Below are 92,322 nucleotides of genomic sequence, written 5' to 3'. Positions count from 1 at the left end.
CCGCCGCCACGGGGTTCGCGCCGCGTCGACTTCATCCGCGTCGACTTCATTGATCAGAAAGGAATCGCCCCATGAAATACCGCCGTCTGGGTTCCAGCAACCTGCGCGTTTCGCCCCTGTGCCTGGGCACCATGATGTTCGGCGAACAAACGCCGGACGACGAGGCCGCGCGCATCGTTGCGTCGGCGCGTGACCATGGGGTGAACTTCATCGATACGGCCGACGTCTACAACGAAGGCCGCTCGGAACAGGTGGTGGGCAAGCTGCTGCAAGGGCAGCGCCACGACTGGGTGCTGGCCAGCAAGATCGGCAACGTGGTGGGCAAGGGCCCGAACCACTCGCATTATTCGCGTCAGTGGCTGATGCGCGGCGTTGAGCAAAGCCTGACGCGCATGGGCACGGATTTCATGGACATCCTGTACCTGCACCGCGACTTTCACGAAGAAAACCTGGAAGAAGCGCTGTGGGCGCTGGGCGACCTGATTCGCGCGGGCAAACTGCGCAGTTTTGGCCTGTCGAACTTCCGGGGATGGCGTATTGCCGAGGTGATGCGGCTATGCGAAAAGATGGGCGTGCCGCAGCCGGTGGTGTGCCAGCCGTACTACAACATGCTGAACCGCGGCCCTGAAGTTGAAATCTTGCCCGCTTGCAAGCACTACGGGCTGGGCGTCGTGCCTTACAGCCCCATCGCGCGCGGCGTGCTCACGGGCAAGTATCTGCCGGGCCAGGCGCCTGCCGCCGATACCCGTGCCGGGCGTGGCGACCGCCGCATGCTGGCAACGGAATTTCGTGAAGAGTCGCTACAGATCGCCCAGCAGCTGGTGCAGCACAGTGCCACGCGCGGCGTGCAGCCGGGCCATTTTGCCACCGCCTGGGTGTTGGCGAATCCGATCATTACCGGCGTGATCGCCGGCCCGCGCACGCTGGCGCAAATGGAAGACTATTACGCCGCGCTGGACGTCACCATCACGCCCGAAGACGAAGCCATCGTAGACGGCTGGGTCGTTCCGGGCCACGCGTCCAGCCACGGCTACAACGACCCGAACTACCCGTTCTTCGGTCGCCCCGTCGCCGGCGCCTGATCAGGCCGGCGCTGCCGCAGCCGGTGCGCGCACCGGTTCGCCGGCGATGCCGTGCAGCATCATCTGCTCGACCACGGACGCAATGCCCAGCCGCGCGACGCGCCCGCGTCGTTCGGCGTCCACCATGCTGGTCAGCACGCCGATGAACATTTCCGTCAGCGCCGCCGCCGTGATGTCCACGCGGAAGGCGCCTTCGCGCTGCCCGCGCAAAAAGAACGCATCCAGCGATTCCTGGTAGCCCGACCAGCTGTTCATGATGTCGGGCTGCTGCTCGTTGTCGGGCTTCCAGTTGTACATCAGGAACGCAGTCAGTTCCTTGTGCGCCATGTTCTGGTGGATCAGCGTGTGCAACGCCTCGCGCGGCGGCGCGGTATCCAGATGCGAATCCGCCAACGCCTTCTTCATAACGTGCGCGCAATGCGTGGTAAGCCGCAGGACCAGTTGGTCCCGCGTCTGACAGAAGCGGTATAGCGTCGCCTTGCTGACGCCCACGGCCTTGGCCAGTTCCTGCAACGTGGCGCGCGGCTGGTCCACCATCGCCAATGCCAACGCCACTAAAAACCGCTCGTGCCCTTGCCCAGCTTCGTCCGCCATTGCTTGCCCCATTCTGTGTGTCCGATCCCCATTGCCGCGTATTGGAGCATGCGAGATTCAGCTTGTGCAAACTTTTGCGATTTTGACAAGTCTTGCCTTTTAAAACCTTCTTAATGATCTTTTGATAATCAAATGAATCTTTATTGATTCAAATCAATCGTTCAGGTAGCATCCGCAGCTTGGTGAAAAAACAGTGCCGCGGGGCGCAAGGTAAAAAATGAAGAATCAATTGAAGCGGCGCTTGCCCTTGACGGTATTGGGTTCGGTGTTGGCGATGGCCTTGGGCCTGGCCGGTTGCGGCGGTGAAAACCCCAGCCAGGCCCAGGCCGACACGCCACGCGCGGTGCAGGTGGTGCAGGTGCAACCGCAGCGCTACGCGCTGTCCAGCACCTTGCCGGGTCGCGTGGAGCCGGTGCGCGTGGCCGAAGTGCGTGCCCGCGTGGCCGGCATTGTGCTGTCACGCAACTTCGAGGAAGGCGCGGATGTGAAGGCCGGCGACGTGCTGTTCCGCATTGACCCGGCGCCGTTCAAGGCCGCGCTGTCGCGCGCCCAGGGCGAACTGGCCAAGGCCGATGCCGCCGTGGCCGACGCGCAAGCCATCCTGAAACGCTATACGCCGCTGGTGAAGATCGAAGCCGTCAGCCAGCAGGACTTCGACACCGCCACCACCACGCTGAAAAGCGCGCAGGCCGCGCGCCGGTCCGCGCAGGCCGATGTCGAAACCGCCCAGCTGAACCTGGATTACGCCACCGTCAAGGCGCCGATTTCCGGCCGCATCGGCCGGGCGCAGGTGACCGAAGGCGCGCTGGTCGGCCAGAACGAAGCCACCGTCATGGCAAAGATCCAGCAACTGGACCCCATCTACGTCGACTTCAACCAGCCCGTGGCCGACATGCTGCGCATGCGCGCGGCGTTGCAGAACGGCAGCCTGGGGCAGGGCGAGGGCGCAAGCATCTCGATCACTGTCGACGGTACGGACCAGAAACGCAGCGGCAAGCTGCTGTTCTCGGATATCGCAGTGGACCGAACAACCGGCCAGGTGTCGGTGCGCGGCGAGTTCGCCAACCCCGATGTGTTGCTGTTGCCCGGCATGTATGTGCGGGTGGAAACACAGCAGGGCGTGGACCCCAACGCCATCCTGGTGCCGCAGCGCGCGGTCACGCGCAGCACCGACGGCAAGCCGCAGGTGATGTTGGTGGGCAAGGACGATGTGGTGGAGTCGCGCCCCGTGCAGACTGGCACGATGCGCGGCTCGGACTGGCATATCGTCGACGGTCTGGCGGCGGGTGACCGCGTCATCGTGGGCGGCGTGTCAGCCGCCGTGCCGGGCCAGAAAGTCAGCGTGGCGCCGGCGGCCGAACAAGAACGTGTCGCGGCGGCAAAGCCGGCTACAGACCCGGCTTCCGCCCCGGCCGCGAACTAAGCAGCTGCCCGTGCCCCGCGTGCATACCCAAAGGTAAATCATGTCCAAGTTTTTTATTGGCCGCCCCAATTTTGCATGGGTGGTGGCCATCTTCATTTCGCTGGCGGGCCTGTTGGCGATTCCGTCGCTGCCGGTCTCGCAGTTTCCGGTGGTGGCGCCACCCCAGGTGACGATTGCCGCCACCTATCCCGGCGCGTCGGCTTCGGTGCTGGTCGATTCGGTGACCAGCGTCATCGAAGAAGAGCTGAACGGCGCCAAGAACATGCTGTATTACGAGTCGTCCAGCAGTTCCAGCGGCAGCGCTGAAATCACCGTGACCTTCGAACCGGGCATGGACCCGGACCTGGCGCAGGTGGACGTGCAGAACCGCATCAAGAAGGCCGAAGCGCGCCTGCCGTCAGCCGTGACGCAGCAGGGCTTGCAGGTGGAGCAGGCCAGCTCGAACTTCCTGATGATCTACGCCCTGACGTACAAGGGCGAAGACGCGCACAAGGACGTGGTGGGCTTGTCCGACTACGCCGCGCGCCACATCAACAACGAAATTCGCCGTGTCAAAGGCGTGGGCAAGGTGCAGTTCTTTGGCGCCGAAGCGGCCATGCGCGTGTGGATCGACCCGCAGAAGCTGCTGGGCGTGGGCCTGTCGGTGGCGGACGTCAATGCGGCCATCGCGGCGCAAAACGTGCAGGTGCCGGCCGGCAGTTTTGGCAGCCGCCCGGGGTCGCCCGAGCAAGAGCTGACGGCCACGCTAGCGGTGAAGGGCATGCTGGATTCGCCCGAAGAGTTTGGCAACATCGTGCTGCGCGCGAACGCGGACGGCTCGGTGGTGCATCTGTCGGACGTGGCGCGGCTGGAAGTCGGCCGCCAGAGCTATGACTTTGAAACCCGTTTGAACGGCAAGAAGTCGGTGGGCGCGGCGGTGCAGCTGGCCCCGGGCGCCAACGCCATCGACACGGTCAAGGCCGTGAAGGCGCGCTTGCAGGAATTGTCCGCCTCGTTCCCCGAGGACGTTGAATTCTCGGTGCCGTTCGATACGTCGCAGTTCGTCAGCGTGGCCATCACCAAGGTGGTGCACACCTTGCTGGAAGCCATGGTGCTGGTGTTCCTGGTGATGTTCCTGTTCTTGCAGAATTTCCGCTACACGCTGATTCCCACCATCGTCGTGCCGGTGTGCCTGCTGGGCACGTTCGCGGTGATGTCGGTGCTGGGCTTCTCGGTCAACATGATGACCATGTTCGGCATGGTGCTGGCCATCGGCATCCTGGTGGACGACGCCATCGTGGTGGTCGAAAACGTGGAACGCATCATGGCCGAAGAGGGCCTGCCGCCGCGTGAGGCCACCATCAAGGCGATGGAGCAGGTGTCGGGCGCCATCGTCGGTATCACGTTGGTGTTGTCCGCCGTGTTCCTGCCGCTGGCCTTCATGAGCGGTTCGGTCGGCGTGATCTACCAACAGTTTTCGCTGTCGTTGGCGGTGTCGATCCTGTTCTCTGGCTTCTTGGCGCTGACCTTCACGCCCGCCTTGTGCGCCACGTTCCTCAAGCCCATCCCCAAGGGCCACCACGAAGAAAAGAAGGGCTTCTTTGGCGGCTTCAACCGCATGTTCAACCGCCTGACCGGCCGCTTCGAAGCCTTGAACTCGCGCCTGGTCAAGCGCACCGGCCGCTATATGGTGATCTACGTCGCCATCGTGGCGGTGCTGGCCGTGCTGTATGTGCGCGTGCCGGAATCCTTCGTGCCGGCCGAAGACCAGGGCTACGTCATCGTGGACGTGCAGTTGCCCCCGGGCGCCACCTACAAGCGCACCGACAAGGTCGTGGCGGACGTCGAGCAGCACCTGATGTCGCTGGACGCAATGGGCGACGCCTTCACCGTGATGGGCTTCAGCTTTTCGGGCACCGGCCAGAACGCGGGCATTGCCTTTCCCACGCTGAAGGACTGGTCCGAGCGTGGCAAGGGCCAAGCCGCGTCCGATGTGGCCGCAAGCGTGAACCAACGCTTCGCGGCGATTGATGACGGCTCGATCATGGCGGTGAACCCGCCGCCCATCGACGGCCTGGGTAATTCGGGCGGCTTTGCGCTGCGCCTGCAAGACCGGGGCGGGCTGGGACGCCAGGCGCTGACCGATGCGCGCAACCAGCTGCTGGCCAAGGCCAACAGTTCGCCTGTTATCGCGTACGCCATGATGGAAGGCCTGGCCGACGCGCCGCAGTTGCGCCTGGACATTGACCGCCAGAAGGCCGAGGCGCTGGGCGTGGGTTTTGACACGATCAGCACCGCGATCTCGTCGGCGTATGGCTCGGCCACCGTCAACGACTTTGCCAACGCCGGGCGCTTGCAGCGCGTGGTGGTGCAGGCCGACGTGCGCGACCGCATGACGCCCGAAAGCATCCTGATGCTGAACGTGCCGAACAAGTCGGGCGGCATGGTGCCCTTGTCGGCCTTCGTCAAGACCGATTGGGAAAATGGCCCGGTGCAGATTTCTCGCTACAACGGCTACCCGGCGTTCAAGATCGCGGGCGACGCGATGCCGGGGCACAGCACGGGCGAGGCCATGGCCGTCATTGAAAAGATCGTTTCCGAATTGCCCAATGGCATCGGCTACGAATGGACGGGCTTGTCCTATCAGGAAAAGTTTGCCGGGGCGCAGGCGCCCATGTTGTTTGCGCTGGCCTTCCTGGTGGTGTTCCTGCTGATGGTCGCGCTGTACGAAAGCTGGGCCATTCCGGCGTCCGTGATGTTGATCGTGCCGATCGGCGCGCTGGGTTCGGTGTTGGCGGTGACGGTGCTGGGCATGTCCAACGACGTGTACTTCAAGGTGGGCCTGATCACCATCATCGGCCTGGCGGCCAAGAACGCGATCCTGATCGTGGAGTTTGCCAAGAGCCTGCTTGAACAGGGTCACTCGCTGGCGGACGCCGCCATCCAGGCCGCCAAGCTGCGTTTTCGCCCCATCGTGATGACGTCGCTGGCGTTCATCCTGGGCGTGGTGCCGCTGGCGCTGGCCAGCGGTGCGGGCGCGGCCAGCCAGCGCGCCCTGGGCGTGGGCGTGATCGGCGGCATGCTGACCGCCACCTTGCTGGGTGTGATTTTCGTGCCCATTTTCTTTGTCTGGGTGCTGTCGCTGCTGCGCAAGAAAGGTGGGCAGCCCGCCCCGGACGCCTTGCCCGCCCAGCGCGCGACCCAGGAGTGAACGTGATGATGCAAACTTTTTATCCCCGCAGCCTGGGCGCGCTGCTGTTGACGGCGGCGCTGGCCGGGTGCTCGATGGCGCCGGTCTACCAGCGGCCGGATGCGCCGGTTCCGACCCAGTTCCCGGCTGACGGCAACCCGGCTGGCCAGGCATCGGACGGGGCTTCGGCCAATGCCGCCCCCTCCGCCGCCGGCACGCTGGATTGGCAGACTTTCGTCACCGACGATGCGTTGCGTCAGCTGGTGGCCCTGGCATTGGACAACAACCGTGACCTGCGCCAGGCGGTGTTGAATATCGAAGCGGCCCGCGCGCAGTACCGCATCGAGCGCGCCGACCGGCTGCCGGGTATCAACGCGCAAGGCTCGGGCACGCGCCAGCGGGTGCCGGGCGACCTGAACAGCACGGGCAGTTCCGCCGTGCAAAGCAGCTACCAGGCCGGCATCGGGCTGACCTCGTTCGAGATCGACCTGTTCGGCCGCGTGCGCAGCCTGTCGGATGCGGCGCTGCAAACGTATCTGGCCACCGAGGAAACCGCGCACGCCACGCGCATCAGCCTGGTGGCCGAGGTGATCCAGGCGTATCTGACGCGTGACAGCGCGATGCGCAAGATGCAGCTCACCGAACAAACGCTGGCCAGCCGCGAGGCGTCGCTCAACCTGATCGTCAAGCGGCGCGAAGCCGGCACCGCCACGGCGCTGGATTATCAGGAAGCGCTGGGCCTGACCGAGCAGGCGCGCGCCGAACGCGAGCGCATGGAACGCGAAGTGCGCCAGGCAGGCAATGCGCTGGGCCTGTTGGTGGGCGTGAACGACCTGCGTCCGTATCTGCCCGCGCAGCTGGCCACGTCCAACGTGTTGGTGCAGAACATCGCGGCGGGCGCGCCGTCCGAATTGCTGGAGCGCCGGCCGGACATTCTGGCCGCCGAACACGAGCTGCGTTCGCGCAATGCCAGCATCGGCGCGGCGCGCGCGGCGTTCTTTCCCAGCATCACGCTGACCGGCCTGTACGGCTCGTCCAGCGCGGACCTGTCCAACTTGTTCGACGGCGGGCAGCGCGCCTGGTCGTTCATGCCGCAGATCACCTTGCCGATCTTCTCGGGCGGGCGCAATGTGGCCAACCTGGACCTGGCGACGGTGCGCAAGGACATCGCGGTGGCCAAGTACGAAGCCACCATCCAGACGGCATTCAAGGAAGTGGCCGATGCCCTGGCCGCCACCGACACCCTGCAACGCGAGGCCGCGTCGCGCCGCGCCTTGGCCGAGTCCAGCCAGGAAGCGATGCGCTTGTCTGAGGCGCGGTATCGCGGCGGCGTCGACAGCCATTTGCGCTATCTGGACGCGCAGCGCAGCGCCTTCACCGACCAGTTGACGTACATCGACATCAGCACGCAGCGGCAGATTGCGCTGGCGACCTTGTTCAAGGCGCTGGGTGGCGGCTGGCCCTGACGTGTCGGCGGGTTCGCCCGCCGTCCTCACGCCTTGCGCCATCCCGCGCCGGGAATCGGCGGCGCCGTGTTGCCGGTGGCTTCGGTCACCGGCTTGCCGCGTCCGATCAGCCAGGCGCACCATGCCGAGACCGCGCCGGCGAACAGCACGTACAGGCAGATCAGCCACGGCTGCCCGCCGCCCGTCTTGAGCAGCGCGGTGGCGATGATGGGCGTGATGCCGGACGCGAAGATACCCGAGAACTGATAGACGAACGAAATCCCGGTGTAGCGGACCTTGGCGTCGAACAGCTCGCAGAACAGCGCTGCCTCGGGGCCGTACACGGCGGCGTAGAAGATGCCGAACGGGATGATGATGGCCAGCCAGATCAGCATGACGCTGCCCTGGCTGTTCAGCATCAGCCAGAAGCCGGGGAAGGACGCCAGCGCGGTAATCAGCGAGCCCCAGAAGTACACGCGGGTGCGACCGATGCGGTCGGACAGGCGGCCGAAGAACGGAATGAAAAAGCACATCACCAGCGCGGCGGCCATCACACCCGTCAGCGCCTCGGTGCGCGTGATCTGCACGGTTTGCGTCAGGTACGAAATCGAAAATACGCCAAACACATTGAAGAACACGCCGTCGATATACCGCGCGCCCATGCCTTTGAAGACGTTGCCCGGGTAACGCTTGAGCATGTCGAAAAACGGAATGCGGCTTTCGGCATTGTTGGCCTTTACCGCCGTGAACTCGGGCGTTTCCTTGATGTTCAGCCGGATGTACATGCCCACCATCACCATGGCGGCGGACGCCAGGAAGGCAATGCGCCAGCCCCAGGCCATGAACTGTTCGTCGGTCAGCAAGGTGGACAAGAGCGCCACGGTGCCCGAGGCCAGGCACAGGCCGATCGCCAGGCCGATCTGCGGCAGCGACGCGTAAAAGCCCTTTTTGCCCGGTGGCGCGTATTCATAGGCCATCAACACCGCGCCGCCCCATTCGCCGCCCAGGCCGATGCCCTGGAACACGCGCAGCAGCAGCAACAGGATGGGCGCCCATAGCCCGATGGTTTCGTAGGTGGGCACCAGGCCGATCAGGAAGGTGGACACGCCCATGATCATCAGCGTCATCACCAGCATGCTCTTGCGCCCGATGCGGTCGCCAAAGTGGCCGAAGATCAGCCCGCCCAGCGGCCGCGTCACAAAGCCCACCGCGAAGGTGGTGTAGGCCAGCATGGTGGATACCAGCGGGTCGCCCGTGGGGAAGTACAGCTTGTTGAACACGATGCCGGCCACGACACCGTAAAGAAAGAAGTCGTACCACTCGATGGTGGCGCCGATCAACGATGCGGTGACGACCTTGCGTACCGCGGCTTCGTTTTGCTTGGACATTGCAGTCTCCTTTGGTGAAGGCGGGGGCGCTTCTGTTGTCGCCCGCGTGCCGGTCTGACTTCAGGTTCGTCGTTCACATCCTTGTTGATTGCTTAAAGCGCGCGGCCGCAAAATCAGCCGCCAGTACATCAAGCCGCGACCAGATCCGCCCGCCGCCGCGCCAGCTTGAAATCCTCCAGCATGAAATCCGCCGCGCGTTCGGCCAGCATCACCACGGGCGCGTTGGTGTTGCCCGATACCAGCGTGGGCATCACCGAACAGTCCACCACCCGCAGGCCCTGCACGCCGTGCACGCGCAGGCGTTCGTCAACCACCGCCAGCGGGTCGCTGCGCGGACCCATCTTGGCGGTGCCCGATGGGTGAAAGATGGTGGCGCCGTATTCGCGGCAGAAATGCAGGATCTCGTCGTCGGTGCGTACGTTGGGACCGGGCCGGAATTCGCGCTTCATCAGCGACGCCAGCGGTTCGGTTGCGGCCAATAGCCGCGCATGCTTGACGGCGGCCACGGTCATGCGGCGGTCCAATTCCGTGGACAGGTAGTTGGGCTGCATCGACGGCGGTTCGAACGGGTCGGCCGCGCGCAGCCGCACGTAACCGCGCGATGACGGGCGCAACTGGCAGACCGAATACGTGCATCCGGAAAAGGGGTGCACCTTGCCGCCGGCCATGTCGGCGGACAAGGTGGCGAAGTGGTATTGCGTGTCCGGCGTGCGGCTGGCGGGGTCGACCCGGCAGAACAGTCCGCCCTGATTGATGCCGACCGCCAGCGGGCCGCTTCGGAACAGCAGCCATTGCAAGCCCATGCCCACGCGCCCGTGCAGGCTGCGCAGCTGGTCGTTGGTGGTGATGGGCCGGGTGGTTTGGTAGATCAGGCGGATCTGAAGATGGTCTTGCAGGTTTTCGCCCACGCCGGGCAGGTCGCGCACGACGCGGATGCCGAACTGGCGCAGCAGCGCGGCCGGGCCCACGCCGGACAGTTGCAGCAGCTGGGGCGATTGCAGCGCGCCCGCGCACAGCACCACTTCGCGCCGCGCGCGCAGCGTGCGCACTTGCCCGCCTTGCCGGTATCGCACCCCGCAGGCGCGTCCGCCTTCGAACAGGATGGCCATGGCATGCGCATCGGTTTCCACGCGCAGATTGGGCCGGTCCCGCGCGGGCCGCAGATAGGCCACGGCGGTGGAGCAGCGGCGGCCGCGCCGCGTGGTCAGCTGGTAGTAGCCCACGCCTTCTTGCTCGCCCGTGTTGAAGTCCTGCACGGGGGGCACGCCCATCGTCCGCGCGGCGGCGATCATCGCTTCGACCAGCGGGTGGGGCGTCTTGATGGACGTGGCGCTCAAGGGGCCGTTCACGCCCCGGGTCGGCCCCGCGCCCAGGTCGTTGTCTTCCAGTTTGCGAAAGTAGGGCAGGCAGTCGTCCCAGCCCCAGCCGGGGTTGCCCGCCCGTTCCCAGGCGTCGTAGTCGGCGCGCTGGCCACGAATGTAGATCAGGCCGTTGATGGCGCTGGAGCCGCCAAGCGTGCGGCCGCGCGGCCAGTAGATGCGCCGGCCCAGCATGTTGGGATCGGGGTCGGTGTAGTAGCCCCAGTTCACCACTTTGTGGAACATGGTCTTGCCGTAGCCGATGGGGATGTGGATCCACGGGTAGGTATCCCGGGGGCCCGCTTCCAGCAGGCAGACGGCGTGCGCGCCATTGGCGCTAAGCCGATTGGCCATCACACATCCGGCCGAGCCGGCGCCCACCACGATGACATCCACGGTATCGGACATATCGCCTTGTCTCCCTGTCGTCGCATCGCCGTCGCGACTGACGTCACCGTGTTCGCAAGCGATGGTGACGGCGCGTTTTCCCTGCTTGTCGCGGCGGGACGCACTTATATACTGGTTTGATCCGGCCGGTTTGCGTTGCGCACCCGGCTGGCATCTGTGGCGATTCTAGGAAGCAGGCGCGTACAACAAAGCACAACACGCGTGGGGGCGGACAAATGGAACGGAACATGCAACTTCGGTTTCAAAATCGCAGTGCAGCATCGGCGCCGGAGCCGTCGGGGTCCGGGCAGCAGCAGCACCAACATCAACAGCAAGAGGCAGCACGCTCGTTACGGGCGTTGCTGGTGCTGGACCATCTTGCGCGCGCCCAGCATCCGCCCACGTTGGCGCAGCTGGCACAGCGGCTGGACATGCCCAAGACCACCTTGATGCGCTTGCTGGCGGCGATGCAGCGCGCCGGCTTCGTGGCGGCCACGCCGACCGAGCAGGGCTATGTGCCGGGGCCGCAAGCCACATCGCTGGCGCTGGCCACGCTGAGCGCCTCGGCGTTCACCCGGGCCTGCCGTGCCGTGCTGGCGCAGCTGGTGGGCACGCTTGGCGAAACCTGCAACTTGACCGCGCCTGACGGCGACCGCGTGGTCTATATGGAACGCGTGGAAACGTCGGAGCCCCTGCGGCTGTTCTTCGCGGTGGGCAGCCATGTGCCGATGCACTGCACCGCCAGCGGCAAGCTGTTTCTGGCGTCAATGAACCGGCTGGAACGAAGCCGGGTGCTGGCGCGGCTGCCGCTGACGCGCAACACGCCGCGCACCTTCACGGACCCGACGAAGCTGGACGAGGAACTGGAGCGCCTGGCCGCGCGCGGCATCGGCATCGATAACGAGGAATTCGTGCGCGGCATGAGCGCGGTGGCGGTGCCGATAAGAGACGCCGAGGACCGCGTGGTGGCGGCGGTGGCCTGCCACGCGCCCACGGCGCGCGTGATGCTGGATGACTTGCTGCGCGCTGTGCCGGTGCTGCAACGCGCGGCGCAGTCGCTGCACGAGGTGCTGGCGCTGCATCGCCCGGGCGTGTGACGCTGCGTTGCGGCATCGGCGGACGCGAGGGTCTGTGCGGCGACAGCCCCGTCGCAAGGCCCTTCGATGCTTGCGCGCCGGACGGCTACACGGTGATGGGCGAGGCCGCCCGGCGCCGCGACACGCTTTCCCACACGGCCACCAACACCATGATCAGCGTGGTCAGCCCGCCCACCATCAGGTTGTCGGTAACGGTAGACACCGGCGCCAGCACCGCCAGCAATACCAGCCCGGCCAGGTGCGATAACGGAAAGCGCGCGTACACCACCGTCTTGTAGATGCCGTTGCCCAGCAGGTACAGCGCCGGCCCGCCCAGCAATGCGGCGGCCGCCGGCGTGGTGATGCGGCCATCGGGGTGCAGGATGACCAATTCGTTGGCCACCGCCGACACGATCACGCCCGCGATCAAAATCACGTGCACATAGTGAAAGATGGCGCCCATGCGGCCCGGGTCGCTGGAATGCACGATGGCGTGGCTGCCGTCCTTGCTGCTGGTGTCGAAATACACCCACCACATGGCCGCCGTTCCCAGGAAGGCGGCCAGCAGCGCGATCAGCGTGGGGATGTCCCAATGGCCACGGTCGCCCAGCGTGGCGCCCGTGATCAACAACGTTTCGCCCAACGCCACGATGACGAACAGCTGGCAGCGTTCGGCAATATGGCCGCCCTCGATGGTCCAGTCGCTGGTGTAAGAGCGGCCCATGCCGGGCAGGCGGAACCCGAACATGGGCGAAATATATTCGCAGGCCACGGCTGCTATCCACAGCACCAGGCGCGCCTCGCCGGAGGCCAGGCCGCCCGCGATCCACAACACCGCCGAGATGCACAGCCAGCCCAGCATGCGGCGGAAGTTGTCGGCCAGCGGATGGTTGCGCCCCAGGTGCAGCACGATGAACACCGTGCGCCCGACCTGGATCAGGGCGTAGCAGATGGCGAAGATCAGCCCGTTTTCCCCGAACGCGTCCGGCAGCACGGCGGCGGCGATCAGGCCGACCAGCATCACCGCGAACAGCATGACGCGCATGGGGATGGCGTCGGGGTCGAACCAGTTGGTGACCCAGCACGTGTACTGCCATCCCAGCCAGACGGCGAACCACAGCACCAGCGCGTGCACCGCGCCTATCAAGGTCAGGTCATGCAGCAGGCTGTGCGAGAGCTGGGTGACGGCAAAGACGTAGACCAGGTCAAAGAACAGCTCGACGAAGGTGACGCGGGCTTCATGGCCGTCTCGGCGGCGAAGCAGCGTGGCGCTGGCTAGAAAAGTCATGGCGGGCGCTTCCTGTAAAAAGGCGCGCTGCCAGAGTACTGCAAGGCCCGGCGGGCAATTGCAAAACTTATCAAAGGCCACGTGGGCCAGTGCGTCCGCCTGCGGGCCGCTGCGGATCAGTGCGTCATCTTGCCGCCGCTGACCATCCAGCGCGTACCGTAGCGGTCCACCAGCGCGCCGTATGCCTCGGCCCAGAACGTTTTTTGCAGCGGCATGGTTACGTTGCCGCCTTCGGCCAGTTGGTCAAATACCCGCTGGGCATCCGACACTGTCGGGTACAGCAGCGCCAGCGCCATGCCTTTCTTGCCTGTGTACGGGTGGCCGCTGGTGGCGTCGCTGCCCAGCAGCGTCTGCTCGTCCAGCGCCAGCCGGGCGACCATGATGCGGTCGGCGTCCTCGGGGGACAGGGCGGGCATGGCGGCATCGGCGGGCGCGTCGGCGTAGCGGATCAGGGCGTCAAGGCGTCCGCCCAGCACGCGTTCGTAAAAGCGCATGGCGTCGGCGCAGTTGCCGTCAAAGCTGAGATAGGCGGATAGCTGGGGCATGATGGTTCCTGGTTCTACGGCGGACAGCTGCAAGAAACGCCGTCGCACTATGATGGAAGGCCCGACCCGCAATACCGCACGGCCCGGCAACCTACGCACTGTAGCCGGTTGGGAAGGATGCCGGGCGGCTTCATAAAGGAATGGCGACATGAGCACGGTCAAACTGCTGACGGACGACGAGGTCCGCAAAAGCCCCGAAGCGTGGGCGGTGTTTGAAGACATCCGATCCACGCGCAAGTCGGACTTCGTGAACAACTTCTGGCGCGCGCTGGCCAACGACCCGGCGCAATTGCAGCGCGTGTGGTCGCAGCTTAAACAGGTCATGGTCGCCGAGGGCGAACTGCCGCCTGTGGTGCGCGAGATGATCTACATTGCCGTGTCCACGGCCAACGGCTGCTCTTACTGCGTGCATTCGCATACGGCCTCCGCCAAGGCCAAGGGAATGACCCCCGGCCAGCACGCCGAACTGCTGGCGGTGATCGGCATGGCGGCGCAGACCAACGCCATGGTGACGGCCATGCAGGTGCCGGTGGACGCCGCCTTCGACATCAAATAGGAGCCGGCCATGGCGCTGATTCCGCTGTTTCCCTTATCCAACGCGCTGTTTCCCGCCGGCGTGCTGCACCTGCGCATCTTCGAGGTGCGCTATCTGGATATGATCCGCCGCTGCATCGCGGAGGGCAGCGAGTTTGGCGTGGTGGGTTTGCTGGCTGGTAGCGAAGTGCGTTCGCCAGAGGGCGTTGAGACGCTGGCGCCGGTCGGCACGCTGGCGCGCGTGGTGGCGTGGGAGGCGCCCATGCCCGCGTTGCTGCAAGTGCGCTGTATTGGCGGCAGCCGGTTCCGGCTGTTGTCCAGCAAGGTGGCAAAATACGGCCTGTGGATGGGCCAGACCGAGCCCATCGCCGACGACCCGCCCACGCCCGTGCCGGCGTCCATGCAGCCCAGCGCCGACGCCTTGGGACGGCTGGTGGCGCAATGGCAGCAAGAGGGCGTGCCGCCAGACAGGATGCCGCTTGCGCCGCCGTTCCGGCTGGACGACAGCGGCTGGGTGGCGGATCGCTGGTGCGAACTGCTGCCCTTGCCGCCGGACGACAAGGCCCGGCTGCTGGGCCTTGCGGACCCGGTGGCGCGGCTGGCGGCGGTTCAGGATCTGCTGCGTGGCCAGGGGCTGACGTAGCACTGCTTGGCAAGATAAACCAATTGGACACCATGGAAATCAGGATTGACGAGGGCCTGCGAGCCTATATAGACCCTTTGACCGAAGACGAGCACGAGGCACTGGAGCGCAGCCTGCTTGCCGAGGGCTGCCGCGATGCGCTGGTGCTGTGGGGCGACCTGCTGGTGGACGGCCACAACCGTTATGCCTTGTGCAAGAAGCACGGCATCGAATTTCAGACGCGTCAGAACACCACGTTCAAGTCGATGGAAGACGTGCACCTGTGGATGATTGAAAACCACCTTGGCCGACGCAGCGTGTCGGACTTCCAGCGCGGCGTGCTGGCGCTGCGCAAAAAAGAAATCCTGCTGGCGCGCACGCCGCCGGAAGCCGCGACGCCGCCGGAAGGCGAAGCGGAGGACGGGTCCCCGCCCTGGGACGAATCCGACGCGCCGCCCAGCGTGGATGGCGCGCCGCGCCTGCCGCCCAATATCTCGTGGACGCCGCCCGTGCCCAGCCGCCAGGCGTTGGCGCGCGCCGCGCGCATCAGCAGCAATACGCTGGGCCAGATCGAAAAAATCCAGAAGGACGCTGCGCCCGAACTGGTGCGCGCCGTGAAAGAGGGCGCCATTTCGATCAACGCGGCGGCGGCGGTGGCCTCGTTGCCGGCCGAGCGTCAGGCCGCGGCGGTGGCCGGCGGCAAGAAAGAGCTGCAACAGGCCGCCCGCGAAGTGCGTCTGGCCAAGGCCCCGCCGCCGCGCGAAGCCCCGCCCGAAGTCCCCATCGAGCACATCGCGGATCTGCCCGCCGAGGTGGCCCGCTTGCGCGGAGTGTTGGCGCGCGTGACCGAAGAACGCGATCAGTTGAAAAAGAAGGTCATGCACCTGACGATCGCGCTGTCCGAGGCGCGGGGCGCCAGCAATGGCGGGGATGATTGACCGGCATGGGTCGGGGTTGATCAGGGCAAGGGATAACCCTTAACGTCTGGATATAAGAAAAAAATTCGTGGTCCGCTGGGAATTTATATCGTTTTGAGGAAAGGCGGCCGGGGCCTTGTAATGCGTATTCGCTTAACCGCTAGACGCATTCACCCCCATCGACTTTCTTATGACTCCCATCGGATTTCGCATTCTTTCCCGGTCGGCCCCGGCCGTGGCCGCCGACGTGCTGGCCGGCTTTGCCGACATCGGCTCGGCCCAGATCAGCGACTGCATGAACCGCCTTTACGGCGTGGCGGACTTGCGTCCGATGCACGGCGGCACGCGCCGCATGGTCGGCCTGGCGCTGACCGTGAAGACGCGGCCGGGCGATAACCTGATGATCCATCAGGCAATTTCCATGGGCGGGGCAGGCGACGTCATCGTGGTCGATGGCGCCGGCGACACCAGCAACGCGCTGGTCGGTGAACTGATGATGATGGATGCGCAGTCGCGCGGCATCGCGGGCTTTGTCATCGACGGCGCGGTGCGCGATGTGGACGTCTTCGGCCAGGGTGAATTTGGCTGCTTCGCGCGCGGCGTTGCGCACAAAGGCCCCTACAAGGACGGCCCGGGCGAAATCAATGTGGCGGTATCGGTCGGCGGGCAGGTGGTCCACGCCGGGGATGTCGTCGTGGGCGATGCCGATGGCGTGGTGGTGATTCCCGCCGAACACGCGGCCGCCGTGCTGGCACTGGCGCAAAAGAAAGAAGCCGACGAAGCCGTCGCCAAGCAAAAGCTGCGCGCGGGCACGTACACCAAACCCTGGTTGGCCAAGACCATTCTTGAAAAAACCGGGGGTGCACAATGAGCATCATTGCCGACCGCATCAAGCGCATCAAGCTGTCGCCCAGCGTTGCCGCGCGCGCCATCATTGCGCAGCTGCGCGAACAGGGCCGTCGCATCATCGACCTGACCATAGGCGAGCCTGATTTTTCAACGCCCGAACATATCCGCCAGGCGGCCACCGCCGCGATGAACCGGGGCGAAACCAAGTACCCGCCCGCGCAGGGCACCGTGGCGTTGCGCCGGGCCGCGCGCGCGCAGTTGCAAGACGCAACGGGCGTGGACTATCCGGTGGGGCAGATCATCGTCAGTACCGGCGCCAAGCAAGTGATTTTCAACGGCCTGGCCGCCACGCTCAATGACGGCGACGAGGTCCTGATTCCCGCGCCGTTCTGGGTGTCGTACCCGGATATGGTGCTGGTCAATGGCGGCGTGCCGGTGGCGGTGACGACGTCTCCCGCATCGGACTACAAGGTCACGCCGCAGGCGCTGGAAGCCGCCATCACGCCGCGCACCAAGTGGCTGATGATGAACGCGCCCAGCAACCCCACGGGGTCGGTCTATACCGCCGAGGAATTGCGCGGGCTGACCGATGTGCTCAAGCGCCATCCGCACGTGTGGTTGATGACGGACGACATCTACGCCCGCCTGAATTTCACGGGCGAGCCCACGGTGCATCCGTTGCAGGTGGCGCCCGAGCTGGCCGATCGCACGCTGGTGGTCAACGGCGTGTCCAAGGCGTACGCCATGACGGGCTGGCGCATCGGCTATGGCGCCGGGCCCGACGAATTGATCAAGGCGATGGCGATACTGCAATCGCAAAGCACGTCCGGCGCGTCGTCCGTCAGCCAGGCGGCGGCGCTGGAAGCGCTGTCCGGTCCGCAGGACTGCGTGGCGGAATTTGCGCGGATCTTCCAGCAACGCCGCGACCTGGCCGTGGCCGAGTTGGCCGGCGCGCCGGGGCTGACCATCGTGGTGCCGCAAGGCGCGTTCTATGTGTTCCCGGATTGCTCGGGCCTGCTGGGCAAGAAGACGCCCTCGGGCGAGGTGATCGCCAGCGACACCGACTTGACGCATTACCTGCTGCGCGAAGCGGGGGTGGCCGTGATCGACGGCAACGCCTATGGCGCGCCGGGCACGTTCCGTTTGTCGTTCGCGGCATCGATGGACGATATCAAGCAAGGATGTTCCGCGATCCGCGAGGCCTGCGCCAAGCTGTCGTGAATGCCGTTTGACCAACACAACATACAAGGGGAATCATCCATGAAACGTCATACTTTTTTTGCAGCGTGCCTGGGCCTGGCCACGTTGGCCGTCGGCGCTGCCGCGCAAGCAGATCAGGTCGACGACATCAAGGCGCGCGGCGAACTGGTTTGCGGCACGCTGGGCACGTCGCAGCCGTTCAGCTTCCAGGACGGCGCCACGCGCCAGTTGGTGGGCTATGACGTAGACGTGTGCAAACTGGTTGCCGACAAGCTGGGCGTGAAGATCAGCTACAAGCTGCTGTCGGTGGCGGCGCGCGTGCCGGAACTGAACGAAGGGCGCGTGGACATCCTGGCCGCCAACCTGGGTTATTCGCCGGATCGCGCCGAACAGATCGCGTTCAGCCACGCCTACTACGTCAGCCCGCAAAAGCTGCTGGTGCGCAAGGATTCGGGCTTTGATTCGATTGACGCGCTGAACGGCCGCCGCATCGGCGCCACCAAGGGTTCCAGCTCGGAACGCGAGATCAAGCGCATCCTGAACAAGTCGCAGGTGATTGGTTATGGCGACAGTTCGGCCACGTATCTGGCCTTGCAGCAAAAGAAGGTGGACGCGCAGTTTGCCTCTGAACTGGTGCTGGTGCGGCTGGTGCTGCAAAGCCCGCCCACGGCGCCCGTCAGCGTGATTGCCAAGTCGGTGTTCGACGAACCCTGGGGCCTGGGCGTGCGCAAGTCCGAGCCGCGCATGCTGCAAACGGTGAACCAGGCCCTGGACGACGCCGAAAGCTCGGGCGCGGCCGCCAAGCTGTTCGACAAGTGGTTCGGCCCGACCACCCCCTACAAGCTGGAGCGCGGTTTCAAGATCGGCCCCATCGCCGGCTGATGCCCGCGCAACCGCCAGGGGCCGACGCTTTATGAGCCTGCTAGACGCTTCCCAATACCAGCTGCTGTTCAGCGGCATGGTGGTCACCGTGCAACTGTTCTTCGTTGCGTGGGTCATGGCCTTTGCCATCGCGGTGACGCTGGTGGTGGTGCGCGCCACCAACCTGGCGCCGTGCCGCTGGGTGGTGGACGCGTATGTCGAATACCACCGCAACGTGCCGCTGTTGGTGCAGGTATTGTTCTGGTATTTCGGCATGCCCGAGCTGCTGCCCGAAGGGCTGCGAATGTGGCTCTACGATCACAACGCCGAGATGTCGCTGGCGGCGATTGCGCTGGCGCTGGGCTCGGCCGCCTACATCGCCGAGGACATCCGCAGCGGCCTGCGCGCCATACCGTGGACGCAGTTCGAGGCGGCGCGCGCGCTGGGCGCGAGCTACCTGCAATGCATGCGCTTCGTGATCGTGCCGCAGGCGCTGCGCATTTCCATTCCGCCTTTGGTCGGCCGCGCGTTGCTGCTGTTCAAGAACACCAGCGTCGCGATGGCGATCGGCGTGATGGAGCTGACCTACCAGGCGCGCGAGATCGAAAACGAAACCTATCGCACCTTCGCCACTTTCGGCGCGGCAACGATCATGTACCTGCTGGGATCGTTCCTGATCATGGCGGTGGGGTCGCGCATCTACGCCCGTTATCGTTTGAATCGCGGAGGCCACGGTGCTTGATCTGCTGTCGCAATACTGGCCGACGCTGCTGGTCGGCCAATACCCCAACGGGCCCCTGGGCGGTCTGGCGCTGACGCTGATCCTGGCGGCGCTGGGGCTGCTGATGTCCTTGCCGCTGGCGCTGCTGATTGCGCTGGCCCGCGTCAGCCCGTTCGGCGCGCTGCGCGTTGCCAGCAAGGCGCTGGTCAACATGGTGCGCGGCATGCCGCTGCTGATGCTGATCTTCTGGGCGTACTTCGTGGTGCCCAAGCTGACGGGGCAGGTGGTCAGCGGTTTCTGGACGCTGATTTTTGCGCTGGTCGTCTACGAAAGCGCCTATCTGTCGGAGGTGATCCGGTCGGGCATCGAGGCGGTGCCGCGCGGCCAGATCGAGGCGTCCCGGTCGCTGGGCGTGGGTTACTGGACCACGATGCGCAAGGTGGTGCTGCCGCAGGCGCTGTTCAACGTGTTGCCCAGCATGACCAGCCAGTTCGTGTCCACGATCAAGGAAACGTCGCTGGGCTACGTCATCAGCGTCAATGAACTGACGTTTGCCGCCAACCAGATCAACAACCTGGTGCTGACGCAGCCGCTGCAAGTATTCGGCATCCTGGCCATCATCTATTTCCTGGTGTGCTTCAGCCTGAGCCGCGGCTTGAGCTGGCTGGACCTGCATATCCGCCGCTCGCGCGCCATGGCTTAACGGAAAGAATCATGATCAAGCTTGAAAAAGTGAACAAGTGGTATGGCGACCATCACGTGCTCAAGGATGTCGACCTGTCGGTAGCGCGTGGTGAAGTGCTGGTGGTGTGCGGGCCGTCGGGTTCGGGCAAGTCGACGATGATCCGCACGGTGAACCGGCTGGAACCCATCGAAAAAGGCCGCATCCTGATCGATGGGGCCGACATCTACCAAAAGGGCGCCAACCTGAATGCGCTGCGCCAGAAGATCGGTTTCGTGTTTCAGCAGTTCAACCTGTTTCCGCACATGAGCGTGCTGGAAAACGTGATCTTCGCGCCGGTCAACATCCGCAAGCAGCCGCGCAAGCAGGCGGTGGAATTGGCGCGTGCCTTGCTGGAACGGGTCGGGCTGTTGAACAAGATCGATGCCTATCCGGGTTCGCTGTCGGGTGGTCAGCAGCAACGCGTGGCGATTGCCCGTGCGTTGGCGTTGCAGCCGCCGGTGATGTTGTTCGACGAGCCGACCAGCGCGCTGGACCCGGAAATGGTGGGCGAGGTGTTGCAGGTGATGAAGGGCTTGGCCAAGGACGGCATGACGATGGTCTGCGTGACACACGAAATGGGTTTCGCGCGCGACGTCTGTGACCGCGTCGTTTTCATGGATGGCGGCGAGATCCTGGAGGTGGACACGCCCGAGCGGTTTTTCAGCGCGCCGTCGCATCCGCGCGCGCAGCGCTTCCTGGCCGACATCCTGCATCCGCGCGGCTAGCGCCGCCTGCCGCGATGGTAATGTGAGGGTTTCCATGCGTTTCGCCTCGACCACCGCGATGTACACCCTTAAACAGCTAGAGGCTTTTTACTGGAGCTCCGAACTTGGCAGCTTCAGCGCATCTTCCCGAAAACTGCACACGACCCAATCGGCGGTGGCCAAGCGGGTGGGCGAACTCGAAGCCTTTGCGGGCTCGCCCTTGTTCGAGCGGCGCGCCAAGAAACTGGTGATGACGCCGCAAGGCCGCAAGCTGTTCGAACTGGCGCGCGAGATGCTGGACCTGAACAGCCGCATCGTGCAGAACATGGCCGACCCCGCCAGTTTCGAAGGCGTGGTGCGGCTGGGCGTGACCGAACTGGTCGGCATGACGTGGCTGGCGCGGCTGATCAACCAGATCAGCCAGCGCTATCCGCGCGTGCAGCTGATGCCCGAGATCGACGGTGGCATCACGCTGTACGAACGGCTGGAACAAGACCAGTTGGACCTGGCCATCATGCCGGGGCCTTTCTGGAGCTACCAATACGACTGCACGCACCTGGGCGCCGTCACCAACGTCTGGATGGCCAGCCCCGCGCTGGACATTGATTTTCAGGCGCGCTTGTCACCCCAGGACCTGGCGCCGTATCCGGTGATTTCGCAGCCGACCAATTCCGCGCTGTCGCATCTGTATGACGCCTGGTTCGCGGAACAGGGTTTGCCCGTCAAGCGGGTGTTGACCTGCAACAGCCTGGGGATGATGGCGCAGTTGACGATGCTGGGGCTGGGCATCAGCTATCTGCCGGGCGCCTACTTTGCGCCGCTGGTCGAGCGCGGCGCGCTGTGCCAGTTGAATGTGCAGCCCGATCTGCCCACGATCAATTACTACGCGGTGCACAAGAAAAACATCGTCAACCCGATTGTGTCGCGGGTGATCGACATTGCGCGCGAGGAATGCGCGTTTGAAGTGGCGGGGGCATTCCTGCCCCACGTGCCACCCACGCCGCCCGCGGCCTGAGGCGGCCTGCCGGGGCGGGGATGGCGAGGAATGGGACGGGGATGGGCGCGACGGCCGGCGCCGTCTTGCCTTGGATGCCGCCGGATCAGCCGCAGCGAATCGCGGTCATGACGTCTTTGTCATCCACGATCAGGTTCAGGCGGGTGGCGTTGTATTCCATGGTCACGAGTTGACCGGGGCGCAAAATGCGCGCCGTGCTGCTGCCGCTGCGGGTACGCAGGTCTTCCATGGTAGAGGTCGTGGCCTTTTGGCCGATCTGCGATTGCAGCGCGGCCGCATCGCAAGTCTTGGTGCCGTAGCCCGGCATGGCCGAGCCGCCTGCCGACCCGCCATAGGATGAGCCGCCGAAAGTAGAGCCACCGGACGCGCTGGATGCGCCGGAAGAGGAAGACGCGCTGGAGGAGCTGGATGCCGACGACGCGCCGGACGAAGACGTCCCGGTATTGGCGCATGCGGTCAGGCTGGCAATCAGAAGGAAAGGGATCAGCTTGCGGATCATGTAAAGCTCCTTACAACTACTCGACGACGAAAAAGCCATGATAGACCAGCCTTGGCGCGCTGTAATCAGGGATCAGCGAGCACCTGAAATCCGAGCGGTTTTGGCGTTGGTTTGCCCCGTGGGCATGCCGATTCGGGAACTTGACAAGCGCGTGACGTCAATGAAAATTCCGGCTATGCGCCGCCAGGCCGCCCAGCAGGTCGGACAGGTCCACCAGGCGTTGGGCGATCAGGTGGCGGATGCCGTCGACGCTTTGCCAGGTGCCGTAGACGCCCAGCAGTTTGGCCCCGAGTAGTTCGCGGCGTTGGCGTTCGATCAGGTCGGGGCGGACGACGACGTTGACGGGGCCGGTTTCGTCTTCCAGGGTTACGAAGATGACGCCCTTGGAGGTTTGTGGCCGTTGGCGTACGGTGACGATGCCGCAGGCGCGGGCGACGCGTTTGTCGGGGTAGCCGTTCAGGACCTCGGCGGGTTGGAAGTTGCGGGCGGCCAGTTGGGGGCGTAGCAGCGCGACCGGGTGGCTGTGCAGCGTCAGGCCCAGGCTGCGGTAATCGGCGGCCACGGTCTGGCTTTCGGACGGGGCCGACAGCTGGGGGGCTTGCGTTTCGACGATGGCGGCGTCGCGCAGCAGGTCGCGGCTTTGTACGCTGGCGGCGGCTTCCCAGCTGGCTTGGCGGCGGTGGCCGGCCAGCGTGCGCAGCGCGTCGCCGGCGGCCAGCACGTTCAGGTCGTGGCGGTTCAGGGTGGCGCGGCGGGCCAGGTCGCCGGTGTCGGCAAAGGGTGCCTGTGCGCGCGCCTGTTCGATGCGCCGGGCGGCGTCTTCGCGCATGCCTTGCAGCAGGTTCAGCCCCAGCCGCACGGCCGGGCGCGCCTGGTCGGCAGGCGGCGAATGCGGGCGGGGGCGGCGCTGGGCGCCGGGGTGGTCGGCGGGCAGGGTTTCCAGCGCGGATTCCCAGCCGCTGACGGTGACGTCGGCGGGCAGCACACAGACGCCGTGGCGGCGGGCGTCCTGCACCAGTTGGGCGGGGGCGTAGAACCCCATGGGTTGGGAATTGAGCAGGGCGGCCAGGAAGGCCTCGGGTTCGTGGCGCTTGAGCCAGGAACTGAAGTACGCCAGCAGGGCGAAGCTGGCGGCATGGCTTTCCGGGAACCCGTATTCGCCAAACCCCTCGACCTGCCGGAACAGCGCTTCGGCGAATTCCAGCTTGTAGCCGTGCGCCAGCAGGCCGCCCACCAGCTTGATGCGGAATTTGTCCACGCCACCCTTGCGTTTCCAGGCGGCCATGGAGCGGCGCAACTGGTCGGCCTCGCCCGGGGTGAAGCCGGCGGCCACCACGGCAATCTGCATCACCTGTTCCTGGAAGATGGGCACGCCCATGGTGCGGCTGAGCACGCCTCGGACCTTCTCGCTGGGATAGGTTTCGGCTTCCTTGCCCTGGCGGCGGCGCAGGTAGGGGTGGACCATGCCGCCCTGGATCGGGCCGGGGCGCACGATGGCCACCTGCACGACCAGGTCGTAGTATTTGCGCGGGCGCAGGCGGGGCAGCATCGTCATCTGCGCACGCGATTCGATCTGGAACACGCCCACCGTGTCGGCCTCGCAGATCATGTCGTAGGTGGCTTCGTCGCCTTCGGGTATGTCTTGCAGCGCCAGCGGCCGGCCCCGGCGCTGGCCGGCCAGTTCCAGCGTGCGGCGCAGGGCGGACAGCATGCCCAGCGCCAGCACGTCCACTTTCAGCAGTTTCAGCGCGTCCAGGTCGTCTTTGTCCCATTGCACGACGCTGCGGTCCTGCATGGCGGCGTTTTCAATGGGCACCAGCCGCGACAGCTTGCCGCGTGAAATCACAAAGCCGCCGGGGTGCTGCGACAGGTGGCGTGGAAAGCCCATCATGGTTTGCGCCAGCGACGCCCATTGCCGCGCCACGCGCGATTCCGGGTCCAGCCCGCAGGTGCCCAGCGTGCGCAGCATTTCCTTTTTGCCGTCCCACCATTGATGGGCGCGCGCCACCGCGTCGATGACGCCCAGGTCCACGCCCAGTGCGCTGCCGGTGTCGCGCAGCACACTGCGCGGCCGGTACGAAATGACCACGGCGGTCAGGGCGGCGCGGTCGCGTCCGTATTTGTCGTAGATGTATTGGATGACTTCTTCGCGGCGCTGGTGTTCGAAGTCCACGTCGATGTCGGGGGGTTCGTTGCGTTCCTTGCTGATGAAACGTTCAAACAGGTTGTTGCCTCGGGCCGGATCGACGGCGGTGATGCCCAGGCAATAACAGACGGCGGAGTTGGCGGCGGACCCCCGGCCCTGGCACAGGATGCCCTGGCTGCGCGCGTACTGGACGATGTCGTAGACGGTCAGGAAATACGCTTCGTAGTGCAGCTCGCCGATCAGGTCGAGTTCTTTTTCGATCTGGGCTTCGACGTTTTCCGGGACGCCGGCAGGAAAGCGGCGGGCGGCGCCGGCCAGGGTTTCCTGGCGCAGATAAGAGGCGGGCGTGTGGCCGGGCGGCACGACCTCGTCGGGGTATTCGTAGCGCAGCTCGTCCAGCGAAAACGCGCAGCGGCGCGCCACCACCAGGGTCTGCGCCAGCGCGTCGGGCGGATACAGGTTGGCCAGGCGCATGCGGGTGCGCAGATGCTGCTCGGCATTTTCGGACAATTCGTAGCCGCACTGGGCGACGGTCTGGCGGGTGCGGATGCCGGCCAGCGTGTCGTGCAGGGGCTTGCGCGACCGCACATGCATCTGCACCTGGCCCACCGCTACGACGGGCAGCTCGGCCTGGCGGGCGGCGTGTTCGACGGCGGCGCGGTGCTGGTCGTCGCGCGACCGGTACAGCAGGTTCAAGCCGACCCAGGCGCGGTTGGCAAACACGCGTGCCAGCCAGCGCGCCTGCTCGGCCAGGCGGTCGGCGTCGGTGCCGTAGGCGGGCGTCAGGATGGCCAGGCATTCCGGTAACTGGCGCAGGTGTTCGTAGCCCTTGGGCGGGTGGGTCAGGTCTTCGGGGGCCAGCCGGTATTCGCCCTTGGGGGCGCGGGTGCGGGCCAGCGTGATGAGTTCGGACAGGTTGCCGTAGCCTTCGCGGGTTTGCGCCAGCAGGGTCAGGCCCAGGGGGGCGGCGTCGGGCGCGGCGCGCAGCTGGAACGTGGCGCCGATGATCAGCGGCAGCTTCTGGGTCTTGGCCTCCATGTGGGCGCGAACCACGCCGGCCAGCGAGCATTCGTCGGTCAGCGCCAGCGCGGCGTAGCCGAGTTCCGCCGCGCGCGCGACCAGTTCTTCCGGGTGCGAGGCGCCTTGCAGGAAGGAAAAATTCGACTGGCATTGCAGCTCGGCGTAGCCGGGCAGGGTGGCTAACGCAGCGGGGTCGGCGGGGTCGGCCGGGTCGGACGGGTCGTAGGGGTCGTCTTGCATGGGGCCGGCCTTAAGCGTACAGCCCGTGCAGGAACCAGCGCGCGTGTTCGGCGTCGCGTTCGCGGTAGATCCAGTAGCGCGCCGCCGCCGCGTCTTCGGCAACGAAGTAATCGCGCACGGTCAGAGCCGGGTCCCACCAGCCGCTTTCGATGCGTTCCGGCCCGCGCACCAGCCGCAGCGGCTGGCCGCCGTACTGGGGGCGATGACCCGACAGCTTCAAGGCCAGCGGCGTTTCCAGCAGCCAGAAGGGGCGGTCCAGCAAGGGCGGCAGGGGCTGGGGCGGGCGCGGGGTGGCCAGCGCATCGCCCCAGGAATTGGCGGCTTCGGGGCGGTGGTCGGGCGTGGGATGGGCATGGCGCACCTGGTCGCGACCCAGCCGGGCCACCAGCAGATCCAGCAGCCGGGCGTGGTCGGCTGCGGTACCGCCGGGCTCGGGGAACAAGGTGGTGCTGACGGCGGGCTGTTCCACGGTGTCGGGCGCCAGCAGCGATACGGCGATGACGGGCGCTTCCAGCGTGACGTGGTTCAGCTTTTCGCGCAGCAGGTGCAAGATCTGCGGCGCCTGCCAGACCGGCTGCGCCAGCGCCAGTTCCAGTTCGGTGGGCGGGCGGGCATGGCGGCCGCGTTCGTGTTCCATGCAGAGCACCACGCGGCGCACCGCCAGTTGCCGGGCGGTAAGCCAGCCGCCCAGCTGCTCGGCCAGGCGGCGCGCCACTGCCAGCACGGCGTCGGTGTGCTCGACGTAGTCCATGAGTTCGATGCGCCGGGAAAACTGGTTGGGCGGTTCGATCCAGCGATACAGTTCGGGCGCCTGGCCATAGGCGGCGTCCAGGGCCGGCAGAAGGTCGGGCGCGCTGCGCCGTTGCAGGCCGGCGCGCGGCAGGGCGCGCAGGTCGGCCAGGGTATGGCAGCCGATGTCGCCCAGCCAGTCCAGCCGCGCCTGCGCCTGGGGCAGCAGCGCCACTGGCAGGGCGTCCAGCCGGCGGGCCAGCGTGGGCAGGGTGAGCGTGCGCCGGGGCATGCGGCGGCCGGCCCGATGCGCCAGCAGCCAGGCGCCCCGGGCCGTGGGCGCCATGCCCAGCGACACGCGCAGGTCCAGCGCTTGCAGGGTGGCGCGTATGCGCCGGGCAAGCGCGCGCGGGCCGCCAAAGAACATCAGGCTGGCGCCCACGTTCAACAGCACGGTGTCGGCATCGTCCAAGGCAATTTCAGGGGTGTATTGCAGCAGCGCCAGCGCCGCGCCGTGCAGGGTGTCGGCTTCGGCTTGGGGCTGGCGGGGCAAGAGCTCGACCTGGGGGGCGATAACGGCCGCGCCGGCGCGGCGCATGCCCGGTTTGACGCCGGCCTGGCGGGCGGCGGGGGTGAGGGCGGCAACGCGTTCCTGGTCCAGGACGGCGAACGCGTGCCCCTCATGCGGCCAGTGCGGGCGTAGTACGTCCAGCGGCAGGCAGCGCAGGAAGGCGGCGATCCAGAGGCGCATGGCGGGGAGAAGACGGCGTAAGCGCGCCGGGCTCCAGGCCCACGTACAGCGGGGTGTCGCAGACAGGCCCCCGGCGCTTCAGAATATGAACGGATAAACCGCCCGGGGCCGGCGCAAGCGCCAGCCGCAACGGGGCGGGGGTGGCGTTTTGCGCGGCGTTGGCCGGGCGGATGGCAATGAACAGCAGGTCGCTGGCCTGGGCCGCCAGATGCAGGCGGCGCAGGGATTCGGGGCGCACGTGCGGCAACCAGCAGATCAGGGCGCCGCAACTGCCGTTTTTCAGGATTTGTTCCGTTGCCCACAGGGTGTCGACGGGTTTTTGCGGCGCCACCCACAGCAATTGCCGGGGGTCCAGCCGCCAGCTCATCCAGCTGGCGATGTGGGGCACGTGCGGCGGCTGGACCAGCGCAATGGGGCGGCGCGTTTCCAGCTGGGCCAGCGCCGGGCGCAGCAGGCGGATTTCGCCCACGCCCGGATGCGGCGTCAACAGTTCGATAAGAGACCCCAGCGGCCAGCCGCCGTCCGGCAGCTCGGCGGAAAGCGAAGCGTGCCCGGTAGGCAGGTTGCGCGCGGCGCCTTTAGCCAACTGGGTGGCGCGCCACAACGCGGGATGGATGCGTTCAGGAGTCATCATTACTGTATGAATATACAGTATTGTAGCTTCCTTTTTGTCGCCCTTCGGTGATCCCTTTGCTGCCCTTTTGTCACCCTTTTCGGGTGTCGGCCCGTCCGGCCAGGCCTATCCCCGATCCAGATCCAGCCCGTAAAAGCGCATGTCGCCGTAGCGCACCCAACGCGATTTCTTCACCACGCGATGCCCGATCCACAGCGCCAGGAACAGCGGAATGGCCAGATACGTGGACACCACCCCGATCCAGTCGATGCGATCCTGCAAGAACGCCTGGTAGTTCTGGCCCAGCGTCACCACCAGGCACAGCACAAAGGCCAGCACCGGCCCAAACGGGAACAGGCCGGCCTTGTAGGGCAGGTCGGCCGTGTCGTAGCCGTGCCGCACGTAGCCCTGGCGAAAGCGGTAATGGCTGATCGCGATGCTTAACCAGACGATGAATTCCGTCATGCCTGCAAAATTCAGCAGCCAGATATAGACGGCCTTGGGGCTGTAGACCACGCTGAACAGGCACAGGCAGGCCAGTGCCGTGGTGGCCAGCAGCGCGTATAGCGGCACGCCGCCAGGCGTCAGCCGCTTGAACAGCGCGGGCGCCTGGCCCTCGGCCGCCATGTTGAACAGCATGCGGGTGGCGGCGTACATGCCCGAATTGCCGGCCGACAGCACCGACGTCAGGATCACCGCGTTCATCACGGTGGCGGCCGACAGCAGGCCGGCGTGCTGGAACACCAGCGTGAAGGGGCTGACGGCGATGTCTTCCACTTCGTTGCGCAGCAGTTGCGGGTCGGTATAGGGCAGCAGCAGGCCGATGATCAGAATGGCCAGCACATAGAAAAGCAGGATGCGCCAGAACACGTTGTTGATGGCGCGCGGCACGTTGCGGCGCGGGTTTTCGGATTCGCCGGCGGCCACGCCCACCAGTTCGGTGCCCTGGAAGGAATAGGCCACCACCATGGCCACGCCGACCCAGGTGGCCGCGTTGCCCACGAAGGGCGCATCGCCGATGGTCCAGTTCACCAGGCCGACCTGATCGCCGCTGTGGATGATGCCCACCAGCATGCCCAGCCCGACGGCGATAAAGCACAGCACCGCCACCACCTTGATGATGGCGAACCAGTATTCGGCCTCGCCAAAGCTGCGCGCCGAAAACGCGTTCAGCCCGAAGGTCAGTGCCAAAAAGGCCACGCTCCATATCCAGCCCGGCGTGTCCGGCAGCCAGTACGCCATGACCAATTGGGCGGCCACCACGTCCACGGCGACGACCGTGGCCCAGCTGATCCAGAAATTCCATCCCAGCGCGAAGCCAAAGCCGGGGTCTACATAGCGCGACGCATAGGTGCAGAACGACCCGGACACCGGCATGAAGGTGGCAAGCTCGCCCAGGCTGGTCATGATGAAGTAGACCATCAGGCCGATCACCAGGTAGACGAGCAGGGCGCCGCCCGGGCCGGCTTGCGCGATGGCCGCGCCCGAGGCCACGAACAGGCCGGTGCCGATGGCTCCGCCCAGCGCTATCATCGTCAGGTGGCGCGCCTTGAGCACGCGGTGCAGCTGATTCCGGCTAGCGGGAGTCGCGCCAGAATCGGGGGTTTGTGTTTGCATTGCAGGGGGTCAAGGGGCCGCCGTGGCGGCATTCAGGCAAGGGGTGGGCGGGGTCCGGTCAGGCTGGTGGCGGCCAGGCGGCCAGGCGACCAGGTGACCAGGCAGCCAGGCGACCAGGCAGCCAGGCGACCGTCAACCGGTCGCCACGCGGCCGCCAACGCCAAGCAGGCCGCCAACGGTAAAGCCGCGCATTTTACAATGCGGCCATCGCGGCGCAGTCCAGCGGCCCGGGCCAGCACGGAGCAGTTTCATGGCATCTACCGAATCACTTGAATTCCTACCCGAGGCGGGCGTCGACGTGCGCCAGTTGTTCATCCTGCTGCACGGCGTGGGCGGGTCGCCCGATAACCTGCGGCCCTTGGCCCAGGCCGTGCGCGCGGCCTTTCCGACGGCGGCGGTGCTGGTGCCCGAGGGTTTCGAGCCCTTTGACGGCGGCAACGCCGGGCGCCAGTGGTTTTCGGTGCGCGGCGTGACCGAAGACAATCGCGCCGAACGCGTGGCGGCGGCCATGCCACCCCTGGAAGCCTATGTGCGCCAGGCGCAGGCCCGCTTCAAGCTATTGCAGTCGGACACGGCGATCGCGGGCTTTTCGCAGGGCGCGATCATGGCGCTGGAACTGGTGCAGGCCCATGACGGCATGGCCGGCCGCATCATTGCGTTTTCGGGGCGCTATGCCCAATTGCCCAAGACCGCCCCGCAATTCACCACCTTGCACCTGCTGCATGGCGCCGACGACCCGATCATGAACGTGTCCCACATCCAGGCGGCCCAGGCGCGGCTGGAGGCGCTGCATGGCGATTCCACTATCGATATCGCCAGCCACGTCGGCCATGAACTGCATCCCGCGTTGATCGAACGCGCCATTGTCCGCTTGCAGACCTGCGTGCCGCTGCGCAGCTGGGAAGCGGCGCTGGGCCTGAACCAGACGCCGCCCGACGGCACCACGCTGCACTGATCGCGCGATGAGCACCGCGCGTTCTTCCGTGCCGGCCTCGCCGCGCGCCGCCGATTCCGTGGGCGGCGCACAAAGCATTTTCCGGGTGCTGCGCCTGTTGAAATACGTGGGCGCCGCGCCCGCGCGTGGCGTGGGCTTGAGCGATGTCGTGCGCGACATCGGCCTGACGCCGCCCACCGCGCACCGCATGCTGTCGGCCTTGCTGCAAGAGGGTTTCCTGTCGCTGAACCCCAAGCTAAAGACCTATAGCCTGGGGCGCGAGTCTTACATCCTGGGCCTGGCTGCCGAAAGCCGCCATGGCATCAAGGCCATCGCCGAATCGGCCGTGCTGCGGCTGGCGCAGTCCACGGGCGATACCAGCTTTCTATCGGTGCGCTCGGGCCACGAAGCGGTGTGCGTGGACCGCAAGACGGGCGACTTTCCCATCAAGATCCTGACGCTGGAAGTGGGCCACCGGCGGCCGCTGGGCGTGGGGGCGGGCAGCCTGGCGCTGCTGGCGTTTTTGCCCAATGACGATATCGACCGCGTGCTGGCTCGGTACGACGCCACCACCGCGCCCGACCTGCCGTCCACCGACATGCTGCGCGAGGACATCGCCGCCGCGCGCAAGCAGGGCTATGCGCTGAACCCGGGGCGCATCATCCCCGACATGCTGGGCGTGGGGGTGCCGGTATTCGACCGTGAGCAGAACGTGGTGGCCGCGCTGAGCGTGGCGGCGATCCGCTCGCGGCTGTCGGGGGCACGGCTGCATGATGTGGTGGCCGCGTTGCAACGCGCCGCGTCCGAACTGTCGGCGGATCTGCTGCCGCGCGCCTGAGCGCAGGCAGGTCGCAGCCACAGCCACAACCACAGCCCCAGCCACAACCACAACCACAGCCCCAGCCCCAGCCCCCAGCCACAGCCACAGCCACAACCACAACCACAGCCCCATCCGGCGCCACAACCCCGGCTATCGCCCCGCGCAGGCCTTGCCGCCATCGACCGGCAAGCACACCCCGGTGATGTATTTGGCCTCGTCGCTGGCCAGGAACAGGGCGGCATGCGCCACGTCCCAGGCGTCGCCCATCCGGCCCATCGGGCTGGCGGCGTTGCGGCGGCGGCGCATTTCCTCCACATCCTGGAACTGGCCGGCAATCTGCTGGTAGATCAGCGGCGTATCGATCACGCCGGGCAGCACCGCGTTGACGCGGATATTGTCCGGCGCGTAGCGCACCGCCAGCGACCGGGTCAGGTGGTTCAGCCCCGCCTTGGCCGCGTAGTAGGACGTGTACGGATAGGTGTTGACCTGAATCGAGGCCAGCGACGAAATGTTGACGATGCAGCCGCCGCCTTGCGCCAGCATGGCCGGCAGCACGTGCTTGCAGGTCAGGAACACGCCGGTCAGGTTGGTGTCCAGCACCCGGTGCCAGCTTTCCTCTGACGCCTCGATGGGGTCGCCCATTTCCGTAATGCCCACATTGTTGTGCAGGATGTCGATGCGACCGGCCTCGTCCAGCACCCGCGCCACCACGGCCTGGATCTGCGCCGACTGCGTCACGTCGGCCACCAGCGCGCGGCACTGTCCGCCTTCGGCCTGGATGACGCGTTCGGTTTCCTGGGCGGCCTCTGCCCGCACATCCACCGCGTACACGCGCGCCCCTTCGCGTGCGTAGAGGGCGGCGGCCGCCTTGCCGTTGCCCCATCCCGGCCCCGACGACCCCGCGCCGAACACCAGCGCTACCTTGTCCTTGACGCGTTGTCCCATGTCATTGCACCGAGATGTGGGCGAAGTCGGCCACCTTCTTCCACTTGGACACGTCCGCCTGGATCATCGCGCCGAATGCATCCGGCTTGTCCGCCACCACATAGGCGCCCACGCCCGCGTACTTGGCCTGCACGTCGGGGTCGGCCAGCGCCTTGCGCGATGCGTCGTTCAGCTTGGCCAACACATCCTTGGGCAGGCCGGCCGGGGCCAGCAGCCCGTTCCACATTTCGGCGTCGTAATCCGGCAGGCCCACTTCGGCAAAGGTGGGCACGTCGGGCAGTTGCGGCAGGCGCGCCTTGGCCGCCACCACGATGGCCCGCAGGTTGCCCGACTGGATGTGCGCCATGGACGAGGCGGCGGTGTCCCACAGTATCGGCACCTGCCCGGCGATGACGTCGTTCAAGGCCGGCCCCGTGCCGCGATACGGCACGTGCATCATGTCCAGGCCCGACAGCGATTTGTAGTACTCCATGGCCATGTGCGTGGCGCCGCCGTTGCCCGACGACGCATACGAATACTTGCCCGGCGCGCCCTTGACCAGCGCAAAGAACTGCGCGTAGTCCTTGGCCGGAAAGTTCTTGTTGACGACGATCACGCCCGGCACACGGATGATCTGCGTGACGGGAGTGAAATCCTTGACGGCGTCGTAGGGCAGGTTCTGGTACACGGCCGAGTTGGTGCCGTTGGTGCTGGATGTGCCCAGCAGCAGCGTGTAGCCGTCGGGCGCGGCGGACGCCACCGCGCGCGTGCCTACCGTGCCGCCCGCGCCGCCCCGGTTTTCCACCACCACCGGCTGGCCCAACTGCTTGCCCAACGCTTCGGCAAAGATGCGGCCCACCACGTCGGACGTGCCGCCCGGCGGGAACGGAACGATCAGCCGCACGGGGCGGTCGGGGTAGTTGGACTGCGCGGCGGCCGCGCCCGACAGCGATACGGCAAGGGCCGCGGCCGCCAGGGTGATCCAGGTTCTTCTCTTCATGATGTTGTCTCCTTGCTTGATATTGTTGTGCGTCCGGTATTTGCGCGGATACCAGGCCTTGTGCCGGCCTGTGTGTCCGCTACGGGGTGGCTGCTACCTGCGTTCTGCTATCTGCGTTCTGCTGTATGCGTTCCGCCGTGTGCCCAGGCCGAAGATCATGCGATGCGGTCGCCGGGCTTGATCTTCGCCGCGCGGCTGTCCACCCCTGGCAGCATGTGCGCCGGGTCGCGCGTCACCACAACGTCCAGGATGGTGGGGCGGTCCTTGCAGGCGTACGCGCTGGCCAACGCCGCCTGGATGTCGGCGGGGTCTTCCACGCGGATGCCGTTGCAGCCCAGCGCGCGCGCCACATTGGCGTAGTTGGTTTCCACCAGGTCCGACGATTGATAGCTGCCGCTGCCGTACATCAGATGCTGAAGCGCCTTGATATACCCGGACGCCGCGTTGTTCACCACCACCAGCGTGAAGGCCAGGCCCATGCGCACCGCCGTTTCCAATTCGCCCAGCGACATATTGCAGCCGCCGTCCCCCGTCAGGCTGATGACTTGCCGACCCGGCGCGGCGGCCGCGGCGCCGATCGCGCCGGGAATGCCGTAGCCGATGGACGCAAAGCCCCGGTCCGGCACGAAGCCGCGCCCGGCGCGCTTGGTGTCGAACAGCAGGCCGCCCCAGTGCGCGGCAAAGCCGCCGTCCGCCACCAGGATGCCGTCTTCGGGCAGCGTCGCGTTGATCTCGTGCATCAGTCGCGCCATGCCGATGGGGCTGTCCGGCGACGTCAGCTTGCCCTGCACGGATTCGCGCCACGTGTGCATCGCCTGGCCGACTTCGTCCGCGTAGGCTTGGCGGTCCGTTTGCAGCGGCTGGTCGGCCATGCGCTGGGCCAGCTCTTGCAGCGTGGCGCGGGCGTCGCCCCACAGACGCAGGGCGGGCGTGGTCGTGCGGTCAAATTCCTCGGCCACGATGTCCAGATGAATGACGGGGGCGCCGGCGCTCAATAGCTCGTAGCGGCGCGTGGCCACTTCGCCCAGCTTGCAGCCCACCACGAACAGGCAGTCGGCCTTGGCGATGAAGTCGTTGGCGATGCGGCTGTAGCGGCCGAACAGGCCGGCGTTAAGCGGGTCGCTGCACGCGATGGCGCCTTTGCCGCTCATGGTGTGGGCCACCGGGATGTTGAAGCGCTGCGCAAAGGCCTGCACCGCCGGCGCGGCGTCGCTGATGTGCACGCCGCCGCCGCACAACATCAAGGGCCGCGCGGCGCCGGCCAGCATGCTGGCGGCTTGCGCCAGGTCGTCCGCGTCGGGCCGGCAGCGCAGCGCCGGCGCGCGGCGGGTGTTGGCGCTGGCGTAGAACGCGTCGGCATCAAAGGCGTGGATCGCGTGTGCGATGTCTTCGGGCACGTCCAGCACCACGGGGCCGGGGCGTCCGCTGGTGGCGACGGCAAAGGCGCGCCGTACCAATTCCGGAATGCGCTCGATCATCTCGATGCGCAGCACATCTTTCACCACCGGCCGCAGCACTTCCAGCTGGCGCGCTTCCTGCGTCATGTTCTTCCACGAATGCAGACGGTGCGAATCGCCCACCAGCGCCACCAGCGGCGTGCCGGCGTTGAAGGCTTCGGCCAGGCCGGTGACCAGATTCGTGGCGCCCGGCCCCAGCGTGGCGTCGCACACGCCGGGCCGCCCGCTGACCTTGGTGTAGGCGTCGGCCGCGAACACGGCGCAGCGCTCGTCGTTGATCAGGTGATGGTTCAGGTTCAGGCGACGCACGGCGTCGTAGAACGGCAGCAGCTGAAAGCCGCCCATGCCGAACATCAAGCCGACATCGTGCGCGGCGAACATGCGTGCGATGGCTTCGCCGCCCGTGATTTCCAGTTTTTCCGACATGCGAGGTGTGCTCCTGAGTCTTAAGTGTTGGCGCGCCCGTTGAGCAGGGCATCGATAAAGGTTTTCAGTGGGGTGCCGACGCGGCCGCCCAGATCGCGGGCGCGCGCGTTGGCTGACGAGATCACGCCTTCTTCGTAGCAGGAGCGCGCATCGCCAATGCAGGCGCTATCGGCCGACACGGTCAACGCGGCGATACCGCGCTGCTGCAACAGCGGCAGCCGGCCGGTGCCCGCGCCGTCACGGCCCATGCCGGCATCGTTGAAGGTGACCAGCCGGGGCGCGGCCTTGACGCCGTCGGTTTGCAGGCCGGCCAGGCGTTCGCCGTGCGATGCCGTGACGGCAATGCGGCCATCGTCGCGTTGATCCAGCAGCGATACGGAGTCCGCGCCGATGACTTGTGGCGTGCCATCGGCCGCCGCCCGCAACACCATGCGGGACTCGTTTTGCAACGTGGGCAGCGGGTAAACGGCTGACGACAGGGCCAGCCGCGCGGCGGCCTCGGCCACGCGCATGCCGGGCACGCAGCCCAGGGCCTGCGCCCGTAAATTGACGTGGCTGATGACGCCGCGGCGCAGCATGTCCGCGCCGTCGCCGATGCGGCAACTTTGATAGTCCGCGGTGGCGGCGGGCACGCCCCAGCGTTGCAAGTCCGACAGGCCGGCAATGCCCGCTTGCCGCAGCCCCAAGCCGGCGTCGTTCAGGATCACCGCCCGCACCCGGCCGCGCGCGGCGCAATAGGCGGCATAGCGTCCGCCGTGGGACCCGGCGATGACCACGCGGCCGGCGTCCGCGCTGCCGAGCTTGGTGATGCTGTCGAGCACACTGGCGTCGATCGTCGTGCTTTGTGATTCCATATTATGGATTTTGTTTTATCGCGTTGCCGCCCGGCGGGGCGAGGGCGAAGGGCGGACGCCCCAGCTTGTCTCGTATCTTGATGTAGTTATGCACCGGATTCTACGGGCGCGAAAAGCCGTACGGCAATAATCCATCCATATTATGGAAATGGATTTGATGGGCGTGGCGAATCGGGATGGGCGTCGCGGCCCGGCGCTGGCTCGGCGTACGGCTGGCTGGCCGAGACAGGACGAAAAAAAGCGCCCGGTCGGGCGCTTTGGAAAGCCGCCGCCTGCCAGGCGGGGCCTTTGTGCGAGAGGCGCGTCGGACTACTTTTCCCAGCCGCCGCCCAAGGCCAGGAAAACGGCGATCTGGTCGCTGCTAAGTTCGGCTTGCGAGGCGGCCAAGGCGCTTTCGTTGGTGGCCAACGTACGTTCGGCGTCCAGCACGGTCAGGTAATCCGTCTTGCCGTACTGGAACAGGCGGCGCGCTTGCGAGGCAGCTTCGGCGCTTTGGTCGCGGGCGGCGCGCAAGGCGGCGTCACGGTCCAGCTGGCGGGCGTAGACGACCAGCGCGCTTTCCGTTTCGCGCAGCGCGTTCAGCACCGTGGCGTCAAAGCGCGCCACCGCCGCCTTCGTGCTGGCTTGGGCTTCGGCGATGCGGGCCTGCACCGCGCCCGTGTTCGGCAGGGTCCACGAGATCAGCGGACCTACGCTCCAGCTGAACGTGCCCCGGTCGCCGAACATGGCGGCCGGGCCGCCCGATGCGGCGGACAGGCCCAGCGTGACCTTGGGATACAGGTCGGCGGTGGCCACGCCGATGCGCGCGGTAGCCGCCGCCAGCGTGCGTTCCGCCTGGCGGATATCGGGGCGGCGGCGCAGCAGCTCGGCGCCATCGCCCACGGGAATGGTGCTGGTCAGTCGCGGCGCGGCGGCGCATTGCAGCAAAGACGCGGGGATGTCGTTCGGCGTTTGTCCCGTCAGCGCGGCCAGGCGGTACAGCGCCGTGCGCTGCTGCGCCTGGAAAGGCGGCAGGTTGGCCTGCAATTGTTCCAGCTGGCTGCGGGCGCGCGTCACATCCAGCGTGGTGCCCCGGCCGGCGCGCTGCAAGCGGCTGACCGCGTCCAGCGATTCCTTTTGCACCTGCACGGAGTGCTGGGCCGAGGCCAGTTGCATGCCCGCCGCGCACATGTTGGCGTAGGCGCGCGCGGTTTCGGCGGCCACGGTCACGCGGGTGGCATCGTAAGCGGCCTGGGCGGCTTGCGCATCGCCGGTGGCGGCTTCGATGGCGCGGCGGATCTGGCCGAACAGGTCCAGCTGGTACGACACGCTGGCGCCCGCGGAATAGGCCCAGTGGTTGGGTGGGTCGATCCCGGGTTGCAGCTCCTGCAAGCCAGACACATGGCCGAACGTGGGCGACGCATTCACGCCGATGCCGGGTTGCTGCTGCGCCTGCGATTCCTGCACGGCGGCCTGGGCACGCTCCAGATTGGCGCTGGCCACGCGCAGGTCGGTGTTGGCGGACAGTGCCTTTTCCACCAGCCCGTCCAGCACGGGATCGTTATACAGACGCCACCAATGGCCGGTCACCGCTTCCTGTGCAAACACCTTGGAGCCTGCCTCGACGAAGGGGGCGGCCGCGCTCTGTCGCTGGGCGACCGACGCGGCGGGCACCTGGTAATCAGGGCCCACGGTGGTGCATCCGGCCAGCGCAATGGCCAGCGTCAACGGCAGAAGAAATTTGGTGTTCATGGCAGCTACGGCTTGGGGTTGATATGAGAAGAAAGAAGGGTTGATGGGCGCGCGGTGCGGGGGTCAGCGGTTGGCGGTGTCGGCGGCGGCTTGCCGCGGTGCGGGCGTGGGGTCGACCGACACGGTGGCGGTCTGGCCGGCGACCAGCCGCACGCCCTCGGGCACGTCGTCGATCTTCACGCGCACCGGAATGCGCTGCGCCAGGCGCACCCAGTTGAAGGTCGGGTTCACGTTGGGCAGCAGGTTGGCGCCGGTGCTGCGGTCGCGGTCGGCAATGCCCATCGCGATGCTTTCGACGTGGCCTCGGATGTGGCGCGAATCGCCCATCAGCGTCACCGTGACGGGTGCGCCTTCGTGGATGCCGGGCAGCTTGGTTTCTTCGAAGTAGCCTTCGACGTAGAACGAGCCCGCGTCCACCAGCGCCATCACGCCGCGCCCCGCCGTGGCGTACGACCCCGCGCGCAGATCCAGGTTGGTGATGCGGCCATCGCTGGCGGCCACCACGCGGCTGCGTTCCAGGTTCAGGCGCGCCGTGTTCAGTTGCACCTGCGCCTGCGCCAGCGCGGCCTCGGTCTGCTGCACCTTGGTCTGGCTTTGCTCGACGGCTTCGGCGGCGACCAACTGGCCCAGCGATCGGTTGCGCTTGGCGTCGCGCAGCGCCTGGTCATGCGCCACCTGCTGCGAACGCACCGACGCTTGCGCCTGATCAAACGCCAGCTGGAAGCGGGCACGGTCAATTTCAAACAGCAAGTCGCCCGCCTTGACGTCCTGGTTGTCGTGCACGGGCACGCTGGTCACCAGTCCGGATACGTCGGGCGCCACTTGCACCACGTAGGCCTTGACCCGGCCGTCACGCGTCCAGGGCTCGACTTCATAGTGCACCCACAACTGCCAGCCGGCGTAGGCCGCGGCAGCGACGACGATGGCCGTCACCGCGAACTTGCCGATGGCGGCAGGGCGAAGGGCGTTGGGAAGTTTCATACCTATCTCTGAAGAAAATAAGGGGAAATGAGCGACACGCCATACAGCAGCACCACGAACAGCGCCAGATCAAAAAGCGCGGGGTGCCACACCAGGCGATACAGTCCGATGCGCGCCAGCACGCGGCGCAAGGCCCAGGCCACGCCCAGCGTGACCACGCCCAGCACCAGCAGCCAGGGGAAGTAAATGCCGTACAGATTGAATTCGCCGATCATGATGCGTGGCCCTCCATGGTGGGATGGGCGGGTTGGTAGTCGGGGGCGTCGGGAAAGAACGCGCGGCGGATGCCCACCAGCGCGACCACCGCGCGGTCGCGCGCGGCCACCCCTTGCGGCGTGGCGGCCACGCTGGACAGCGCGCGGTCGATTTGCGCCAGGAACTCCGGCGTCTTTTCCCCCACGCGCCATGCCGAGCGCGCGCGGAAAAACTGCGCCAGGCTGTTCAGCACCGGCTGGATCGTGGCCTCGGCCATCGGCAGGTGACGACGCGCCCGTTGCAATTCGGTGATGTCGCGGCCCACGCGCAAATCCTTCAACGCGTCGGCGGCAACCAGGTCGTCGGGCCGCTCGGCCAGCGCCAGGCGCGGCTGCAACAGGCCGATGCGATCCAGCATGCGGGCGGTGTAGGTATGGCGCGACGGCGCGCGCGGCGAGCTGGCCAGCGTGGCCAGTTCTTTCCAGTTGGCGGCCTGGATGCGGCGGGCGCTCCAGTCGGCGCTGACCGTGCGGAAGATGGCGGCAATGATGGCCGCCGTGGCCACGCCCATGCACTGCGCCACCTGCGTATCGATAAACGACACGATGTCGGCGGTGTTGGTGTCTTGCAGCGCCATGGTGCCCAAAAAGCCGAACAGCATCGCCATGGCCTTGCCGGTGCTGGCGGGGCGCGCGATGAAAATGCCCAGCACGAAGGCGGTGGGCAGCATCGACAGCGCCAGCATTTCAAACGAATGTATGGCGGGCATGATGCCCAGCAGGTACAGCGCCGACAGCGGAATCGAATACACCGTGTAGGTCAGGAACTGCATGATGCCGGGCACCGGGTTGTCCTGCGACGCAAAGAAGCAGCTGAAGATGGCGGCCATCAACGCGGCCGTGGCGCCGTTGCTCCAGGCCGTGCCGATCCAGAATGCGCAGCACACCGAAATGGCCACGCCCGCGGCCAGTGCCGACAGCAGCGCCATGCCGTGGTCGCGGTGCAGCGCGGCGTTGGGGTCGCGGGCAGGGCGGGCGTGGTGCATCCCGCCCCGCATCGACCCGCGCCGTGGCGCGCCTTTCAGGCCGGCGTGGATTTCGCGGCGCAGCGCCAGGCATTCGTCGTAGGTATCGATCAGTTCGCGCAACCGCGTCATCAGGCTGGCCAGCAGGGCGTCGCGCCAGGTGGAATGGCTGTCGATGGCGGGCGTGGCATGCGAGACGGCCGCGCGCAGTTGCACGGCGGTGTCGTGCGAGGCCTGGGCGCCGGCATTGATCCATTCTGAAATATCGTTCAGCAGCGCGGACACTGTGTCGGGCAAGGGCTGGTCATTGGCCTGAAGCGCGCGCAGGCGGTCTTCCACGGCCGAGACGGCCGGCGTCAACGCCGAAATCTGGTCTTGCATCGCGCGCACCGCGCCGGACGTCCAGCGCAGGTTGCTGGTGTCGAACGGCACATGGGTGGACAGCAGGCGCAGCTGGGTGATGTCGTTGGCCAGCACGCGGCGATCGCGGTCGCGCTGTTCGGCGGTCTTGCCGCTTAGCGTGTCGTGCATCCAGTTGCGGGCGTCGCGCACGGCCTTGTCCAGTTGCAGCGTCAGCGCGGGCGCCAGGCCACGCGGCAGCACAATGCTGTGGACCAGCGTGGCGCACACGATGCCCAGGCTGATCTCTTCCACGCGGGCCAACGCTGTGTCGAACACCAGCGACGGGTCCGTCACGCTGGGAAACCCGATCATGGCGGCGGTGTAACCGGCCAGCATGAACAGGTACGACCGGGGCGTGCGGTCCAGCACCGACATGTACAGGCAGGCGCCTACCCACATCACCATGGCGGCCGTCATGACGACGGGCGAATTCGACAGGCGCGGCACCATGTAGACGGTGGCGGCCGACCCGGCAAACGTGCCGACCAGCCGGTACAGCGCCTTGGAACGCACCGCGCCCGACCAGGGCTGCGCCACGACATAGGCGGTGGTCATCGCCCAGAACGGACGCGGCAAACCAATGCTGTAGGCCAGATAAAGCGCCATGATGGCGCTTAGGTAGCTCTTGAGCGAAAAAATGGTTTCGCGGACGTTCGGCAATTTCACGATGCGTTGTCCTGTTGATGGGCCCCGGCGCCGCGTCCCAGCGACACACTCAGCGCGTCAAATACGCGCAGACAGGCTTGCAGGTCGGATTCGCTGACGCCGTTGAACAGGCGCCGGCGCAGTTCCACCAGCACGTTTTCGACCTGAGCCCGCAGCGCATGGCCGGCTTCGGTCAAATGCAGGGTTTTGGCGCGGCGGTCATGGGTGTCTTCGCGGCGTTCCATCAGGCCGGCGGCCACCAATTGATCCAGCACGCGAACCAGGGACGGGCCTTCGACGCCCAGCGCCTCGGCCAGCGCGCCCTGGCGCACGCCGTCTCCCAGGCGGCCGGCCAGGATGACCGGCCAGGCGGTGGCCTGCGACAAACCGTAGTCGGCCAGCGCCTTGTCGGCAGCGCCACGATAGGCACGGGACAGCACCATCAGGTTGGCAGTGGTGGCCATGAGTTGGGAGTCGGAAGGAGTGTTCATGGAAATCGATTGTATCCTATCTATTAGCTTACTAATAATTGAATATGGCGAATATCTCCATTGATTTTTCCAATCGGTCAGATCAGTGCGGACTTTTCCATGGGCGGAAAAATGGGGCCGCAAAGGCGGCCCCAGGCCATTCAGCCGGACAACGACCGGCGCGGATTACGCCGCGCAGTCCGCCCAGCAGTTGGGCGTTTCGTACAGGCGCACGCGGGTCAGGCGCAGGTCGGCGCCATAGTGGCCGTGGTAGTGCGGGGCCAGCGTGTCGAAGACGATCTTGGCCAGGTTCTCGGCCGTGGGGATGCGGTCCAGCACCACGGTCTTGTGGTCGGGCAGGGTATCCAGAAAACCGCGCACGGCGGCATCGCCCTCGAACACCAGGAAGGCGTGGTCCCAGACGTCCACGATGTGGGTCTTGGCGATGTGCTTGATCTCGGAAAAATCCATCAACATGCCGTTGTCGGATTCGCCCGGCGCCTGCACCACGTCGCCCGTCAGGGTGATTTCAAGTACATAGCGGTGGCCATGCAGATTGCGGCACTGGCTGCGGTGGTCGGGGATGCGGTGGCCGGCGTCGAATTCCAGCCTGCGGGTCACGGAAATCATCGCGCGGTCCGCCGCGCGTGGGGGTAAATCATGGAATGCCTATGTATTTGTGGGTCTGCAAACTCAGCCGCCATTGCGGATGCTGCATACAGTACTGAACGGCCTTCTCGGTGTTGGCCACGCGCGCGGGGCCGTCCATGGGTTGCAGGAAAAAGTGTTCGAAATCCAGGTGCGCAAAGGTCTCGGGCAGGGCGTTCAGCTGCGGGTAGACCAGCTTCAATTCATGGCCCCGATCAATGACGATGGGCGCGGTGCCCTTGGGGCTGACACAGATCCAGTCGATGCCGGCGGGCGGCTTGACGGTGCCGTTGGTTTCGATGGCCACGGTAAAGCCGCGTGCGTGGATGGCGGTCAGTAGCGCCGCGTCCAGTTGCAGCAGCGGTTCGCCGCCGGTGAAGACCACGTAGCGGTCTTCGGTGCCGGGGCCCCACGTGGCGGCAATGGTGTCGGCCAGCAGGTCCGGCGTGGCAAATTTGCCACCGCCTTCGCCGTCGGTACCGATGAAGTCGGTGTCGCAGAACGTGCAGGCGGCGCTGGCGCGATCGCTTTCGCGGCCGGTCCACAGGTTGCACCCCGCAAACCGGCAAAATACCGCCGCGCGGCCTGCATGGGCGCCTTCGCCTTGCAGGGTTTTGAAGATTTCTTTGGCGGTGTAGGTCATAGAGGTTGCTGGCTAGGGGTTGCTAGCCACCCAGGGTCAGCATCAGAATCGGGCAAAAGCGGAATATTTTACTTGGTATAGACTCCCGGCCTATGTTTCATGTCCAAGATTCCCTGTATATCGACGAACGCGACCTGACGTTCAGCATGATCCGCGCCCAGGGCGCGGGCGGCCAGAACGTCAACAAGGTGTCCAGCGCCGTCCACCTGCGCTTTGACGTCCGGGCCTCGCATCTGCCGCAAGAGGTGCAGGACGCGCTGTGCGCTGTCAGCGATCACCGCATCTCGAAAGACGGTGTCATCGTCATCAAGTCGCAGTCGTTTCGCAGCCAGGAAAAGAACCGGGCCGAAGCCATCGAACGGCTGGTGACGCTGGTGCGCAACGCCATCCAGGTCGACAAACCGCGCCGCGCCACCAAGCCCACCCGCTCATCGCAACGCCGCCGCGTGCAGCGCAAAGTGCTGCACGGCGAGGTCAAGCGCCTGCGGGGCCGCGTGCAGGGCGATTAAGCAAAAGCAAAGCCGCAAAACCTTGTTGCCCGAAGGGGCATGACTGCATATCGAACTTCTTCGATTTAAGATTCGATAAATTGCGATATACCAATATGACCCAACCCGCTTCCGCTTCCGCATCGTCCGCAGGCCAGACCGGCGCAGAGCCCGGCATTGATGCCGACGCCATCATCAAGGCGTTGGCCAATCCGGTGCGGCGCGACATTCTTGCGTGGCTGAAGACGCCGCATGCGTACTTCGAGGAACGTCCGGGTCACACCTTCGAACACGGGGTGTGCGCGGGCCACATCGACGACCGCTGCGGCTTGTCACAGTCAACCGTGTCCTCGCACCTGGCGGTGTTGCAGCGCGCGGGCCTGATTACGTCGACCAAGGTGGGGCAGTGGGTGTTTTTCCGTCGCAATGAAGTTGTGATTGCCGCATTCCTGCGGCAGTTGAACCAGGATATGTAGGAACTTCATGAGCAAGCTGTTTGAACCCCTGCGCGTCGGCGCGTTGACCCTGCGCAACCGTATTGTCATGGCCCCCCTGACGCGCCAGCGCGCCAGCGAAGGCCGCGTCCCCAACGACCTGATGGTCGAGTACTACACCCAGCGCGCGGGCGCCGGCCTGATCTTGTCGGAGGCCACCGCGGTGACGCCCCATGGCGTGGGCTATGCCGACACCCCGGGCCTGTGGTCGCCCGAGCAAGTGAAGGGCTGGCGCAAAGTCACCGCCGCCGTCCATGACAAGGGCAGCCTGATGGTGGCCCAGCTGTGGCACGTGGGCCGCATTTCCGACCCGATCTTCTTGAATGGCGAGCTGCCCGTTGCGCCCAGCGCCATTGCCGCCGAGGGCCACGTCAGCCACGTGCGCCCCAAGCGCGCCTATGTCACCCCGCGCGCGCTGGAAACGGCCGAACTGGCAGGCGTGGTCGACGCCTACCGTCACGGCGCGAAAATGGCCATGGAAGCCGGTTTCGACGGCGTTGAAGTGCACGCCGCCAACGGCTATCTGCTGGACCAGTTCCTGCAGGACAGCACCAACCACCGCACCGACCAGTACGGCGGATCGCTGGAAAACCGCGCCCGCCTGCTGCTGGAAGTGGTCGATGCCTGCGTGGCCGTCTGGGGCGCCGACCGCGTGGGCGTGCACCTGTCGCCGCGCGGCGACGCGCACACCATGGGCGATTCGGACCCCGCCGCGACCTTCCTGTACGTGGCCACCGAGCTGGGCAAGCGCGGCATTGCGTTCGTGTGCGTGCGCGAGCATGAAGGCCAAGACAGCCTGGGACCGCGCATGAAGGCCGCGTTCGGGGGCGTCTATATCGCCAACGAGGGCTACACGCGCGAATCGGCCGAAGCGGCCATCGAAGCGGGGCGCGCCGACGCTGTGGCTTTTGGCGTGCCGTACATCGCCAACCCGGACCTGGCGCGACGCTTTGAACTGAATGCGCCGCTGAACACGCCGGTACCGTCCACGTTCTACGCGCAAGGGGCGACCGGCTACACGGACTACCCGGCGCTGCCGTAAGTCCCGGTGCAGGTGGCGCTGTTGCGCTGCCCGCGCCAACATCCGCGTCATCCCCCCGCGCCATCCCCCGGGGCTGTCAACGTCTCAGGCGCGGGCCGGCTAGAACACCGCGCGCATCGGGTAGGTAAACAGCCCGAAGTGCGCGGCGTTCAGGCCCAGGTGCGCCAGCACCGCCGCTGCCAGGCCACCGTAGCGATAGGCGACGCCGTAAGCCACGCCGGCCATCGTGGCCAGCAACATCCATTGCCAGCCGCCGGCAAAGTGCGCCAGCCCGAACAGCAGCGCGGCAACACCCAATGCCGCCCAGCCGCCCCAACGCCGATTCCTCCAACACGTGGCCAGTTGCTGCTGCACATAGCCGCGAAACAGCGCTTCCTCGGCCACCGTCACCAGCAACGCGTTATTGAGCAGCCAGATCCAACCGGTGTCGGGCCACTTGGGCGCCCAGCCCACCACGCCCAGCGCCAGTGCAAGGCCCAGGCAGACCAGCACGGCCGCCGCGCACGCCAGCAGCGCTGCCGCCAAAGTCCGGCCGGCGATGTGGACGGCAATGCCCCCCGCATTGCCGCCCGCATGGCTTCGCGCGTCGCTGCCGACAGCGCGGCCCGCGTCCGCGCCCACGTAGCCTTCCACGTAGCCGCCCACCATGGGCGGCGCCAACACCAAGATCACCCAGAACGCGACCAGCGGTTTATCCAGATTCAAGTACATGCCAAACGCCACGGCATCCGCGCTAAGCGGGGCGGGCGCGATGACTTGCGGGTTGTAAAAGCCCGGTATCAGATGCAGAAAAAGCGCGGCGGCCAGCAGCACGAACAGTAGATGGCCGAAAAGGCGCAGGGCGGGCAGGGGTGTGGCGGGGGAATTGGCCTGGAAAGTCGGCCTGATGCAGACGGCGGCCAAAGCCAACAGTGCGGGCGCGGCCAGCGCCACCGGATCGATCACCCCATCCCTCCATGCCCACGCCCAGGCCATCGCCAACGGCACCAGCGCCCAGCGCCGCGTGGCGGGCGGCCAAAGCATCAAGGCGGCAAGGAACAGGGCGGGCCACGGACTATACAAAGGCATGAATGCGTTAGGGCGGGGAATGCGAAGCGCAAAGTGTAAGGCCCGAGCCGGCGGGTAAGCGCGACATGGCACTAAGAACCCGCGCAACGCTGCACCGGCCAACACCGGCCTTTTCATTTAGCCGCATTCGGGCGACCATGCCGCAGCGGCGGCGACGTGCCCGCCCCGTATCCGGCCCGGTTCACGTGGCCGCAACAGGAGTCGATATGAAGATGATTGCGTGGTTGATGTTGGCGGCGGCCATTTTGCCGTTCGTCTCAACAATTGTGGCGAAGGCGGGCGGGCAGAAGTTCGACAACAACGACCCCCGGGCCTGGCTGGCGCGCCAGGAAGGATGGCGCGCGCGCGCCAATGCGGCCCAGATCAATACGTTTGAATCGCTGCCGTTCTTCTACGCGGCCGTGCTGTTCGCGCTGTACACGCAGGCGCCGCCCGCCCACGTCGCCACGTTGATGGCGTGCTGGTTGGGCGTGCGTCTGGGTTATCTGGCGATGTACCTGGCAGGCTGGGGCGCGCTGCGTTCGGTGGTGTGGACGATCGGCGTGGGCTTTGTCATCGCGATCCTGTTTTCCGGCGTCTGAGCGGGGGGGCTGGTCGTGACGGTGGCCGTCACTTCCAGACCATCACTTCCATTCAAATACCGCGCGCCCGCTGCCCGCGCCCTGCACGTTCACTTCGCGCTCTTGCGCGCGGCCTTCGTACGTTGCCGAGACCTTGTAGGTGCCCGCGGGTAGCTTGATCAGCATGTACGGGCCTTCGGCCGTGGTCTTCAAGACTTCCTTGCCTTGCGCATCGCGGATGACCACGGCCACGCTGGCCACGTAGTCGGCCTTGCCCTCGCGCTGCGCCGCGAAAGTCAGCGACAGCGGGTAATCCTTGGCGGCGGCCTTCATGGCTTCCGATTCATCAATGCCGATACCGCCGCTGATGTACTGCACCGAGCCCTGGTGCTGGACCGCCGGCAGCGCGGCCTGCGCCGTCGACAACACGCCCGCAATCGCCATGCTGCCCAGCGCCATCATGGCCGACATGGTGCAGCGTTCAATGCGTTTGTTCATCTGATTCTCCTGAAGTGGACGAGTACGTTTCGACCTGGGCGCCGGCAAGGAGTTCGCAGCGGTGCGTCTGCAAGATCAACCGATTGTTTCCGCCGCGCGGCCGGCAAGCCCGGCCAGCATATCCCCGCGCGCTTAGGCTTTCCAGTCGAACGCCAGGCGGCTTTCGCCGCTAAGCGTGCCGTCAGGTGAAAAGCGGCGTTCGTCCAGCTGACCCGAGCCCCCGTCGAACAGAACCAGCACGCTGGAACTGCGCGTTCCGTAGTCGGGGCTGACGATGAACGGGCTGCTCAACAGCCTTTCGCGGTCGGGCGGCAGGCCGGTGGCGGGCATGTCATCGTCCGTGGCGGTCTGGCGGTCGGCCAGCGCGTCGAACAAGGCCGGCAGATCGGGTTGCGGCGAGCGGCCCAGCACATCGGTAAACGCCGTCTTGGTACGGGCGAGCTTGGGCCAGGGCGTATCCAGCAAATGGTTCGACAAGGCGTAGATGCCGGGGTCAAGCGGGCGCGGCGGGCCGTCGCGGTTGCTCAGGTACCAGGCCTGGCGCGTGTCGCCCACGATCAGGTTGAAGCCGTTATACGCCTGGTCCGATTCATGCGTGCGGGCCAGGTAAACATCGGGCGGCTCGTCGCCACGCAGATAGTCTTCAACCAGCGCTCCGCGCGACGGGGCGGGGTTCAGGTGTTGGCCCGGTTCGCGATAGTTGGTCACCAGTGCAAAGCGCCCGCGCGTGGTCACGCCCATCCAGGTGCCGCCCGCCAAGCCGTCACGGCCCGCGTAGACGGTGGGCGCATCAGCCCATTGCGCTATCGGATGCGTGGGTCGCGCGTGGAATTCGTCGCGGTTGGCGGCGATCAAAACGGGAATGCCCGACAAGGCGTGCAGGGCCAATACGGCAAGACACATGGTTCAGACCTGGTGGGAAGTTGGGTGGGGTGGGCGCGCGCCCGGCGTCGTTGCAGCAAATTCCGGACCAGTCAGCGCGGCGCGCAGGTTCTCGATCTCGGCGGCCACGTCGGCCAGGGCGGGCGTTGGCGCGGTGATGGCAGCGTCCGGCGGCGGCGTGCCGTTGGCCACCGCCACGCTCAGTGCATGCAAGGCCTGCGCAAGCAGCCCCACCTGGGCGGCAGTGGGCGCGGGCTGGCCGGGCGGCAGCGACCAGGCGGTGTCGGACACCGCGTTGGCCACGCGTTCCAATGCGACCTCAACCGGCCACCACGCCAGCGCCCGGCGGCTGACCAGGCGGGGCTCGGACAAGCCCCGTTGCAAGGCAATGCGCAGGTCCGACAAGCTGGCGTAGGCCCGCGCGCGCAACGCATGGCGGTTGGCGGCGTCCGCCTGGAATACGGTGTTGACGTAGGCGGCCAGTGTGTCCATCGCGGCGGAAACTGCGTGGTCCAGGTTGTTGCGTTCGATGCGTATCCAGGGCAGATAGCCCACCAGCAACACGATGCCGGCGGCCACGCCCACGTCGATCAGCCGGGCCAGCGCGATGGCCCACGAGCCCGGCTGCAAGGCCCCGATCAACAGCATCAGAATCGGCACCAGAATGGCGGAAAACAGGCCGTAGTTGCGCCGGATGGACCACGGCAGCAACGACGCCAGCACCGCCACCGTCAACAGGCTGGCGACGCCGTTCTGGTCCACGGCCAGCACGGTGGCGCTGATGGCCACGCCCACCACGCTGCCGCCACAGCTTTGCAGCGCGCGCGCAAATACCGAGCCAAAGTTCGGCTTGAAGATCACCACGACGATGAGCGGCACCCAGTACGAACGCGGCAGCGATGCGGCCAGCGCCACGGCTTCCGCCGCGATCAGGCACAGGCCCAGCCGGACCAGGTAACGCACGGTGGTCGGGCCGGGCCGATAGGTGCGGGCCAGCACGCGCCACGGCGTGCGCGGGGGCGCGGGCGTCAAGCCATCCAGCGGGTCCACGTCGGCCGGCTTGACCCCTTGCATCAGGGGCAGCGCCTGGGCCAGGGCATCCGCCAGCTGCGGCATGCCGGCCTGGCGCAAGGCGGCGATGTCGTCATCCGGGGCGGGCTCGCGGTCGTTTTCGACACGGTCGGCCAGGTGGTTCATCACGCGCGCGCAGGTGGGCGGCAGCGGGCGCCCCGCACGCGCCAGCGCCAGGGCGGCATTGGTCAGCGGGGTGCAGGCTTGCAATTGGGCCGCCAGCCGGGCCAGGCGCGGCGATGGGCCGGCGGCGCGCCCGCGTGCCGCCAACACGGTGTCGTAGGCGGTGGTCATGGCCGCTTCCATGTCGCGCCGCGCGATCATCGTGCGCGACGTGCCAATGGCGGCAAACAAGACGGCCAGCTTGCGGTAGGCCAGCGCGACGGCGGCGCGTTCCGGAGCGATCGGGTTGATGACCCAGCCCACCAGCGTCAACCCCAGGCCGAACAGCCCGCCCGTGCCGACCAGCACGGACGGCAGCCACGGCGGCAGGGTGGACGTCAGGCTGGAGCCGACGATGACGTACACCGCGAATTGCAGCGTGGCCACCGCCGCGATGTTGTTGAAGGTGCCGACCAGGCTGGCAATCAGCACCAGCACTGTCATGGCGGCCGACGTCCACAGCCCGTGGCCGGCCACCAGGTTGCCCAGCAGGTAACCCAGCGCGCCGCCCAGCACGGTGCAGCCGATGGACAAGGCGCGGTTGCGATACGGGCCGCCGTTGTCGCCCGTAATGGCCGGCAGCGCGCCCAGCGCCACCAGCGCAGCGGCCGCGCCTTGGCCCAGTGCCAGCCCCACGGCGCAGGGCAGGCCGATGGCCAGCGCCGCGCGCAGCGCCACCCAGCGGCTGACGGGCGAAGGCTCCATGTGCGCCAGGCTCATCAGCCAGCGCATGTTGGCGCCGCGCGCGCCGTGGCGGGTCAGGGGGCGGGACACGGTGGCCTCATGGCGGGGCGTCAGGGCTTGATCAGCGGCGCGACGTCGGGCGCCGCCAGCCGGAAGTAGTCTTCCGTGTTCAGCAGGATGGAAGCGTCCAGGCGCCCTGCGTTGAACACGATTTCGTCGTGGCGGCTGCGCAGGCTGGGGTCCACCAGCAGGTGCAAGTCGGGGTTGAACGAGAAGGGCGGGATGGCGCCGATTTCGCAGCCGGTCAGTTCGCGGGCCAGTTCCTGCGAGGCCAGCGATGCTTTCTTGCCGCCCGCCGCGCGCGCGATGGCGTCCAGGTCGGCCTGTTTGTCGGCCGGAAACACGGCCAGGACGTTCTTGCGCAGGTTTGACGAGATCTTCACCCGGCAGACCAGCGCCTTGGCGCCCTGGCTGACTTCGGTGCCACGGATGGCGGCCACTTCGACCGAGCGGCCGGCGGCGGGGTGGTGGATCAGGCGATGGCGGGCCTGGTGCTGGGCCAGCAGGGCTTGCAGGCGTTCAAAGACTTCCATATCGATGGCGGCAAAGGGGGTGGGGATGGACGGCGGGCCCGGGCTTGGCGCACCCGCCCCGCAGTCGCATGATACGCCCGCGCCGGGGTCAGATTTCGCCGGTGAAGGCGTAGCCCCAGCCCCACACGGTGCGAATCGGCAGCTCTACGTTCACGTCCTGCGCCTTGCGCCGCAAGCGGCTGACCACCACATCGGTGCGGCGCACCGATTCACGGCCCGCCTGGGCGTCCGAGCCGGACGCGTCGCCACGCGGCAACCGCTTGTCGGCCGACGTTGTCAACCTGAGCAGGAATTCGCGTTCGGCCAAGGTCAGCGACAAGCGCGTGCCTTGCGGGCTGACCAACGTCCAGGCGGCGTCCAGAAACTGCCACTTGCCGGGAGGTTCGGGCGCGGCGGGCGCCGCGGGCGTGGTGGCGAAGCGGGGTTCGGCCTCGGCCGCCATGGGGCGGCGGCCGGTGGCGGGCACGCGCCGCACCAGGGCTTGCAGTGCGGCGGCGATTTCGGCGGTGGCCACGTCGTGCTGAAAACACGCGTCGGCGCCGCAGTGCAGGCCCAGGATGCGGTTTTCGGGCGAATCGAAGCTGGACACCGCGATGATGCCGGCGGTGGTGTCCATGGCGCGCAGGCCTGCAACCGCCATGCAAAGATCGGTCAGCTCGGCTTCCATCACCAGCAACGGCGTACGGCGCGCCTGAAACAGGCGAAACAGGCCGTTGGAATCCTCGCACCGGCGGGGCGAGAAACCCATGTCGGCCAGTTCGTCGCTGCGGCGCGCGCGTTGGTCGGGATCGGGTGAGAAGACGATCAGGTCTAGTAGGTCATTCATGAATCGTAGTGATCTTTGCAGCTTCAGCGCATGCATGATGCTACGAAAACAAGGGTTTCCTAACCCCGCTCAACGCCACTTTCGTACCCGAATTCTCAGACATGATTGCCCGGCAGCAACACGGCGCGCGCCCCGGTGTGGACCAAACAATGTTTGAATCGCGCGCCAGGGCGTATTGGCGCGCTCCGCCCGCTGACAGGGGGTTGAACAACAGGCGTTAAAACGGCCCGCAACCGCACCCGAACGGTGCATAAATAGCCCCTGCGGCCGCGTTAAAACCGCTCTACGGGTTTTGCGGCTCGTTCCACCAGCCGCCGCCCAGCGCCTGCAACAGCGCCGCCGTGTCGGCGTAGCGTGCCGCATCGGCTTCGCTGCGCGCGATGCGGGTTTGCAGCAGTTGGCGTTGACTATCCAGCAGGCTTTGGTGGCTGATGCCGCCCGCCTGAAAGCGGCCTTGCGCAATGCGCAGCGCGTCGTCCGCGCGACGCCAGGCGTCGTCGTAGGCGTTGAACGCGTCCGCGTCGGTCTGCACGGCGCGCAACGCGTCGGCCACCTGGCGGAAGCCGTCCAGCACCGTTTGGCGGTAGGCGGCAGCCGCCGCTTCGTAACCCGCTTCGGCCGCACGCTTGCGCGCGCGCAGTTCGCCGCCGCGAAAAAGCGGTTGCACCAGCCCCAGCCCAAGGCTCCATACATTCACGCCGTCCGATAGATCGCCCGCGCGTGTGCGCTGGGAACCGAAACTGGCGGTGAGTGTGAACTGCGGATACTGGTTGGCGGTGGCCACGCCCACGTCCGCCGACGCCTTGTGCCACAGCGCCTCGGCGGCAAGAATGTCCGGCCGCTGGCGCGTCAGTGCGGAGGGCACGCCGGTGGGAATGTCGGGCGGCAAGGTCAGCTCCGCCAGGCGCAGGGGCGGCGTACGCAGCGCGGCGGGCGGCTGGCCCAGGTACACGGCCAGCTGATGCGTGGTCTGCGACAGCTGCTTTTCCAGCGGTGGCAGCGTGGCGCGGGTTTGCGCCACCAGCACTTCCTGGTTGCGCAAATCGGCCTCGGCCACGCCGCCCAGCGCCACGCGTTGCCGCATGATGTCCTGCTGGCGCTGCTGCGCGTCCAGCAGGTCGCGGGTGGCGGCCAGGCGCTCGGACAGGTCGGCCTGGCGGATGGAGGCGGTTACCACGTTGGCCGCCAGCGACATGCGCGCGGCTTGCAATTCGTGGGCCTGGTAATCCACCTGCGCCGCCAGGCCTTCCAGCGCGCGCCGATTGCCGCCAAAGACGTCCAGCGTGTAGGACACGTCGATTGACGCGTTGTACAGCGTGAAAGGCGGAGGCGGCTGCGTGACCGGCACGCCGAACGCCGATGGGTCCACCTTTTGCCGCGTGGCGGACAGGTTGGCATCGGCCGACGGCAGCAGCCTGCCGCCCGTTTCTGCGTCCAGCTCTTCGGTAGCCTGCCGCAGCGTGGCGCGCGCCTGGGCCAGCGTGGGGCTGGCTTCAAGCGCCTGACGCACCAGCTGGTCCAGCGCGTCCGAACGGAACAGCCGCCACCATTGCGCGGGAATGTCCGCGCCGGGTTGCAGGCGTTGTGCGCTAGTGGCGCGTTGCGCGTTGTCATCGGCCGTGTAGGAAGCCACGGCGGGCGGGTTCGGTGAAGTGAAATCAGGCCCGACGGTGCAGCCGGTGGTGGTCAAGGCCAACAGGCTGATCGCCGCCGGCGGCATCGCCAGCACCACCGCACGCAAACGAAAAACCATAAAGGGACGGGGAAAACGTGGCATGGCGCGTCAATCCAGAGTGCGGCGGTAGAACTTCACGGCGGCGGTCATCACGACCGCGGTGAACAGCATCAGCGGCCAGATGCTGGGCCACAAATCCCACCAGCCGTTGCCCTTGAGCAGGATGCCGCGGATCAGCCGGTTGAAGTGCGTCAGCGGCAGCAGGTTGCCCAGGTACTGCGCCCACATGGGCATGCCCTGAAACGGGAACATGAATCCGGACAGCAGCATGTTGGGCAGAAAATAAAACATGGTCAGCTGCATGGCCTGCAACTGGTTCTGCGCCAGCGACGACAGCGTGATGCCCACCGTCAGGTTGGCCGCCACGAACAGCAGCGCCGCAAGATACACCGACAGCAGGCTGCCCAGGATCGGCACATGGAAAACGAAGTGCGCGGCCAGCAGGATGATCGTGGCCTGGATCAGCCCGATGGCGATGTACGGCACGATCTTGCCGGTCATGACCTCCAGCGGGCGCACCGGCATCGACAGCAGGTTTTCCATGGTGCCGCGCTCGCGTTCGCGCGTCATGGCCAGACCCGTCATCATTACCAACGTCATCGTCAGGATCACACCCATCAGCCCGGGCACGGTGTTGTATTGCGAGATCTGCTCTTCGTTGTAAAGCCGGTGCACGCGCACGTCGAAGGGCGGTTGCCCGCCCGCCAGCTTGGCCAGCGGGCCGGTCAGGTCCTTTTGCGCCACGGCTTGCGTCAGCTGCGTGGCCGCGCCAATCGCCATGCCGGTGGCCATGGGGTCGGTGGCGTCGGCTTCGATCAGCAGCGCCGGCCGTTCGCCGCGCAGCAGGCTGCGGGAAAAATCCGGCGGTATGGTCACCACGAACAGCACGCGGCCCTGCGCCAGCGCGGCGCGGCCGGCTTCTTCGTCGCGCAGTTCTTCGGTGATGTGGAAGTAGTCCGACGATTTCATCGCCGCGATGAAGCTGCGCGTGAACGGGCTGTGGTCGGCCGTGATGACGGCCGTGGGCATCTGCTTGGGGTCGGTGTTGATGGCGTAGCCGAACAGCGCCAACTGCATGATGGGCAGGCCCACGATCATGCCGAAGGTGATGCGGTCGCGGCGCAGCTGCAAGAATTCCTTTAGCACCATGCTCCACCAGCGCGCCCACGAAAAGCCTTGCAGATGGCGCATCATGCGGGGCTCGCGAAGTTGTCAGTGGACCGGTTCATCAAAAAGATGAACACGTCTTCCAGGCTGGTGTCGATGCGTTCCAGACGCAGGCCCTGGCCGCGTATCGCGTCCCGCAAGGTGCGTTCCAGCAGCTCGGCGTTCTGGCCGCTGACGTGCAGCGCCGACCCGAACGCCACCGTCTGGTCCACGCCCGGCGCGCTGCGCAGGCGTTGGCCCAGCGGCACCAGGTTGTGACCATGGATGGCCCAGGTGGATAGCCGTTGCTCGGCAATCACCTGCTCGGCGGTGCCTTGCGTCAGCAGCTTGCCGTACGAGATATAGGCCAGCTTGTGGCAGCGTTCGGCCTCGTCCATGTAGTGCGTGCTGACCAGCACCGAGATGCCGCGCGCCGCCAATTCGTGCAGCTGTTCCCAGAAGTCGCGCCGCGCGGTGGGGTCCACGCCCGCCGTCGGTTCGTCCAGCAACAGCAGGCGCGGTTCGTGCAGCAGGCAGGCGGCCAGCGCCATCCGCTGCTTCCAGCCGCCCGACAACGATCCGGTCAGCTGGTTGGCGCGGCTGTGCAGGCCCAGGTCTTCCAGCGCGCGGTCCACGGTCTGGCGGCGTTGCGGCATGTCGTACATGCGCGCCACAAAATCCAGGTTTTCGCGGATCGTCAGATCGTCCCAGTACGAGAACTTCTGCGTCATGTAGCCGACATGGCGCTTGATCTGCGCGCTGTCTTTCACAATGTCGTAGCCCAGGCAGGTGCCGCTGCCGGAATCCGGCGTCAGCAGACCGCACATCAAGCGGATGCAGGTGGTCTTGCCGCTGCCGTTGGGGCCCAGGAAGCCGAAGATCTCGCCTTCCTGCACGCGCAGCGATACGTCGTTGACGACGTGCTTGTTGCCAAAGCGTTTGTTCAAGCCTCGCACGTCGATGACGGCCTTGCCGGAATCGGGCGCGGCCGGCGGAAGGTTGGCGGGGTGCCCAGCGGGGTGATCGGCGGGGTGGTTAGGGGGCGCGGTCATTGCAGCGTGGCCTCGACCGGCTGGCCGGGATGCAGCCGCGCCGCCGCGTCGGGCGTGGGGCGCGCTTCCACCATGTACACCAGCTTGCTGCGGTTTTCGCGGCTGTAGATGACGGGCGGCGTGTATTCGGCCTGGTCCGACACGTAGTCGATATGCACGGGTATCGGATCGCCGCAGCCGTCGCAGCGCAGGCTGGCTTGTTGGCCCGCTTTTAACGAGCCGACCACGGTTTCGGGTACGAAAAAGCGCACCTTGATGTTGCCGGGCGGCAGCAGGCTGACCACGGGGCTGCCCGCCGGCACCCATTCGCCCACGCGGTACATCGTGTCGAACACGCGGCCGGCCGCCGGCGCGGCCAGTCGTTTTTGAGCAAGCGTCCAGTCGGCCTGGGCCAACGTGGCGCGGGCCGCTTCAACCGTGGCCGCCTGGGCCACGCGCTGATCCTCGCGCCCCGGCAGGTTGGCCACTTCCAGCTGCGCGCGCAATTCGCGCACGCGGGCGGCGTCCGACTGCGCTTGTTCGCGGCTGTCATCCAATTGCGCACGGGCGATGCCGCCAACGCGAAACTGGGCGTTGTCGCGTTGCAGTTGTGCGGCGGATCGCCGGCTGGCGGCCTCGGCCTGCGCCAGCTGCGCGCGGCTGACATCGATTTCCGCCGGGCGCTTGCCCGTGCCGATGTCTTCCAGTTGCGCGATGGCGGCGGCAAGCTGCGCGCTGGCCTGGTCGCGGGCGGCCCGTTCGCGCGTGGCCTCCAGCGCGAACAGCGGCGCGTTGGCGTCCACCTGTTGTCCGCGCTTGACGGTCAGCGCGTCCAGGCGGCCCGCTTCGGACGACGCCACATAAACGTAGTCGCCTTCCACATAGCCTTGGTAGAACGGCGTGGCCTCCTGGCCGCAGCCGGCCAGCAGCGCGAGCGCCAGCGTCGGCAGGGCGAAAGCGATACGAAAAAGGGCAGGGCGGGGGCGCAGGGTGGGCATGGTCAGGTCGCGTCGGCGGGTTGGGCGGGCGGCGAGAACAGGCCGCCGGTCAGCATGGCGATGGCGTGGTCCGCGATCGCGTCGGTATCAATGGCCTGCATGGGCGGGTTGCCCTGCCACAGGCGGCGCCACAGGTTCGACGTGGCAAGGGGCAACAGCGTCAGGCCCAGGATGGACAAAAACACCAGGCGCGGCTCGACGCCCGGCGTGATGGCGCCGCGTTGCTGCGCCTGACCGATCACGGCGGCGAAAGCGGCCAGGCGTTCGGTGGGGACATGAGGCAGCACGCGTTCGCGCAGTTGACCGCCTTCGTTGACCACTTCATGGATCCACAGCGCGGGCAGCCAGGGCCGGTCGGTGGCGCTTTGCACGATGCGCTTCACGATTTCCACCAGGTAGCCGCGCGCGGCAGCGGCCGGGTCGGCGCTTGCGGCAGGCGCCGGCTTCGTAGACTTGCCGTCGTTGCCACTATCGGCGTCGCCGCCTTTGGCATCCGACGCCAGCGGGACGGGCGACCACACAAAACCGATCACCGGCACGACGCGCTCAAGCACGACGGCGTCGATCAATTGGTCGCGGCTTTTGAAGTAGTAATGCAGCATGGCCGGCGTGACGGCCGCGCGCTGGGCGATGTGCGCGATGGTGGTGGCGGCCACGCCCTGGGCCGCGAACAGGCCCGTGGCGATGTCCAGCAATTGTTCGCGCATGGCGGCGGCATCGGGGCGCGCCGGGCGGCCGGGGCGGCGCGCGCGCGGCGCATCAACGGGGGAGGGGGCAGACGCGGACAGCGATTTGTTCATGTCGCGCAGTTTAATTAATCTTTTAATTAATTAAAAGAGGGAGCGAGCATAAGGGTTACGAAGCAGGTCGGACGACATCGATGGTGTAATGGCTCGGTTCCCCATCTTGCTGCCCCGGGCATTGCCTGCAAGACCTTGGGCGGCTTCCCCAGGAGGCTGGACTTCAATGACGCAATCCTCGTCAATCAACCGCCGCATCGTGCTTGCCGCACGCCCGCACGGCGAACCCACCGACAACGATTTCCGCCTGGAAACAGGCGACGTGCCGCAACCCGGCCCCGGCCAGGTGCTGCTGCGCACGGTCTACTTGTCGCTTGACCCCTATATGCGCGGCCGCATGAGCGACGCGCCTTCCTACGCCGAACCCGTCCAGATCGGCCAGCCCATGGTTGGCGGCACGGTCTGCCGCGTGCAGGCGTCCAACCATCCCGAATTCAAGGCCGGCGAATGGGTGCTGGCGCAGTCCGGTTGGCAGGACTACGCGGTGTCCGACGGCACGGGCCTGCTGCGCCTGGGCGCCAAGCCGCAGCATCCGTCGTATTCGTTGGGGGTGCTGGGCATGCCCGGCTTCACCGGCTACATGGGCCTTCTGGACATTGGCCAACCCAAGGCGGGCGAAACCGTGGTGGTGGCCGCCGCCAGCGGCGCGGTGGGCGCGGTGGTGGGGCAGATCGCCAAAATCCACGGCTGCAAGGTCGTGGGCATTGCCGGCGGCGCGGACAAATGCCGCTACGTGGTGGACGAACTGGGCTTTGACGACTGCCTGGACCACAAGGCGCCCGACCTGGCCGGCCGACTGGCGCGTGCCGTGCCGCAAGGCATCGACGTCTATTTCGAAAACGTGGGCGGCGCGGTGTTCGATGCCGTGTTGCCGCTGTTGAACCCACGCGCGCGCGTGCCGGTCTGCGGCTTGATCTCGGCCTACAACGCCACCAGCCTGCCCGACGGCCCCGACCGACTGGCGCTGTTGATGCGCACCATCCTGACCAAGCGCCTGAAGGTGCAGGGCTTCATCATCTTCAACGAATACGCGCATCGCTATGGCGAATTCCGCGAGGCCATGGAGGGCCTGATCGCGCAAGGCCGCATCAAGTACCGCGAAGACGTGGTCGACGGGCTTGAGAACGCGCCGCGCGGCCTGATCGGCCTGCTCAAGGGCGAAAACGCGGGCAAGCGCATCGTGCGCGTCGGCCCGGACGAATAAGCGCGCAATCAAACGGAGCGCAACATGAAAATCCTTATCGTGCTGACATCCCACGACACGCTGGGCAACACCGGCCGCAAGACGGGCTTCTGGCTGGAAGAGTTTGCCGCGCCTTATTACGCGTTTTTGGACGCGGGCGCGGAAGTGACGCTGGCCTCGCCCAAGGGCGGCCAGCCGCCGCTGGACCCCAAGAGCGACGATCCCGACGCCCAGACCGACGCCACGCGCCGCTTCCGCCAGGACGCCGAAGCCCAGCGCGTGCTGGCCAACACGCAGCGGCTGGCCGACATGCAGGCCGCGGATTACGACGCAGTGTTCTATCCCGGCGGCCACGGCCCGCTGTGGGACCTGGCGGAAGACACCAAGTCCGTTGCCTTGATCGAAACCATGCTGGCGGCGGGCAAGCCGGTATCGGCGGTGTGCCATGCGCCCGGCGTGCTGCGCCATGCCAAGACGGCCGACGGCAAGCCGCTGGTGCAGGGGCGTCAGGTCACGGGCTTTACCAATAGCGAGGAAGCGGCGGTGCAATTGACCGACGTGGTGCCGTTTTTGGTTGAAGACGAGCTCACGCGTCTGGGCGGCGTGTACAGCCGTGGCCCGGACTGGCAGCCGTACGTGATTTGCGATGGCTTGCTGGTCACGGGGCAGAATCCGGCGTCGTCGGTGGCGGTCGCCGAGGCCCTGCTGGAGCGGCTCAAGCGCTGAAATCGTCCGGTAAGCGGCGCGGGCCGGGGCCGCTCCTGGCCAAAGCTTTGATCTGCGCCGCTTGTACGCCCGTCGGCTGCTTGGTCAGGGGCGGGGCACATTGTGTCAGAATTGCGACTTTCCGATACAAATGCGGCGTCCCAACCCGGTGCCGCGCCTTCCTTGATGCCCCCAGACGTACCCCTAGATTCAGGTTCCTGCGAGGCCGCATTGTTCGCGGCCATGCAGGCGCGAGACCCGGCCACCGGCCGGCACTGCGACCGCGTGGTTGCCCTAAGCGTGGCGTTGGCCCAGGCGTGTGGTTTGACGCAAGACGAGCAGCGGGCGGTGGCGGTTGCCGCGCGCCTGCACGACGTGGGCAAGATCGGCACCCCCGACCGCGTGCTGTACGCCCCGCACCGGTTGGAAAAAGACGATTGGGACATCATGAAAGCGCACGCCACGGTGGGCGCCGACATCCTCATGCACAGCGATATCCCGCAGCGCGAGCTCATCGCGCAGGCCGTACGCCACCATCACGAACATTTTGATGGGTCCGGGTATCCCGCGGGCCTGGCGCACCACGCGATTCCGATGTTGTCGCGCATCATTTCGCTGGCGGATTCCTACGATGCGCTGGGGGATACACGCCCTTATCATCCGGCGCGCTCGCACGCTGAAATCATGGCCATCCTGCATCGCGAGGCCGGGGCAAAATGCGACCCCGACCTGCTGCGCGTATTCGAAACCATGATTCAGCACAGCCGGCTGAAAGTGCCGTAAAGCTGCGTCAAGGCGGCGCAAAGTTGGCGCAAAGTTGGCGCAAGGGCGGGCGCGGGGCGTGTTTTGCGCCCCGGCCGCCCACCCGTTCTACAGGCGATACGTCGCGGCAACGACCGCCAGTTCCTGCAACGTGCGTTGTTGCCAGGCCGCGTCGTGGCCCAGTTCTTCGGCCAGGATGCGGGCCACTTCGGGGGCGGCCAGCATCGCGGCTTCCGCGTCCAGGAACAGCGCGCGGTTGCGACGCGCCAGCACGTCTTCGGCGCTGCGCGCCAATTCAAAACGCGCCGCAAAGCGCACATGCGCCTCGGATAGCCCGCTGGCCTTGACCAGCATGCGCTCGGCACCCGGCAGGGCCTTCAACGTGGCCAGATCGCTGCCGTAATAGCTGTCCGGCGTGCCCGCGTGTTCCTGCGACGGCGCCAGCCCGGACGCGCCATGCAACGGCAAGGACTCAGTGCGGCACGACGCCTGCGTCAGCAACTGATGCTGGATCGCGGTGTCCACCACGTCCTGCGCCATGCGGCGGTAGGTGGTCCACTTGCCGCCCGTCACCGTCACCAAGCCGGCGTTGGACACCAGGATGGTGTGCTCGCGCGACAGCTGCTTGGTGGCGGCGTCGCCGGTGGCCTTGACCAGCGGACGCAAGCCCGCCCACACGCTGGTGACGTCATCGCGCGTGGGTTTGCGGCTGAGGTAGCGCGCCGCCGTGTTCAGGATGAAGTCCACGTCCTGCGCACCGGCTTGCGGGTCCAGCGGCAGGTCGCCGCGCGGCGTGTCGGTGGTGCCCACGATGGTGTGGCCGTTCCATGGCACCACGAACAGCACGCGGCCGTCGTCGGTCTTGGGGATCAGGATGGCGCGATTGCCCGGCAGGAATTCGCGCGGCAAGGTCAGGTGCACGCCCTGGCTGGGCGCCACCATCGTGGCCGCGTTCTTGTCTTCCATGCGGCGCACCGCATCCACCCACACGCCGGTGGCGTTGATCACGCAGCGCGCGCGCAGCGAAAAGCTGGCGCCGCCGATCACGTCCTGCGCGGTCACCCCGTCGACCTTGCCGTGGGAGGTGGCCAGGCCGGTGGCGCGCACGTAGTTGACCGCCGTGCCGCCCAGGTCGAACAGGGTGCGCATCAGGCTCATCGCCAGGCGCGCGTCATCGAACTGGCCGTCGTAATACAGCACGCCGCCCTTCAGCCCGCGCCCGTTGACCTTTTCAGCCAGCGTCGGCGCGTTCGCCAGCGTGTCACGGCGCGACAACCAGCGGCTGGGCGCCAGGTTCAGCTTGCCCGCCAGCATGTCGTACATCTTCAGGCCGATGCCGTAGAAGGGCTGGTCGAACAGGTTGTAGGCGGGCACCACAAAGCCCAGCGGCCACACCAGATGCGGCGCGTTGCGGTTCAAAAGGCCGCGTTCGTGCAGCGCTTCTCGCACCAGGCTGACGTTGCCCTGCGCCAGGTAGCGCACGCCGCCGTGCACCAGCTTGGTTGCCTTGCTGGACGTGCCCTTGGCAAAGTCCGCGCCTTCGATCAGCAACGTGCGGTAACCGCGCGATGCCGCGTCCACGGCGGTGCCCAGGCCCGTGGCGCCGCCGCCGATGACGATGACGTCCCAGGACGGCGTGTTGTCCAAGGTGGACAGCAGGCGGTTGCGATCGGGCGGAGTGACGTTGGCTAGGGGTTGGTTCATAAGTTGTCGCGGCCGGGCCGCCAGGTAAAAGCAGGGTGGTTTCGTGCGAAGCGCGGGTGGCGGGGGATGAGCCCGGGTCCCGCGCGTTTTTTCAAGCGTTGGGTGCCGAGGTGTTCGTGGAGTCTTGCGCGCCGGCCGCGATGGAGGTGCTGGAAGTGTCGGGCGCGCCGGCCGCGTTGGCTGCATGAGGTGCCGCCGCCACTTCGCAGCGCACGCCCGAATCCAGCAGTACCTGGGCCAGCGGTTCTTGCGGATGCGCGTCGGTAAAGAAGCGGTCGATCTGCGAAATGTGCGCCAGTTCTACCATCGCCTGGCGCTTGAACTTGCTGCTGTCGGCCGCCAGCCACACTTCCCGCGATTGCTCGATGATGGTCCGGGCGACGCGCACCTCGCGGAAGTCGTAATCGCGCAGCGTGCCGTCGGCTTCGATGCCCGAAATGCCGATCAGCCCGATATCAACCTTGAACTGGCGGATGAAGTCCATGGTGGCTTCGCCCACGATGCCACGGTCGCGCGACCGCACCACGCCGCCGGCCACGATGACTTCGCAGTCGGGGTTGTCCGACAGGATGTCCGCCACGTGCAGGTTGTTGGTAATGACGCGCAGGCCGCGGTGGCGCAGCAGGGCGCGCGCGATGGCCTCGGTGGTGGTGCCGATATTCAGGATCAGCGAACAGCCGTCCGGCACGGCGCGCGCCACCGCTTCGGCAATACGCTGCTTGCCGGCGGCGTGCAGCCCCTGGCGCTTGCGGTAGGCAATGTTCTCGATGGTCGACGCTTCGATGCGCACGCCGCCATGAAAGCGCGACAGCATGCCGGCTTCGGAAAGGATGTTCACGTCGCGCCGCACGGTTTGCAGCGTGACGTCAAAACGTTTGGCAAGCTCTTCGATCGTGGCCGAGCCCTGGGCTCGCACCATTTCGACCAAGGCGCTTTGTCGTGGATTCAGTGTCATGTTCGCATGATAAAACAACAAAAGCGAAAAATAATGCCGCAGTGCAAGATTGTTTTTTGTTCGCTTCTTGAGTAAAACGCACAAAAAACGAAAGCCGTCTGAAAGAGTATGCTCATTGCGTGGCGCGTTCGCGCACTGCGGTTGGAACGCTGTACCGATTACCGAAGTCCGTTGAAAAAACAGGGACGTATAAGTAGGTAGAGGAGACACCATGCAGCTGACCTTGGACAGGATTGCCTTGCGGGCCGGCTCGCAAACGCACCTGACTCCTATGAGCCTGGCGCCCGTGCCAGGCGCCATGACGGTGCTGCTGGGGGCGACCCTGGCGGGAAAGACGTCGCTGATGCGCATCATGGCCGGGCTGGACCGGCCCAGCGAAGGCCGCGTGCTGGTCGATGGCGCCGACGTTACCGGCGTTCCGGTGCGCCAGCGCAACGTGGCGATGGTCTACCAGCAGTTCATCAATTACCCGTCGATGTCGGTCTACGACAACATTGCCTCGCCCTTGACGCTGCGCGGCGAAAAGGACATCGGCGAAAAAGTCCGCGCCATGGCGGCGCGGCTGCATATCGACCATCTGCTGGCCCGCTATCCGTCGGAATTGTCGGGCGGCCAGCAGCAACGCGTGGCGTTGGCCCGGGCGCTGGTCAAGGACGCGCCGCTGATCCTGCTGGACGAGCCCCTGGTCAACCTGGACTACAAGCTGCGCGAGGAATTGCGCGACGAGCTTTCGGAATTGTTCGCCGAAGGGCGCTCCACGGTCGTCTACGCCACCACCGAACCGGGCGAAGCCCTGTTGCTGGGCGGCCACACGGCGGTGCTGGACGCTGGCGAACTGCTGCAATACGGCCCCACCGCACAGGTATTCCACCGCCCCAACTCCATCCGCGTGGCCCGCGCCTTCAGCGACCCGCCCATGAATCTGTTTGCCGCGCGGCGCACTGACGCCGGTTTCCTCCTGCAAGGCCAGTTGGCCGTGGACCGCGCGCTGCCCGGCAACGCGGGCGCCGACATCACGGCGGGCCTGCGCGCGGGGGCGCTGGACGTGGAGCCGCGCCCCGGCCACATCAGCCTGCCCGGCGTGGTGAAGCTGGCCGAAATTTCCGGCTCGGACACTTTTGTACACGCCAGCACGGCAGCGGGCGACGTGGTGGCGCAACTGCCCGGTGTGCACCGCTACACGCTGGACGAACGCGTGCAGCTGTATTTCGACCCGGCCCAAACCTACGCCTTTGATGCCGGCGGCGCCTTGCTGGCCGCGCCGCGCCAACCCGCCGGCGCGGGGGAGGCGGCCTGATGGCGCAGATCGAGCTGGACCTTTCCCATTCCTATGTGGCCGACCCCAAGGCCGATGAGGACTACGCGCTGCTGCCGCTGACCTTCACCTTTCGCGATGGTGGGGCCTATGCCTTGCTGGGGCCGTCGGGCTGCGGCAAGACCACGCTGCTGAACTGCGTGTCGGGCTTGCTGCGGCCGTCGCATGGGCGCATTTTGTTCGACGGGCAGGACGTTACCGCCAAGAGCCCGCAGGCGCGCAACATCGCGCAGGTGTTCCAGTTTCCCGTGGTCTACGACACGATGACGGTGGCGGACAACCTGGCGTTTCCGTTGCGCAATCGGGGCGTGCCACCCGAGCGCATCCGCGAACGCGTGGGCCGCATCGCCGAAATGCTTGAGATGTCGCATGTGCTGGACCGCCGTGCCAGCGGCCTCACGGCCGATGCCAAGCAGAAGATTTCGCTGGGTCGCGGGCTGGTGCGCAGCGACGTGTCGGCCATTCTGTTCGACGAACCCTTGACGGTGATCGACCCGCAGCTGAAGTGGGAACTGCGGCGCAAGCTCAAGGAAATCCATCACGAATTCAAGCTGACACTGATCTACGTGACGCACGACCAGACCGAGGCGCTGACCTTTGCCGACGAGGTGATGGTGATGGCGCGTGGCCGCGCCGTGCAGGTCGGCAGCGCCGACGACCTGTTCCAACGGCCGGCGCATACCTTTGTCGGGCACTTCATCGGTTCGCCGGGCATGAACTTCCTGCCCGCGCAATGGCGCGATGACGCGCTGTGGGTCGGCCACACGCGCGTGCCCGGCGCCGCGCCGAACCTTGCGACAAAGCTGGCGGGCACGGGCGCCATCAAGCTGGGCGTGCGCCCCGAATACCTGCGGGTGGAGCAAGCCAACGCGCCGGGCGCGCTGGCCATGCGCGTCGACCGTGTGCAGGACGTGGGCACCTACACCTTGCTGGTGGCCGATTTTGAAGGCACGCCCGTGCGCGCCCGGCTGGGCAGCAACATCGTGCCGGTGGCCGCCGGCGGTACCGTCTGGCTGTCGGTGCTGAACCCGCACACCTGTTTTTATCGCGACGAGGTGCTGATCCCATGAAGCCTATCGATCACCGGGCCTGGTTCCTGGTTCTGCCCGTGGTGCTGTGCGTGGCGTTCTCGGCCATCCTGCCGTTGATGACCATCGTCAACTATTCGGTGCAGGACATCATCTCGCCCGAACGCCGCGTGTTCGTCGGCACGGAGTGGTTTGCCGCCGTGCTGCAAGACGAAGAGCTGCACGGCGCCTTGTTTCGCCAGATCGGGTTTTCGCTGGCGGTGCTGGCCATTGAAATCCCGTTGGGCATCTTGCTGGCGCTGTCCATGCCGGCCGGCGGCTGGCGCGCGTCGGCCGTGCTGGTCATCATTGCGCTGTCGCTGCTGATTCCGTGGAACGTAGTGGGCACCATCTGGCAGGTGTTCGGCCGCACCGACATCGGGCTGCTGGGCGCGACGCTGTCGTGGCTGGGGGTGGACTACAACTACACCGGCAACGACGTGGACGCCTGGGTGACGGTGCTGGTAATGGACGTGTGGCACTGGACGCCGCTGGTGGCGCTGCTGTGTTATGCGGGCCTGCGCGCCATTCCCGATGCCTACTACCAGGCCGCGCGCATCGACGGCGCGTCGCGGCTGGCGGTGTTCCGCTACATCCAGCTGCCCAAGATGCGCGGCGTGCTGATGATTGCCGTGCTGCTGCGCTTCATGGACAGTTTCATGATCTACACCGAACCTTTCGTGCTGACGGGCGGCGGCCCCGGCAACGCCACGACGTTCCTGTCGCAATACCTGACGCAAAAGGCCGTGGGCCAGTTCGACCTGGGCCCCGCCGCGGCGTTTTCGATCATCTACTTTTTAATCATCCTGCTGCTGTGCTTCATTCTCTACAACTGGATGCAGCGCGCGGGCACGGCCGGCAGCGCCGACGAGGAGGCGACCCATGCGTGACTCGTCCACCTGGTGGCGTTCCGCCTTCCTGCTGCTTTACCTCGCGTTCGCCATCCTGCCGCTGTATTGGATGCTGAACATGTCGTTCAAGACCAATACCGAAATCGTCAGCACGCTGACGCTGTGGCCGCGCGACTTCACGTTCGAGCATTACCGCACCATCTTCACGGACCCGGCCTGGTATTCGGGCTACATCAATTCGTTGATCTACGTCGTCATCAACACGGTGATTTCGCTGGCCGTCGCGCTGCCTGCGGCCTATGCGTTTTCGCGCTATCGCTTCATCGGCGACAAGCACGTGTTCTTCTGGCTGCTGACCAACCGCATGACGCCGCCCGCCGTGTTCCTGTTGCCGTTCTTCCAGCTGTACAGCTCGTTCGGGCTGATGGATACGCACCTGGCCGTGGCGTTGGCGCACCTGGTGTTCAACGTGCCGCTGGCGGTGTGGATCCTGGAAGGCTTCATGTCCGGCGTACCGCGTGAAATCGACGAAACCGCCTATGTGGACGGCTATTCCTTCCCGCGCTTTTTCCTGACGATCTTCCTGCCGCTGATCAAGTCCGGCGTGGGCGTGGCGGCGTTTTTCTGCTTCATGTTCAGCTGGGTGGAATTGCTGTTGGCGCGCACGCTGACCTCGGTCAACGCCAAGCCCATCGTGGCCACCATGACGCGCACCGTGTCCGCCTCGGGCATGGACTGGGGCGTGCTGGCGGCAGCGGGTGTGCTGACCATCGTGCCGGGGGGCATCGTCATCTGGTTCGTGCGCCACTACATCGCGAAGGGTTTCGCGATGGGCCGCGTGTAGAAGGGGGCCGCCATGTTCAGCTGGATGGTTTGGACCACCCCCGTCGCCGTGTTCTTTTCCTGCATCGTGCTGATGCTGGTGGGCATGACGGTGTGGGAATTGAAGTCGCCCACGGTCGAACGCAAGGGCTTCCTGCCGCTGCGCACCACGCGTGGCGACAGGCTGTTTATCGGCCTGATGGCCGCGGCCTGGCTGAACCTGGCGTTCCTGGGGTTTGGCCAAAAGGCGGTGGAATGGTTTTCGCTGGATGAGCCGCCATCGGTGTGGATCAGCTTTGTGGCGTCCATGCTGTTGCTGGCATTCATCATGAGAAAAGGCTGAAGGGGCGCACCGACCCCTGCCGAATCGGGATGGAAGGTTTTGAAGGACTACGGGCCCGCATCTTCCCCGGCCAGAGGTCCGCAGCAGAACATAAGGGGAAGGGTATTCGAGGAGACAGGTCATGAAATTGCGCATGCACGCCATGGCGGCCGCTATCGCCCTGATCGGAACGTCAGGGGCTTGGGCCGGCGAGCCGGAAGCGAAGAAGTGGGTGGATTCCGAGTTCCAGCCTTCCACGCTGTCCAAAGACCAGCAGATGGCCGAAATGAAGTGGTTCATGGACGCGGCGGCCAAGCTTCGTGCCAAGGGCGTCAACGAGATCAGCGTGGTGTCGGAAACCATCACCACGCACGAGTACGAATCCAAGACGCTGGCCAAGGCGTTCAGTGAAATCACCGGCATCAAGGTCAACCACGATCTCATCCAGGAGGGCGATGTTGTTGAAAAATTGCAGACGTCGATGCAATCGGGCAAGTCCATCTACGACGGCTGGATTTCCGATTCGGACTTGATCGGCACGCACTACCGCTACGGCGCCATCCTGCCGCTGTCGGACTACATGGCCGGCGCGGGCAAGGAATGGACCAACCCCGACCTGGACATCAAGGACTTTATCGGCACCAAGTTCACCACCGCGCCCGACGGCAAGCTGTACCAATTGCCCGACCAGCAGTTTGCCAACGTCTATTGGTTTCGCGCCGACTGGTTTGCCCGGCAGGACTTGAAGGACAAGTTCAAGGCCAAGTACGGCTATGACCTGGGCGTGCCCACCAATTGGTCTGCCTACGAAGACATTGCCGATTTCTTCTCGAACGACGTTAAGGAAATCGACGGCAAGAAGGTCTATGGGCACATGGACTACGGCAAGAAAGACCCGTCGCTGGGATGGCGCTTTACCGATGCATGGCTATCGATGGCGGGCGCGGCCGACAAGGGCCTGCCCAACGGCATGCCGGTGGACGAATGGGGCATCCGCGTGGCCGACGACAAGTGCACGCCGGTAGGCGCATCGGTCTCGCGGGGCGGCGCCACCAACAGCCCGGCCGCCGTTTACGCGCTGACCAAGTACATCGACTGGATGAAAAAGTACGCGCCGCAACAAGCCATGGGCATGACCTTTTCGGAATCCGGTCCGGTACCCGCCCAGGGCCAGATCGCCCAGCAGATCTTCTGGTACACGGCCTTTACCGCCGACATGACCAAGAAGGGCCTGCCGGTCGTGAACGAGGACGGCACGCCGAAATGGCGCATGGCGCCGTCGCCCTATGGCCCGTACTGGAAGGACGGCATGCAGAACGGCTATCAGGACGTGGGCTCGTGGACGTTCTTCAAGTCCACCAACCCCGACAAGATGGCCGCCGCCTGGCTGTACGCGCAGTTCGTCACGTCGAAATCGGTGTCCTTGAAAAAATCCATCACGGGCCTGACCTTCATTCGCGACAGCGATATCCACAGCGAGTTCTTCACCAGGAACGCGCCCAACTACGGCGGGCTGATCGAGTTCTATCGCAGCCCGGCACGCGTGGCATGGACGCCCACCGGCAACAACGTGCCCGACTACCCGAAGCTGGCGCAGCTGTGGTGGAAGAACGTGGCCACGGCGGTCACCGGCGAAAAAACGCCGCAGGCTGCCATGGACAACCTGGCCAACGAGATGGATCAGGTGATGGCGCGCCTGGAGCGGGCGGGGATGGCGCAATGCGCGCCCAAGCTGAACGCCAAGAGCGACCCGTCCAAGTGGCTGTCGGACCAGCACGCGCCGTGGAAAAAGCTGGCCAACGAAAAACCCAAGGGCGAGACCATTCCGTATGAAAAGCTGCTGGCGGCCTGGAAGGAGGGCAAGGTCCGGTAAGGGGGCAGGGCGGCAAGCATCGCCCACGGATGGCCGTAGCGCTTATCCGTGGGCGATGTTGCTTGAGCGGGTGGGCAGTTGCAACGCGGCCTGCAAACCCGCCCGTGCCGCGTCCAGGGGCAGGCGTTGGCCCTGCACCATCGCCGCGGCGTCGGCCATCCAAGGATGTGCAAACGCCACCACGTCGGCGCCTTGCTCATAGGCCTGTTGCGCCGCGCTTGCGCAGGCTTGCAGGCAGGCCGGCATATCGCCGCCCTGGAACAGCGCCCAGGCCTGCGGTACCACGTGCACGGCCACCGTTGCCCCGCTGGCCTTGGCATGGCGCTCGAACAGCATCCGGTTGGCGTCCACAGCGGAAGGGGCCGCGCAAAGCACGACGATATATCCGCCATCGCGGGTGGCCGCCATGGCCAGCGCCACGTCGGCGCGGATCACCGGCACTGGAAAGTCGGGCATCTGGTCAATCACCGGCCCCAGCGTGGCGCACGTGACGAGGACGGCGTCCGCATCGGTGGCCAGGTTCTGTACGGCGTCGCGGATGGCATCGCGCAACGCGCCATCCGTTGCCAACCCTTGGTCGATGGCTTGCCGCAGATCTGGGCGCACATCGTGGCGCAACTGCGCGGCATTCACGCCCGCCTGGGCTGCCGCATGCTCAAATACGGCCCGGTTGCCGTCAATGGTGTGCAAGAACGAAATACGCATTCGAAGCCATCCTGATATTCATGGTGAGCGCGCATTGTTCTGCCTTAGCGCCGCCGCAACAAGGCAAGTCCGAATACCGGTATTGTCTGTACCCGGTTTTTCCTTCCCGTCCGTTTGACCACGACCTTGCATTTTGCAAGGCGCGGCACCGCTTGCGGCGTGCAGGGCGGCTAATGCCCGCTTATTCCATCACCAGCGAGCGATGCGCGCACACGCCCGCCATCACCCCCGACGCACTGGCCAGCGTGGCGTTGCTCATGGGGATGGCGGCGTCGCCTGCGGCGAAGACGCCGGGCACCGAGGTCTGGCGCAGGTCGTCCACGCCAATGATCGGCCCCAACGGGCCATCGTTAAAGGCGCAGCCTAGCTGCATGGCCAGCGGGCTGGCCATGTGCGTTTTGCTGGCGACGAACAGCGCGTGGATGGCCAGGCGTCGGCCGTCGGCCAGCTTCACGGCGTCCAGGCGGGGTGATGCGCCCATCAATTCAACGATGGGGCTGCGTTCGATGCGCACGCCGCGCTTGGCCATCAAGGTGGCCTGTTCCGCGTCCGGTTCAAACTGGCCTTGCGTGAAGTACGTGGTGGGGCCCCAGTCGGGCAGCAGCACGGCCTGATGCGCGGACATGGGGTGCGCCGCCATTACGCCCAGCGGCCGATCGGCCGTTTCATAACCGTGGCAATAGGGGCAATGCAGGACCGTCCGCCCCCAGCGTTCCTGCAAGCCGGGCACGCCGGGCAATTCGTCGCGCAGGCCGGTGGCCAGGATCAGGCGTTTGGCCCGCAACGGCTGGCCGTCCGCCATCAGGACTTCAAAGCGACCCGATTCGCCGCCGGCATTGACCGCGTCGCCGTCCACGAATGTCACGCTGGGATATTGCGCCAGCTGTTCGCGCGCTTGTTGCACGATGTCGTGCGGGGCCTTGCCATCCTGGCCCAGAAAGCCGTGCGAATGCGCGGCGAAGCGGTTACGGGGCTGGCCGCCGTCGATCAGCACAATGCGTCTTCTGGCGCGCGCCAATTGCATGGCGGCGGACAGGCCGGCAAAGCTGCCGCCCACGATGATGACGTCGTAATCCATCAGCGGATTCCTTATTGGTGGTTATCAAGATACTTAATAAGTTGCATGATAAAGCGGCAATCGGATTTCACGCAATCTGAAATGTTCTTTGATGCCGAATCGATGCGCCAGAACTGGCTCGCCCGCGCCCACGGACGGTGTATTCTCGATTCCAAGCCGCGCCCCATCCCCCGCGCGGCGCGTAAAACTAAGACACCCGGCGCCCATCCGGCGCCCGCGTGCCACGGCCACCCCAGGAGACAAAACATGTTGTTGAACGAAGAGCAGCTCAGTATTCAGGATATGGCGCGCCGCTTTGCGCAGGAACGGCTGGCGCCCCATGCCGAACACTGGGACCGCGATCACCACTATCCCGCCGACGCCATCCAGGAAATGGCGCAGCTGGGATTCTTCGGCATGCTTGTGCCGGAAGAGTGGGACGGCAACGCCAGCGGCTATGTGTCCTACGCGGTGGCGCTGGAGGAAATCGCGGCGGGCAGCGGCGCGTGTTCCACCATCATGAGCGTGCACAATTCGGTGGCGTGCATGCCCATTCTTAAGTTCGGCACCGACGCGCAGAAAGACCAGTTCCTGCGCCCCTTGGCAAGCGGCGAGCACATCGGCGGGTTTGCGCTGACCGAGCCGCAAGCCGGTTCAGACGCCAGCAGCCTGCGCACGCGCGCGCGCCGCGATGGCGACGACTACATCCTGAACGGCGCCAAGCAATTCATTACGTCCGGCAAAAGCGGGCAGACGGTCATCGTTTTCGCCGTTACCGATCCAGACGCGGGCAAGCGCGGCATATCCGCGTTCATCGTGCCGACCGGCACACCGGGATACCAGGTGCTGCGCGTGGAAGACAAGCTGGGCCAGCACGCATCAGACACCTGCCACATCGCCTTTGAAGACATGCGCATTCCGGCCGCCTACCGCTTGGGCGCGGAAGGCGAGGGCTACAAGATTGCGCTGGCCAATCTGGAAGGCGGCCGCATCGGCATTGCGTCGCAATCGGTAGGCATGGCGCGCGCCGCATTCGAATGCGCGCGCGACTACGCACGCGAGCGCCAGGCTTTCGGCAAACCTATCTTCGAACATCAGGCGGTGTCGTTCCGCTTGGCGGACATGGCGACGCAGCTGCACGCGGCGCGCCAGATGGTGTTGCACGCGGCGGCGCTGCGCGAAGCGGGCAGGCCGGCGCTGATGGAAGCGTCGATGGCGAAATTGTTTGCATCCGAGATGGCCGAAAAAGTGTGTTCGGCCGCCATTCAAACGCTGGGTGGATACGGCTATCTGAAGGACTTTCCAGTCGAACGCATCTATCGAGACGTACGCGTTTGCCAGATCTACGAAGGCACCAGCGACATCCAGCGCCTGGTGATTGCGCGCGGGCTGTAGGGTAAGCGGGGCGCGCGGGGATGCTGCCGCTGCCGGTCGTGTCCCGCGAAAGCCCCCAAGACATCGACTAGACACCGACTAGACACCGTCAGGACACCGACAAGACAGCGTCACGACGCCGTCACCACCCTGTCAGGGGGCGCTGCCGCTGGCGCCGCGCTGTGCTTGCAGCCGGGCCAGTTCCGCATCCCAATATGCCAGGTGTTCCTTCCATTCCGGCTGCCCCAATGCGTGCAGCGCATCCAGAATGTGGCGGGCGGGGTCGGGCTGGCCCAGCAGCAAGTAGGCCTTGATCAAGTTATTGCCGACCTGCGGGCCGTGCGCCGCGGCACGATAGTGCGGGGCCGCCATTTGCACGATATCGGGAATGCGCCCCGCATTGCCCAGGTCGCCCGTCATCTGCATGAGCAGGTCTCCGGGCACCGGCTCGCCCGCTTGCGCCAGCGCCTCGCGATACAGCGCCAGTGCGCCCGCATAGTTGTGCGCGCCCAATTCGCCGCGTGCCAACCACAAGCGCGCGCGCCAGCTGCCGGGCAGGGCCGCAACCCGCTGCATGGCGCCCACGCCGGCCGCGTCCCCGCCTACGTCGCGATGAATGGCTTCGTACCAGCCCAGGCCGTTGTCCTGGTTGGGGTCCCGTTGCAGGGCGCGCCACAAAGTGTCCAGTGTCTTGTCGTCGTCGCCACGTTCGGCGTGCACCTTCGCCAGGTTCGTCAGCACGATGCCGGTTTCACCGTGCCGCGCGCAGAAGTCCGCCAACACGCGCTCGCTGTCGTCCAGGCGGCCTTGCTTCAGGTAGACGATGGCTTGCAACACCACGGCGCGCTCGGTGTTCTGATCCAGTTGCACCAGCCGTTCGGCGGGGCCGACCATGTCATCGATGAAGTCGTCGTTCAAGGATTGGATGATCAACGCCGCCAACGCGTCGGCATCGTTCCAGCGCTGTTCGATGGCGCCCGGCAATACCTTGTCGCGCCATTCATCGCGCGTGATCAGCACTTCACGTCCGTCGGCGTCAAAGGCACGGATCAGGCTGGAAGGGTCGGCGGGGGCGTTGTCGGATTGGGGCGTCGGGTTCATGTCGATAGGCTCGGTCATGCGGTTCGTGCGGGTTCGTTCGGGTTCGTGCGGGCTCATACACGCTCATAGGCGCGCATAGATAGGCGCGCATAGGCTTTATGCGCGCGCCGTGGCGCGGCGGCGTCGGCGCGCCCAGAGGGTGTAGATGACGATGTTGCCGATGATCAGCACGGCTGCCAGCATCATCTGCGTGTCGCGCGTGATGCCTTCGGGGTAGATGACGCCAAGCAGGTAGTGTTCGATGAAGCCGCCCGCATAGCCTTCCTGCCCGGCTTGCTGGCGCAGCGACACCTCCAGCGGCGTCAGCGGGCAGATCAGCCCCATGCCGACCACCACCGCGCCCCAGGCCAGGGCGGGCAGGTGCCAGTAGGCCATGCGCGGCCGCCACAAGGCCAGCAGGCCGCCAAACACCACGAAGGCGACAAAAAGCCCATGCGCGACTAGGACCAGGTCGGCCAGGATGCGGTAGATCATTGCAAGGTCCGGATGGGAATGAAAGGCCTGGGCGGGCTCAGGTTTTCAAGTCGCGCAGCAACTTGGTCAGTTCGGGCGCCGTCATCAGCGACACGCCTTGCGCCTTGGCGTAGGCCCAGGCGTTGTCCGACACGTCGCCCAGTGCAATGTAGATGGCTTCGCGCGCTCCGCGCTTTTCACGCGCGGCTTGCAGTTCGCGCAGGGGTTCAACGCCCACGCGTGCGGCCTTCCAGCGCTTGGCGCTGACGATGGCCACGTGGCCGTCCTTGCTTAACGCAAAGTCCGCACCTGGTGTTTGCAGGCGTTGGACCTCGCAGCCGTCGCGCTTGAATCCGGCTTCGACGGTGTTGGCAAAGTCGGCCCAGGTCATGGCGGCCGCGGCGTCGGCCACGGCTTGCACGCGCGTGCCCGACGGCGCGCGCAGTTGCTTGTAGGCAGCCATGATCGCAATCACCGCGAACGGCACCGCCGCGAAGACGCCCATCGCGGCATATTCCAGCGGCAAGGCGGCAAAGCCACCCGCGCTTAACACCACCGCCACCCCCGCGCTCATCCACCACGGCGAACGCAGCAGGACGGCAAAGATGGAGTTCTGGGACATCTTGAATTTCATGAGGGCTCGCGGTGTGGCGGGGTTGGGAAAAGGGTGCGGCTCAGGCGTCGGGGGCGGGCGCTTGCGGGGCGCGCACCACGATGCGGATGTCGCCGATGGTGACGATCTGGCCGCCACGGATTTTCGCGGTCTTGCGGGTTTCAACCACGCCGCCCACGCTGACGTGGCCGTCGGCCACCATCATCTTGCCCGCGCCGCCGCTGTCGCAAACGCCTGTGGCTTTCAAGAGCTGGTTGATTTCAATATAGGGGCTGCCTTCGGCAAGCGTGAATTCGATCAAGGGCATGGATTGCGCGTATCAGGAAGTAGGGCGATTCAGCGAGGGCCGCCAGCGGGAGGGGCGTCGGCGGCGGGCATACCGGCGGCGGGCATACCGGCTTCGGGCGTACCGGCTTCGGGCGTACCGGCGGCCGGCGTACCGGCTTCGGGCGTACGGGTGGCCGGCGTACCGGCGGCGGGCGTACCGGCTTCGGGCGTACCGGCGGCGGGCATACCGGCTGCCGGCATACCGGCTCCGGGCGCTTCAGCTGCGTCCGGCGCGACGGTGGGCTCGACGACTGTAGGCGCAGCGGGGCGGGGGTGTTCGGCGCGCGCCATCCAGGCGATCAGCGACGAACGCATGGCTTCTTCCACCGACATATCAATGGGCTGCACCCAATCTTGCGGCACAAATACCGTGTAGCCGCCGATCATGTAACCCATCGGCAGATAAACGGCCACGCGGTCGCCCTGCGTGAATCCTTCGGGCAGGCCTTCCATGCTGCGGCGGGTCACCAGACCCACCAGTTCCAGTTGTTGTCCCGGCAAGCGCAGAATCACCACCTGTTGCGCCGTGTTCTTGGAGCTGGGCGAAAAATAATCGGCAAAGCTCTTTAGCGACGAATAAATGCTTTTGACCACCGGCAGGTTGGTGAAGGGCATTTCCACCACGGTCAAGAAGCGCTGCACACGCTGCTTGGACACCAGATAGCCGATCGCCAGAATCCCCAGGATGCCCAGGGCCAGGCCCATGCCCGGCACGTAGAAGCCGCCAATGAACGGGCGCAGGAACGTCAGCGCCACGGCTTCCGTCCACGCCAGGAAGATGTACAGCAGGTAGATGGTCAGGGCCAGCGGCAGGACGGTGATCAGGCCACGGAAAAAGTATTTGTAGAGACGAGTCATAGGCAGGGACTAAAGAATTGGGGTCGGACAGGGCCAGCGGCGCGAGTCGGAGGGCCGCCAGCATAGCAGCCGCCGATGCGCGCGCCCGTAACAAACCGCATGCCAGGCAGGGCCGTGCCGGCCGGCACCACACGGGTATGCGCCACGCCGGTCAGCCGCGCCGAACGGCTAGCGATCCACGGGCAGATACAAGGTTTCCTTGATTTCTTCCATGACGACATAGCTGCGCGATTCCGCCGACGCCGGCAGGCGTTTAAGGATCTCGCCCAGCAGTCGACGGTATTCATTCATCTCGGTCAGCCGGGCCTTCACCAGGTAGTCGAAATCGCCGGACACCAGATGGCATTCCATCACTTCCGGCACGTACAGCAGTTCTTTCTTGACCTTGTCGAACACGTCGCCCGACTTGGCGGACAGCTTGATTTCCAGGAAGACCAGCAGGTTCTTGCCCAGCGCCGCCGGATTGACGCGCGCATGGTAACCCGTGATCACGCCTTCGCGCTCCATCCGTTTTACCCGGTCTGAACAAGGCGTGGCCGACAGGCTGACCCGCTCGGCCAGATCCGTGACGGAAATGCGGCCTTCGCGTTGCAGGATTTCCAGGATTTTCAGGTCAATTCTATCTAGCTCGCGCATTTCACTTTCGGCGATCAAAAAAGAGGGGGTGCCCGAGAAAAAGCTCTGCCAAAGCAAAATAATCAGTGCTTTTCACTGCGAGGAGGCCCATAGACTACCGAAATTACTGAGCAAATCCAAATACGGAAAGAATCATGCATGTGATCGTCCTAGGCAGTGGCGTAATCGGCACCACCACCGCGTATTACCTGGCCCGTCAGGGCGCCCGGGTAACGGTCCTGGACCGCCAGCCCGCCGCCGCCCAGGAAACCAGCTATGCCAACGCCGGCCAGGTATCGCCGGGCTATTCCACGCCCTGGGCGGCACCCGGCATTCCCCTGAAAGCCATCAAGTGGTTGTTCAAGAAACATGCGCCGTTGGCCATCCGCCTGGACGGCAGCCTGTATCAGCTGAAATGGATGGCGGCCATGCTGGCCAACTGTTCGGCCGACCGGTATTCCGTCAATAAAGAGCGCATGCTGCGCCTGGCCGAATACAGCCGCGACTGCCTGCGCGAATTGCGCGCGTCCACCGGCATCCATTACGAAGAGCGCACGCGTGGCACGTTGCAGCTGTTTCGCACCGACGCGCAGCTGGAAGCCGCCCGACGCGACATCGCCGTGCTGGAAGAAGTGGGCGTGCCGTACGAGCTGCTGGACCGCAATCGCCTGGTGACGGCCGAGCCCGCCCTGGCGCGCTCGATCCATAAGCTGGCTGGCGGCTTGCGGCTGCCCAATGATGAAACCGGCGACTGCCGCCTGTTCACCACGCGCCTGGCCGAGATGGCCGCGGCGCTGGGCGTGGACTTTCGCTACAACCAGACCGTTTCCGGTCTGAACGTCGCGGGCGGCCAGATCACGGGCGTGCGCGTGGGCAACGACGTGCTGACGGCCGACCGCTACGTGGCCGCCTTCGGCAGCTACACGCGCGGCTTGCTTGAACCGCTGGGCCTGGACTTGCCGGTGTACCCCGTCAAGGGCTATTCGCTGACCATCCCCATGAAGGATGACGCCGCCGCGCCGGTGTCCACCATCCTGGACGAAACCTACAAGATCGCCGTGACCCGCTTCGATGACCGCATCCGCGTGGGCGGCATGGCGGAATTGTCCGGCTTCGACTTGCGCCTGAAAGACGCGCGCCGCAAGACGCTTGAATTGGTCGTCAACGACCTGTTCCCCGACAGCGGCCATGTGGCGCAGGCGGAATTCTGGACGGGCTTGCGCCCGATGACGCCGGACAGCACCCCCATCGTCGGGCCGACCCGCTACGGCAACCTGTTCCTGAACACCGGCCACGGCACACTGGGCTGGACCATGGCTTGCGGCTCCGGCAAGCTGGTGGCCGACCAGGTCATGGGCCAGCGGCCCGCCATCAGCACCGACGGGCTGGGCTTGTCGCGCTACGAGCGCGGCGCGTCGTCCAACCCGTCGTTGGTGCTGGGCGGCAAGGGCGCCTGAAGGTCGCTCGGCCCGGGCGAACGGGCCATCGCAAGAATCAATGGGCAGGCGCCCGTTGATGTGATCATGCGGCGTGATCAATTTGGCATTGCGCTTTTTTGATGTGCGCCGGCTTATGCCAAAATCGCCGCATGACTCATTTCCTGCATACCGCCGATTGGCAGATCGGCCGTCAGTACGGCCAATTTGAAACCGACGACGCCGCCTTGCTGGCCGAGGCGCGTTTCGACGTGGTGGCGCGCATCGCCGCGCTGGCCACCGAACGCGACGTCGATGCCGTACTGGTCGCGGGCGACGTCTTCGACACGCAAGGCGTTTCCGACCGCACCATCCGCCGCCTGTTCGCCGCCATGACGGCCTATGCCGGCCCCTGGGTCATGATCGCCGGCAACCACGACGCGGCCTTGGCCGACAGCGTCTGGAGCCGCGCGGCGCAGTTGGACTGCATCGCCGCGAACGTGCACGTACCCACGCAAATCGGCGTGGTCGACCTGCCCGACATCAACGTGGCGGTGCTGGCCGCGCCGCTGACGCAACGCCATACCTACGACGACGTCACGCAGGCGTTCGATTCCCTCGATACCGAACCTGGGCGCGTGCGCGTAGGCTTGGCGCATGGCAGCGTGGCGGGCCGCTTGCCCGACACCATTGACGCCACCAACCCCATCGCGCCTGACCGCGCCGCGCGCGCCCGCCTGGACTATCTGGCGCTGGGTGACTGGCACGGTTGTTTGGCTATCGATACCCGCACCTGGTATGCCGGCACGCCGGAACAAGACCGCTTTCGCAACAACGAGCCCGGCTACGTGCTGGACGTGCGCATCGATACACCGGGCGCCACACCCGTGGTGGAACGCGTGGCCATCGGCAAATACCGCTGGTCGGCGTGGGCCGAGACCATCAGCCTGCCGTCCGACGCGCACGCGCTGGCTGAAAAATTGTCGGCCTTGCGCGCCGAAGACGTGCTTCGGCTGGATGTGCAAGGGCACGTCAACATGGAAACCTGGGACGCGCTGCAACGCGCCATGGACCAGGCCGCCGCCCAGGTGCGCGCGCTGCTGCCCGACTTGTCCGGCTTGCGGCTGGAGCCTGACCAGGCGGATTTGGCCGAGCTTGGCGCAAGTGGGTACGTGGGCGAAGTGGCCGCGCAACTACAGGCCTTGCAGGCGGACGGCGAACAAGCCGCCATTGCCGCCGAGGCCCTGCGGCTACTACTAAGATTTCAACGCGAAAGCGCCACGGGAGCCGCCAAATGAAGCTGTCCCGTATCGCGCTCGAAGAATTTCGCAAGTTCCGCCAGCCTTTGGTTCTGGATGGACTGCAAGACGGTTTGAACCTTTTCGTGGGTGCAAACGAGGCCGGTAAAAGCACGGTGGCGGCGGCCATACGAGCGGCGTTCCTGGAACGCTACAGCACCAGCAAGGTGGCCGACCTGGCGCCCCACGGCGAGTCCGGCGCGCGGCCAACCGTTGAGCTATCGTTCGCGCATGGCGGCCATCAGTACGTGCTGAAAAAGCAGTTCCTGTCGCGTGCGCGCTGTGAATTGCTGATCGACGATGGGGCTCAGCGCCTGGATGGCGAAGAGGCCGAAAACGCCCTGGCGGCGCTGCTGGGGTTTGAGCTGCCGGGCAGGGGACAAAGCAAGCCGGATCTGGCCGGCATCCCCGGTTTGCTGTGGATACAGCAAGGAGACGGCCACAACTTGCAAGCCGCCGCGTCTTACGCGGGCACGCATCTGCGCGACGCCTTGACGCAACTGTCAGGCGAGCTCACGGCCACGGATGGCGACCGCCTGTTTGAGCGTGTGTCGGCGGAACGCGCCGCGTTGCTGGACGCGCGCAATGGTCGCCCCAAGGGCATTTACAAAGAGGCCGAAGACGCGTTGGCGCGCGCCACGTCCGAGCGCGACGACTGCGCCCAGGCCATGGCGCAACTGAACGCCGATGTCGACCGCCTGGCCAGCCTGCGCCGCGATCACGAGCGCGCCCAGGCCACTGAACCCTGGAAGGACTTTGAAGCGCGCGCCACGGACGCGCGCGCCCGGCTGGCCGCGGCGGCAAAACAGCGCGAAGCGCTGGAAGGCCTGCGCCGCGAGCAGGCCCAGGCGGTGCAAACGCTGGCCTTGCTGCAAGACCAGGTGCGGCGTGACCAACAAGATGAAGCCGACCATCACGCGCTGGTCAAGGAAGCCCAGGCCGCGCGCGCCCGCGTCGATGCCGCCCAGGCGCCGCTTGTGCGGGCGCAGCAGCAACAGCAGGCGCACGCCGCCGCGCTGGATGCGGCCCGCTTGCGCGTGGCGGCGGTTCAAGCCGTGTCTGATCGGCGCGACCTGGAACATCAGCTAGCCCAGCTGAACGCCGAAATCGAACGGCTGGACGACGCGCTGCGTGCCGTAACCACCCTGATCGAACAAGGCTCGACGCTGAAGACCGAGGCGTTGCGCATTGAGATTGCCGATGGCGATATCGACGCGCTGCGCAAAGCCGAACGTGAACTGGCCAACCTGCAACTGCGCCAGCAAGCGGTGGCGACGCGTTTGTCATACCAGCTGGAAGCCGGGCGTGAGGCAAGCATGGACGGCCGCGCCATCAGCGGCGCGGGGCAGGTGCTGCTGACGGCTGCCGCTGACATCGATCTGCCCGGTGTGGGCAGTTTCCGCATCGAGCCGGGCGGCCAGGATCTGCCGGCGCTTCAGCGTGAGCTTGGCGGGCTGCAATCCGCCTGGAATGGTTTACTGGAACGTCTGGGCGTGGCAACGCTGGCCGATGCCGAACAGCGCCACGCGCGCTATACGGCCTTGCAGCGCGAGCTTGACGGCATGCGCAAGACGCTGGCCATCCACGCGCCCAAGGGGCTGGATGTATTGCGTGGGCAGCGTGACGAGGCCCTGGCTCGCCGCGTGGCGTTGCAAGAGCGGCTGGCCAAGTTGCCGGCGGTGATGGGCACCGATCAAGACGATCTGCCTGCCGCGACCCAGGCGCTGCGCGACGCGACAGCGGTGGTCGCGCAGGCGGACGCGTCGTTGGCGGCGGCGCAACGCGCGCTGGACGCCGACCTGGCACGCGCGCAATTGCTGGAAGGGCAGGCCGCCGCGCGCGCCACCGATATGCAGTCGGCCGAGCGCGCCGAACAGCGTCAAGCGCGTGCCGGCCGTCTGGCCGAAGCGCGCAGCGCGCACGACGACCTGGACCGCCGGGTGCGCGAGGCCCAGGCCGCCCTGGCGGACCACCGGCCCGAGTTGGCCGAGCAAGACGTGCAACGCTATGAAAAATCGGCGGCCATCGAACGCGACGCGCAGCACAAGCGTCACGGCGACATTCTTCAGTTGCAGGGCAAGCTGGATCAGGCGGGCGCGCAGGGGCTGGGCGAACGCTTGTCGGAAGCCACCGCCGCATGCGAACGGTTGGCGCGTCGGCGCGATGAATTGGCACGCCGCGCCGCTGCGCTGGACCTGCTGCAAAAACTGCTGACCGACAAGCGTGCTGCGGCCACGCAACGTTTGCAGGCGCCCCTGGCTCGCCGCCTGAACCATTATCTGGCGCTGCTGTTTCCAGACGCGGCGTTGCGCTTGGACGACGCGTTGCTGCCCACGGCGCTACGCCGAGAGCAGGGCGAAGACCTGCTGGATGCGCTAAGTTTCGGCACGCGCGAGCAGCTGGGCATTCTGGCGCGATTCGCCTATGCGGACTTGCTTCGCGAAGCCGGTCGGCCCACCTTGCTGTTGCTGGATGACGCGCTGGTGCACACCGACGACGCCCGCCGCGATTTCATGAAGCGCGCCTTGTTCGATGCGGCCACCCGCCATCAGATCCTGATGTTCACCTGCCACGGCGAGGCCTGGCGCGACATGGGGGTGGAGCAGCGGCGCATCGGCGCGTGAGCGGGGCGATCCAGGAGCCGGCGTCTTGGGGGGGTATTGGGACAGGCTTGCGTCGCGCGCGCCTATTGACGGCAAAAGCAACGGTCGGTAGCCTGCGCGAATGCCTGCTTCCAAGCCGTCCTTCGAAACCCTTGTCGGTGCCTCTGCCGTGGCGATTGCCGCTGCCGTCGCGAGGGCCGGCATGCGCTGGCGCAGGAAGCATGGGGCAGGCCGCGGATATTGCCGCGCGCGGTTTCCCGTATCGTCGCCGGCTGTCTCGTCGCTGGCTGCTTCGTCGCTGGGTGCTTCGTCGCAGGGTGCTTCGTCGTCGGCTGCTTCGTCGCTGGCTGATTCGTCGCTGGCTATCTCGTCGCCGGCTGTTCCGTCGTCCGCTATTTCGTCGCCTGCTACTTCGTCGCCTGCTACTTCGGCGACCGCTTTTCCTCTCTTTTCTTCCGTCATTTCCCCCGTCGTTCCTCCTGTCATTTCGGGCGTCATTTCGGCTGTCATTTCGGCTGTCATTTCGCCGGTCGTCTCAGCGGTCGTTCGCGCGGTAGTTTCGCCGCCGGTATTCCCGTCTGCCTCGCCGCCCGTCGGCGTGGTCCGGGCCGCGAACCCGCCAGCCGTGGTCGTGTTCGGCTGATTGCCGATCCGCCATTCCCGGCTCCAGTTCTCAATCATCGTCAGTCCATCCGAACGCTTGATGCGTGCGCGAGTCGGCCGCGTACGTCGCGGTTGACCCGCGCGTGGCCGATTTGGCCAGGCTAGCGGCCGTAGCGATCGCGATCCCGATCGCGATTCCGACCGCACGCGATTGCGACAGGTGATGGCCATGGCAATTGCCATCGCCTAGCCATCGCCCCGCCATCGCATCGCATCGCAACGCCACCGCCAAGCGATCCACGGAAGGACTGCCGGTCTGGAGCCTGTGCTTACCTTGACAGGTGTAAACATGTCTCTGAATCGAAATACCTGGGCCGCCTACGGCTCCACAACCTTGTTCGTGCTGCTGTGGAGCGGCGGCGCGATCTTCGCCAAATGGGGGCTGTCGCACGCGTCGGCCTTTGCCTTCCTGTTGCTGCGCTTTGTGCTGGCCTTATCCGTGTTGGGGCTGGTGGCGTGGCGGCGCAAACGATGGTTGCCCGCGCCGGGCACGCGCGGCAGCGTCGCGGCAACGGGCCTGCTGCTGATCGGTGTCTATTCCATCTGCTATCTGCTGGCGCTGGATCACGGCATCACGCCGGGGGTCCTGGCCACGTTGCTGGGTGCGCAACCCATCCTGACCTTGGCGGTCATGGAGCGGCGCTTTGACAAGGCCCGCATCGCGGGGCTGCTGCTGGCCTTGGCCGGGCTGGTGATGGTGGTGTACCAGAGCATCGGCATGGCGCGCTTTTCCGTGGCGGGCATGGGCTTCGCGTTCGCGGCGCTGGGCAGCATGACGCTGGGCGCCATGCTGCAAAAGCGCATCGAGCAGCCGCCGCTGGACGTCATGCCGTTGCAGTACGCGGCAAGCCTGGCGCTGTGCCTGCTGTTTGCCCCGTTCCAGCCGCTGACGGCGCAATGGAGCATCGGGCTGATCCTGCCGCTGCTGTGGATGGGCCTGGTGATTTCGGTGGGCGCGACGCTTCTGTTCTATCGCCTGATCCAGGCCGGCAACCTGGTGAACGTCACCAGCCTGTTCTATCTGGTGCCGGCAGGCACGGCTGCGCTGGACTATCTGGTGCTGGGCAACCGCCTGTCGGCGTTGAGCCTTGCCGGCATGGGGGCAATCTTGCTGGGGCTGATGCTGGTGCTGCGGCATCCGGCCCCAAACATCAGGCCAGCGCGACGCTAACCGGACGGGAGCGGGGAGGGGCGGATGCGATGGAACCTGCAATGGAACCTGCACCCGTCCCGGCAACGGAATCCGCAGCCGGCGCCGCCACAGTCCCGGCACCGCCATCGGCGCCCACGCTGGCGACCCCCTCCGCCTCGTCCACGCCACCCCCGGCATCCTGCCCGGCCCAGTAGCCGCTGACCAACTGCGCGGGCCGTTCCTTGGCCACGACGCGGGCGCATACCGACCAGGCATCCAGTCGGACGCTCAGGCCCGCGTAGACCCCGTGGCCGTCGCCGGCCTGGATGACGCCGTCCGCGCGCACGCCTTCACCGGCGCGGATGGAGCCGTCGGCCCGGATGTCTCCGCCGGCGATCATGCCCCAGCCCGAGGCCAGGTGGTCGCCGCAGTGAATGGCCCCGCCCGCCTGAATGCCCGAGGTGGCGTTGATGGCGTGGTCGGCGCGTACATCGCCGCCCGCCTTGATTCCCTGACCACATTGGATGGCGCCTTGCGCGCGCACGTCCTGGCCGGCGTGCAAGTGGCCGGTGACGGCCAGGTCCTGGCCCGCGCAGATGTCCCATTTGGCGCGCACGTTGCCACGGCATTCCAGGCGCGAGGCGGATTCGATGCCCCAGTCGGCGCTGATGTCGCCGCCCGCGTGGATCTCGCCACCGCTTGCGATATTGGCGGCGGCCGTGATGTTTTCGCCCGCCATGATGGTTTCTCCGGCGCGGATGCCGCCGCCCGTGATGATGCTGCGCCCGGCGCGCACCACCGTGTCCACATTGATGCCCATGCGAATTTCCAGCGTGCCCGCGAAGACGATGGCGTTGGCATCAAGCGAGTCCAGCCTGAGCACGGCATCGGTCGGGCCAAACTGATCCAGCAGCCAGTTGGCGTCGCTGATGCGGCCATCGGCGACCAGGGCGTCAAGCACGGCCTGGTAGTCCCCCTGGCCGTTGTGATCGCGGATAAACCACTTGTAGCCGCCCGCGCAGGGGTTCTTGGCTTTGACGAATTTTTTGGTGAGTTGCATGGCGCTGGATGAAGATCAATGCGTGGCCGGGCCGCCCGCCAAGAGGCAAGCGACGAAGATTCATGGGACGAGCGTTGCGCCCGGCCACGCGGCAGGGCGTACGCCGGCGTGCGCCACGGCATCGGCACGGATGTGCAAAAGCCGCCGGCGGCAGGCCGGAATCAAAAATGGGGGTAGCGGGAAAGCCGGGGAATCAGCCGGGCTTGGAGCGCGCGTAGGCGGAACGCGCGGCGACTTCCTGCGAGCTCAACAAAGTCGAGCGCAGGGCGCAGAGAACGCAGGCAGCGGGAGGGAGGGGAGAAAAATTGGATCGCACGGGGGCAGATGCTAACACCCGGGCATCGCTAGTCAAGTCGGCAAGCTGTCCCCGAAACCGGGGGCAGCTTGCCGCGCGAGCGATCAGTTCGTCGAAACGATATTGCGTTCCTTGGCGATGCGCTGGCGCAGTTCCAGTTCACGCTTGATCTGGTCGGCGTATTGGGCGGGCGTATTGCCGTCCACCAACGATCCGCCATCGGCCAGGCGCTGGACAATCTTCGGGTCTTGCAGCGCCTTCACGGCCGCCGCGTGCACGCGCTCGACCACGGCCGGCGGCGTGCCGGCCGGGGCCACCAGCCCGTACCAGGCCATGTTGTCCATTTCTGGCAGGCCGCCCTCCTTGAACGTCGGCACATCCGGCAGCGCGGGCAGGCGCTTGGGGGCGGCCACGGCCAGCGCGCGCAGCTTGCCCGCCTGGATGTGCGGCATCGAAGACGGCAGGTTGTCGAACTGGGCGTTGACCTGGCCGGCGATGACGTCGTTCAGCGCCGGACCCGAGCCGCGATAGGGCACGTGCACCATGTCTGTCTTGGTCAGCGACTTGAACAGTTCGCCGTCCAGATGGCCGATGCCGCCCGCGCCGGACGATGCGTAGCTGTACTTGCCCGGGTTGGCCTTGAGCAGGGTGATGAATTCAGCCAGCGTCTTGGCGGGCACCGCCGGGTTCACCGTCAGCACGTTCGGCACGTTCACCAGGTTGGTGATCGGCGTGAAGTCCTTGAGCGGGTTGTAGGGGTTTTTCGGATTGGTGGCTGGGTTGGTGGCCATCGTGCTGACGGTGGCCACACCCAGCGTGTAGCCGTCCGGGGCCGAACGCACCAGCGCGTCGGCGCCGATCGAGCCGCCGCCGCCGCCCCGGTTTTCCACCACGACAGCCTGGCCCAGTTCGCGGCCCAGGCCTTCGGCAACGATGCGCGCCACGATGTCGGTGGTGCCGCCAGCGGCAAAAGGCACGATCAGGCGGATGGGTTTGTTGGGGTAGGGGTCGGCGGCCAGGGCCGACGAACTAAAGCAGACGCCTGCAATGGCGGCGGCCAGGACGGCCTTGGCATGAGACAGCACGGTCAAGAGTCTTCTCCATATTGTTGTTCCGAGCCGACCGGCTTCTTGGGCCGGCGTCGGTGAAGCGTGCCTTGCCTGGATGCTGGCTTGGTCGATGCTTCGTGGGCGCAATTCCACACAGGAATCCCCCTACGGTCAACTCAGGATTCACCCTGTAGGACCCGAAAACTTTTTTCGGCCCCTTTGACGTTGCCGGAACATGCCGGCAGTTCGGCGAAAATCCCAAGCCTGACAACAACATGAACGTTTTCATCCCGTTTTTCAATGCGCAATGATTGCGCAGTCATCGTGCCGTCTTTAGCCGGGTAAATGCATAAAGTTCTGCATAACTTACAAGAATCTGATATTTTTCGGGGGAGATTCTTGGCCTGTCCTGCAAGAAAGCTATTGCGTTTGTTTCTGTCTGCGCCGTTCAATGGGGCGTTGGTTGATGTCCCCGCGGGGCAACGTGTAGTGCAGCGACGCATCGGGCCAGGGTTCCGTCCGTCTTTCAATCCCCGGTCTGTTTCGTCTTTCGCTGCCACGTGCTGGCGGGAGGGGGCCCGGACATTCTCGGAACGCCATGTCGCTGATCCTGATCCTCGCTCTGCCGTTTGCCGGCAGCCTGTGCGCCGCGCTGCTGCCTTCCAACGCCCGCAATGCCGAGGCGTGGTTGGCCGGCCTTATCGCGCTGGCCTGTGTGATCTTGATAGCCAGCTTGTACCCCGACGTGGCCAACGGCGGCGTGATCCGCGCCGACATGCCGTGGGCGCCTGCCCTGGGCCTGCAATTCACATTGCGCATGGACGGCTACGCCTGGCTGTTCGCCTTGATCGTTTCCGGCATGGGCGCGCTGGTCGTGCTGTATGCGCGCTACTACATGTCGCCGGAAGACCCGGTCCCGCGCTTCTTCTCGTTTTTCCTGGCCTTCATGGCCGCCATGCTGGGCGTGGTGCTGTCCGGCAACCTGATCCAGTTGGTCATGTTCTGGGAAATGACCAGCCTGGCTTCCTTCATGCTGATTGCCTATTGGCACCACCGCCTGGACGCCCGGCGCGGCGCGCGCATGGCGTTGACGGTGACGGGCGCGGGCGGCCTGTGCCTGTTGGCCGGCGTACTGATCCTGGGCCATATCGTGGGCAGTTACGACATGGACCGCGTGCTGGCCTCCGGCGACCTGGTGCGCGCCGACCCCTGGTATCCCGCCGTGCTGGTCCTGGTGGCCCTGGGGGCGCTGACCAAAAGCGCCCAGTTCCCGTTCCATTTCTGGCTGCCCAACGCAATGGCGGCGCCGACCCCCGTGTCCGCCTACCTGCACTCGGCCACCATGGTGAAGGCTGGCGTATTCCTGCTGGCGCGCTTCTGGCCGGTGCTGGCAGGCACCGACCAATGGTTCTGGGTGATTGGCGGGGCAGGGCTGATCACGTTGGTGCTGGGCGCCTACGCGGCCATCTTCCAGCAGGACATGAAGGGCGTGCTGGCGTATTCCACCATCAGCCACCTGGGGCTGATCACGTTGCTGCTGGGGCTGAACAGTGAATTGGCCCTGGTGGCCGCCATCTTCCACATGATCAACCACGCCACGTTCAAAGCGTCGCTGTTCATGGCGGCGGGGGTGGTGGACCACGAAACCGGCACGCGCGACCTCAGCCGGCTATCCGGCCTGTACAAAGCCATGCCGATCACCGCCACGCTGGCCATGGTGGCGGCCGCGTCGATGGCGGGCGTGCCCCTGTTGAACGGTTTCCTGTCCAAGGAAATGTTCTTCGCGGAAACCACCTTTGTCAGCGGCGACCGCTGGACCCAGGTCGGCCTGCCGTTGCTGGCCACGATTGCCGGCGCGTTCAGCGTGGCGTATTCGCTGCGTTTCATCCTTCAGGTGTTCTTCGGCCCCCCGGCCACGGACCTGCCGCGCGCCCCGCACGAGCCCCCCGGCTGGATGTTGTTCCCCAGTGCCTTGCTGGTGTTCATGTGCTTGCTGGTGGGTATCGTGCCGAGCCTGACGGTCGGCCCTTTCCTGGCGACCGCCGCGCAGAGCATCCTGGGCGCAAACATGCCTGAATACAGTCTGGCCGTCTGGCACGGCGTGAATCTGCCGCTGGTGATGAGCATGGTGGCGACGACGGCGGGCGTGCTGCTGTACCTGGTTCTGCGTGCGCACCAGCGCGCCAACCCCGGCCGCGTTCCCTTCATCTACCGGCTGGACGGGCGGCGCACGTTCGAAGCGCTGCTGGACGGCTCCAGCGTGGCGGCCGCGTGGCTGCTGCGCTGGGTGGCCTCGTCGCGTTTGCAAGTGCAGATGCTGTTGATCGTGCTGGGCTCGTTGTTCGTGGCCTGGCTGCCGCTGCGCGCGGGCGGGTGGCTGGAAGGCACCGGCCGCATGACGCCCGTGGACCCGGCGTTTGCCTTGCTGTGGCTGGTGGGCGGCGCGTGCGCGCTGGGTGCGGCGTATCAGGCCAAGTACCACCGTCTGGCGTCCCTGGCGCTGGCGGGCGGCGCGGGGCTGATCACCTGCCTGACGTTCGTCTGGTTTTCCGCGCCTGACCTGGCGCTGACCCAGTTGTCGGTGGAAGTGGTGACGGTGGTGCTGTTGCTGCTGGGCCTGCGCTGGCTGCCGCGCCGGATCGCGAAGGACGACGAAGAGCCCCTGAAGGCCACGCTGCTGGCTCGCGGCCGCCGGCTGCGGGATCTGCTGCTGGCCACCGCTGCCGGCACCGGCATGGCCGCGCTGGCGTATGCGGTGCTGGTGCGCCCGCAAGGCGACACGATTTCGTCATTCTTCGTTGACCGCGCGCTGCCCGACGGCGGCGGTACCAACGTGGTGAACGTCATCCTGGTGGACTTCCGCGGCTTTGACACCTTTGGCGAAATCACGGTGCTGGGCATCGTCGCGTTGACGGTCTACGCACTGCTGCGCCGCTTCCGCCCCGCCGCCGAAAGCGCGGACCTGCCTCGCCAGCAGCAAGAGCAGGACGGCGGCGTGCCGGCCGCGCCGGACATCAAGTCCCTGGTGCCCAGCGGCTCGATGATGGTGCCCACCGTGCTGGTGCGCCTGCTGCTGCCCACCGCCGCGTTGATTTCCGTGTATTTCCTGCTGCGCGGCCATAACCAGCCGGGCGGGGGATTCGTGGGCGGGCTGATCTTCGCCACCGCCGTCATCCTGCAATACATGGTGGGCGGCGTGTACTGGGTGGAATCGCGCAGCCGCCTGAATCCGCAGAATTGGATCGGCATCGGCCTGCTGGCCGCCGGCATCGCCGCCGTGACCGCATGGCTGGCCTACAAGCCGTTCCTGGCCGCGCTGGCCTGGGACGTGGCGCTGCCGCTGATCGGCCATGTGCATTTGTCCAGCGTGCTGCTGTTCGACCTGGGCGTGTACATGCTGGTGGTCGGCTCTACGGTGCTGGTGCTGGTGGCGCTGGCCCACCAATCGCTGCGCGCGCAACGCAAGGCCGCCGCCGAGATGCAGGCGGCCGCCATACAAACAGGGGAAGCCTGATGGAATTGATTTATGCCATCGCGATCGGCGTGTTGGCGGGCTCAGGAGTCTGGCTGCTGCTGCGGCCGCGTACCTTCCAGTTCATCATGGGCCTGTCGCTGGTTTCCTACGCGGTGAACCTGTTCATTTTCGGCATGGGCCGTCTTACGTCGGCTCGTCCGCCTGTCATCGACCCGGGCATGTCGCATGACCCGTCCTGGTACGCCGACCCGCTGCCGCAGGCGCTGGTGCTGACGGCCATTGTGATCGGCTTTGCCACCACCGCGCTGTTCCTGGTGGTGCTGTTGGCCTCGCGCGGCCTGACCGGCACCGACCACGTCGATGGACGGGAGTCCCAATCTTGAGTTTCTGGCTGCAACATCTTCCTGTCCTGCCCATCATCGTGCCGTTGTTTGCCGGCGCGGCCATGCTGCTGCTGGCCGACACCAGCCGTTATGCGCGCGGGGCAATTTCCATGGCGTCCACGTTGGCCCAGCTGGCAGCCGCCATCGCCTTGCTGGTGGTCGCGGGCGGCGGCGTGCCGGGCGTCTGGCCGCAAGGCGTGGGCGTTTATCTGGTGGGCGACTGGCCCGCGCCCTTCGGCATCGTGCTGGTCGTGGACCGGCTGGCGGCGGTGATGCTGACGCTGACGGCCGTGCTGGGCCTGGCCACGTTGACCTATTCGCTGGCCCGCTGGGACCGCGCCGGGGTGCATTTCCATTCGCTGTTCCAATTCCTGCTGATGGGCCTGAACGGCGCCTTCCTGACCGGCGACCTGTTCAACCTGTTCGTCTTCTTCGAAGTGCTGCTGGCGGCGTCCTATGGCTTGCTGCTGCACGGCTCGGGCGTGGCGCGCGTCAGCGCCGGCCTGCAATACATTGCCGTGAACCTGGTGGCGTCGTTCCTGCTGTTGATCAGCATTGCGCTGATCTATGGCGTGACCGGCACGCTGAACATGGCGGACCTGGCCTTGCGCGCCGGCAACCTGACGGGCGCCGAACGCATGCTGTTCGAGGCCGGGGCGGCCATTCTGGGCATCGCTTTCCTGGTCAAGGCCGGCGCCTGGCCGCTGAACTTCTGGCTGGTCAAGGGTTACGGGTCGGCCAGCGCGCCCATTGCCGCCATGTTCTCCATCATGACCAAGGTCGGCATCTATGCGCTGCTGCGTATCGGCTCGCTGCTGCTACCGTCGGGCGCGCCCGCCGCGTTCAGCCTGGACTGGATGTTCGCGGCCGGACTAGCCACGCTGCTGTTCGGCGCGCTGGGGTTGCTGGCGACCCAGCAGCTGGAAAAGATCGTGGGTTATTGCGTGATCGTCTCGGCCGGCACCTTGTTGACCGCGTTGGGCATGCCCGGCGTCACGCTGACCGGCCCCGCGCTGTTCTACCTGCTTAGTTCCGTCCTGACGACCGGCGCGTTTTTCCTCTTGGCCGAATTAATCGAACGCACCCGCAGCTTTGGCGCCAACGTGCTGGCCGTGACGCTGGACGCGTTCGACCTGGACGACCCCACGTCGGTCAACCGGTCCGACGATGTGGTCGGCGTGGCCATTCCGGCGGCCATGGCCTTTCTGGGGCTGGCGTTCATCTGCTGCGCCTTGCTGGTGACCGGCCTGCCGCCCCTGTCCGGCTTCGTGGCCAAGTTCTCGCTGTTGTCGGCCGCCGTGTCCGCCGCCACGGAATCGGCGCCGCCGATGGACGCATGGATTTTGGTTGCCGCCGTGCTCGTCTCCGGGCTGGCGGGCCTGGTGGGGCTGGGACGCACCGGTATTCGCGTCTTCTGGGCCAGCGACGACCGCAGCACGCCGCGCTTGCGCCTGATCGAAGCCGGGCCGGTTGCCGTGCTGTTGCTGTTGTGCGTGGGCCTGGCGGCGGGCGCGGGCCCGGTGTCGGCCTATCTTGACGACGCGGCGCGCTCGCTGGACCAACCCAAGTCCTACATCGAAGCCGTCATGTCCGCGCAAACCGTGCGCGGCCTGAAAGGGGGAAGCTGATGCGCCGCGTTTACTTCCTGTTCCTGCCCGTTTTCCTGTTTGTCTTGTGGCTGGTGCTGAATGAAAGCCTGTCGGCCGGCCAGATTGCGCTGGGCGCCGCGCTGGCCTTGTGGTTCACGTGGGCGGCCTCGCGCCTGCGCCCGCTGCACGCGCGCCCGCGTCGTCTGTGGAAGGCCGTGCCGCTTTTCCTGCACGTGACGGCGGACATCATCCGGTCCAACATCGCCGTGGCCAAGCTGATCCTGAGCCCCCGGCGCAATGAATTTTCACCCGGCTTCATCATGATTCCGCTGACCATGCGCGACCCGCACGGGCTGGCGATGCTGGCTTGCATCGTGACCTACACGCCGGGCACGGTCTGGGTGGACCTGACCGCCGACCACCGCCTGAAGCTACACGTGCTGGACCTGCAAAACGAGCAGCACTGGGTCGACCTGGTGCAGCAGCGCTACGAGCGCCCGTTGATGGAGATGTTTGAATGACGATAAATACCGCACTGTATTGGGCGGCATCCTTCGCCCTGGTGTGCTTTGCGCTGGGCATGGTGTGCGCCACCATCCGCCTGTTGCGCGGCCCCACCGCGCAAGACCGCGTGCTGGCGCTGGACACCCTGTATATCAACGGCATGCTGATGATGCTGGTCTTCGGCATCCGGTCCGGCTCCTCGCTCTATTTCGACATTGCGCTGCTGATTGCGCTGTTCGGTTTTGTAGGGTCCACGGCGATGGCGCGTTTCTTGTTGCGCGGCGAGGTCATCGAGCCATGATGAACGCCGCCATTCCCTTGTGGGCCGGCATCCCCGCCTGCGCGCTGCTGGTGCTGGGCGGGCTGTTGGCGCTGACCGGTTCGGCCGGGCTGCTGCGCTTTCGCAGCTTCTATGCGCGCATCCATGCGCCCACGCTGGGCAACACGCTGGGCTGCGCCTGCGTGCTGCTGTCCTCCATCCTGGTGTTTTCGGCGTGGTCCGCGCGACCGGTTTTTCACGAGGTCATCATCACCTTGCTGCTGGTGGTTTCGTCGCCCGTGACCGCCATGTTGCTGATGCGTGCGGCCACCTATCGTCATCGCCTGACGAAGGCCGACGCGGACCAGGACGCGCGCTAAGGCTGTAACAAGCGACACGGCATGTGAACGCCGGAAATCGTGCTGCAACGCGGCAATATCACTGACAGGGGCCAACCGCCCCTGTTTTTCTTTGTGCGGCGACAGCGGGGCGGCGGGGGGCTTGAAGCGGGCTTGAAACGTAACCTTACGAAATCACGTCGCTGGTCATGTGCCCGGCGCACACTCGTGGGATAGTGGTTTTCAACAAGCGGTGCAGCGGTACTGAAGACGGCACCGCTTTCGGTTCAATCTCGGTTCAATTCTAGTAAGGAGCTGGCCATGAACGTACGACCCATGCATACGAAACGCCTTGCGGCATCCCTTTGCGCGGCAGGCTTGATGCTGGCTGCGGGGGCGGTCCACGCGGCAGATGCGATCGGCCGCGCTGCCATCCAGTCCCAGTACGAGCAGGACGTGGCGAACTGCAAAAACGGCAAGACCAACCAAGACCGCGCGACCTGCATGCGCGAAGCCGGTGCGGCGCGCGATGAAGCCCTGCGCCAGAACCTGAAGGACGGCTCGTCCGACCAGCTTCAGCAAAACATGGTGGATCGCTGCAACCGCCTGCCCGCGGGCTCGCGTCAGGACTGCCTGACGCAGATGAGTTCGCCCACCAACGTGCGCGGCAGCGTGCAGGGCGGTGGCGTGCTGCGTGAAACGGTGATCCAGGTGCCGGCCGGCACGGTCCCGCCCGCCAGCACTGTCCCGCCCGCCGGCACCATGCCGTCGACCGGTGCGATGCCGCCGGCCACATCCCCCGGCATGGCGCCGCCGCCGGCGGCGCCGGGTGCGCCGATGCGCTGATC

Annotated in this window: 85 protein-coding genes and 1 pseudogene; 42 read left to right on the top strand and 44 right to left on the bottom strand. The window is 66.2% G+C overall.

The window, feature by feature from the left end; translation table 11 throughout:
* Positions 1-71 precede the first annotated feature (71 nt).
* Positions 72-1,082 (top strand): aldo/keto reductase, encoded by a 1,011-nt coding sequence (locus tag AC6LJY_RS18565; RefSeq protein ID WP_314365145.1) that lies wholly within the window; start codon positions 72-74, stop codon positions 1,080-1,082.
* Here AC6LJY_RS18565 and AC6LJY_RS18560 read toward each other — a convergent pair whose 3' ends face one another.
* Positions 1,083-1,676: a TetR/AcrR family transcriptional regulator gene (locus tag AC6LJY_RS18560; protein WP_498136521.1), complete on the bottom strand. Its 594-nt coding sequence runs from the start codon at positions 1,674-1,676 to the stop codon at positions 1,083-1,085.
* Between the two features lie 217 nt (positions 1,677-1,893).
* Between AC6LJY_RS18560 and AC6LJY_RS18555 the strand changes: the two genes are divergently transcribed.
* From AC6LJY_RS18555 to AC6LJY_RS18545, 3 genes are read left to right on the top strand one after another with little or no spacing between them, the layout of a single operon-like run.
* The gene (locus tag AC6LJY_RS18555) at positions 1,894-3,099 is read left to right on the top strand and encodes an efflux RND transporter periplasmic adaptor subunit (RefSeq protein WP_046807218.1); all 1,206 of its coding nucleotides are present in this window, start codon (positions 1,894-1,896) and stop codon (positions 3,097-3,099) included.
* A 40-nt stretch (positions 3,100-3,139) separates the two neighbouring features.
* Positions 3,140-6,289, top strand: a complete 3,150-nt coding sequence (locus tag AC6LJY_RS18550; protein WP_219992389.1) for a multidrug efflux RND transporter permease subunit — start codon at positions 3,140-3,142, stop codon at positions 6,287-6,289.
* Positions 6,290-6,294: 5 nt separating this feature from the next.
* Positions 6,295-7,734, top strand: coding sequence for an efflux transporter outer membrane subunit (locus AC6LJY_RS18545; protein WP_314365151.1), 1,440 nt, complete (start codon positions 6,295-6,297; stop codon positions 7,732-7,734).
* 26 nt (positions 7,735-7,760) lie between these two features.
* Here AC6LJY_RS18545 and AC6LJY_RS18540 read toward each other — a convergent pair whose 3' ends face one another.
* Complete coding sequence (locus AC6LJY_RS18540) at positions 7,761-9,101, bottom strand: MFS transporter (protein ID WP_485798478.1); 1,341 nt, start codon at positions 9,099-9,101, stop codon at positions 7,761-7,763.
* Positions 9,102-9,229: 128 nt separating this feature from the next.
* Positions 9,230-10,867 (bottom strand): GMC family oxidoreductase, encoded by a 1,638-nt coding sequence (locus tag AC6LJY_RS18535; RefSeq protein ID WP_498136520.1) that lies wholly within the window; start codon positions 10,865-10,867, stop codon positions 9,230-9,232.
* A 215-nt stretch (positions 10,868-11,082) separates the two neighbouring features.
* Here AC6LJY_RS18535 and AC6LJY_RS18530 point away from each other — a divergent pair, with 215 nt between their 5' ends.
* The gene (locus AC6LJY_RS18530; protein ID WP_314365158.1) at positions 11,083-11,943 is read left to right on the top strand and encodes an IclR family transcriptional regulator domain-containing protein; all 861 of its coding nucleotides are present in this window, start codon (positions 11,083-11,085) and stop codon (positions 11,941-11,943) included.
* A gap of 85 nt (positions 11,944-12,028) precedes the next feature.
* On the opposite strand, the gene AC6LJY_RS18525 is transcribed toward AC6LJY_RS18530, so the two are convergent.
* Together AC6LJY_RS18525 and AC6LJY_RS18520 are read right to left on the bottom strand one after the other, a co-directional pair.
* Complete coding sequence (locus tag AC6LJY_RS18525) at positions 12,029-13,210, bottom strand: low temperature requirement protein A (protein ID WP_498136519.1); 1,182 nt, start codon at positions 13,208-13,210, stop codon at positions 12,029-12,031.
* Between the two features lie 116 nt (positions 13,211-13,326).
* Positions 13,327-13,755 carry a VOC family protein gene (locus AC6LJY_RS18520; protein ID WP_046807211.1) on the bottom strand — a complete coding sequence of 143 codons (429 nt, stop codon included), beginning with the start codon at positions 13,753-13,755 and terminating at the stop codon, positions 13,327-13,329.
* A 148-nt stretch (positions 13,756-13,903) separates the two neighbouring features.
* Between AC6LJY_RS18520 and AC6LJY_RS18515 the strand changes: the two genes are divergently transcribed.
* The 10 genes from AC6LJY_RS18515 (at position 13,904) to AC6LJY_RS18470 (ending at position 21,902) form a co-directional block, all read left to right on the top strand.
* The gene (locus tag AC6LJY_RS18515) at positions 13,904-14,311 is read left to right on the top strand and encodes a carboxymuconolactone decarboxylase family protein (RefSeq protein ID WP_120155341.1); all 408 of its coding nucleotides are present in this window, start codon (positions 13,904-13,906) and stop codon (positions 14,309-14,311) included.
* A gap of 9 nt (positions 14,312-14,320) precedes the next feature.
* Complete coding sequence (locus AC6LJY_RS18510) at positions 14,321-14,932, top strand: LON peptidase substrate-binding domain-containing protein (protein WP_046807209.1); 612 nt, start codon at positions 14,321-14,323, stop codon at positions 14,930-14,932.
* A gap of 32 nt (positions 14,933-14,964) precedes the next feature.
* Positions 14,965-15,849, top strand: coding sequence for a ParB N-terminal domain-containing protein (locus tag AC6LJY_RS18505; RefSeq protein WP_498136518.1), 885 nt, complete (start codon positions 14,965-14,967; stop codon positions 15,847-15,849).
* A gap of 169 nt (positions 15,850-16,018) precedes the next feature.
* A complete protein-coding gene (locus AC6LJY_RS18500; protein WP_498136517.1) occupies positions 16,019-16,699 on the top strand; it encodes an RraA family protein in 681 nt (226 codons plus the stop codon).
* Positions 16,696-17,898: an aminotransferase class I/II-fold pyridoxal phosphate-dependent enzyme gene (locus tag AC6LJY_RS18495; protein WP_314365171.1), complete on the top strand. Its 1,203-nt coding sequence runs from the start codon at positions 16,696-16,698 to the stop codon at positions 17,896-17,898. The genes AC6LJY_RS18500 and AC6LJY_RS18495 overlap by 4 nt, the downstream gene beginning before the upstream one ends.
* A 39-nt stretch (positions 17,899-17,937) precedes the next feature.
* On the top strand, positions 17,938-18,759 hold the full coding sequence (locus AC6LJY_RS18490) for an ABC transporter substrate-binding protein (RefSeq protein WP_219992397.1): 822 nt from the start codon (positions 17,938-17,940) through the stop codon (positions 18,757-18,759).
* A 31-nt stretch (positions 18,760-18,790) separates the two neighbouring features.
* A complete protein-coding gene (locus AC6LJY_RS18485) occupies positions 18,791-19,480 on the top strand; it encodes an amino acid ABC transporter permease (RefSeq protein WP_046807206.1) in 690 nt (229 codons plus the stop codon).
* Entirely contained in the window at positions 19,473-20,162 is a 690-nt protein-coding gene (locus tag AC6LJY_RS18480; RefSeq protein ID WP_046807205.1) for an amino acid ABC transporter permease, read from the top strand. Before AC6LJY_RS18485 ends, AC6LJY_RS18480 begins: the two co-directional genes overlap by 8 nt.
* Positions 20,163-20,173: 11 nt before the next feature.
* Positions 20,174-20,908 carry an amino acid ABC transporter ATP-binding protein gene (locus tag AC6LJY_RS18475; protein ID WP_046807204.1) on the top strand — a complete coding sequence of 245 codons (735 nt, stop codon included), beginning with the start codon at positions 20,174-20,176 and terminating at the stop codon, positions 20,906-20,908.
* Between the two features lie 34 nt (positions 20,909-20,942).
* The gene (locus tag AC6LJY_RS18470; protein WP_498136516.1) at positions 20,943-21,902 is read left to right on the top strand and encodes a LysR family transcriptional regulator; all 960 of its coding nucleotides are present in this window, start codon (positions 20,943-20,945) and stop codon (positions 21,900-21,902) included.
* 85 nt (positions 21,903-21,987) lie between these two features.
* On the opposite strand, the gene AC6LJY_RS18465 is transcribed toward AC6LJY_RS18470, so the two are convergent.
* From AC6LJY_RS18465 to AC6LJY_RS18445, 5 genes are all read right to left on the bottom strand, one after another.
* Positions 21,988-22,401 (bottom strand): I78 family peptidase inhibitor, encoded by a 414-nt coding sequence (locus tag AC6LJY_RS18465; protein ID WP_046807203.1) that lies wholly within the window; start codon positions 22,399-22,401, stop codon positions 21,988-21,990.
* Between the two features lie 157 nt (positions 22,402-22,558).
* Positions 22,559-25,807 carry an error-prone DNA polymerase gene (locus AC6LJY_RS18460; protein WP_240434095.1) on the bottom strand — a complete coding sequence of 1,083 codons (3,249 nt, stop codon included), beginning with the start codon at positions 25,805-25,807 and terminating at the stop codon, positions 22,559-22,561.
* Positions 25,808-25,817: 10 nt separating this feature from the next.
* On the bottom strand, positions 25,818-27,287 hold the full coding sequence (locus AC6LJY_RS18455; protein ID WP_498136515.1) for a Y-family DNA polymerase: 1,470 nt from the start codon (positions 27,285-27,287) through the stop codon (positions 25,818-25,820).
* Complete coding sequence (gene imuA / locus AC6LJY_RS18450; protein WP_314365883.1) at positions 27,217-27,921, bottom strand: translesion DNA synthesis-associated protein ImuA; 705 nt, start codon at positions 27,919-27,921, stop codon at positions 27,217-27,219. The genes AC6LJY_RS18455 and imuA overlap by 71 nt, the downstream gene beginning before the upstream one ends.
* A gap of 105 nt (positions 27,922-28,026) precedes the next feature.
* Positions 28,027-29,517 carry an amino acid permease gene (locus AC6LJY_RS18445; RefSeq protein WP_120155348.1) on the bottom strand — a complete coding sequence of 497 codons (1,491 nt, stop codon included), beginning with the start codon at positions 29,515-29,517 and terminating at the stop codon, positions 28,027-28,029.
* Positions 29,518-29,767: 250 nt separating this feature from the next.
* Between AC6LJY_RS18445 and ypfH the strand changes: the two genes are divergently transcribed.
* A complete protein-coding gene (ypfH, locus tag AC6LJY_RS18440) occupies positions 29,768-30,472 on the top strand; it encodes an esterase (RefSeq protein ID WP_219992399.1) in 705 nt (234 codons plus the stop codon).
* Positions 30,473-30,479: 7 nt separating this feature from the next.
* Entirely contained in the window at positions 30,480-31,289 is an 810-nt protein-coding gene (locus AC6LJY_RS18435) for an IclR family transcriptional regulator (RefSeq protein WP_046807854.1), read from the top strand.
* 132 nt (positions 31,290-31,421) lie between these two features.
* On the opposite strand, the gene AC6LJY_RS18430 is transcribed toward AC6LJY_RS18435, so the two are convergent.
* The 11 genes from AC6LJY_RS18430 to queE all read right to left on the bottom strand — a co-directional run bounded on the left by AC6LJY_RS18430 (position 31,422) and on the right by queE (position 42,671).
* Entirely contained in the window at positions 31,422-32,216 is a 795-nt protein-coding gene (locus AC6LJY_RS18430) for an SDR family NAD(P)-dependent oxidoreductase (protein ID WP_046807855.1), read from the bottom strand.
* A gap of 1 nt (position 32,217) precedes the next feature.
* Positions 32,218-33,195: a Bug family tripartite tricarboxylate transporter substrate binding protein gene (locus AC6LJY_RS18425; RefSeq protein ID WP_104143850.1), complete on the bottom strand. Its 978-nt coding sequence runs from the start codon at positions 33,193-33,195 to the stop codon at positions 32,218-32,220.
* A 155-nt stretch (positions 33,196-33,350) separates the two neighbouring features.
* Positions 33,351-35,078, bottom strand: coding sequence for a thiamine pyrophosphate-binding protein (locus tag AC6LJY_RS18420; protein WP_498136514.1), 1,728 nt, complete (start codon positions 35,076-35,078; stop codon positions 33,351-33,353).
* Between the two features lie 20 nt (positions 35,079-35,098).
* Positions 35,099-35,932, bottom strand: coding sequence for a hypothetical protein (locus AC6LJY_RS18415; protein WP_314365688.1), 834 nt, complete (start codon positions 35,930-35,932; stop codon positions 35,099-35,101).
* A gap of 309 nt (positions 35,933-36,241) precedes the next feature.
* Complete coding sequence (locus tag AC6LJY_RS18410) at positions 36,242-37,663, bottom strand: efflux transporter outer membrane subunit (RefSeq protein ID WP_314365691.1); 1,422 nt, start codon at positions 37,661-37,663, stop codon at positions 36,242-36,244.
* Positions 37,664-37,726: 63 nt separating this feature from the next.
* Positions 37,727-38,644, bottom strand: coding sequence for an efflux RND transporter periplasmic adaptor subunit (locus AC6LJY_RS18405; protein WP_046807860.1), 918 nt, complete (start codon positions 38,642-38,644; stop codon positions 37,727-37,729).
* A gap of 2 nt (positions 38,645-38,646) precedes the next feature.
* Positions 38,647-38,859: a DUF1656 domain-containing protein gene (locus AC6LJY_RS18400; RefSeq protein WP_046807861.1), complete on the bottom strand. Its 213-nt coding sequence runs from the start codon at positions 38,857-38,859 to the stop codon at positions 38,647-38,649.
* Entirely contained in the window at positions 38,856-40,931 is a 2,076-nt protein-coding gene (locus tag AC6LJY_RS18395; RefSeq protein WP_314365695.1) for an FUSC family protein, read from the bottom strand. Before AC6LJY_RS18395 ends, AC6LJY_RS18400 begins: the two co-directional genes overlap by 4 nt.
* Positions 40,928-41,401, bottom strand: coding sequence for a MarR family winged helix-turn-helix transcriptional regulator (locus AC6LJY_RS18390; RefSeq protein WP_046807863.1), 474 nt, complete (start codon positions 41,399-41,401; stop codon positions 40,928-40,930). Before AC6LJY_RS18390 ends, AC6LJY_RS18395 begins: the two co-directional genes overlap by 4 nt.
* 165 nt (positions 41,402-41,566) lie before the next feature.
* A complete protein-coding gene (queD, locus tag AC6LJY_RS18385; protein ID WP_046807864.1) occupies positions 41,567-42,010 on the bottom strand; it encodes a 6-carboxytetrahydropterin synthase QueD in 444 nt (147 codons plus the stop codon).
* Between the two features lie 28 nt (positions 42,011-42,038).
* Positions 42,039-42,671: a 7-carboxy-7-deazaguanine synthase gene (queE, locus tag AC6LJY_RS18380; protein ID WP_104143859.1), complete on the bottom strand. Its 633-nt coding sequence runs from the start codon at positions 42,669-42,671 to the stop codon at positions 42,039-42,041.
* Between the two features lie 92 nt (positions 42,672-42,763).
* On the opposite strand from queE, the gene arfB reads away from it, so the two are divergent.
* From arfB to AC6LJY_RS18365, 3 genes are all read left to right on the top strand, one after another.
* Positions 42,764-43,180: an alternative ribosome rescue aminoacyl-tRNA hydrolase ArfB gene (gene arfB, locus AC6LJY_RS18375; RefSeq protein WP_046807866.1), complete on the top strand. Its 417-nt coding sequence runs from the start codon at positions 42,764-42,766 to the stop codon at positions 43,178-43,180.
* Positions 43,181-43,275: 95 nt separating this feature from the next.
* Positions 43,276-43,635, top strand: a complete 360-nt coding sequence (locus AC6LJY_RS18370; RefSeq protein ID WP_046807867.1) for an ArsR/SmtB family transcription factor — start codon at positions 43,276-43,278, stop codon at positions 43,633-43,635.
* 7 nt (positions 43,636-43,642) lie between these two features.
* Positions 43,643-44,695 (top strand): alkene reductase, encoded by a 1,053-nt coding sequence (locus tag AC6LJY_RS18365; protein ID WP_498136513.1) that lies wholly within the window; start codon positions 43,643-43,645, stop codon positions 44,693-44,695.
* Positions 44,696-44,794: 99 nt separating this feature from the next.
* On the opposite strand, the gene AC6LJY_RS18360 is transcribed toward AC6LJY_RS18365, so the two are convergent.
* Complete coding sequence (locus AC6LJY_RS18360; protein ID WP_498136512.1) at positions 44,795-45,763, bottom strand: CPBP family intramembrane glutamic endopeptidase; 969 nt, start codon at positions 45,761-45,763, stop codon at positions 44,795-44,797.
* A 206-nt stretch (positions 45,764-45,969) separates the two neighbouring features.
* Here AC6LJY_RS18360 and AC6LJY_RS18355 point away from each other — a divergent pair, with 206 nt between their 5' ends.
* The gene (locus AC6LJY_RS18355; RefSeq protein WP_314365704.1) at positions 45,970-46,344 is read left to right on the top strand and encodes an MAPEG family protein; all 375 of its coding nucleotides are present in this window, start codon (positions 45,970-45,972) and stop codon (positions 46,342-46,344) included.
* A gap of 42 nt (positions 46,345-46,386) precedes the next feature.
* On the opposite strand, the gene AC6LJY_RS18350 is transcribed toward AC6LJY_RS18355, so the two are convergent.
* From AC6LJY_RS18350 to AC6LJY_RS18305, 10 genes are all read right to left on the bottom strand, one after another.
* Complete coding sequence (locus AC6LJY_RS18350) at positions 46,387-46,821, bottom strand: carboxypeptidase-like regulatory domain-containing protein (RefSeq protein WP_120155357.1); 435 nt, start codon at positions 46,819-46,821, stop codon at positions 46,387-46,389.
* A gap of 132 nt (positions 46,822-46,953) precedes the next feature.
* The gene (locus AC6LJY_RS18345; protein WP_498136511.1) at positions 46,954-47,724 is read right to left on the bottom strand and encodes an NRDE family protein; all 771 of its coding nucleotides are present in this window, start codon (positions 47,722-47,724) and stop codon (positions 46,954-46,956) included.
* Between the two features lie 3 nt (positions 47,725-47,727).
* Positions 47,728-49,710, bottom strand: a complete 1,983-nt coding sequence (locus tag AC6LJY_RS18340) for an FUSC family protein (protein WP_498136510.1) — start codon at positions 49,708-49,710, stop codon at positions 47,728-47,730.
* A 20-nt stretch (positions 49,711-49,730) separates the two neighbouring features.
* On the bottom strand, positions 49,731-50,213 hold the full coding sequence (locus AC6LJY_RS18335; protein WP_046807890.1) for a YbaK/prolyl-tRNA synthetase associated domain-containing protein: 483 nt from the start codon (positions 50,211-50,213) through the stop codon (positions 49,731-49,733).
* A gap of 88 nt (positions 50,214-50,301) precedes the next feature.
* Positions 50,302-51,039 (bottom strand): response regulator transcription factor, encoded by a 738-nt coding sequence (locus AC6LJY_RS18330; protein WP_314355596.1) that lies wholly within the window; start codon positions 51,037-51,039, stop codon positions 50,302-50,304.
* Positions 51,040-51,322: 283 nt separating this feature from the next.
* Positions 51,323-52,816, bottom strand: a complete 1,494-nt coding sequence (locus tag AC6LJY_RS18325; RefSeq protein WP_498136509.1) for an efflux transporter outer membrane subunit — start codon at positions 52,814-52,816, stop codon at positions 51,323-51,325.
* A gap of 6 nt (positions 52,817-52,822) precedes the next feature.
* Positions 52,823-53,968 carry an ABC transporter permease gene (locus AC6LJY_RS18320; protein WP_104143866.1) on the bottom strand — a complete coding sequence of 382 codons (1,146 nt, stop codon included), beginning with the start codon at positions 53,966-53,968 and terminating at the stop codon, positions 52,823-52,825.
* Positions 53,965-54,972, bottom strand: coding sequence for an ABC transporter ATP-binding protein (locus tag AC6LJY_RS18315; RefSeq protein WP_498136508.1), 1,008 nt, complete (start codon positions 54,970-54,972; stop codon positions 53,965-53,967). The genes AC6LJY_RS18320 and AC6LJY_RS18315 overlap by 4 nt, the downstream gene beginning before the upstream one ends.
* Complete coding sequence (locus AC6LJY_RS18310; protein WP_314355597.1) at positions 54,969-55,949, bottom strand: HlyD family secretion protein; 981 nt, start codon at positions 55,947-55,949, stop codon at positions 54,969-54,971. Before AC6LJY_RS18310 ends, AC6LJY_RS18315 begins: the two co-directional genes overlap by 4 nt.
* A gap of 2 nt (positions 55,950-55,951) precedes the next feature.
* Positions 55,952-56,749 (bottom strand): TetR family transcriptional regulator, encoded by a 798-nt coding sequence (locus AC6LJY_RS18305; RefSeq protein WP_314355598.1) that lies wholly within the window; start codon positions 56,747-56,749, stop codon positions 55,952-55,954.
* Between the two features lie 166 nt (positions 56,750-56,915).
* Between AC6LJY_RS18305 and curA the strand changes: the two genes are divergently transcribed.
* From curA to AC6LJY_RS18290, 3 genes are all read left to right on the top strand, one after another.
* On the top strand, positions 56,916-57,953 hold the full coding sequence (gene curA / locus AC6LJY_RS18300) for an NADPH-dependent curcumin/dihydrocurcumin reductase (protein ID WP_046805031.1): 1,038 nt from the start codon (positions 56,916-56,918) through the stop codon (positions 57,951-57,953).
* Positions 57,954-57,977: 24 nt separating this feature from the next.
* Positions 57,978-58,658, top strand: coding sequence for a type 1 glutamine amidotransferase domain-containing protein (locus tag AC6LJY_RS18295; RefSeq protein ID WP_046805030.1), 681 nt, complete (start codon positions 57,978-57,980; stop codon positions 58,656-58,658).
* A 165-nt stretch (positions 58,659-58,823) separates the two neighbouring features.
* Positions 58,824-59,420: an HD-GYP domain-containing protein gene (locus tag AC6LJY_RS18290; RefSeq protein ID WP_120155361.1), complete on the top strand. Its 597-nt coding sequence runs from the start codon at positions 58,824-58,826 to the stop codon at positions 59,418-59,420.
* Between the two features lie 87 nt (positions 59,421-59,507).
* Here AC6LJY_RS18290 and AC6LJY_RS18285 read toward each other — a convergent pair whose 3' ends face one another.
* Both AC6LJY_RS18285 and AC6LJY_RS18280 read right to left on the bottom strand, forming a co-directional pair.
* Positions 59,508-61,103, bottom strand: coding sequence for a glycerol-3-phosphate dehydrogenase/oxidase (locus tag AC6LJY_RS18285; protein WP_498136507.1), 1,596 nt, complete (start codon positions 61,101-61,103; stop codon positions 59,508-59,510).
* A gap of 91 nt (positions 61,104-61,194) precedes the next feature.
* On the bottom strand, positions 61,195-62,058 hold the full coding sequence (locus AC6LJY_RS18280) for a DeoR/GlpR family DNA-binding transcription regulator (protein ID WP_485131827.1): 864 nt from the start codon (positions 62,056-62,058) through the stop codon (positions 61,195-61,197).
* A 211-nt stretch (positions 62,059-62,269) separates the two neighbouring features.
* Here AC6LJY_RS18280 and AC6LJY_RS18275 point away from each other — a divergent pair, with 211 nt between their 5' ends.
* The 6 genes from AC6LJY_RS18275 to AC6LJY_RS18250 all read left to right on the top strand — a co-directional run bounded on the left by AC6LJY_RS18275 (position 62,270) and on the right by AC6LJY_RS18250 (position 68,308).
* Entirely contained in the window at positions 62,270-63,355 is a 1,086-nt protein-coding gene (locus AC6LJY_RS18275; protein ID WP_498136506.1) for an ABC transporter ATP-binding protein, read from the top strand.
* A complete protein-coding gene (locus AC6LJY_RS18270) occupies positions 63,355-64,443 on the top strand; it encodes an ABC transporter ATP-binding protein (RefSeq protein ID WP_498136505.1) in 1,089 nt (362 codons plus the stop codon). Before AC6LJY_RS18275 ends, AC6LJY_RS18270 begins: the two co-directional genes overlap by 1 nt.
* Positions 64,440-65,330 (top strand): carbohydrate ABC transporter permease, encoded by an 891-nt coding sequence (locus AC6LJY_RS18265; RefSeq protein WP_046805025.1) that lies wholly within the window; start codon positions 64,440-64,442, stop codon positions 65,328-65,330. The genes AC6LJY_RS18270 and AC6LJY_RS18265 overlap by 4 nt, the downstream gene beginning before the upstream one ends.
* Positions 65,323-66,135 carry a carbohydrate ABC transporter permease gene (locus AC6LJY_RS18260; protein ID WP_046805024.1) on the top strand — a complete coding sequence of 271 codons (813 nt, stop codon included), beginning with the start codon at positions 65,323-65,325 and terminating at the stop codon, positions 66,133-66,135. Before AC6LJY_RS18265 ends, AC6LJY_RS18260 begins: the two co-directional genes overlap by 8 nt.
* A gap of 12 nt (positions 66,136-66,147) precedes the next feature.
* The gene (locus AC6LJY_RS18255; RefSeq protein WP_046805023.1) at positions 66,148-66,456 is read left to right on the top strand and encodes a DUF2160 domain-containing protein; all 309 of its coding nucleotides are present in this window, start codon (positions 66,148-66,150) and stop codon (positions 66,454-66,456) included.
* A gap of 121 nt (positions 66,457-66,577) precedes the next feature.
* Entirely contained in the window at positions 66,578-68,308 is a 1,731-nt protein-coding gene (locus AC6LJY_RS18250; RefSeq protein WP_498136504.1) for an ABC transporter substrate-binding protein, read from the top strand.
* A 42-nt stretch (positions 68,309-68,350) separates the two neighbouring features.
* On the opposite strand, the gene AC6LJY_RS18245 is transcribed toward AC6LJY_RS18250, so the two are convergent.
* Positions 68,351-69,013, bottom strand: coding sequence for an arylsulfatase (locus tag AC6LJY_RS18245; RefSeq protein WP_219992411.1), 663 nt, complete (start codon positions 69,011-69,013; stop codon positions 68,351-68,353).
* A gap of 181 nt (positions 69,014-69,194) precedes the next feature.
* Positions 69,195-70,091, bottom strand: coding sequence for an NAD(P)/FAD-dependent oxidoreductase (locus AC6LJY_RS18240; protein WP_498136503.1), 897 nt, complete (start codon positions 70,089-70,091; stop codon positions 69,195-69,197).
* A gap of 246 nt (positions 70,092-70,337) precedes the next feature.
* On the opposite strand from AC6LJY_RS18240, the gene AC6LJY_RS18235 reads away from it, so the two are divergent.
* Positions 70,338-71,465: an acyl-CoA dehydrogenase family protein gene (locus AC6LJY_RS18235; RefSeq protein ID WP_314355605.1), complete on the top strand. Its 1,128-nt coding sequence runs from the start codon at positions 70,338-70,340 to the stop codon at positions 71,463-71,465.
* A gap of 132 nt (positions 71,466-71,597) precedes the next feature.
* Here the strand turns inward: AC6LJY_RS18235 and AC6LJY_RS18230 are convergent, their stop codons facing one another.
* The 6 genes and pseudogenes from AC6LJY_RS18230 to AC6LJY_RS18205 all read right to left on the bottom strand — a co-directional run bounded on the left by AC6LJY_RS18230 (position 71,598) and on the right by AC6LJY_RS18205 (position 75,432).
* Positions 71,598-72,602 (bottom strand): tetratricopeptide repeat protein, encoded by a 1,005-nt coding sequence (locus tag AC6LJY_RS18230; protein WP_498136502.1) that lies wholly within the window; start codon positions 72,600-72,602, stop codon positions 71,598-71,600.
* 39 nt (positions 72,603-72,641) lie between these two features.
* The gene (locus tag AC6LJY_RS18225; RefSeq protein ID WP_046805018.1) at positions 72,642-73,019 is read right to left on the bottom strand and encodes a DUF2784 domain-containing protein; all 378 of its coding nucleotides are present in this window, start codon (positions 73,017-73,019) and stop codon (positions 72,642-72,644) included.
* A 37-nt stretch (positions 73,020-73,056) separates the two neighbouring features.
* Entirely contained in the window at positions 73,057-73,632 is a 576-nt protein-coding gene (locus AC6LJY_RS18220) for a restriction endonuclease (RefSeq protein ID WP_314355607.1), read from the bottom strand.
* 40 nt (positions 73,633-73,672) lie between these two features.
* On the bottom strand, positions 73,673-73,918 hold the full coding sequence (locus AC6LJY_RS18215; protein ID WP_046805016.1) for an RNA-binding S4 domain-containing protein: 246 nt from the start codon (positions 73,916-73,918) through the stop codon (positions 73,673-73,675).
* Positions 73,919-74,127: 209 nt separating this feature from the next.
* Positions 74,128-74,796: pseudogene (locus AC6LJY_RS18210) on the bottom strand (DUF502 domain-containing protein); the annotation flags it as partial.
* A gap of 168 nt (positions 74,797-74,964) precedes the next feature.
* The gene (locus tag AC6LJY_RS18205; RefSeq protein ID WP_046805042.1) at positions 74,965-75,432 is read right to left on the bottom strand and encodes an Lrp/AsnC ligand binding domain-containing protein; all 468 of its coding nucleotides are present in this window, start codon (positions 75,430-75,432) and stop codon (positions 74,965-74,967) included.
* A 134-nt stretch (positions 75,433-75,566) separates the two neighbouring features.
* Between AC6LJY_RS18205 and AC6LJY_RS18200 the strand changes: the two genes are divergently transcribed.
* The 4 genes from AC6LJY_RS18200 (at position 75,567) to AC6LJY_RS18185 (ending at position 82,561) form a co-directional block, all read left to right on the top strand.
* Positions 75,567-76,868, top strand: coding sequence for a D-amino acid dehydrogenase (locus tag AC6LJY_RS18200; protein ID WP_314355608.1), 1,302 nt, complete (start codon positions 75,567-75,569; stop codon positions 76,866-76,868).
* Positions 76,869-76,999: 131 nt separating this feature from the next.
* Positions 77,000-78,124: a metallophosphoesterase family protein gene (locus tag AC6LJY_RS18195; RefSeq protein ID WP_498136501.1), complete on the top strand. Its 1,125-nt coding sequence runs from the start codon at positions 77,000-77,002 to the stop codon at positions 78,122-78,124.
* Positions 78,121-80,748 (top strand): AAA family ATPase, encoded by a 2,628-nt coding sequence (locus AC6LJY_RS18190; RefSeq protein ID WP_498136500.1) that lies wholly within the window; start codon positions 78,121-78,123, stop codon positions 80,746-80,748. The genes AC6LJY_RS18195 and AC6LJY_RS18190 overlap by 4 nt, the downstream gene beginning before the upstream one ends.
* 931 nt (positions 80,749-81,679) lie before the next feature.
* The gene (locus tag AC6LJY_RS18185; RefSeq protein WP_498136499.1) at positions 81,680-82,561 is read left to right on the top strand and encodes a DMT family transporter; all 882 of its coding nucleotides are present in this window, start codon (positions 81,680-81,682) and stop codon (positions 82,559-82,561) included.
* Here AC6LJY_RS18185 and AC6LJY_RS18180 read toward each other — a convergent pair.
* Both AC6LJY_RS18180 and AC6LJY_RS18175 read right to left on the bottom strand, forming a co-directional pair.
* Positions 82,542-83,582, bottom strand: a complete 1,041-nt coding sequence (locus AC6LJY_RS18180; RefSeq protein ID WP_498136498.1) for a hypothetical protein — start codon at positions 83,580-83,582, stop codon at positions 82,542-82,544. The genes AC6LJY_RS18185 and AC6LJY_RS18180 overlap by 20 nt on opposite strands.
* Before the next feature lie 399 nt (positions 83,583-83,981).
* Positions 83,982-84,968 carry a Bug family tripartite tricarboxylate transporter substrate binding protein gene (locus AC6LJY_RS18175; protein ID WP_046805010.1) on the bottom strand — a complete coding sequence of 329 codons (987 nt, stop codon included), beginning with the start codon at positions 84,966-84,968 and terminating at the stop codon, positions 83,982-83,984.
* Between the two features lie 556 nt (positions 84,969-85,524).
* Here AC6LJY_RS18175 and AC6LJY_RS18170 point away from each other — a divergent pair.
* The 7 genes from AC6LJY_RS18170 (at position 85,525) to AC6LJY_RS18140 (ending at position 92,320) form a co-directional block, all read left to right on the top strand.
* Positions 85,525-88,440, top strand: coding sequence for a monovalent cation/H+ antiporter subunit A (locus AC6LJY_RS18170; protein ID WP_046805009.1), 2,916 nt, complete (start codon positions 85,525-85,527; stop codon positions 88,438-88,440).
* Complete coding sequence (locus AC6LJY_RS18165; protein WP_498136497.1) at positions 88,440-88,784, top strand: Na+/H+ antiporter subunit C; 345 nt, start codon at positions 88,440-88,442, stop codon at positions 88,782-88,784. Before AC6LJY_RS18170 ends, AC6LJY_RS18165 begins: the two co-directional genes overlap by 1 nt.
* Positions 88,781-90,412 (top strand): monovalent cation/H+ antiporter subunit D, encoded by a 1,632-nt coding sequence (locus AC6LJY_RS18160; protein ID WP_046805007.1) that lies wholly within the window; start codon positions 88,781-88,783, stop codon positions 90,410-90,412. Before AC6LJY_RS18165 ends, AC6LJY_RS18160 begins: the two co-directional genes overlap by 4 nt.
* On the top strand, positions 90,412-90,894 hold the full coding sequence (locus AC6LJY_RS18155) for a Na+/H+ antiporter subunit E (RefSeq protein WP_046805006.1): 483 nt from the start codon (positions 90,412-90,414) through the stop codon (positions 90,892-90,894). Before AC6LJY_RS18160 ends, AC6LJY_RS18155 begins: the two co-directional genes overlap by 1 nt.
* Positions 90,891-91,178 (top strand): K+/H+ antiporter subunit F, encoded by a 288-nt coding sequence (locus tag AC6LJY_RS18150; RefSeq protein WP_046805005.1) that lies wholly within the window; start codon positions 90,891-90,893, stop codon positions 91,176-91,178. The genes AC6LJY_RS18155 and AC6LJY_RS18150 overlap by 4 nt, the downstream gene beginning before the upstream one ends.
* On the top strand, positions 91,175-91,516 hold the full coding sequence (mnhG, locus tag AC6LJY_RS18145; protein ID WP_314355612.1) for a monovalent cation/H(+) antiporter subunit G: 342 nt from the start codon (positions 91,175-91,177) through the stop codon (positions 91,514-91,516). Before AC6LJY_RS18150 ends, mnhG begins: the two co-directional genes overlap by 4 nt.
* Before the next feature lie 279 nt (positions 91,517-91,795).
* Positions 91,796-92,320: a hypothetical protein gene (locus AC6LJY_RS18140; protein WP_314355613.1), complete on the top strand. Its 525-nt coding sequence runs from the start codon at positions 91,796-91,798 to the stop codon at positions 92,318-92,320.
* The last annotated feature ends 2 nt before the right edge of the window (positions 92,321-92,322 follow it).

Source organism: Achromobacter sp. RT286_PF (assembly GCF_059760425.1).
This window is presented reverse-complemented; position numbering and strand designations above follow the sequence as displayed.

Excerpts from the sequence above, each read along its gene's own strand:
- AC6LJY_RS18165 (WP_498136497.1), top strand. The coding sequence starts at position 88,440 with ATGGAATTGATTTATGCCATCGCGATCGGCGTGTTGGCGGGCTCAGGA.
- AC6LJY_RS18565 (WP_314365145.1), top strand. The coding sequence starts at position 72 with ATGAAATACCGCCGTCTGGGTTCCAGCAACCTGCGCGTTTCGCCCCTG.
- AC6LJY_RS18215 (WP_046805016.1), bottom strand. The coding sequence starts at position 73,918 with ATGCCCTTGATCGAATTCACGCTTGCCGAAGGCAGCCCCTATATTGAA.
- AC6LJY_RS18525 (WP_498136519.1), bottom strand. The coding sequence starts at position 13,210 with ATGACTTTTCTAGCCAGCGCCACGCTGCTTCGCCGCCGAGACGGCCAT.
- AC6LJY_RS18140 (WP_314355613.1), top strand. The coding sequence starts at position 91,796 with ATGAACGTACGACCCATGCATACGAAACGCCTTGCGGCATCCCTTTGC.
- AC6LJY_RS18320 (WP_104143866.1), bottom strand. The coding sequence starts at position 53,968 with ATGATGCGCCATCTGCAAGGCTTTTCGTGGGCGCGCTGGTGGAGCATG.
- AC6LJY_RS18305 (WP_314355598.1), bottom strand. The coding sequence starts at position 56,749 with ATGAACAAATCGCTGTCCGCGTCTGCCCCCTCCCCCGTTGATGCGCCG.
- AC6LJY_RS18355 (WP_314365704.1), top strand. The coding sequence starts at position 45,970 with ATGAAGATGATTGCGTGGTTGATGTTGGCGGCGGCCATTTTGCCGTTC.
- AC6LJY_RS18345 (WP_498136511.1), bottom strand. The coding sequence starts at position 47,724 with ATGTGTCTTGCCGTATTGGCCCTGCACGCCTTGTCGGGCATTCCCGTT.
- AC6LJY_RS18235 (WP_314355605.1), top strand. The coding sequence starts at position 70,338 with ATGTTGTTGAACGAAGAGCAGCTCAGTATTCAGGATATGGCGCGCCGC.
- AC6LJY_RS18505 (WP_498136518.1), top strand. The coding sequence starts at position 14,965 with ATGGAAATCAGGATTGACGAGGGCCTGCGAGCCTATATAGACCCTTTG.
- AC6LJY_RS18225 (WP_046805018.1), bottom strand. The coding sequence starts at position 73,019 with ATGATCTACCGCATCCTGGCCGACCTGGTCCTAGTCGCGCATGGGCTT.
- AC6LJY_RS18270 (WP_498136505.1), top strand. The coding sequence starts at position 63,355 with ATGGCGCAGATCGAGCTGGACCTTTCCCATTCCTATGTGGCCGACCCC.
- AC6LJY_RS18205 (WP_046805042.1), bottom strand. The coding sequence starts at position 75,432 with ATGCGCGAGCTAGATAGAATTGACCTGAAAATCCTGGAAATCCTGCAA.
- AC6LJY_RS18250 (WP_498136504.1), top strand. The coding sequence starts at position 66,578 with ATGAAATTGCGCATGCACGCCATGGCGGCCGCTATCGCCCTGATCGGA.
- AC6LJY_RS18185 (WP_498136499.1), top strand. The coding sequence starts at position 81,680 with ATGTCTCTGAATCGAAATACCTGGGCCGCCTACGGCTCCACAACCTTG.
- AC6LJY_RS18400 (WP_046807861.1), bottom strand. The coding sequence starts at position 38,859 with ATGATCGGCGAATTCAATCTGTACGGCATTTACTTCCCCTGGCTGCTG.
- AC6LJY_RS18515 (WP_120155341.1), top strand. The coding sequence starts at position 13,904 with ATGAGCACGGTCAAACTGCTGACGGACGACGAGGTCCGCAAAAGCCCC.
- AC6LJY_RS18455 (WP_498136515.1), bottom strand. The coding sequence starts at position 27,287 with ATGCGCCTCTGGATCGCCGCCTTCCTGCGCTGCCTGCCGCTGGACGTA.
- AC6LJY_RS18230 (WP_498136502.1), bottom strand. The coding sequence starts at position 72,602 with ATGAGCCCGCACGAACCCGAACGAACCCGCACGAACCGCATGACCGAG.
- AC6LJY_RS18285 (WP_498136507.1), bottom strand. The coding sequence starts at position 61,103 with ATGAACCAACCCCTAGCCAACGTCACTCCGCCCGATCGCAACCGCCTG.
- AC6LJY_RS18560 (WP_498136521.1), bottom strand. The coding sequence starts at position 1,676 with ATGGCGGACGAAGCTGGGCAAGGGCACGAGCGGTTTTTAGTGGCGTTG.
- AC6LJY_RS18240 (WP_498136503.1), bottom strand. The coding sequence starts at position 70,091 with ATGGATTACGACGTCATCATCGTGGGCGGCAGCTTTGCCGGCCTGTCC.
- AC6LJY_RS18255 (WP_046805023.1), top strand. The coding sequence starts at position 66,148 with ATGTTCAGCTGGATGGTTTGGACCACCCCCGTCGCCGTGTTCTTTTCC.
- AC6LJY_RS18425 (WP_104143850.1), bottom strand. The coding sequence starts at position 33,195 with ATGAAGAGAAGAACCTGGATCACCCTGGCGGCCGCGGCCCTTGCCGTA.
- AC6LJY_RS18370 (WP_046807867.1), top strand. The coding sequence starts at position 43,276 with ATGACCCAACCCGCTTCCGCTTCCGCATCGTCCGCAGGCCAGACCGGC.
- AC6LJY_RS18150 (WP_046805005.1), top strand. The coding sequence starts at position 90,891 with ATGACGATAAATACCGCACTGTATTGGGCGGCATCCTTCGCCCTGGTG.
- AC6LJY_RS18180 (WP_498136498.1), bottom strand. The coding sequence starts at position 83,582 with ATGCAACTCACCAAAAAATTCGTCAAAGCCAAGAACCCCTGCGCGGGC.
- curA (WP_046805031.1), top strand. The coding sequence starts at position 56,916 with ATGACGCAATCCTCGTCAATCAACCGCCGCATCGTGCTTGCCGCACGC.
- AC6LJY_RS18520 (WP_046807211.1), bottom strand. The coding sequence starts at position 13,755 with ATGCCCCAGCTATCCGCCTATCTCAGCTTTGACGGCAACTGCGCCGAC.
- AC6LJY_RS18365 (WP_498136513.1), top strand. The coding sequence starts at position 43,643 with ATGAGCAAGCTGTTTGAACCCCTGCGCGTCGGCGCGTTGACCCTGCGC.
- AC6LJY_RS18315 (WP_498136508.1), bottom strand. The coding sequence starts at position 54,972 with ATGACCGCGCCCCCTAACCACCCCGCCGATCACCCCGCTGGGCACCCC.
- AC6LJY_RS18475 (WP_046807204.1), top strand. The coding sequence starts at position 20,174 with ATGATCAAGCTTGAAAAAGTGAACAAGTGGTATGGCGACCATCACGTG.
- AC6LJY_RS18330 (WP_314355596.1), bottom strand. The coding sequence starts at position 51,039 with ATGAATGACCTACTAGACCTGATCGTCTTCTCACCCGATCCCGACCAA.
- AC6LJY_RS18460 (WP_240434095.1), bottom strand. The coding sequence starts at position 25,807 with ATGCAAGACGACCCCTACGACCCGTCCGACCCGGCCGACCCCGCCGAC.
- ypfH (WP_219992399.1), top strand. The coding sequence starts at position 29,768 with ATGGCATCTACCGAATCACTTGAATTCCTACCCGAGGCGGGCGTCGAC.
- AC6LJY_RS18245 (WP_219992411.1), bottom strand. The coding sequence starts at position 69,013 with ATGCGTATTTCGTTCTTGCACACCATTGACGGCAACCGGGCCGTATTT.
- AC6LJY_RS18260 (WP_046805024.1), top strand. The coding sequence starts at position 65,323 with ATGCGTGACTCGTCCACCTGGTGGCGTTCCGCCTTCCTGCTGCTTTAC.
- AC6LJY_RS18530 (WP_314365158.1), top strand. The coding sequence starts at position 11,083 with ATGGAACGGAACATGCAACTTCGGTTTCAAAATCGCAGTGCAGCATCG.
- AC6LJY_RS18350 (WP_120155357.1), bottom strand. The coding sequence starts at position 46,821 with ATGAACAAACGCATTGAACGCTGCACCATGTCGGCCATGATGGCGCTG.
- AC6LJY_RS18485 (WP_046807206.1), top strand. The coding sequence starts at position 18,791 with ATGAGCCTGCTAGACGCTTCCCAATACCAGCTGCTGTTCAGCGGCATG.
- AC6LJY_RS18335 (WP_046807890.1), bottom strand. The coding sequence starts at position 50,213 with ATGGAAGTCTTTGAACGCCTGCAAGCCCTGCTGGCCCAGCACCAGGCC.
- AC6LJY_RS18470 (WP_498136516.1), top strand. The coding sequence starts at position 20,943 with ATGCGTTTCGCCTCGACCACCGCGATGTACACCCTTAAACAGCTAGAG.
- AC6LJY_RS18495 (WP_314365171.1), top strand. The coding sequence starts at position 16,696 with ATGAGCATCATTGCCGACCGCATCAAGCGCATCAAGCTGTCGCCCAGC.
- AC6LJY_RS18405 (WP_046807860.1), bottom strand. The coding sequence starts at position 38,644 with ATGAAACTTCCCAACGCCCTTCGCCCTGCCGCCATCGGCAAGTTCGCG.
- AC6LJY_RS18465 (WP_046807203.1), bottom strand. The coding sequence starts at position 22,401 with ATGATCCGCAAGCTGATCCCTTTCCTTCTGATTGCCAGCCTGACCGCA.
- AC6LJY_RS18420 (WP_498136514.1), bottom strand. The coding sequence starts at position 35,078 with ATGTCGGAAAAACTGGAAATCACGGGCGGCGAAGCCATCGCACGCATG.
- AC6LJY_RS18510 (WP_046807209.1), top strand. The coding sequence starts at position 14,321 with ATGGCGCTGATTCCGCTGTTTCCCTTATCCAACGCGCTGTTTCCCGCC.
- AC6LJY_RS18535 (WP_498136520.1), bottom strand. The coding sequence starts at position 10,867 with ATGTCCGATACCGTGGATGTCATCGTGGTGGGCGCCGGCTCGGCCGGA.
- AC6LJY_RS18410 (WP_314365691.1), bottom strand. The coding sequence starts at position 37,663 with ATGAACACCAAATTTCTTCTGCCGTTGACGCTGGCCATTGCGCTGGCC.
- AC6LJY_RS18550 (WP_219992389.1), top strand. The coding sequence starts at position 3,140 with ATGTCCAAGTTTTTTATTGGCCGCCCCAATTTTGCATGGGTGGTGGCC.
- AC6LJY_RS18435 (WP_046807854.1), top strand. The coding sequence starts at position 30,480 with ATGAGCACCGCGCGTTCTTCCGTGCCGGCCTCGCCGCGCGCCGCCGAT.
- queD (WP_046807864.1), bottom strand. The coding sequence starts at position 42,010 with ATGATTTCCGTGACCCGCAGGCTGGAATTCGACGCCGGCCACCGCATC.
- AC6LJY_RS18190 (WP_498136500.1), top strand. The coding sequence starts at position 78,121 with ATGAAGCTGTCCCGTATCGCGCTCGAAGAATTTCGCAAGTTCCGCCAG.
- AC6LJY_RS18195 (WP_498136501.1), top strand. The coding sequence starts at position 77,000 with ATGACTCATTTCCTGCATACCGCCGATTGGCAGATCGGCCGTCAGTAC.
- AC6LJY_RS18290 (WP_120155361.1), top strand. The coding sequence starts at position 58,824 with ATGCCCCCAGACGTACCCCTAGATTCAGGTTCCTGCGAGGCCGCATTG.
- AC6LJY_RS18490 (WP_219992397.1), top strand. The coding sequence starts at position 17,938 with ATGAAACGTCATACTTTTTTTGCAGCGTGCCTGGGCCTGGCCACGTTG.
- AC6LJY_RS18280 (WP_485131827.1), bottom strand. The coding sequence starts at position 62,058 with ATGACACTGAATCCACGACAAAGCGCCTTGGTCGAAATGGTGCGAGCC.
- AC6LJY_RS18325 (WP_498136509.1), bottom strand. The coding sequence starts at position 52,816 with ATGCCACGTTTTCCCCGTCCCTTTATGGTTTTTCGTTTGCGTGCGGTG.
- AC6LJY_RS18155 (WP_046805006.1), top strand. The coding sequence starts at position 90,412 with ATGCGCCGCGTTTACTTCCTGTTCCTGCCCGTTTTCCTGTTTGTCTTG.
- AC6LJY_RS18170 (WP_046805009.1), top strand. The coding sequence starts at position 85,525 with ATGTCGCTGATCCTGATCCTCGCTCTGCCGTTTGCCGGCAGCCTGTGC.
- arfB (WP_046807866.1), top strand. The coding sequence starts at position 42,764 with ATGTTTCATGTCCAAGATTCCCTGTATATCGACGAACGCGACCTGACG.
- AC6LJY_RS18430 (WP_046807855.1), bottom strand. The coding sequence starts at position 32,216 with ATGGGACAACGCGTCAAGGACAAGGTAGCGCTGGTGTTCGGCGCGGGG.
- AC6LJY_RS18415 (WP_314365688.1), bottom strand. The coding sequence starts at position 35,932 with ATGGAATCACAAAGCACGACGATCGACGCCAGTGTGCTCGACAGCATC.
- AC6LJY_RS18310 (WP_314355597.1), bottom strand. The coding sequence starts at position 55,949 with ATGCCCACCCTGCGCCCCCGCCCTGCCCTTTTTCGTATCGCTTTCGCC.
- AC6LJY_RS18200 (WP_314355608.1), top strand. The coding sequence starts at position 75,567 with ATGCATGTGATCGTCCTAGGCAGTGGCGTAATCGGCACCACCACCGCG.
- AC6LJY_RS18265 (WP_046805025.1), top strand. The coding sequence starts at position 64,440 with ATGAAGCCTATCGATCACCGGGCCTGGTTCCTGGTTCTGCCCGTGGTG.
- AC6LJY_RS18295 (WP_046805030.1), top strand. The coding sequence starts at position 57,978 with ATGAAAATCCTTATCGTGCTGACATCCCACGACACGCTGGGCAACACC.
- AC6LJY_RS18275 (WP_498136506.1), top strand. The coding sequence starts at position 62,270 with ATGCAGCTGACCTTGGACAGGATTGCCTTGCGGGCCGGCTCGCAAACG.
- AC6LJY_RS18540 (WP_485798478.1), bottom strand. The coding sequence starts at position 9,101 with ATGTCCAAGCAAAACGAAGCCGCGGTACGCAAGGTCGTCACCGCATCG.
- AC6LJY_RS18220 (WP_314355607.1), bottom strand. The coding sequence starts at position 73,632 with ATGAAATTCAAGATGTCCCAGAACTCCATCTTTGCCGTCCTGCTGCGT.
- queE (WP_104143859.1), bottom strand. The coding sequence starts at position 42,671 with ATGACCTACACCGCCAAAGAAATCTTCAAAACCCTGCAAGGCGAAGGC.
- AC6LJY_RS18445 (WP_120155348.1), bottom strand. The coding sequence starts at position 29,517 with ATGCAAACACAAACCCCCGATTCTGGCGCGACTCCCGCTAGCCGGAAT.
- imuA (WP_314365883.1), bottom strand. The coding sequence starts at position 27,921 with ATGATGACTCCTGAACGCATCCATCCCGCGTTGTGGCGCGCCACCCAG.
- AC6LJY_RS18360 (WP_498136512.1), bottom strand. The coding sequence starts at position 45,763 with ATGCCTTTGTATAGTCCGTGGCCCGCCCTGTTCCTTGCCGCCTTGATG.
- mnhG (WP_314355612.1), top strand. The coding sequence starts at position 91,175 with ATGATGAACGCCGCCATTCCCTTGTGGGCCGGCATCCCCGCCTGCGCG.
- AC6LJY_RS18555 (WP_046807218.1), top strand. The coding sequence starts at position 1,894 with ATGAAGAATCAATTGAAGCGGCGCTTGCCCTTGACGGTATTGGGTTCG.
- AC6LJY_RS18390 (WP_046807863.1), bottom strand. The coding sequence starts at position 41,401 with ATGAACACTCCTTCCGACTCCCAACTCATGGCCACCACTGCCAACCTG.
- AC6LJY_RS18500 (WP_498136517.1), top strand. The coding sequence starts at position 16,019 with ATGACTCCCATCGGATTTCGCATTCTTTCCCGGTCGGCCCCGGCCGTG.
- AC6LJY_RS18545 (WP_314365151.1), top strand. The coding sequence starts at position 6,295 with ATGATGCAAACTTTTTATCCCCGCAGCCTGGGCGCGCTGCTGTTGACG.